Here is a 115,343-nt window from a genome sequence, read left to right as displayed (position 1 = left end):
AAGCAACAAGCGAAAGATTTAGGAATAGAAGAAAGTGTTGAATTTGCTGGTGCAGTGTATGAAATGACGCAGTTGGGACAATATTTCAATGCTTCATTAGTCTATGTTTTGGCAGGTATGGGCGGTTTGTCTATCAATGATGCAATGTGTTTTGATAAACCTATTATTTGCTCGGTGGCGGATGGTACTGAGAAAAAGCTTGTTCGTGATGGATATAACGGGTATATCTTCAAAAATGGTGATGCCGAAGATTTATACCAAAAGCTTGAAAGTATGATGAGTAATCCAGAAAAAACCAAGGAAATGGGATTACGTTCAGGTGATATTATCAAAAATGAGGTGAATATCCACGTAGTGATTAAAAACTATTGTGAGGCGTTTAAGTACGTCATGAAAAAGTAAGTTTTGATTTGAAAAGAGGTTTCTATAACTCCATAATCACGTATTCCAAGATATGTTATTTGCCTTAAAATATTTCTTAAAATACCCTTTCCATCATATCCGCACCCCAGAGGCGCGCGAATTGCTGGGCTTAATGGCTAAGTTTGGTACAGTCCCACGTTATCAACCTCGAACTGTTTCGTTTCAGGGCGTTACGTTTTTAGTGCCAGACTGTATGTCGTTTTTGTTCCAGCATGAAGAGATTTTTGTAGGACAAAGTTACAGATTCCAAAGTAAGACAGATAGTCCTGTTATTTTGGATTGTGGAGCTAATATTGGTACAAGCTGTTTGTTCTTTAAGAAATTGTACCCAAAAGCTAAAATTACTGCTTTTGAAGCCGATCCACAAATCGCCAAAATATTAAGCAATAATTTGAGCGTGAACGGAATTCAAGGGGTCGAAATTGTAGACAAAGCCGTATGGGTTCATGACCAAGGAATCGAGTTTGTGACCGAAGGTTCGGACGGTGCATCGATTTATGGTGAAGGCGAAAAACAGCGTATTGAGTCTGTCCGTTTGAAGGAATACTTGCAAAAACATACAAGTATTCAAATGTTGAAAATGGATATTGAAGGTGCTGAAGTGGAGGTTTTTCAAGATTGCGCTGATAACATCGGACATATCGACCATATCTTTATTGAATATCATTCGTTTCCAAACCGCCCACAAGATTTAGATGTATTGCTTTCTATTTTGACAAAAAATGGTTTCAGATACTTTATCCGTGATGCACAAGATAGACCTGTACCGTTTATTAATCATGCCTACAAAGCCAATCCTTCCATGGATTTGCAGTTGAATATTTTTGCAGTGAAAAAGTAATTGGTTTTGAGGAAAACAAAGCCAAACAGAGATAGCGATATTTTTCAATTTACGTAGAAAAATATCGCTATCTCTGTTTTTTTATTTGTATTTTTCTATGTCCTTTTAAGGAAGTAAAACACACTTCTCTTACATTTGTAAAGCATAAAGTTGCACAACACCTGTATTCTGAGCCTTCTATTTAACCCCAACCCCCAAACCTCTATGTTAGCACAAAATGATTTTCTGGCACAAGCCAAAATAGGTAATAATCAGCCTTGGAGATATATTGTAGGGATGATTTTAGTACTGTTGGCGCTAGGGATATTTAGCATTCCGCAAGTGTTGGTGACCGATATAAAAAGTGGAAGACCAACCGTGGCTTCGCATTGGTATTTATTAGTAGCAATAGGCAGTTTTGCGGGAGGAATTTTAACATTATGGGTATGGTTGAAAAATAGCCATCATCGCGAGTTTCAAACCCTGATTACACCACAAAGTTCCGTAAATTGGAAGCGTGTGGCAAGTTCTGCGGCAGTGTGGCTGGTGTGTACGGCAATCGTAGAGTTGGGTATGTATTCGTTTTTTCCTGAGATGTACCGCTTTTCTTGGAATCCTCAACAATGGTTGCCTGCATTTATTGTTGGTTTCTTGTTTTTGCCTATTCAAACTAGCTGTGAAGAACTCATATTTAGAGGATATTTATTTCAAGCTATAGGCTCTCGAAATGTGGTTGTGGGGCTTGTAATAAGTTCAGTACTTTTTGGATTGATGCATAGGTTCAATCCCGAAACGGCTAAAGTAGGTTTTGCTCTAGCTATGAGCTATTATATCGGAGTAGGTTTATTTTTTGCCCTATTGACCTATTTTGATGGAAAGTTGGAACTAGCTTTAGGAATACATGCTTCTAATAATATCTACGCTTTTTTATTGGTGACATATCCCGATAGCGCATTGCCTTCGCCTTCTGTCATCACCATGACCGAATTGAACTTTCCGCTTATGATTGTAGGCTGGTTGTTGGCAGTAGTGTTATACACAGTGACTATCAAATGGGTGTTTAAGTGGATATAGAAAATTAAGTATTTGATTTTGAGATAAAGTGAAGCAAATCAGTATTTTCTGAAATAAAATAAACATTTTGCCTAATGCCTACGGCTTATAGCCCATCGCATAACTATCTAAAAACAGTCTAAGAATTTTAAAGTAAAAAACGACTATGCAACTTTCTGAAATCTGGATTTATCCTGTCAAATCTCTAGGTGGTTTTAGTGTACAGCAAACGGAAGTAACTACTCGTGGGCTAAAATATGACCGTAGATGGATGCTTATTGATGCCGACAACGTGTTTGTCACTCAACGACAAGTGGGAGATTTAGCTTTATTTAAAACGGCAATAGCGGAGAATTTACTACATGTAACACATAGTCCTTCTGGAAAAACGCTTTCGGTAAATATGGGAGAATATCTTCCAGAGGCCATTACTGTAGAAGTTTGGGATGATGAGATGGATGCTCATGAAGTATCTGTGGAGGCAAGTGCATGGTTTAGTGAATTACTAGGCAAACCCGTACGATTGGTCTATATGCCCGACGAAAGTTTACGACCTGTCGACCCTCAATATGCTCAAACGCCAGAAGATATAACCTCTTTTTCGGATGGTTATCCTATTTTGATTATTGGACAATCATCATTAGACGATTTGAATAATCGATTAGAAAAACAGATTCCAATTAATCGTTTTCGTCCAAATTTTGTCTTTACTGGTGGTAATGCTTTTGAAGAAGAGTCTTGGTTTGAGTTTTCGATAGGCACAACCTCTTTCAAGGGGGTAAAACCATGCGCCAGATGTATTGTTACAACGTTGAACCACGAAACAGGACAAAAGACTGGCAAAGAGCCATTACACACGCTTTCGAACTACAGAAAGGCTGGCAATAAAATCTTATTTGGACAAAATGTACTGATTGTACAAACGGGAACGGTGAGTGTAGGAGAAGAAATAACAGTACAAACAACACGCCAATTGGCGAAGTTTTCGGTAAGTTAAAAGCTATACAAAGCAATTTCGCGCTTAGATTGTGGCGGTAGCATTTGAATATGATACTAAAGCGCTTTTTAGAAGTAATAAACCTATTAAGTCTGGATGTAGTAGCAGGAGCCATGATTTGTCATTCGGCTTTTTTGCGACTGCCAGAAGGCAAATTTACCCATGCCACAACCAGTACATGGTTGTTGGGTATTGCGGTATTTATTATATACACCTTAGATAGACAGTTGGATAACTTGAAGCCCGAACAAATAGCAACACCGAGGCATCGTTTTCATAAACAATATGCCAAAGTTTTGAAGCTATCTGTAGCATTGGCTATGTTGCTGGGAATATATCTTTTGGGGCATATTACCTATCTCACCTTGATGGTGGGCTTTGGGATTGCTTTTATCACGTCTATTTATTTGGTAGTTGTGAGTAAATTATCCTCAGATAGTATCTTTCAAGCTTATAAAGAACCAGTGACAGCATTCGTGTATGCGTCGGGTGTATGTGGAACAGCCATCGTACAACACTCGAGAGTATTTAGCTGGATAGATTGGGCATTGGCAGGCGTTTTTTTTATGATTGCCTTTCAAAATTTGTTGCTTTTTTCAGCATTTGAACAACAAAAATACCCGCAAGTACATTCGTTAGGGTCAATGTGGGGAGCACGTGCTTGTCGGCAAATTTTATATGGACTATTTGTAATCAATCTCATAGCAACATCTTTTATCCTTTGGCATAGTACTTATCCATATTCGATGGGTTTGGGAACTGTCGAAATCATCATGAGTACAGTGCTTGTGTTAATAACGTATTTTGAATTGTTTTTTGTAAAAAATGATCGTTATCGTTGGGTGGGAGATGGTATATTTTTAATTCCTTTATTTCTTTTTATTCTGATTAGATGAGCGAGCAACTAACACCACCATCTGCAAAAAGATCGCCTTATGAGGCGTTGAAATATCCACAGTTTGTGGCATATATGTTTGCCAATAGTTTTATTACAATGGCCTTATTGATTCAGGAAGTCTTGCTTGGATACGAAATGTACAAGGTCACTCACGACCCTATGGCATTAGGCTTGATTGGCTTAGCAGAGGCACTTCCTTATATCTCTTTGGCATTATTTGGTGGACATTTGGCTGACCTTTATAACAAGAAAACCATTTTGATGCTCAGTTTAAGTGTCATCATTTTGAGTTCAGTTATTTTGGTTTGGGCTACACATTCAACTACCCAGTTGCCACAACACAATTTATTACCCATCATTTACGGCGTAATATTTTTGATAGGTTTAGCCAAAGGTTTTTATTCGCCAGCCTCTTCATCTTTAAATCCATTTTTGATTCCGAAAGAAGTATTTGCCAACGCAACCACATGGGCAAGTTCTTTTTGGCAAGCAGGAGCTATTTTAGGACCAGGTTTAGCAGGTTTTATGTATGCCTATTGGGGCTTGACTAATTCGCTTTGGTTTGTGGTGGCGCTATTATGTACGGTAATGCTTTTGATTAGCACTATTACGGCACCTCCAATTCCTGAAAAGGTAGAGGAGAAAGTCAATATTTTTCAAAGTCTTAAAGAAGGAATCGCTTTTGTTTTCAAAACAAAAATTATCCTTTATTCAATATCGCTCGATTTGTTTTCGGTACTCTTTGGTGGAGTAATAGCACTATTGCCTATCTATGCTGAGGATATTCTTAAAGTAGGAGCCGAAGGCTTGGGTATTTTACGTGCAGCACCATCAATAGGAGCAATTTTAACCATGTTTATGATGGTATATTTTCCTCCGTTAAAACACGCTTGGCGAAATTTATTGCTGGCAGTGGGAGGCTTTGGATTAGCAACGTTGATTTTTGCGGTTTCAACAAACTTATGGATTTCGGTGGTTGCTTTGTTTTTTACGGGTGCCTTCGACAGCGTAAGTGTAATCGTGCGTCAGACCGTTTTGAGATATTGGACTCCTGACGAAATGCGTGGACGCGTATCGGCGGTGAATGGTATTTTTGTGAGCTCTTCTAATGAAATCGGCGCTTTTGAGTCAGGTCTATTGGCTAAGTTAATGGGCACAGTGCCATCAGTAATATTTGGAGGTACGATGACCATGATTATTGTGTCCATCGTATGGATTCGTTCAAAAGAATTATTTAAAATGAAGGTGACAGATTAACTTTCTAAATAACTCCTCAAAGATTTCTACCATGATTAAAGCCGTTGTACCACCGAGGTATAACGGCTTTAGTCCTTCTGAGAGTCGTGCTTCCACTTTTTGGCACGCTATTTGTTTTTTGCTTTGATAATTTTCTGACGTTCTAACGAAAGTTTGATAGCCAGAGTTTCGCCAAAATAGTAGTTTTAGTATTAACCAACTTCTTGTAGATACACCTTTTTGTCTACAGAAATCAAACAAGGCTAATCGGATTTCATAAAGCATTTTACTCTGTAAATTGAATGTACAGAATGCACTAAATATGAAAATCAAGGAGTTATGTTTCTAAACTTGTTTTAAGAATCATTTCTTTATCATTCAATATACTTACTTTGTAAAACGATTTAGCCTAAAATCCTATCATGAACAAATCATTACATATTCTACTGAGTATAGTCTTACTCTTTGCTATTTCTGCTAACAGCGCTTGGGGACAAGCTAAGTTTAAGGCAGCCAATAGAGAGTATGAGCAACTTAGTTACATGTCGGCTATTCGCTTGTATGAAGATGTGCTATCTGATTCAAAATTAGATGCAGCCGTTCGTAAAGAAGCGTTAAAAAAGTTAGCCTATTGTTATCGTCGTATTCAGGATACCAAAAATGCCGAAAGAGCGTACAGTGACTTATTAAAAAACTTCCCAGACATAGAGGCTGAGAATTACCTTTACTATGCACAGGCTTTAGCTTCAAATGGCAAATACCGTGATTCTCAAAAGTATTATTCGATTTACGGAGAAAAACAAACAGCTGATGTTCGTAGTAAAAAGTTTACGGTTTCATACATGGAAATGAGCCGTTTTTATAGAGACTCCTCTTCGTATCAAGTCGAATATCTTCCTATCAACTCAAATCAGGCGGATTTTAGCCCGATGTTTTACAAAGGAGGTTTAGTGTTTTGTTCTGCTCGTGATGAGTCTGGTGCTGTGAAGCGTGTGTATGGTTGGAATCAGACGCCATTTTTGGATTTATATTTTGTGCCAGATACCGCACAACTAAAGTCGGGGATGGTACAAAAAGCGGCTGCCTTGGGCGGTGTGATTGCGAGTAATAGCAATAAAACCTTAAAGTCAACTGGCGAAGTAAATAAGGTGGAAGAATTTAGCCGTGTGATTAATACAAAGTATCATGAAGGTCCAGCGGTATTCTTTCAAGGCGAACAAAAAGCAATTTTTACTCGTAACAATTTTAATAAAGGTAAAACCAGAGAGTCTAAAGATGGTACTAATAAGCTGAAATTATACATTGCAGATTTAGTAAAAGACAATTGGAGTAATATCAAGGAACTACCATTTAATTCTGATGAATACTCTTGCGGACACCCAGCATTGACACCTGATAATACCAAATTGTATTTTGTGTCAGATATGCCTGGTGGTTATGGTGGTACAGATATTTATGTGGTTGAATACAGCGACGGAAACTGGGGAACACCTGTGAACATGGGAAAAGAAATCAACTCCGAGGGTAATGAAATGTTCCCATTTGTTGACCCAAGTGGAAATCTTTACTTTGCTTCTGACGGTCATGAAGGACTAGGCGGACTTGATATGTTTTTTGCAGAAATTAAAGATGGTGTGGCTTACAGAGGCGTAAATAACTTAGGGGCTCCACTCAATTCACCACAAGATGATTTTGGTATTATCACTGATGCGACTCGTACAAGTGGGTTTTTCTCGTCAAATCGTAAGTCTGGTTTAAGTGACGATAATATTTATAGCTTCAAACGTGTTTGTCGTCCTTTGACCTTAATTGTGTATGATGCAGCATCCAAACAACCACTCGAAAACGTAGACGTTCGTATCACGGTAAATGCAGAAAGTCGTGAGTTAAGAGTGACAGGCGTAGATGGCTCAACCAGTATTTGTATGGAAGCCAATGCCGAGTATGAGTTCAAAGCTATTAAAGAAGGTTATTTGATGAACTCTGTGGCATATTCCACCAAAAGTAATACTGCTCAGAAAACAACCTTAGAGTTATATCTTGAAAAAGCTCCTTTGGCAGTGTTGAAAGGTGTCGTAAAATCGGAAGTAAACGACCAACCTATGGCTGGTGTTCAGGTAACTTTAGAAAACGAAAAAGATAAAACGAAGCAAACTGTAACAACAGGACCAGATGGTGGCTATGAGTTTCAGGTAAAACCAGGAGATGACCACAAACTGACGGCTGAAAAAGACAAGTATGCCACTAATACAGAAAAAATTGGTAAAGTTAAATCGAGTGGGGAAGTAGTGCAGAATATTCAAGGGATGTATGGTGAAGGAGATATTTTCAAGTTGAAAAATATTTATTATGACTATGGAAAATTCTTTATTCGTCCTGACGCAGCTCGTGAACTAGAAAAAACATTGTTGCCATTACTTCGTAAGTATCCAGCAATGACTATTGAGATTCGCTCGCACACTGATGCTCGATCGAGTGATAACTTCAATATGCAACTTTCGGCAAACCGTGCTAGAGCTGTGGTTGATTACTTAGCTATGCGAGGCATTGACCCATCAAGATTAGTGTCGAATGGATATGGCGAAACAGAACTGGTGAATGAATGTGTGGATGGAATAATTTGTGATGAAAAACAACACCAAGAAAACCGCAGAACAGAGTTTAGAATTATATCTGTAAAATAACAATCGTAATAAAGAGAAATTTAGATGTGTTTTTTAGGTTAGAAAAATAAAAGCCCTTCGATTGAAGGGCTTTTATTTTTCTAACCTTGTCAAGGTTATAATTGAAGTCAGATGTAAGTGTCAAATAATGAAATGTCTACATTACATTCACAATTCACTCATTCAAAATTCTACAATTGACTATAATCCTTGAGCTGTACGTTGAATAAAGGCAGTTAAATCTGCACCAGTCAACAAGTTTTGAGATAGTAAAGCAAGGTCATAAACCTGTTTTGCCAAGCGTTTTTGCTCGCTTTCCTCTTCTGTTTTAAGAATTTTATTAATCAAAGGGTGATTAGCATTTACTGCAATAGTATAATTGTTTGGCATTGCTCCAAACATTCCCATGCCACCACCAAGTTTTGACATATCGCTCATACGGCGCATAAATTCATTTTGGGTAACGATAGCAGGAAGTTCGTCTACTGGCATAGCCTCAACTTGAACTGACTTATTTTTGTCATTGATTACTTCATCAAACACCTTTTTCACAGTCTCTTTTTCCGAGTCTGAAAGTACAGCTTCTAAGGCGATGCCTTTATCAATTAATTTTTCTACCGTATCGGCGTCAACACGTTTAAGGTTAGTTTTTACCAATTTGGTTTCAAGCATATTGATAAAATGGCTATCCAAAACAGCATCCAATTTCAAAACATCATAGCCACGTTTAGTCGCTGATTGGATGTAGCCGTCTTGTCCTAATAAATCTGTCGCATAAAGATATACAACGTCATCGTTTTTATCTTTCTGATTTTCCTGTGCAAACTCAGCGTACTCATTCAAAGTGTAGTATTTGCCTGAAGTACTTTGTAGCAAACAGAAGTCTTTTGCTTTGTCGTAGAACTTCTCATCTGAAATCATTCCGTATTTTACAAAAAGACCAATGTTTTCGAATTTTTCTTCAAAACCAGCACGGTCATTTTTGAATAAATCGTTCAGTTTTTCAGCTACTTTTCTAGTAATATAGTTATTGATTTTCTTAACATTAGAGTCAGCTTGTAAGAAGCTTCTTGAAACGTTAAGAGGAATATCTGGCGAATCGATTACACCGTGCAACAACATCAAAAATTCAGGAACTACATCTTTTACTTCGTCAGTAATAAATACCTGACGGCTGAAAAGCTGAATTTTTTCTCTTTGTAATTGCAATTCGTTTTTCACTTTCGGGAAATACAGAATACCTGTCAAATTGAAAGGATAATCTACATTCAAGTGAATCCAGAAAAGTGGTTTTTCTGACATAGGATAAAGCTCCTCGTAGAACTTTAAGTAATCTTCGTCAGTCAAATCAGCAGGTGATTTTGCCCAGATAGGAGTAGGGTTGTTGATGATAGCATCTTCAAATTCGATTTCAATAGGAAGGAATTTGCAGTATTTATCAAGAATTTGTTTGAGTCTAAAATTCTCAAGGAATTCTAGTGAATCATCAGCCACATACAAAATAATATCAGTACCTCTTCTTTCACGAGTAGCTTCAGAAATTTCAAACTCTGTCGAACCATCACAAGTCCATTTCACAGCTTGTGCACCATCTTGAAAAGATTTTGTAATAATATCCACTCTTTCAGCAACCATGAAGGCAGAGTAAAAGCCAAGTCCGAAGTGACCAATAATAGCTTTTTCATCACCTTTATCCTTGTATTTTTCAACAAACTCAGTAGCTCCAGAAAAGGCAATTTGGTTGATGTACTTTTTCACCTCATCGGCAGTCATACCAATACCCGAATCGGAGATAGTAATCGTACGAGCATCTTTGTCAAAACTTACCTTTACCTTCAATTCACCTAATTCACCAGCGTATTCACCAATGGCCGACAAACGTTTCAATTTTTGAGAAGCATCAACCGCGTTAGATACCAATTCACGTAAGAAGATTTCATGATCTGAGTATAAAAACTTCTTAATAATAGGAAAAATGTTTTCGGTATGAATCGAGATGTTACCTTTTTCTTGCATGGTCATTTTGTCATTAATAATTTATAGAAATACAAACCAAATATTCATAGAATGATGTCTTAATCGACATAGCGATATTGACAAATACAATTCCAAAACCTCATAAAATGCCAAATTGTCAGCGCTTACGTATAAAGTCCTGCCACTTAATAAAATAAAGACAGAAAACCTTGACAGACTAATAAATTTTTATTTGATTTGTACTATCAAAGCTAATATCGGATAAGATAGGTGCTTCGCTCGCAATTAATAAATTTATATACTTCCTTTCGTTACCTTAATTGGTGTCTTCTCAGTTAGTGCATTTTACAAGTGCATTGGTTGTATCTTATTGTATTTCAGAAATTTTTTATTTAAGCAAAATTTTGGCATAGTTTTGGCTTTGCTGCCCTGTTGCATTTTTTGTAGCTTATTCAGCAAAATTAAATTGACCTAGTATTGTCGAATTTTTATGACAAAGTCCGTAAATCGAGGATGTGCGCTTGATTTAATTTAGCACAAAAAGGTGGCCTGTTACTCAACTTAAGTGTTTGGTATTTGGCACAGTTTTGGTACATTTTTCCATACAATCTCATCATTTTGAGACGCCTAAAAGTGACTAAATCATGCGAATCCGAAGTTTGAACAAAACTGGTCGATAGTACAAGATTTTGGTATCCTCCTAAGTAATTAAAACATTAACAAGAAATCGGATGAAAAAAACATTTACATTCGAGATTGGCGCTAGCCGTCAAGCGAATCATAGGTTTTCATCGCATTTGCAGCCTAAAGTAGTTAATTCCCTAAATGCTTCTGATAGCATACCTGCTGTTATGCCCCTAAGTGAAGATTCACCTCTTGTTAATGCTCCAAGTAGTTACTTGTTGGATAGCCCAAACGAACAAGGTCCTAGTAGTGAATTTTATCAATTAAACATACAGCAAATGAATCTTTTTACTTACCTGACACGAGCGGCTAATAATCTATTTCAGCTTCGAGGTGCAAGCAATATGGGTGCTACTCTATTGTCAAAATCTCGTAAGGTGAAATCTGTGTTGGACTTATGCGAAAGTTGGGGTTTGTCTACATTAACCAACCGCCTTACTTCGAATAAGAAAGAACAATTATCAGCAAGTTCATTGAATGGTTTTTCTACCCTTCGAACTGTATTCGCTTCTTTAATCCTAACGGTACTTACTGCTTGGACGGCTGTTGCTAGTCCAGACTTGTCTTTAACTGCCACGATAAGTAATGGTAATCCTAATCCTGGAGATTTGGTTACCTATATTATTAAGTTGAAGAATAGTACAGGAGATAAGGCTACTAATATTTCGGTAAAGGATTCTTTGCCTTCAACTTTGGAGTCGATTGTTTATTCGAGTCCTGCATCGGGAGTCACCTACGACAATGTCAATAAAAAGTGGGTGATTACGCAGTTGCTAGGCAATACTGAAATAACACTTCAAGTTCAGGCAAGAGTAAAAAGCGGCGACCTCGGAAGAGGAATCGCCTATGCTAGTTTTGAGGTAGTTGCTCAAACCGAACCAGATGCAGATTCAAAACCTAACAATCATAATATTAATGAGGACGATCAAGCGGCTGTATGTTTTTCTGTCCCAACGTATTTTTCGACTGGAAGTGTTTTTGAAGTTTCAGTACCAAAAGGGCTTACTAACGTAGTATGGACTAGACGTGTTGGAACCAATGGTGTTGCAACGGCTATTACAGCTACCACTTCAGGTTCGGGTGCTTATGTTCAAAATGGTGTGTTATATGTAGAGAGTATTACAGATTATACAGAATTCACTTTTTCTGCTACCAATTCTACCTGTCCAGTAACTGGATGTTGCCCAGTGAAGTTTATTCCTGATCCTTACGGCTCGATTGGAGACTATGTTTGGAGTGATGTGAATGCTAATGGTATTCAAGATGCAACAGAAACAGGATTATCAGGCATAAAAGTAGATTTATATACAAGCGCAAATACATTTGTAAAAACCGTTACTACAACATCAACAGGTTATTATTTATTTGAAAACCTAACTTCTGGTACTTACCAGGTACGTGTTACCCTTCCTTCAAAGAGTCAAATATCAAAAGCTAATCAAGGAAGTGATGATACGAAAGATAGTGATTTTAGTGCATTGGGTCGTAGCCACTTGGTTACGATTAATACGGCTTTAGCGGTTACTGATACTTTAAGAAATAATCCTAACGTAGATGCGGGTATTGTTCCTTTGGGTTCTATTGGTGATTATGTGTTTAATGATAATAATAAAGATGGTATTCAAAACACAGGTGATACACCAGTGGCTGGTTTGAAAGTTTCTTTATTGGATAAAAATGGAAATGTAATTAGTACAACCACTACTGATGCAAATGGTAAATACGAATTTATCGTTGCAAGTGGTCAATACTATGTATTATTTGATAAACCTGCTGGTTCAACCTTTACTTTAACAGGCAAGGGGACATCATCCACAGACTCTGACGCTGGAACAGATGGTAAAAGCCCACTTATTACAATAGATGCAACAAAACCAGTTGGAGATCCTGCGCGTGATAATAAAGATATTGACGCTGGTATTATTCCTAGCTGTAATGTAACAACTGGAAGTCTACTAGCAAGTACATCAGGTTTGTGCTTACCAACAGGTGGTTCGTTAACTCTTACAGCGTCTGTTTCAACAGCTCCAACGGTGCCTGCTGGCTATGTTGTGAGATACCTATTGAGCAAAGGCACAACAAATACTATTGTTCAGACGGCAACAGCTCCTAGTTTTTCTATCAATGCAGCAGACTCGTACAAGATTCATACTATAGTATATAATACTACAGATTTGAACTTGACAACTGCTATCACATTAGGTACTACCAAACTTTCAGATTTGCAAACAAGCATTTCTGGAAAATGTTTGGCACTTGATGCAACAGGCGTAAGCTTCAATGTAACAAGTAACCCAGATATGCCAAATGTAGTTGCTTCTACTAGCACATTGTGTGCTGGTGATGTGGCTACCTTGACAGCTTCAGGTACTGGTTCATCTTACAAATGGTATACATTGCCAACTGGAGGAACAGCCTTTGCTACTACAGCAAGTATTCAAGTTACTCCAACAGCAAATACTACTTATTATGTAGAGACAGTAAATGCGAATGGATGTACAAGTGCTAGAAAAAGTATTTCTATCATAGTAAATACCAAACCTACTACTCCAACAGTGTTGGCCTCTTTAGCTAACCAATGTACACCAGTTGCCACAACAACAGTGAATTTGGCATCAGCTATTACAAGTACTCCGTCAACAAGCGGTGGTGTATTTGAATGGAGAACAGGTTCAACACCATCAGCATCGTTGGTAGCAAACCCAGCTGTAGTAGGAGCAGGTACTTATTACTTGTTTGAAAAATCAACTGCTGGCTGTTATAGTGCACCTGCGGTAGTAACTGTAAATATTACTCCATGTGGTTGTACAAATCCTGCAACGGTTATTCTTGCTGCAATCCCATCTCAATGTGTAGGTAGTTTCACACAATTACAACTATCAGCTACTTTGGGCGGTGGAGCAACAAGTGGAACATGGACATCAACAGGTACAGGGACATTTGATAATGTATCTAGCGTATCTGCGAAATATACTCCTTCTGCATCGGACGAAGCAAAAGGCTCAATCGAATTTACGTTTACAACAAATGACCCAGATGGTAGTGCAACATTATGTTCTGCTGCTACTTCAAAGACAATCTTTACTTACAAAGCTCGTCCTTCAAAACCTTCAAACTTGTCAGCTAGCTCACAAATTTGTTTAGGCGAACCTAATACCCTTACTGCTGAAAGTGCAGGTAATACGATTAAATGGTACACCACTGCAACAGGAGGTACTTCTGTAGGTACAGGAACAAGCTTTATCGTAACTCCGACAGCAGCAGGTACAGTAATGTATTATGCAGAGGCAGTAACACCAGAAGGTTGTATTAGCGAAAGAGCATCTATCAACTTTACGGTGACAAGCTGTCAAACGACAGACTTAGCAGTTGTTAAAACAGTTGTTGACGTGGCATCTCCACAAACAACACCTTCTTATTTAGTAGGACAGACGATTAATTATGCTATCGTTGCTAAAAACTTGGGAGGCTCAAGTGCTTCAACAGTTAAAGTAAAAGATGTGCTTCCTGCTAGCTTATCATTTGTAAGTGCAGATCCTACTGCTCAATACAATGCTTCAACAGGAGAATGGACGATTGGTACTTTGGCGGCTGGCGCTCAAGTTACCTTAAACATAAAAGCAACGATTCTTTCGAAAGGTAGCATAGTGAATGATGCCGAAATTTCAAGTCCAAGCGAAGACCCTACAAAATTGGGTAATAACAAATCAAGTGTAACTATTAATGCTATTGAACTGGCAGACTTGAGCTTGACGAAAACAGTTTCGAACGCTACTCCAATTGTTAATGACGAAATTGTTTATACAATCGTAGTATCAAATGCTGGTCCACATGCAGCAACCAATGTTGAAATCCAAGATGTACTTCCTGCAGGCATTAGCTTTGTCTCTAGTACTTCATTAACAAATAATAATGGAACATTGACTGGTACGATTGCTAATCTTGCGAAAGATGCAAAAGTAGAATTCACTTTCCGTGCGAAGGTGACATCAGGAGGTAAAATCACAAACGCCGCACAAATTACCAAGTCGGATGTGAAAGACCCTGATTCGACACCAAATAATGGTACAGATAAAAATGAAGATGATGATGATAGTGTAGATATTACTACTCCAACGGTTTGTAATGTAGCAGCACCAGTGCTTGCAGCTGAGAAAACAGCCATTTGTGCTGGTCAATCAGTAAACATCACGGCAGTAGGATGTTCAGGTCAGATTAAATGGAATACAGGTGAAACAACAGCATCTATTACAGTTACGCCATCTGTAAATGCAACTTACACGGCAACTTGTACTGTAAACAATTGTACAAGTAATCCTTCAACACCTGTTTCAATTACAGTTACAACTCCAACAGTTCCAACAATAGCAGCATCATCTACTTCGATTTGCGGTTCAGGTTCAGTAACCTTGACTGCAACAGGTTGTACAGGTACTGTTAAATGGTATGGTGGTGCACAAGCATTAACAGGTGCATCAGTAACTGTTAATCCAACTGTTACGACTACTTACTCTGCCACATGTACAGTTGCTAGTTGTGAATCAACTAAGTCACAAACAGTAACTATTACAGTTGGAACCCCAACACCTCCAGCGATTAGCCCAGCATTGTCAGCAATTTGCTCAGGTTCACCATTGACATTAAGTGCAACAGGATGTGCTGGTGGTACAATCGAATGGTCGAATGGTATGACTGGCTCATCAATAACAGTTACGCCAACTGCTAGTACTAACTACACTGCGGTTTGTAAGATGGGAACTTGTACAAGTACTGCATCTAATACAGCAAGTGTAACAGTTTCTGAATTTGCTAAACCAACCATTGTGGCATCTAAGACTGCTATCTGTGTGGGAGAAAGCGTAACATTGACTGCTACAGGGTGTAATGGAACTATAAAATGGTCAGATGGTCAAACAGGAGCATCTGTAACAGTTAAACCTTCGGTTACAACTTCTTACAGTGCCACATGTACATCTACTAATGCTACTTGTAACTCTGGAGTGTCAAATACAGTAGAGGTTAAAGTAAATAGTGGTTCTATTGATGCTCCAATCGTAGTGTGTGGAGACCAAGAAATTTGTGTAGGACAAGAGGTTGTCTTCTTAGCATTAGGATGCCCTAGTGGAACAACAGTTAAATGGTCAAATGGTATGACTGGTTCATCAATTACGGTTAAACCAACAATCACTACTGTTTACTCAGCCGTTTGTTCATTAGGCGCATGTGAAAGTGTTAAATCAAACGAAAAAGAAATCGTAGTAAAACCAACAGTGGTAGTAACATTAGTTGCGTCTGCTGATAAGAATAATGTTTGTGCTGGGTCTCCAGTAACATTGTCAGTAAAAGGTTGTGAAGCTGGTAAGGTAACATGGACTGGAGGTTTAACAGGTTCAACGATAACTGTGAATCCAACAGTGACAACTACTTATACTGCCTTGTGTACTGATGTAGCGTGTGCTACAGATGCCAAAGCTTCGGTTACAGTAAATGTTGCAACGGATTTGCCAACACCAGTGATTGTGGCAAGTACTACTTCTCCTGTATGTGCAGGTACAGAGGTAACTTTAACAGCTACTGGTTGTACAGCTGATTTGTTATGGAGTACTGGTGAAACCACTGCTAGTATCAAAGTAAAACCAACTATAACAACCACTTATACTGTTCAATGTAAATCAAATAGTTGTGCTAATGCAACAGCTAAGACGTCTAGTCCAGTAACAGTTACAGTAGGTTCAGGTGCAGCACCAGTAATAACAGCATCAACAACGACTATTTGCTCAGGCTCTCAAGTAACGCTTACTGCAACAGGTTGTGGTGCAAGTGATGTAACTTGGTCGAATGGCAAAACAGGTGCATCAATCACAGAGACACCAACAGCGACTACAACTTATTCTGCTACTTGTAAAGGAAATACTTGCGTAAGTGCAGAGTCGAACAAAGTAACTGTGAATGTGACACCTCTGGCAATTCCAACGATTAGTGTCGTATGTACTTGTCCAGCGAAATTTATGTGTCCAGGTAGTTCAATGACATTAGTTGCAACTGGATGTGAAGGTGGAACAATTAAATGGTCAGACGGATTTACAGGATCGATTCATACAGTAAGCCCAACTCAAACTACAAACTACACCGTGAAATGTGTAACTAGTACTTGTGAGTCGGCCTCTTCAGCAGTAACAACTATTACAGTAGGAACTCCAACAGCTCCAGTAATTACAAGTGATGTATTAACTGCTTGTGCTGGTTCATCTGTGAACTTAACTGCAACTGGTTGTGATGGCGCTGTAATTTGGAGTGATGGTCAAATTGGTACAACAGTAACTGTAAAACCAACAGCTAATACAACTTATACGGCAATTTGTAAACTTGATAAATGTGAAAGTGGTAACTCAAATGAGTTGACAATTAATGTAGGTAATTCTGCTAGCAAGCCATCTACAAAAGATTTGGTTAATGCTTGTCCAGCAACAACTGTTGATTTAACGTCTGGTTTATTAAGTACAGCTTCAAATGGTAGTTCATTTGAATTCAGAACAGGTATATCTAGCACTTCAACTTTAGTAAGTAACCCACAAGCTGTTTCAGCAACCGGTACTTATTATGTATTCGAGAAGTTTGCTTCAGGTTGTTATTCTGCTCCAGCAGCAATCAACGTGTTTATTAATACTGATTGCTCTACGAAAAACTGTACAACAGCTCCTGCAGCAGTAAATGCTGGTGCTGACGCTACAATTTGTGATACGAAATCTTACCAATTGAAAGGTGCCTTCAGCGGTGCAGCAAGCTTCATCACATGGAAGTCAACAGGTACAGGTACATTTGACAATCCATTATTGCCAACTGCTACTTATACCGCTTCGGCACAAGATGTGACAAATGGTTCAGTGAAGTTATTCCTGACTTCAAATGACCCAGATGGAACAGGCCCATGTGTGGCTGCTGTAGATACAATGATTCTTACCATTAATGGAATCAAAGTAAAACCAACTATTACAGTTTCGGGTAATTTGACAGCATGTACAACAGACTCTGTAGGGTTGAAAGCAATTGCAGGTTATCAATACAAATGGTATAAAGTAGGTTCGACTTCTGTAGTTTCAACTGCGCAGGCAATTAATGTGAAAGGTTTAGGTAGCTATTATTATATCTTGAGCGATGCAAATGGATGTACTTCTGTACCATCAGATACTGCAACATTAAATCCTCTTGCTGATATTTCTGCTCCAGTGACTAAGAACTTAATGATTTCATCTGGTCAGACTGCAAACTTGAATAGTTTAGTAACATCAACAACTCCAACTGGCGCTACTTTGGTGTTTAAATCTGGTGGTTCGGCAACATCTAACGATGTAGCAACTCCATCTGCTGTTGGGTTCGGAACATATTACGCATTCTATCGTACTGCACAAGGATGCTTCTCTTCAGGTTCTCCAATTACAGTAAGTACTGATTTGGTAGTGATGGATTTGGCTGATATTGGTGTTGGTATAACAACAGACAAAGCAACTTATGCGGTAGGTGACACAGTAGTAACTACAGTAACAGTAGTTAACTCTGGTCCAAGAACTGCTAAAGGAGTTGCCCTAAGTGTAATCATCCCAGGAACGCTGACTTATGCTAGTCAGACTGGAGGCTTGATTCAAAATGGCAATACAGTCGGTGTAAATATTGATACACTTGCCATGAATGGTACTAAAACATACACATTCAAATCGGTGGTAACAAGTACTTCGGAAGCAACTATTACGGTGTCAGGAACATCTAGTACTGTAGATCCAAATACAGCTAATAACAAAGCGTCTGTTACAATCAATGCAGGAGTTGTAGATCCAAATGCTGCGGATGCAGCGATTGCCATAGTTGCAGATAAGACAGCTATTGCCTTAAATGAAACAACAACTTTAACAGTAACTGTTTCTAACAATGGACCAGCAACTGCAAAAGGATTGAAAGTGACAACTACGATTCCAGCAGGGTTTGAGTTACTATCGGCAGAACCAAGTTGGGTTGTAAATGGAAATACTTTGACAGCTAGCTACGATTCATTGAAGAAAGGAGAGACTAAAGTATTAACATTCATCGCGAAAGGTATTACATCTGGTAATCTCTTGTTTGGAGCAACAGTTGCTTCAACATTAGACCCTAAAACAGATAATAATACTGCAACAACGACGGTTCAAGTTGGAACAATCAATCCAACAGGTTTGGCTGACCTTGCTGTAAGCTTTACCACTGATAAGTCGATTGTATCAAAAGGAGATGAAGTTGTTTATACCATGAAAGTTCAAAACAATGGTCCTTCTGCTGCATCAAGCATCGAGTTGAGAGCGTTGTTCCCTCAAGGATTAACATTTATTTCTGGAGATGTTACCAAAACAGCAGATTCTGTGAAAGCTACAATCAATAGCTTAGCAGTTGGAGCTTCAACATCATTCTCTTACAGAGTGAAGGTAGATGAAGATAAAACAATCTCAACTACAGTAACAACAACTAAGTATAGCCCAACAGACCCAGTGTTAACTAACAATACAGCAACTGCAACAATCGTATCAGCAAATGATACACTTTATGCAGATTTGTCAGTAATCAAAACGGCAAGCGCAACAACAGTTAACAAAGACAGTTTGGTAACCTATACAATTAAGGTAACTAATGCTGGTCCTGGAAATGCTAAAAATGTAGTCTTGAAAGACTTCCTAGTAAGTAATTTGTCATACATCAGCGGAGACTTTACTTCAACTGGCAAAACGGCAACGGGTGACTCATTGAGTGCTACTATTGCATCTATTGCAAAAGGAGAAACTAAATCGTTGACCTACAGTGCACGTGCAGTATTGCAAGGTGTTGCTCCTAACACTGTATTCGTAGCAAGCTCAAGTAAGTTAGATGCTGTGAAGGATAATGATAAGAGTACCGTTGAAGTTAATATCATCAATAGAGTGGTGAATGACTGTAGACTTGGCTTAGCATTAGCTGTAATTGATACAAACCAAGTATCAACTGGTGTTTACAAAGTGACTTATCAATTGATTGCTAAAAACTTCTGTAGTGATACGCTACGTAATGTTAGCTTAGTAGATTCGGTTGCTAAAAACTTCCCTTCTCCAGCAACATTTACAGTAAGTGCTCCAGTATTGAAGAATACAGGCAACTTGGTAATCAATGAAGCATTTGGTGCAAGTGATCCAAACTTGGTAAAAGCTGCTTCTAGCTTCATGATTCCAAATAAAGTAGATACCTTAATTTACACAGTAACACTTACATTAAACGGTAACAAAGGTCCATTCTACAGCCAAGTAAATGGTTCTGGAATTGCACCGAGCGGTACAGTAACAGCTAAGTCATCTGCTGGTACAAATGTGAGTGCAACTCCTAGCAGAACGGTAGTACGCTTCGACTTGCCGAGAACATTAATTGGTGTGGCGAAAGAGGTTCTTGCTTCTGGTTTGAAACGTGAAAGTACCAATGAATGGACGGTTCCTTACGTGATTAGAGTTGTCAACATGGGTGTAAATAGAATCACGAAGTTGTCAGTAACGGATGATTTAGATGCAGTTTACACTTCTAAAGGTGCTACGATTGTAGGTCAACCAACGGTTTCGACAAATCGTCCTGGCGTAAAAGTAAATTCTAAATACACAGGTTCTGGTTTGAATATCGATTTAGTATTACCAGATTCTTCTGCACTAGGTGTTGGTGATTCAGTATCAATCAACTTGGCAGTGAGAGTTAATACTACAGCTGCTACTGACTCTGTATTCAGTAACGTAGCAATCGGTAAAGGTACAGGTACAGATGGTTTAACTTATGAAGATATTTCAACGGCTGGTTCTGATCCAGATCCTGACAAAGACGGTGATCCTTCAAATAATAAGGTAGCAACTTCTGTAACACTAAGTAACCCAGTGAAACCATTAGGAGATGCTGCAATTGGGGTAGCGTTGTCAGCTAGCAAACCAGTGATGCAATCGGATAGTACGTTCAACGTGAAATTCAAATTGGTTGCTCGTAATTATGGTAAGGATACCCTAAACAATGTTGTACTTGCCAACCATATCCAATCTAATATTGGTCAACAAGTAACGGCTTGGTCATTGGTAGGTAAACCAACACTTGTTAGTGGAAAAGTAAAACTTGATTCATTGTTCGATGGAATTGCAGATACAACACTTACAGTAGCAAGTAGTACATTTAAGTTTGCCAAAGGTGACAGTATCGTGATTGAGTACACATTGAATATCCGTGAGCCGCTTCAAGATACAATTTATACTCAGGCTAGTGCTACAGGTATCAGTATTGCAGATGCAACGAAGAAAGCGTTTGACTTATCTACAGCAGGAACTAACCCAGATCCTAATGGTGATGGAAACCCAGCTGAAAATGCTAAGACTCCAGTAATCTTCGATGCTTCGGTTGTAACTGATAGTCCATTTATACCAGAAGGGTTCTCTCCAAACGGCGATGGAATTAACGATAAGTTCGTGATTCAACCATTGAATCCTGACCAACGTATCGAATTGAAAATCTTCAATAGATGGGGTAGCCTAGTTTATGCTTCAAGTGATTACAAAAATGAATGGGGTGGTGAAGCTAACCAAGGTGTGAAAGTAATCGGTGATGGCCAAGGCTTGCCTGATGGTACATACTTCTACAGCTTCACTCGTTACGATAGAACAACAGGTGAAATTATTTTAACTCAAGGTAAAAACACTGTAGTTAAATACTTCACAATTGTGAGATAATACCAAAAACACCCCAGAGTGAGTCTCTTACTCTGGGGTGCCTAAATAGTTAAGAAATCAAATCAAAGAAAACTAAGCCAAGTAGTATTTACCCTTTTTTCTTTGGTTAATAATTTAAACCATCATCCAATGAGACGCCAAAGTTTGCTTTCGAGAGCTAAAACCGCAATCATCTTCTCACTTGCCTTAGGACTGGCAGGTGTAGAAAAAGCTCATGCTCAGCAAGAAGTCCAGTATTCTCAATATATGTTTAATATGCTTGCCGTAAACCCAGCTTACGCAGGGAGTCGTGACGTATTGAGTATGACTGGAGTTTACCGCCAGCAGTGGGTAGGAATCGAAGGCGCACCTACTACACAATCATTCAGTATTGATATGCCCGTTAAAAAAGAAAAGGTTGGTATTGGTTTACAAGCATACCATGATCAAATCGGGGTATTCAATAATACTGGAGCTTATTTATCGTACGCTTACCGTGTCAAAGTATCTCAACGATCTACATTGGCTATGGGTATTCAAGCTGGTGCAACCAACTTGGTTGGTAGTTTGAGCGGTGTCCGTCGTACATTGGATAATAATGATATCGACCCAGCTTTTAGTGGTAATACTTCAAAATGGTTACCCAACGTAGGTACAGGTTTATACCTAAGTAACGACCGTGGATATATAGGTGTTTCTGTTCCTAACTTAATACAAAATGAACTTCGTACTTATACAGGTAATGAAGATACATTGAAAAAAGCTCGCCAAGAAAGACACTATTTCTTGATGATGGGATTTGTAGTACCGCTCGGTAGTTCATTGGCATTGAAGCCATCTATTTTAGTAAAAGCTACTCGTGATGCCGCTGCATTTGACTTTAACGTTAACCTATGGATTCGTGATAGAGTAGCTGTTGGGGCTTCTTGGAGAACTAATAATCAAAAGTTTAATTCACCTTTCGCGAATCAAAATGGTGATGCAGCTATTGGTATGCTCGAAATTCAAGCAAGTGACCAGTTCCGTATCGGTTATGCGTATGACTTTATGCTAAATAGCCTACAGAACTCACAAAAAGGTAGCCATGAAATTATGTTGAGATATGAATTTGGTTTCAAGAAAGCTAAAATTCTTACTCCTCGTTATTTCTAATCAAGTAATAGAAAAGACTACAATAATAGTATATCTGTGGTGCGCTGTGGAAGTAGCCGTCTTATAATGAGAGTAAACTAATAACTGATATACTATTAACTAAGAACTTTTTTACTTATTACTGGAATGTATTGAATACAAGGCATGTCCTTTGTTGCTTTATCGATTTTGAATTCGCCTTCATGATGTTATAACTGTTTAGAAAAATGATTAATTGTAAGAAAATAGGATTGGTACTTCTTACTGCCTTTCTCTTTGTTTCAAAGGTTTCAGCTCAGACTTTGAAAGATGCTGAAGCTGAATTTGAAAAAATGAGTTATTTGAATGCCGCCGAGATGTTTGAACATGCCCTTAAAGGCAAAATTTCAGATGCAGATAAGCAAACTGCAAAACTGAAATTGGCATACGCTTATCGACAAATCAAAGACTCCCAAAATGCAGAGAGAGTATATAAAGAAATAGTTGACAATCCATCTTTTTCGGGTGATTCAAAAGCATATCTTTACTATGCACAAGCGCTTGCTACAAATGGCAAATACAAAGAATCACAAGATGTATATGAAAAATATGCTAAACTAGCGACAACAGATAAGCGAAGTTCGAGTTTTCAAAAACTGTATAAAAACGTTGAAACGCTCAATAAAAACCAAGCGTGTTATAAAGTTGAGTACCTAAACCTTAATACCGATAAAGCAGATTTTAGCCCTACTTACTACAAAAATGGTTTTGTTTTCAACTCTGGACGCACAGAATCTGTAGGGTTGAAAAGAGTATATTCATGGGATAATTCAAACTTTCTTGATCTTTATTATTTATCCGATATTAGCAAACTGACTGCTTCTCAGCCTTCGGGTGTGGGGGGCTCAACGGCAAATAAAGAACGTAAATTCAAGGCGCCAGCCGTTGTTGGAGATGATGAGTACACGCCAGCTACACCAAATGATTCTAAAACAATTGGCTCGTATGGCAGTACTGGTATGTACAAAGGATATGCTACCTATAACGAAGCTCCTGTTACACAAAGTGAGAATTTTTCAAAAACACTTAATACTAAATACCATGAGGGGCCTGTCACATTTTCGAGTGACGGACGTAAAATTGTTTTTACTAGAAATAACTATAATTCTGGAAGTTTCAAAACAAGCGCAGACCGCGTAAATAAATTGAAACTTTATACTGCCGAAGATAAAAAAGGCGATGGGCAATGGTCTGCCGTAAAAGAGGTTCCTTTTAATAATAATGAGTATTCGACAGGACACCCTACTTTGACAAAAGACGACAAGCTGATGTACTTTGTTTCGGATATGCCTGGAGGTTTTGGTGGAACAGACGTGTATGTGGTAGAATATAACAACGGAAATTTCGGAACACCAGTCAATCTAGGTCCTCAGATCAATACGGAAGGAAATGAAATGTTCCCTTTTGTTGATGAAAAAGGAAACTTATATTTTGCCTCGGATGGTCATGCTGGACTTGGAGGATTAGATATTTTCTTTGTTGAGTTACAAGATGGTAAAACGGTAAAAAGTAAAATTAAAAACCTTGGAGCTCCTATTAATACGAGTCAAGATGATTTTGGACTTATAACTGATGGCGAACGTAGACAAGGATATTTAAGCTCAAATCGTAAGCGTGGCGGTGCCGATGATGATATTTATAGATTTACAAGAGAATGCGACGAAAAACCTGAATGCCGTGAACTACAGGTTATCGTGTTTGATGCAGAATCAAAATTGCCATTAGATAATGCCGATGTTGAAGTGTCAACAGAAGGTAAAACAGAGATGAAAAAGACCGATTCAAACGGTACTTTCAAAATCTGTTTGGATGAAGATAAGTCATATTTATTAAAGGCTTCTCGTGAAGGGTATCTTCCAAATACCGTTGGATATTCGGCAAAAGATGCTAAAATCGAACAGTCGACACTGGATATTCCTTTGCAACCAGTAAAAGAAGTAGAAGGGGATTCTCTATCGGCAAGAATCAGCCCATCAGGTAATCCAAACCCAGCTTTACCTTGTAAAGTAACAACCCTAAGAGGGCGAGTTACTTCTAACAAGGATAAGCAACCAATTGCGGGTGTTCTTGTAACGCTGAGAAACGAATGTGATGGTACAATTCAGCAAGTAGTAACTGGCGCAGATGGTCGTTATCAATTTGATATTTGCCAAGGCTGTGATTATAATTTGGAAGCTGCTAAAGAAAACTTTGGTTCGAAAAGCAACAAAATCAAGAAAGTGGGCGACAATCCTCCGAAATACATCAACTCTAACTTGAGTATGTTTGAAGAAGGAGACGTCATCACAATTGATAATATTTATTACGATTACGGTAGATATAACATTCGCCCTGATGCTGCTCGAGAATTAGAGAAATTAGTATCGTTAATGAAGCGTTATCCAAAAATGAGAATCGATTTACGTTCTCATACAGACTCTCGCTCATCGACAGAATTTAATCAAAAACTCTCAGAAAATCGTTCGAAATCAGTGGTTAGCTATTTGCGCAAACGTGGTATTGCATCAACAAGACTAGAGTCTTCAGGATTTGGCGAAACACAATTGCTAAATGAATGTGCCGATGGTGTTGAATGTACAGAAGAACAACATCAAACCAACCGTAGAACAGAATTTAAAGTAATTCAGATGCAATAAATTTGAGTGAAATTGATATTTGAGTCCGTGTATCAGGTAACTTTACCTTACACGGACTTTTTTTGTGGCATGAAACAGCTCTTACTTTTTATATTTCTACTTATATCTTCACTTAGTTTTGCACAGTATCCTTTTTTAAGGTCTTATACTGTTGACAATGGTTTGCCTAGCTCGAATGTATATCGTGCCTATCAAGATAGTAAAGGTTTCCTTTGGTTTTGTACCGACAAAGGTCTTGCTCGATTTGATGGGTATCATTTCGAAAGTTTTACTACTAAAAATGGTTTGCCTAACAACGATGTTTGGCAATGTGCGGAGGACAAGCAAAAGAGAATTTGGTTTTTAACTTATAGTTCTGTCTTCTTCTATTTTGATACGAATGATAATAAATTTTACACCATTCCTAATCCGTATCCCGATTTACAAGATTCCCATATTTGGTGTTACGTTCAAACATCTCCTAATACCGTACAGGTTGTTCTAAGTAAAGGATTAGAAGTATTAGAAATTGATGTCAAAAAGAAAGTGGTTAAAAGGTTTATGCCTCGTAAAATAGGTAATCAATCATATCCCTTTATCAATAATAAAACCCACCTTAGTGTGATTATGAGTGTAGGCTCTCCATTTACCTTGAGAGCCTATTCTGAGGGGCTTGCGCATAACCTTAAAAACATACCTCACGTACTCCCTAAGTTTGATAAAGGCAGCTTTCCAATCGAGATTTTCGACAAACTCATAACGATTTTATTTGAAGATGATAAAACGGTGTATGCTACCGCCGATAAACTTGTAGTCTACAGTAAAAAAGGGCTTAAACAAATTCATATTTCTACTTTAAGTTCGTTAAAGAACAACCCTATCATATTACTTCTCAGTACAGGAAGTTTGAAATATAAACTATGTGTTACAGAGAAGGAATCCTTTCTTTTGGATGAAAATTTCAATAGGCTTCGGCAGTTCGATTTCCTAAATAAATATGTGCTCAATACGATTTATGTGGATAGTGAAGAGAATTTTTGGTTTTGTACCAAAGATAAAGGCTTACTGTTTTTATCAAAGCAAGCAATGTATTCTGCCACCTATAATTTTCAGGGAGGAAATTCGGTTGTGGCTATGCAGCAATTTGAAAATAAAATCATATTTGGAACAGGTAAAGGTGATTTGTACAGGATTAATCAGGATGAATCTATTACAAGGTTTCTGACTAAAGATCCCATTCGTCTTCCAGTTCGGGATATCGCTATTACTAAGGAAAAGGCCATGATAGCTTATTTCGGAATGGATTATACGATGTATTCTACAAAGGCACTCATGAATAAAAAACATTTATCTGTTAATAAAATTATAAAGAAAAATGGTCAAAGCGATTTACATGAACCCGTTCACCGAAAGTACGATGGAGAGACGGTTCATTGGATTGATTTTAAAACAATAGATACCCTTGATTCAAAAACGATCATAGGTTATAATGCTCTAATGATGGTAAAACTTTTCGAGTCAAAAAAACACTATCAGGCTCGAAAGTTATTTACTAAGGTAAATATTCCCAAAATTGTTGCGATGCACGTCGGAAGTAATCGCAAGATATGGGTCGGAAACTCAAAAGGAATTTACCAACTCTCTTTGATGGATTCTACAGCGGAACTTTTCGATAAGCAAAAAATTCAATATCCTTTGCTGAGTCGTGCTGTAAAATGCTTGGTGTCAGATAAAAATGGAAGAGCTTGGGTTGGCACCAACGGGTTTGGATTATATGCCTTCGATGGGCACAGTCCGCTTATTGTTTCAGAACTAGCATATGAAAATATTAATGCAATTTTTCTCGACAATAAAACTCAAACTGTTTGGGCAGGTACCAACAAGGGGGTATTTGTTCTGTCTAACATTGATTATAAAACCAAAAGATACCAACTTAAAAAGTTATCGGTAATTCAGGGTTTGCCAACACATGAAGTGTATTGTTTGACCGTACAAAATGACATAGTTTGGATTGGAACAGCCAATGGATTATTCAAACTTGGAGTAAAATATGTGCTCAATATGCCTATGCCCAAAGCTCAAGTGCCATTGGTAATTCGTCGCGTGAAAGTTAATAACCTAGATACTTTGGTGACATCACATTATGAGCTAGAACATACACAGAATAACTTGACGATAGAATTTGTTGCTCTTTCGTACATGAGTAATAAAAATATCAAATACCAATATCGATTGCTCGGCAGTAATCAATCTGATACACATTGGAGAGAGGTAGAAGAGTTACAGCTGAGTTTTCCTTTTTTACCTCCAGGAACCTATATTTTTGATTTAAGAGCTTATGATGTGACTGGAAAAATAACTCAAAAAATAAATCCGATAAGATTTCATATAAAGGCACCATTTTGGCAAGAAACTTGGTTCTGGATAGTGGTAGCAACGCTTATTGTTATCATAATACTATATTCAGTTTATGCTCGAATTAGATTTATTCAAAAAGTAGAAAGCGAACGAACCGCTGCCAACAAACGGTTTGCTCAACTCGAATTACAAGCATTACAAGCACAAATGAATCCACATTTTGTATTTAATGCTCTGAGTTCGATTCAATACTATATTTTGAACAATGATATTGAAGCGGCCAATGATTATCTGAGTAGATTTTCACGCTTGATGCGACTCTTTTTGGAGTCCTCTCGCAATAAATATATTTCAGTTTATGAAGAAAGTGAGCTATTGGAGTACTACATTACCCTCGAACAATTACGCTTTAAAAACCGTTTTACTTTCGAGATAAAGATAGAGGATGATGTTCCACAGGAATTAGAAATTCCTTCTATGCTCATTCAGCCTTTTGTCGAAAATGCGATTAATCATGGACTCGTTTATAGTAAAAATAACGAAGGAGTACTTGTGATTCATTTTGGTTTGACTGAAGAATATGTACGTTGTACAATCGAAGACAATGGCATTGGAAGAGAAAAGGCCGCAGAGTTGAAACAAAAATCGATAAAATCGTATCAATCTCAGTCAACACAAATTACTGCCGAACGAATTCAATCTTTAAAGTATATTGAAGAAACTAAAGTCGAAGTAAATATTATTGATAAATTCAATGAAATAGGTGAGTCTCAGGGGACAAAAGTTGAAATACTTATATATCTTTGAGAAACCAAATTATCCCTAATTGTTAACCATGCTTAGAGCTATCATTGTAGATGATGAGAATAACGCATTAGAAGCTTTAAAAACACTTTTAACCAAATATTGTCCACAAGTAAAAATTATAGAAACAGCCACCTCTGTCGAAGAAGCATATCAAAAAGTAGTCACTTTTAATCCTAATCTTTTATTCTTGGATGTGGAAATGACGAACGGAACGGGATTCGATTTATTAATGAAATTTGATGAACCTTCTTTTAAAGTCATATTTGTAACTGGTTTTGACCAATATGCGCTTAACGCGATTAAGTTTTCGGCAATTGATTATCTCTTAAAACCAATTCATGTAGAAGAACTTATTGAGGCTGTCAAAAAGGCAGAAAAACAGCTCGATAGTCAGGATAATCTCGGTGAACTACGAAATTTACTGAGTACTTTAAATAACCCAAGAAGCCGTAAGAATAAAATCGCTATACCTACGCACAAAGGGTTTGAAATGATTGAAGTACAGGATATTGTTAGGTGTGAGGCTTCGAGTGGCTACACTCTGATTCATTTGCTTCAAGGGAAGCCTGTCATGTCTTCTCGTGATTTAAAAACCTACCACGAGCTATTGGAAGAATATGATTTCTTCAGAATTCATGATTCTCATGTAATTAGTCATTTCCATATTCAGAAGGTTTTGAATGAAGATGGTGGCGTAGTAGTCCTAACAAACGATATCCGACTACCAATAGCCCGACGCCGAAAATCTGAGTTTTTAGAGTGGTTAAAAGGGCGATAAGCCATATATCAACTATATTTGACCAGATAATAGCATTTTATTACCGTATAAAAGTTGTAGATTGTTTGACATAGCTTTACCATGTATTTTCGTAATGTGTGTTAGACCTCTATACTTATCGAGGACTCCCAAGCATAAGGTAACTTGTGGGTCCTCTTTTATTTTCATATAAAATGAGTACACGAAGTACTTAGGAAGTACAATTTTTTGAAATTCCATACAAAGTATCTTGAATAGTCTTATGTCAAGCTTTGTTGAAAATATCCTAGTAAAGGTTCTACATAATCTATTCAATTAAACTCCAATTTCTCTTTTCTTCATTTTTATTATTACTTCCAATAGAGATTTGTGCTAGCTCTATTATCCGAAAATAGAACCATACGTTTTTATAAGTCTCTTCTAGTTTGTAGTGCTTGCATTATAACGTACTTGCTACTAACTTCGTTACAAAACCTCAACGAGTAGGTTAGTTCTAAGAATAAACACAATGTCAATATGAGAAAGCTTTTACTAGGAGTAATAGCCACCTTGCTATATCTTCAAAGTTATGGTCAACAAGATCAGCTATATTATACCTATCCTTTCATGCCCATGACGATCAACCCAGCCTATGCTGGAGCCAAAGAAGTCATCTCTTTTTCAGGTATTTATCGAAAAAGACCTTTGTTTACCAACAATATTGGAGCAACCTCAACACAACAATATTTTAACTTTGATATGCCAATCGCCCAAGATAAAATGGGCGTAGGCTTTCAGGCATACAATACAGATCAAGCCATTGGAATCGGTGGAAATTTGGCAGGTAATTTAGGTCTTTATGGCAATTTTGCTTACCGTTTCAATATGCCTAATGATGGAAAATTGGCAGTTGGTGCTTTGGCAGGTATAACCCAAGTTCCTGCTATTTTTGGTGCGGGAGGTTCAGGTACTACTCGATTGCGCTCAAGCTTTGGCTTAGGAGTATACTATCAAAATGATGATTGGTATGCAGGAGTTTCAATGCCAAATGTTAATGCCTCAAGCGACGGGTATAATGTGCCAATTTTTGTTTCTGGAGGGTATTTGTTTCCTTTATCTGATGATTTTATGCTCAAAACGGGCGTCGTGTTTAGACGCATTAGCAATGGTGACTATAACCGCAACGATATAGATTTGCACGGAGTACTTTGGGTAAAAGAAAGATTTGGTGTGGGTATTTGGTATCAAAACACAGGCTCTGAATTTGTCAATAAGGCTTTATTAGGCTCGCTTGAAGTACAACTGAATAAGATGAGAATTGGGTATTCTTACGACTTTCAAGGTAGTAATTCAACCAATACTACGTCGCCTGCCAATCAGGGATTTCATCAAATTATGTTAAGATTTGATTTTGATTCGGGTAATGGGAAATCAGCTCAGTTTAAGTACTTTTAGCATAATTGTACTAGAAAGAAATAAAAAACGGGTGAGAATTTCTCACCCGTTTTTTATTTCATCTTTTCCAACGCAGAGGTAAATTTTTGCGTGTCTATTTTTTCTCTGAGCGCTAATTCATAAGCTTTTTGCTCTATATCTAAGGCTTTTTGTTTGTCGCCTAATTTTAACATCAGTTGAGCATAAGAGTGATAATAGTCAGGATTTTCAACTAACTCAATAGCTCTTTGAACCCAAGGAATGGCTTTTTCTAGTTTAGCCAGAGTATCCACTTGTTCATAAAAAGTTTTCACTACATCATGAAGCTCATTGGCAGTTAAACGCGCCATCGTGAATCGCCCATTCTTTTTAATATTGTTATAAAGTGGCGCTCCTGTGCCTGTAGAGTCTTTGATTCCAAGTCGGTAAGCTTGCATCATTTTGTCATATTCCCACAAATCTTGCTTACGAATACTTTCTATTTGCACAAACATTACATATTGGTCCAAATAGTTTTCGGCAGCTTCTACGTATTTATTAATATCTTTTACTGCCAGATAAAAAGCTAATTTATTTTTATCATTTACTCTATCTGCTGTATTGGGAAGTGCCTTTAAATTAGCCTGTAGAGCTTTTTCAAAAAGTACTTTATTTTTGGTCTCAATGGCCTGATAAAAGAATTCGTTGATACTGGTCGAAAAGGCTTGATTGACTTTTTCATCGCCACCTTCAAATAATCCTTCTGCTTTTTCACGATATTTTAAAAGAAGTTCAAAGGCTTTACCATCGATTTTAAAGCCATTATTAACCACCAAACGCAATGTTTTATCTGAGGACTGTTGAATTGGAGTTAAAGCCTTCACGTACTCTTCCACAAGTGCCATATTATCAAGATTGTATCTAGAGCGCTTGGCAATAAATTCGTACAAGAAATCTGGCTCACGTTTGCCCTCATTGTATTGTTTTTCGAGCACATAAATAGGCTTAGAGTCTGACTGGTTTGTCAAAACCAAGTCGGCTTCTTTTAACAAATCGGTTGAGCCAAGGTATCCTTCTTGTTTGTACACCAAATTTTCGGTGGCATCTACAAAAAGGCAAGTAGGGTAGGAAGTCACATTATAACGTCTGGCCAAGGTAATCCCAAATCCTTTTTCAGCATCGATTTTGTAATTGATAAATTTGCTATTGAATTTATCACCCACAGACGCTTCGGAGAAGGTTTTTTTGTCCATCTCCTTACAAGGTCGGCACCAAGTAGTATAAATATCAACAAAAATCAACTTGTTCTGAGCCTTTGCCTGAACAAGTACATTTTGCCAATCATCTTGACGAAAAGATATTCCCTGTGAGAAGGTCTGAGCACTTACCCACATAAGAGCAAGAAAACAGATTTGCGACAGGTTTACTGGTTTCATGGTATGGTAATGTTTTTGGTAAGGAATAGTTTCAATGAGTGTTCAACGTTTTTGCGGACAAAGAAAATATATGCTTAAGACGAATCGTCTCATGAAATTCCATTCGAAAATATCACTATTTATTCACAAAGCCTTTATTTTGACAACAACTTCTTGTAAAGAAGCACAGCTGAAGATTGTTGATACTCTTAAAAATGCAGGAAGTCTCAGAAATAATCAAGGATTAATATACTGAAAATAAATTACATAAATAAGTGCCTCGTGAAAAAAACTCTGTGCAAACAACCACAGAATGAGCAATTTGGGTAGCAAATACAAGTTTTTAGGGAAATCCTATAAATGTTGTTATGCAAAAATATATAGTTATCTACTTGTAGCCCAGAACTACAGAAAAAAAAGCGTTTAAGCTTCAAATAAATTCGAAAAGTACAAGTATTGCCTACAAATGAAATACCGATGTGGTAGTTTAACAAAATGAGTAAAAAATATCAAAATTTGTATTTTTGGGGTAGGATTAATTGCTTTTTGGCGGAGGAGTAAAACAACTATAAAACTACTTGGCATTGCTCATGTTGTAAACTGTAGCTAATTGCGTGCCAAAAAGGAAGGAGCTGAAATAAAATATTTAAGGATTCAGTAAATCTAACTACCTGATTGACTTAGAGAGATAAGGATAGTTTTTCAAAAAAAATAGGTAAAACAAATGGATATATGCGTACATTTGCACCCGCAAAAAAGAAGTTTTCTTACATAAACTAGAACTACTACAAACTGATTAAAATAGTTGCTATTTTAAGGTAAAGTTGAATTTTTCTAAGAAAGCAAAATTTTTAGGGGGGTTATTTTAGCTACTATATTAATTTGGCAAAAATCCTGTAAAAAACAAATAAATTTTTGTGATTTAATTAACGGGCATACCGTAACTTTGCCAAAATTCTATTGGGAGACTTTCATTAAATCCAGAAATCCAATCTCTTTGTACTTTATTCGTACCCTATGTAAGAAACTTTACGAATAAGTTTAATTAATATCAAAGATTAACGCCAGTTATGGACCAATTTTCATACATTGCCAACGCCGATACTGCGGTAATTTCGGACTTGTACGAGTCATATCAGCAAGACCCCAATTCGGTTGACGCTAGTTGGCAGAACTTTTTCAAAGGTTTTGACTTTTATACTTCTTGGAGTGGCGAGGCCTCTTCCAACGGAGTGGGTAGTGCATCTGTCGATGCTTCAATGGTTCAGAAAGAAATGTCTGTAATCAGTTTGATTAAGGCATTTAGATCAAGAGGACACTTGTTGTCAAAGACCAATCCTGTGCGTGAGCGTAAGGATCGTCGCCCTCGTCTTGATTTAAAAGATTATGCACTTTCTGAAGCTGATCTTGATACAGTATTCCAAGCGGGTAGTTTTTTGGGTATTGGCCCAGCATCTCTTCGCAAAATTGTGGAATCTCTCTATAAAATCTACGCAGGTTCGATTGGTTTTGAGTATTCTTACATCAGAGAATCAGATGTTAAAGAATGGCTTCGTAACAAAATCGAGAAGGAAGCGCTTGCTTTTAATCCTTCTATCGATGAGAAAAAACAGATTCTTCAAAAATTGAACGAAGCTGTTGTTTTCGAAAACTTCTTAGGTACAAAATATTTAGGTCAAAAACGTTTCGGTTTGGAAGGTGGCGAAAGCACTATTCCTGCACTTGATGCTATTATCAATACTGCGGCTGACCTCGGTGTGAAAGAAGCTATGATTGGTATGGCTCACCGTGGACGTTTGAACGTGTTGGCCAATATTATGCACAAATCTTACGCCGCAATCTTTGATGGTTTTGAAGGAAATATTCCTGATCAAATCCACGGTGACGGTGACGTAAAATATCACTTAGGCTATTCATCTAAGCATATTACTCCTGCTGGTTCTGAAATTTCTTTGAAATTAGCGCCAAACCCTTCTCACTTAGAAGCTGTAAACCCTGTAGTTGAAGGTTTCTGTCGTGCAAGTGCAGATGCTCACTATGATGGTGACTACGATAAAGTATTACCAATCTTAATTCATGGTGATGCTGCTGTAGCAGGTCAGGGTATTGTATATGAAGTAACTCAAATGGCGAAGTTGCGTGGTTATGAAACAGGAGGCACAATCCACTTCGTAATCAACAACCAAGTTGGTTTTACAACAGACTTTGAGGATGCTCGTTCGGCAATCTACTGTACAGATGTAGCTAAAATCATTGATGCTCCAGTATTCCACGTAAATGGTGACGATCCAGAAGCTGTTGTTTTTGTTTCGAAAATTGCGGCTGAGTTCCGTCAGCAATTCAACCGTGACGTATTTATTGATATGGTTTGTTACCGTAGAAATGGTCACAACGAATCTGATGAGCCAAGATTTACACAACCAACCTTGTATTCGAATATCACAAATCATCCAAACCCTCGTGAAATCTACACACAAAAATTGATTACACGTGGTGATATCGATGCTCAGTTGGCTTCACAAATGGATTCTGAATTTAAGGCTGAATTACAAGCTCGCCTTGACCAAGTGAAACAAAAAATTCGTCCAGAATATGTACCATTGAAATTGGATAACAAATGGGCTGAATTGCGTTTCGCTGGTACAGAAGATTTTGAGAAATCTCCAAAAACTGGTATTTCGAAAGAAACGATTGATAAAATTGCAGCGGCTTTGACAAAATTGCCAGCAGGTTTCCATGCCTTGAAGCAAATTGAAAAAGTATTAGCTGATCGTAAAGCATTTTTCCAAAATGGACAATTGAACTGGGCTACAGCTGAAGCTTTGGCGTATGGTTCATTGTTGTTGGAAGGTAAAATGGTACGTGTATCTGGTCAGGATGTTCAACGTGGTACATTCTCTCACCGTCATGCGGTATTGCACGATGCTGAGACAAATGAGTCATATACTTCTTTGAACTTTATTGAAGAAGGTCAAGAGCAAATCCAAATCTATAACTCATTGTTGTCTGAATACGGTGTGTTAGGTTTTGAATTTGGTTATTCATTAGCAAACCCTGAAGCTTTGGTTATTTGGGAGGCTCAGTTTGGTGACTTCTCAAATGGAGCTCAAACAATGATTGACCAATTCATTGCATCTTGCGAATCTAAGTGGGGTACAATGAATGCTTTGGTAATGCAGTTGCCTCATGGTTATGAAGGTCAAGGTCCTGAGCACTCAAATGCTCGTCCTGAGCGTTACTTACAATTGGCGGCAGAAGATAACATGGTAGTAGCTAACTTAACTACTCCTGCAAACATCTTCCATGCATTGCGTCGTCAGTTGGCTTGGGAATTCCGTAAGCCATTAATCATCATGTCACCAAAATCATTGTTCCGTCATCCAAAGGTAGTTTCTCCAATTGAAGAATTTATCGACGGTTCATTCCAAGAAATTTACGGTGACACTTATGCAGATGCTAAGAAAGTGAAGAAAGTATTGTTGTGTTCTGGCAAAGTTTATTTCGACTTGTTGGAAAAACAACAAAAAGACAATCGCACCGATGTGGCAATTATCCGTATCGAGCAGTTGCATCCTTTCCCAACTAGCCAAGTAAATGCAGAACTTGCGAAGTATCCAAAAGCGAAAGTGTACTGGGTACAAGAAGAGCCAGAAAACATGGGATACTGGTCATTTGTAACTCGCGAATTTGGTTTCAAATCATTTGAAGGAGTTATTGCTCGCAAAAAATCTGCTTCACCTGCAACAGGTTTCTTGAAAGTTCACAACGAAGAGCAAGCAATCCTAGTTGATAGAGCATTTGCTTAGTTAAAATATTTGTTGAAACCGACTTTTTGACGCTACGGCTCAGAGAGTCGGTTTTGGCATCATGTTACCAGACAATATTTAAACAGGACATTTTACTATAGTTATAAATTGAAGATTGTGTCAAACAACCAATCCGAATACTAAATAATAAATTAATAAGATGGCAATCGAAATGAAAGTTCCGCCAGTTGGCGAGTCGATAACCGAGGTCACAATTGCCTCATGGAATAAAAAAGATGGGGATGTAGTGAAGATGGATGAGGTATTGTGCGAGTTAGAGTCTGATAAAGCTACCTTCGAACTACCAGCAGAAGCTGAAGGTGTTTTGCGCATTGTTGCAAAAGAAGGTGATACTTTACCAATTGGTGCAGTAATCTGTGTTATCGAAGCCTCAGGTGCTTCGGCAGCAGCAGCGCCAGTTGTAGCAGCTCCAGTAGCCGCTCCTGCTCCAGCAGCAGCGCCAGTTGCAACGGAAACTAAGGTTGTTGAAATCAAAGTTCCAGCAGTAGGTGAGTCTATCACTGAAGTTACAGTTTCGTCTTGGAATAAGAAAGAAGGTGATACTGTATCGATGGACGAAGTATTGTGCGAACTTGAATCTGACAAAGCTACCTTCGAATTGCCTGCTGAAGCGGCGGGTGTATTACACATCGTAGCAGAAGCTGGTACTACTTTGCCTATCGGTGGCTTGGTAGCAACTCTTACCGTAGGTGCAGGTGCTAGCGTTGCTGCTCCAGCTCCTTCTGCAGCACCAGTTGCAGCAGCTCCTTCGGGCGATGCCAACTACGCTGCGGGTCATGCTTCTCCTGCGGCAGCTAAGATTTTAGCTGAAAAAGGTGTTGATGCTGGTGCCGTACAAGGTACTGGTGTAGGTGGCCGTATTACTAAAGAAGATGCTCAAAGTGCTCAAAAACCAGTAGCTCCAGCGCCTGCAACTCCAGCAGCGGCTCCTGCTCCTGCAGCAGCACCGGTTGCTTCTTCTGACTCAAGAGGTGTAAGAAGAGAAAAAATGACTTCGCTTCGCAAAACAGTAGCTCGTCGCTTGGTTCAAGTGAAAAACGAGACTGCTATGTTGACTACTTTCAACGAAGTTGATATGAAGCCAATTATGGATTTGCGTTCGAAATACAAAGATAAATTCAAAGAAAAACATGGTGTTAACCTTGGTTTCATGTCATTCTTCACTAAAGCAGTGACGGTGGCATTGAAAGAATTCCCTGCGGTTAATGCTTCTATCGACGGCGATCAAATTGTTTACCATGACTATTGTGACGTTTCAATTGCAGTATCTGCTCCAAAAGGATTAGTTGTACCTGTAATTCGTAATGCTGAACAATTATCATTGGCTGGTATCGAGGCTGAGGTTATTAGATTAGCAACTCGTGCTCGTGACAACAAATTGACACTTGATGAAATGAACGGTGGTACTTTCACTATTACAAATGGTGGTGTATTTGGTTCAATGTTATCAACGCCAATCATCAATGCTCCACAAGTGGCTATCTTAGGTATGCACAATATCGTTGAGCGTGCTGTGGTAATTGGTGGTCAAGTGGTTGTTCGCCCAATTATGTATGTAGCACTTTCTTATGACCACCGTATCATCGACGGTCGTGAGTCTGTAAGCTTCTTGGTACGTTTAAAACAATTACTAGAAGATCCAACTCGTTTGTTGTTAGACGTCTAGTTTAAATAGATATTACTGAGGCAAAGACACGATATTATGCGTGTCTTTGCCTTTTTTGTATCATTTTTTGACTTAAAATCAATAGATTCAATACGCGAGAAAAACTATTTTTATCAAAAATTGAAGCAGATTGATCGAAAGTCAAACACTTTATTTCAAAACTATCCGATAAAGAACTTTTATAGTAACAAAGCAATTATAGATAAAGAGTCAAAAGCTCAATAACTGTAAATAATCAAAGTATGCAATACGACGTAATAGTAATAGGCTCAGGTCCTGGTGGTTATGTAGCTGCCATCCGTTCGGCTCAATTAGGCTTAAAAACAGCCATCATCGAAAAATACTCTGTATTGGGTGGTACTTGCTTAAACGTAGGCTGTATTCCATCAAAAGCATTGTTGGACTCATCAGAGCATTTCTACAATGCACAACATTCATTTGCTGAGCATGGTATCGAGCTTGAAAACTTGAAAGCTAACTTATCTCAAATGATTACTCGTAAAAAAGGAGTAATCGAGAAAATGAATAATGGTATCGCTTTCTTGATGAAGAAAAACAAAATCACGGTTTACAACGGTTTAGGTTCTTTTGTTGACAAAAATACTGTGAATGTTGCTAAACTTGATGGTACTGCTGAGCAAATTACTGGTAAAAATATCATCATTGCTACAGGTTCAAAACCAACGGTGTTACCATTTATTCCTGTTGACAAAAAGCGTGTTATTACTTCAACTGAAGCTTTGAATCTTCAAGAAATTCCAAAACATTTGATCGTTATTGGTGCTGGTGTTATTGGTGCTGAGTTAGGTTCAGTTTATGCTCGTTTGGGTGCTAAAGTAAGTTTCGTAGAATTTGCTGATTCTATGATTCCTACTATGGACAAAACAATGGGTAAAGAGTTACAGAAATCAATCAAGAAATTGGGTGCAGACTTCTACCTAAGCCACAAAGTAACTGGCGTAGTTAACAATGGTGACGACGTAACTGTTACAGCGAAAAACTCAAAAGATGAAGATGTAACGATTACTGGTGACTATGTACTAGTTTGTATTGGTCGTCGTCCATATACTGACGGTTTGAATCTTGAAGCTGCTGGTCTTGCTACAGATCAAAGAGGTAAACTTGAAGTAGATGAGCATACTTTACAAACAAAAGTAGGTGGAATCTATGCTATTGGTGATGTGATTCGTGGTGCTATGTTGGCTCACAAAGCTGAAGAGGAAGGTGTATTTGTAGCTGAAACTATTGCAGGACAAAAACCACACATCAACTATAACTTGATTCCAGGTGTAGTGTACACTTGGCCAGAAGTAGCTTCTGTTGGTCAAACTGAAGAAGAATTAAAAGCTGCTGGTCGTGCCTACAAAGCTGGTTCATTCCCATTCAAAGCTTTAGGTCGTGCAACAGCTTCAATGGATACAGATGGTTTGGTGAAAGTATTGGCTGATAAAGCTACTGACGAAATCCTTGGTGTTCACATCATTGGTGCTCGTGCAGCAGATATGATTGCTGAGGCCGTAGTTGCAATGGAATATCGTGCCTCTGCTGAAGATATTTCTCGTATGTCACATGCTCACCCTACTTATACAGAAGCTATCAAAGAAGCATGTTTGGCAGCAACTGAAAATAGAGCATTACATGCTTAATTAAGGCTTTTTGCGCTGAGATTTTGGCATAAAAACATATTGAAAAAGGCTGATAGAATTTTCTGTCAGCCTTTTTCTTTGACAAAAATCCAACATTAATCATGGTAAAAGCCTATCTCAATCATCTGCAATGATTTGAATCTCCAAGACTTTTTTCTTAGCTTTGAGGATAGTCATCATTATATCACTATTTGTACAAAAAATATCATGAAAAAAATAGCCGTATTAGCTTTAACTATTTCAATATTAGCTTCTTGTAAATCGAAGTCTGGCTCGGAATCTACTCAAACGGATTCTGTAGCAGTTACACAAGCTGATTCTACTGCGCCAGCAAGCGATGCCTTGTATTTGGATGATGTGTTGGCTTGTAATGATTATGAGGGTTTGGTGAAAAAATTTGGTGCTGAGAATATTGTTAAAAAAGCAACCATCGAAACTGGTGAAGGTTCTTTTGACGCAACCAAGATTTTTGCAGGAACTCCCAAAGAAATCGAGGTATATTGGCAAGATGGAAAAGAATACAAAGTTATAGGTGATGTATTAGCAAGATTACAAATAAAAGATGATAAGCCATCAGCAGAGGGTTCGCCTTGGACTACTAAACTGGGCTTGAAACCAGGTATGACATTGAAAGATGTTGTTGCCCTAAATGGAAAAACATTTACTATTACTGGACTTGGCTGGGACTTGGGTGGAAATGTTGTAAGCTGGGAAGGTGGCAAATTGGCAGATAAAGACATCAATATTCGATTTAATGACTATTCTACAAATTCTGGAGGATTATCAGAAACTGAGTATGCACAAATTTCTGGCGATCGTGAATTTGACGTGAAACATCCTTCAATTCAAAAGCTAAACCCAATTGTAGACCAAGTATCGGTATATCATAAACCAGATTTTGATAAGGAACTAGGCAATAAGATGTATAAAGATGTAGAGGAAAAACAAATGCCGAAGCATTAGTTTCGAAGGGGCAGAGGCACAAAGGAGCAAAGGGACATAGTGTAATGAAATTTCACTTTGTCCCTTTGCTCCTTTGTGCCTTCGTAACTTTTCTCCTTCTTGACTTTGCCACTTATACACTTTGTGCCTCTGTGCCTTTGTCACTTTGTGCCTACTTTACTACATTCTGTGGAGTTCCGTTGATAAAACCTTGAATATTAGCCATCAGCATTTCTACAATGCGTTGACGAGCTTCAAAGCTGATCCACGCATTATGAGGGGTGATCAGGCAGTTTGGAGCTGTGAGTAAAGGATTACTTTCGGAAGGTGGTTCTTGTGAAAGTACATCGAGCGCTGCACCAGCTAATACTCCTTCCTTTAAAGCTTCTGCTAAATCTTTTTCATGAATAAGTTGTCCTCTCGAAGCATTTACTAAATAGGCTGTTCGTTTCATTTTTGCCAGTAATTCTTTGTTGACAAAGCCTATATTTTCGGGTGTTGATGGACAACACAAGGCAATAAAATCGCTCTCTGAAAATAGTGTTTCGAGTGGTACGGCTGAATAGGGCAATTCCTCTTTTACGGTTCTTGAAGCATAACAAACCTTCATGCCAAATGCTTCTGCAATCTTCGCTGTTTGTTGACCTATTCTTCCCATTCCAACAATTCCTAAGGTTTTTCCTGCCAATTCAATAATTGGAGACAATGAAAAACACCAGTCTTGTGCTGAAACCCAAGCGTCATTGGCTACAGCCTGACTATTTTTTCCAACATGGTTACTCAATTCCAATATGAGCGCAAAGATATGTTGAGCTACTGAGGCAGTTCCGTAAGCAGGAATATTACTTACTGTAATACTTTGAGCGGCGGAGGCTTGGATATCGATGATATTGTAACCTGTAGCAGCTACTGCAATCATTTTTAATTGAGGCAATGCTGCGATAGTTTCAGCAGAAAAAGGTGTTTTATTGGTAATAACTATATCTGCTTCTTTACAACGCTCAACAATGTCAGAAATGGGCGTTCTTTCGTAAAAAGTCACTTTGCCAAGACTTTTGAAACAATCCCAAGCAAGGTCGTTGCTATGCAAAGTGAAACCATCGGTAATAACAATATTCATAGAAATAGGAATGATATAAGAATGAGTGCTGAATTTTGAATTAGTAGTGTACCAATGAATATAAAACGGTTTATTTCGGATATCGGATGTTGGATTTCGGAAGTAGAATCTTTTATGTTTTATAAAAAATAAAGGTATTTTACCTTATTCCCAAAATTAGAAATCCCAGATCTGCAATAGTTGGAAATCCTTTGTAAAGTCCTAATTATTAATATAAAAATGCCTACTGCCTAAAAGTTATTTCAACTTCTCATTTTCATGATGGCGTGTAGCATCTCTTTGTGTTTTCTTTGCGAGGTTTTTGTCTAACGCCGCTGTCAAATCCACACCTGTTTGGTTGGCCAAGCAAATCAATACAAATAATACATCAGCCATTTCGTCGCCGAGGTCTTTGTTTTTATCAGACTCTTTTTCAGACTGTTCGCCATAACGACGGGCAATAATACGCGCCACTTCGCCAACTTCTTCAGTTAGCATGGCCATATTAGTCAATTCATTAAAATATCTAACGCCGATGGTTTTAATCCATTGGTCTACGGTTTCTTGAGCTTCTTTGATGGTCATTTTGATAAGGTTTTTACTATCTAAACTCCAACGTTTATTGTTTGTTTTTAGAATCAATTACAATCGTCACCGGACCATCGTTGATGAGTGCGACTTTCATATCTGCTCCGAATTCGCCAGTTTGTATAATTTTACCTAATTCTTTTTCCAATTGAACAATCATGCTTTTGTACAAAGGAATAGCCATATCAGGTTTTGCAGCTTCGATAAAACTTGGTCTATTTCCCTTTTTTGTAGAAGCGTGTAACGTAAACTGACTAATCAATAAAATATCTCCCTCAATAGCCTTCAGATCAAGGTTCATTTTACCCTCCTCGTCAGAAAAAATACGCATACCGACGATTTTTTTTGATAGCCATTCTACATCTTCTTGGGTATCGGTATGAGTAATACCTAGTAAAATCATAAAGCCAGCGTTGATAGAACCTTTTACTTGGTTATCAATCGTTACGGATGCCTCGGATACTCGTTGTATAATTGCAATCATGAATTTTTAGAAAAAGGAATTTAATTAATATGCTTTAGGCAATAAGCCGTAGGCGCTAGGCAAGCACAAAGCTTCTATAATTATATGAGACATGCTTTTATACTTTTAGCTTACGGCTTTCAACCGTGGGCTTTTGACAAAAGCATGACTGCGGTTGTGTATTTTTTTTAACTATTTGCCTAGTGCCTCATGCCTGATAACTTATATGAGCATATAAACAATCAGGAAGTACACACCGTAACCCAATAAGTCATTGGTAGTAGTAATAAATGGACCTGAGGCTACGGCAGGGTTAATATCAAACTGATTAAGTACTAAAGGTGTAATTGTCCCCATAAAAGAAGCAAGCATCACAATCGAGAAAATCGAAAGTGACATAACCAATGAAATGGTATTTTCATGCTCTAATACCAATGTTCCCAAGAAAGCAAATGTCGCAGCAATGAGTCCATTGAGGAGTGATACCAATAAAACTTTTTTCAAACGCTCAGTCAGCGAAGTATCAATACCTGATTTGTCGGCTAAACTTTGTACAATCAAAGCCGACGACTGAATTCCAACATTACCGCCCGTTGAACCAATCAAAGGAATAAAGGCAGCTAAGGCAGGAGTTCTGGCTACTTCGCCATCAAAAACACCAATGATTTTGGCGGCTAAAAAACTTCCTGTCATGCCAATCAACAACCAAGGTAATCTCGAACGTACCAACTTCCATACCGAGTCATCTTCTTCTACGTCCTCCGAAATACCCGCCATGGCTTGTACATCTTCATGCGCTTGCTCGGTGATAAAATCCACGACGTCGTCAATCGTAATACGACCTAGCAAGCGTCCTTGGATATTGACTACAGGCACAGCATCCAAATCGTATTTTTGCATAATATCTGCTACTTCTTCGCCTGTAGCAGTAGTTTTTACAGAAACAATATCATCAGTAAAAATATCAGCAATCTTAGAGCCTCGTTTTGCTAAAATGATTTTTTTGAGCGAAGCCCTTCCCAAAAGTGTTCCTTCATCATCTACGACATATACCGAATATACATTTTCGACATCCTCTGCCTGACGACGGATTTCTTCTACACATTCGGTTACACTTTGCTTTACATTGATTTTTACTAATTCTTTTTGCATCAAACCACCAGCACAATCTTCATCATAATGCAATAGGTCAATAATAAAGCGAGCTTGCTCACGGTCGCTAACCAAAGCAATTACCTCTTCACGAACATTCACAGGCTGTTCGTTGAGTATGTCTACCGCATCATCTGAGTCGAGCAAGTCAACATATTCTGCGATTTGCTGTGAAGTAAAGTTTTTGAGGAATTTTTTACGATCGTCTGGGTCGAGATTAACGATAATTTCGGCAGCCAGTTTGGTATCGAGTAGCGTAACCAGATAATGAGCTTCTTCTCCTTCAAGCTCGTACAAAATATTCGTAATATCAGCAGGGAATAGCTCTTCCATTTCGGTACGAATAAACTCGTTGTTATGTTCCGAAATGGCTGCCTGTATCTTCTCTAGGTATTCTTTCGTTAGCTCAAAAGGCAGATGTTGATTTGTTAATTCCATTGCTGAATTTATAAAAGTTTAAATAAAGGGATAAAGAGAACAGGCACCAAGAGACCAAGTGGAGGTTTGGGCTATGTTTGGGCATTCGGCAGAATGTTGCTCGACAGTTTAGCCTAGCTCATAACGCTTAATGCATAGCAGATTAGGGCTGTACGAAAGATATTAGTTTACCCGCAATAGGCATTAGGCTATATGCCATAAGCTAAAAGTATTTCTAATAAAATAATGAATAACATTTTTGCCTATCGCCTAAGGCTTATCTCCTAAAGCGTATCAATGCAATTTTGTTCTGAAGACAAAACTAATTTTTCGTACAGGATTAATAGCGGAAATTCCGAAATCTCAAATCCACAATTCTACTTTAAACTCGAGGGTTTGTTTTCTTCTTTACCTTGAAACTCTCTTCCATAATAAGTGCTCAACAATAGGAAAAGAGAGAATAAGATAGGCCCAAATATGAGCCCTGTAAACCCCCAGAGTTGTACCCCTACGATTACCCCAAAAAGCGTAATCAAAGGGTGAGTGTCGCCTAATTTGTTTTGTAACCAAATTCTAAAAATATTATCTACCGAACCAATCACAAAAAAGCCATAAAGTAACATAATCATACCTCTTACATTTTCGTGGTTGGCAAACAATAAAATAGAAACAGGAATATATGCCAATGCCGAACCCAAAATAGGAATCATAGAAACAATACAAGTCACTAAAAACCATAAAATGGCATTGGGAACGCCCAAAATCAAATAAATTAACAAACCTGTAACGCCTTGAACTATCCCAATCACAGGAATACCTATGGCATTAGAAAATACTAGTTTGTTGACTTCGCCCAAGAGCTGTTCAGAGTTTTCTTGATTAAGCGGAAAAATCTTGATAAGTGTTTTGTCGAGCAATTCTCTTTCACGCAACATGAAATACAAAATCAGATAGCTCAAGAAAATGCCCGTTATACCATTAACAGCTCCATTGATGAGTTTTGATGCACTTTGTGTGAGCCATGAAAAAACCTTGTCAAGCGACTTTTCATCTAATAAGTTTACCTGATATTTGACTTCAATTTGCTCTACAAAGCCTTTTACCGCTTTAAAAAACGAACTGTATTGATCCAAAGCAAGTGTATGACTATGGAATAAAACTTGACCAACAAAATACATCGGAAGCAAAAACATCAAAAAAGAACCAAGCATCACAATAACAATGGCGATGATTCTGGACATTTTCCATTTTGCCTCCATTTTTTTTACCCAACCTCCTAATAAAATATAAAGCGTGTACGCTCCCAACAGCGCAGGAATAAAGCTGTCGAGGTGCACAAACAACAAGCCTCCGAGTAATAAGATACTCATTATGAGGGCTATTTGTCTTAATAGGGTGTTGGATAAAACGTCAAATTTCATAATTATTCTTGCTCTTCTTCTCCTGATTCTTCCGTTTCAGGACTTTCAATAACTTTGGTGCCAATCATATTTGTAAGCTCCACAAACTCCGCTACGCCCAATTGTTCTGCACGTTTGTTCAGTAAAGGGTGGTCAGCTATTTGCATCGCACGCAAGGCGTTACGCAAAGTTTTACGGCGCTGATTGAAGCCCATTTTTACCACGGCAAAAAACTTTCTCTCATCACAGCCCAAGTCTGTAACTCCGTTGCGACGCAAACGAATTACACCTGAGTTTACTTTTGGCGGTGGGTCAAAAGCCCCTGGTCCCAATGAGAAACTGTATTCGATGTCGTAAAAAGCCTGAAGCAAAACGCTCAAAATACCATAGTCTTTATTCCCAGGTTTTGACGCAATACGTACTGCTACTTCTTTTTGGAGCATTCCTACAATTTCAGGAATCATATCTTTATTTTCTAAAACCTTAAAAAAGATTTGAGAAGAGATATTGTATGGGAAATTCCCCACGATTCCAAAAATTTCATTGCCCATCAGTTCGTTCAAATTCAAACGCAAAAAGTCAGCAGAATGAATTCTTGGAGTCAATTCAGGATAATGCACCTTAAGATACTCTACAGATTCTCTGTCAAGTTCGACAACAGATGTTTCGTATTCTTTATGTGTTAGTAAATATTGTGTTAAAACTCCCATGCCCGGGCCAATCTCAAGGACTTTTTTGTATCCTCCGTGGCAAGACATCAGCTCTACGATACGTTGAGCTGCCGATAGGTCACGCAAGAAATGCTGACCTAGGTTCTTTTTTGCTTTTACCTTGTCCAAATTATGCTAGTATCTTTTGGCGATGTAGTAGGCCTAAGCACACCACATGACGCAACTGTAAATTTATTCCATAAAATTACGCCGAATTTTGTACTTTTAAGGTATAATGATACCGAGAAAATCAATAGAATGATTTATCTAATTACAATCTCCTAATCTCTAGTCCGATTAATTATGCGTTGGTCTCACAAAACAAAAGAAGAATTAATTTTAGAAATTCGTCACCTCAAGAAAGAACTTCATGTCCTAGAGAGTAACGAAAAAGCACATTCAGTGGCTGGGAATACGGTTTTTGATTTACGTAAAACCGTTGATAGTATGAACCTCTTCGGGATGATTTTGGAAGAGGACGGTACAATTGTTTTTTGTAATAGCTATGCTACTAAATTATTAGGTTATACATCTGAAGAATTAGTTGGAGAAAACTTCTTTGAATTTTTGGTTCCAGAAGGCGAGCGTAATGCGCGTATTTTGGCTTTTGGTACTGCCATGGAAAATGGGGGAGTATTTGACCAAAAAGAAAGAACGATGCTTGCCAAAAATGGGCAAATGCGTCATGTGGAGCTCAATTCTGTAATTTTTAATGATTTTGACGAAGTAAAATATCTCACAATCATCGGCGAGGATATTACCGAGCGCAAAAAGGTGGCAGAAGCGCTTTCTCGCTCCAATTCACAGTTGCAGGATTTAGTAAACAATACCTCCGATTTAATTCAAATCATCAGTATTTCGGGTCGTTTCTTGTATGTCAATAAGTCTTGGCAAGAAAAAATGGGCTATGAGTCTGATGAGCTGGCAAGTCTCAATCTTCGTGATGTGTTGCACCCTGATTTTGCGGAGGAAACACTCAAGAAGTTTGAACGAATCAAAAACGGTGAAAAAATTGCCGATTTTGAAACAGTCTTCCGTCGCAAAGATGGTCGTCGTTTGTATTTGTCAGGTTCGGTAAACTGTCGTTTTGAAGGTGATAAAGCCACTGCGTTTCGTTGTATTTTCCACAACTCAACTGCCAAAGTTCGTGCCGAGCGTGCATCCAAACTTTATGCAAGTATTGCCCAAGCTGCTATCAATTCGACCAATTTGGATGATTTGTATTCCAATATTCATAAAGAATTAGGTGAAGTAATTGACGTAAAAAACTTCTTTATTGCTCAATACGACCCTCAGCAAAGCTATTTATATTTCCCGTATTATGTCGATGAGTATTTTGACAATCGTGTACATTTTACCAAACGTAAACTGGGCAACGGTCTGACAGAATATGCGATTGCTGCCAATCGTCCTTTGATGTTGTATGACGAGCAAATCGAGGAATTAGGGCGTTCGAAACAGATTTACCTGTACGGAACAGTGCCGAAGGTCATGCTTTGCGTACCGCTCAAAATTGGTGACAGAACCACAGGTATTATCGGGGTGAAATCGTATGAGCGTCAAAATAAATATGAGCAACGAGATTTGGAATTGCTCGACTTTATTTCGGGGCAGGTGGCGTTGGCAATTGCTCGTAAACAAGCCGAAGACGCCCTAGCACGTGAAACGGCTCGTTTGAATGCCATTTTTGAAGGTAGTTCGCACTTAATGTGGTCGGTCAATCGCAAAATGTTGCTGACCTCTTTCAATCAAGAATATTCTCGTTTGCTTGAAAATCGTATCAAAATTCGTCCTCAATTAACTTTGAGTACCGAAAAGTTAGGTTTTCAAATGGTGACCAAAGAAGACCGAAAAATCCTAGAAGATAGATATAAGGAAGCTTTTAGGGGAGAAAAACAACATTTCGAGATTCAGCTCGAGACCGTTGAAGGCGAAGAGAAATGGGTAGAAATTTACCTGAATCCGATCTTGCTCAAAAACGGTATGATTGAAGAAGTATCGGGTATTGGACGTGATATTACCGATCTCAAAAAATACCAAGAAGACATCGTAAAAGCCAAAGACGAAGCCGAACGTTCGTTGAAAGTTAAAGAGCGTTTCTTGGCGAATATGAGCCACGAAATCCGTACGCCAATGAACGGCGTAATCGGTATGATTGACTTGCTCAATGATACCTCGCTTGATGAGGAGCAAAAAGATTATGTATTGACCATCAAAAAATCATCTGAAACGCTATTACATATCTTAAATGATATTTTGGATTTGGCAAAAATCGAGGCTGGTAAAATGGTCTTGCATGAAGCGCCTATTGTTTTCAAGGATGTATTTGATAGATTATTGGCACTATTCTCACAAATCGCTGCTAATAAAGGCAACCGAATTCACTGCAATTTTGGGTCAAATATTCCAGAATATGTCATTGCTGATGAAACTCGTTTACTACAAATTTTATCAAACCTTACCTCAAATGCCTTGAAGTTTACCGAAAATGGTACGGTAGATATCAATGTAAGTTTACTTGAAAAACGAGGTAAATTCAATAGAATAAAAGTTGAGGTAAAAGACTCAGGAATTGGTATTACCCAAGAAAATCTAAAAATGCTTTTCAATGCGTTTCAGCAGGTAGACAATTCTACCAAAAAATCATTTGGTGGAACAGGCTTGGGCTTAGCTATTTCAAAAGAGCTTTGTCGCTTAATGAAAGGGGATATTGGAGTAATGTCTGACTGGGGACATGGTAGTACATTCTGGTTTATTATCGAAATCAAGCAGACTGATATTAGTCCTGTTTCGGTGAAAAAGAAAGAAGAGCAGTTCCAAGTGGTAAATCACTTTAAAGAATATCATCCGCACTTGTTATTGGTCGATGATAATGCCACAAACCGCAAGGTAGCCAGTGAAATTTTACGCAAATCAGGCTGCGAAGTCATTACAGCTGATAGCGGTACACGAGCGATTCAGTTGGTAGAAGCCTCGCACCTTGACCGTGCGTATGACATGATTTTTATGGATATTCAAATGCCTGAAATGGATGGTGTCGAAACCACTCAGCATTTGAGAGCGCTTCCTATGGATATTCCACCAATTATTGCCATGACGGCCTATGCCATGAAAGAAGACCGTGATCGTTTCTTGGCAGCAGGTATGAATGACTATGTGGCAAAACCCATCAGAGCAGAAATTTTGGTCAGAAAAGTGCAAGAATGGATTGACCGAAATGCCAGTAAGCGCCCACAACAGCCTAAGGTAATAGAAATAAAGCCTGAGCCTGTAGTGGAGGCAAAAGTTGAAGTGCCAGTAAAGGTAGAAGTCCCAGCTGTAGAGCACCCCAAAGCAGAAGAAGCAACAGTATCGCTCATTTCGGATTTTCATGTATCTGATATTTTTCCAGTGATAGATACCGACATTATCAAACAACTGTCAGATAGTGTGGGTGGAGATATGGAATTTGTCGCTTCGATTTTAGAAGGATTTGAAGCCGAAGCTGAAGAACAGATTCAAAATGCGATAGAGGGATATTATGAAAATAACTGTAAAAAAGTGCAAGGCGAACTTCATACCCTCAAAGGTAATTCTGGAACACTCGGTGCTTCGCGCTTGCATGAGATAACAAGGCATATCGAAGTCAAAGCGAAAGTTTGTGATTTTCAATATTTTGAGTCAGAAATGAAAATTTTACAAACCGAATTTGAGCATTTCAAAGAAGCCTACAAAAAGCTTAACTAGTAATCATCAAAACTGCACAAGAGCTTAAAGACTTGTGCAGTTTTTTTATTTGAAGCATTGATACTCAAAATGATTCATGCTATTTAGGAAGACAATATGAACGGTAATACCTTTGTGTTATATTTTGAAAATTGTTGAATTATGGAAAACCAACTGAAAATCATCCCAACAGATTTGTTAGACGTATATCTTGCATCTTTCCCAGTGAAGGTCAAGGATACTTTTGAACAGTTGCATGATGCCGAAATATCAACAGATACTTTTAGTTTTTATACCTCAGTATCTTCTGTGTTTTCCAGCAAAATAGAAGGGGAGGAAATAGAGTTGGATTCCTATATCAAGTACAAAAGATTTGGCTTAGAGTTTTTACCTGATTACACTAAAAAGATTGATGATTTGTATAATGCCTATACCTATGCCAAGAATCATGATATGAATCAGGCACATATACAGGTCGTTCATCAGTTGCTCAGTAAACACATTCTATCGGAGGCTTATCACGGTCGAGTTCGTACACAAAATATGTATGTAACTACTTCTGATGGTAGAATAGAGTATGTGGCTGCCTCTCCCTTTATTGTGAATAGAGAGTTAGAGCTATTTTATGAAGACTTAGATAATTTGCTTAAGCAAGATTTAAGTTTTGAGGAGGTATTTTATTTTGCGAGTATGGTGCACCTAGTTTTTGTCAAAATCCATCCTTGGAATGATGGCAACGGAAGAAGTGCGAGGCTATTAGAAAAATGGTTTTTAGCACAGTTTTTGGGAGAGAAATCATGGTTTATTCAATCCGAAAAGCACTATTACCAGCACCATAATACCTACTATCAAAATATAAGATTATTGGGTTTAGAATATACAGAACTAGATTATGCTCAAGCACTACCTTTTCTACAAATGTTGCCTAACAGTCTTTTGGATTAATAGAGATAAGTATTTGTAAATAGCGAGATGGCAACAAAGAATGATAATCATCCGTTTTATATTCTTTTAGTTTTCACTATATTAGATACAAATTGATACTAATATGAATAATACCTTACTGATCGAAATAACCAATCCAAAAGCATTAGGTCTTCTACATGAGTTAGAGGAATTGCATTTGATAAAGGTCTTGGAAACGAGAACCAAAGAATCAAAGCTTTCAGATAAATATCGAGGCGTTTTTACAAAAGAAGACGCTCAAAGTTTTAATAGTCATACACAAGAAATGCGAAATGAATGGAAAGGTATTTGATTGATAACAACGCAATTTCTAGCTTTTTCTCAGAATCTCTTAGTGAAGTAGGGATGGAGTTTTTGGCAGAGGTATTTGACAAAACCCCATGGATTTCTGTAATTACTCAAATTGAAGCACTTTCTTGGGTAAGTGGGGACAAGGCGAAGGACGCTATCATTAAAGAATTTATCTCTGATGCTACAATTCTGGACTTAGACCAAGATATAATAACAAGATGTGTACGATTAAGAAGAAGTCGCAAGATAAAGACTCCTGACGCAATTATTGCAGCAACAGCTATTGTCTATAATCTTACTCTCATAACAAATGATAAAGGGTTCGATAATATACCTGAATTAAATGTTATTGATCCCTATTCCATATAACAAAAGATACAATAGTTCTTATTTGGAGAAATAAGGATTATAATCAATGTATCGATGAGACATCACCATTTCACCCCATAAAACCCCAAATTCATCCCAAACCTTATCTTGCCTATGCCTTTGAGGGGCTGGCTGGCGTTATATTTAGAGATAAATCAATTTATCGACTATTCACGTTTATCTCTTGTATAATTATGTATCTATATTATTCCAATATCTCTTTTCTTCCAGCATTTTCTAACAATATTCAATTTACTCCGAATGTTGAGCTAGTCATTTTACCATCCAACGAGCATTTATTGGCATACATCATTTAATTGTATAACAGTCTTTGGGCAACGCCTAATTTAGACCTATGTAACGGGTTTTGTATTCTTCTGAAATTCAACCAATTTTTCGAAGCATCAGACGTTATACTATCGCCAACTATCCATTTTGTCCTATAGGAAATAAAGTAGTGTTTTTGTACCAAATCGGAGACTTAACTCTTTGACCTTGAGTGACTCCTAATGACAATAATACCCTTAACGGATAGCATCTTTTCAATCAAACAAAATAAACTTGGTTCACTTTGTAATAGGTGAAATTTTACAATTCAAACAGTCAAAATTTATGGGAAATCAAAGAATCACTGCGTCTGATTTATTCTTGGGAGGTTTAGCACTACTATTGGTAAGTGTGAGCTTTTATCAAACTTGGCAAGGATTAGAGCAGATTTTTGGTCATGCGGCTATTGTTATTTCGCTTGCATTGTCCCTGTTGTTACTTTACCTATGTTGGTTGCTTCGTGAAGCCAAACTTACGGGTCGCCCAACAGGCAAATTAATGGCAGTGTATTCGTTTATTGCGCTATTTTGCTTTATGGCAAACTTCAATGCCTTGTACACACGCTTCATGCGCACGGATATTTACACTGCCGAACTGCGCGATATTAACGCTCGTTTCGACAAGCTGGAAGCGGATGTGAATGCCAAATTTAACTATAAATATGATAAAGCGACTGCTCAGAATGTAGAAACAAAGAAAAAGCAATTGATGGAGCAGATTCAGGACAAAGGAAATCCTGGCATGGGAAACCGTGCTCGTATGTTGATAAAGGATTTGGAAAAATTATTGGGTCAAAAAGTTGATATTCTTCGTCCTGTAGGTAATGACTACGCCGATTTGGCCGACCGTATGGGCCGACAAATAGATGGTATCGTTTCTGACCTTTCGCCAGAGGAAGCTAAGTTAAAAACAGATTTGAGTGCTGCTACTAAAAAATGGAGCGATAAGATTCAGGAGATATTACTGTTACCTAAAAAGGACAAAGACGAACAAGCACAAGGCGTTATTGACCAATCTTTGGCAGAATACAACAAGCTTGGACAAAAAGCCACGAATATTTTAGGCGAAGAAAAATTCAAATTTGAGCCTAAAGAATCAAATACGCAAGATATTGGCAAAATCGGTTATGCTTTCGACCATGCGGTTCAAAACTTTGGCGTATATCAGTTGGTCGTGTTGTTAGGTTGTATTCTTCTCGATTTTATCATTCCTATTATTTTGCTATTGGTTACTAAACCAGGCGATAATAACAACAATGGCGGAAGTGTATTTACCCACAAAAGAAGTGGAAATGTATTGATTCCGAATAACTAGAATGTTTGGGTAATAGGGAACAGGCACTAGGCAAAGAGTTAATCACAGATATATCTTTGCTGTATGCCCACAGCTGAAAGCTAAACGCTAATAGGGCATAAAGCCAAATGCCTATTGCAAATGATATTAACTTAATTTTTCTCCATGAATAACGATAAAAAAATATTAACTCCCATCAGTACCAAATCGTCAATGGATAACGACAGCGATTTTGTACCTATGGCACAAACTACCTCTCCTTCGATACAGATGCAGGATAGTAATTTTGTGTTTTTCTTTGGTACTGCCGAAAGTGGGAAGTCGGTGATTTTGTCCTCGATGTTGTACTATTTAAGTTCGCAAGCTGGTGTTTTACGTCCCAAACTTGATACGCCCAATAGCAAAGAAGCAGAGGTTTTACTATTTGATTTTTTAGATAATATTCGAAAAGGGGTTTTACCCAATCGTACCACTCGTGACCGTGTGACACGCATTGATTTGATTTTTGAGCCTAATAATAAATCAAAAAAGGTACCACCTATTAAGCTGACGTTTTTGGAAACTTCTGGTGAAAATCACTACGAAATTCGTCGTGGAGGAAATTACCATAGCAGTATCGATGAATATTTGAATGCCAATATTCCTCTTAATTTTATTTTGGTTACTGATTATGACACGGCACACAATGATGATGCTTTGATGATGAGTTTTTTGAACGAACTCGAAAGAAAAGGAAAAAGTCTGAAATCTGTCAATGCTATTCTAGTAGTATCCAAATGGGATAAATCGGGCTCGATGGGTGTGTCGAGTGTCGAACAGCTCGATAATTTTATTCGTGATCGTATGCCTATGACTAGCCAACGAATGGATACTTATGGCTTAAATAAATCTTTTTATACAATCGGACATATCGAGAAGAACTCGATAGGAGAGGAGCGACTAACCAAGTTGAATCTCCAAACTGCAAAAGTATTGTCCGAGTGGTTGTATCGTAGCATTGTGGGTGTCGATATCAACTATGAAGGTACATTCTGGGAAAGATTTTTTGGCAAATAAACCGCTTGACTATGTCCACTTCGATTGATTTATTGGCTTTTGGTACTTTTGGAATTCCTAACGGATTTAAGCAAACCTTTTTTTTAAATAACCCGAATTCTCGCTATTTGAAGTCATTTGACCTCAATACCAATGCGATTACGATTTACCCTAAGGCAAATTTGTATTCGATAAGAAAAGAAGTTGCCAACGGTGCCAAAGCTTTATCTTATACTCAATATTCGTTTGCACGCGAACAGCATTCTGATAGAGGAGGTACTTTTATTGGGTCGAGTATTACTTTTTTCAACACCAATTGTGAAGAGCCTTTGGTGATTTCATGTCTCGACGAGTTTCATGCTGATATTATCGCCGAACAGCGTAATATTATCAACAATGTCCTTCAAGTGAAGCATTCCGACGAATTGATTGTTCGTGAGCCCAAAGATCTCAACAAGCTTGACTTGAATTTTAAGGCTTTAGACGCCACTTTATTTCAAAAAACAAGAAATAGTTTTTTGGTAGTTTATTGTGATTTGTCGTCTGAATTAAATCTGTTTTTACAAAAAAGTGCCTATTTACTAAGCGATTTTGATACCATTTATTTCACCGACTCGGTCGATATTGCCAATTATGTGGTCGAAAAAGGCTTGTACACTTTTATTAGTTCAGAACAGTTTTTGGAGGAAATAGAAAAGCGTAAAGCTGCCAAAGAAATAGAGCGTTTTGAACAACAGAAAAGTAAAAACCCTTCTTTTCAGAAAAATAAAAATACTTTACCTGAGAAGAATACTCCTGAAGAAATCACCCCAAGAAATTGGGATGTGTCTATTTTAAAGAAACAAAGCAATCAAAATAAGCTCATTGCCGAACACAACGATTTAGTCAAAAAGTATAATGAGTTGAAAGCACAACTCAAACAATTATCCAGCAGTAAGCCCAAAACTGATAATCCCTTCGAATCACCCGATATCAGTTATCCTGAGGAGGAGGATTCTTCCATACTAAGCTCATATCAATTTTGGAGAGGCTTGTCTATCATTTTGTTGCTTACCTGTGGATATGCGGGCTACCGAGAATATGAGCGATATAATGTTGTAGCTACGACTCCAACTGTAGCGGTAACACCAGCACCACCTACGCCCATTCCTGTAGTACCTCCGAAGGTCGAAATTCCACCTTTGAATCCTTTGCCAAAATCAGTTTTGAAAGAAAAAGATATAGCCTATACTTTCAAAAATAGTACGATTCAGAATCAAACGGCAGATAGCGTGGTGAATTTGATTTTTGCCAAAAATAAAACAGATATTACTAGCATATACGGGACTCAAAAGCCGGCCTACAAAGCCGAGCTGATCAAAAGAAATCCTGAATGCTTTAAGGATGACAAAGTGATTTGTACTTCTTTAAAGAATATCCCTTCAGCTAAATAGGGGAGATTTTCACATCAGATTACGGGTGAATAAATTCTCCCGCTAATTGGAAGTATTAAGCGTAACTAGTCCAAGTCTTCAGACTTGGACTTTCTTTTTTATTGAGTTTTCAAACTCATAAACCTTCCATCATTATACATTTCCTTGATTCCTGTCTTGTATTCTCCAAATCCATATAAAAAAATCGGACTCAAATCGTATATTTGAAGAATTAGGAGAAACGTGCTCGTACGAGTGTACACCCAATGCCGTCTCCTCTATCCAACAAAAACTATAAAAAATAACAATGCGTACTACTACAAAAATTCAATTGATGGTTATGATGTTCCTGATGTTTTTTACATGGGGAGCATGGTATGGTCAAATGGGTAAATACCTAATCGTTGGGCTTGGTGCTAGCGGTGATCAGACAGGTAATGCTTATGCTACTTTTTCAATTGCCTCTATCATTGCCCCATTTTTTGTGGGAATGATTTCTGACAGATACTTCTCGGCACAAAAAGTAATGGGCGTACTCAATATCATTGGCGCAGCGATCCTTTATTTCTTGATTCAGACGAAAGATCCAGATGCGTTTTTCTGGTACATTTTGGCTTATACCTTGTCTTTTGCACCCAACTTGGCGCTTTCAAGTTCGATTGCCATGAACCAAATGCAAAATCCTGAGAAAGAATTTCCATCGATTCGTGTATTGGGTACGATTGCTTGGATTGCGGTAACCAATATTGTTGGGTATTATGCCATTGGTGACAAGGTTACTATTTTCCAAATCTCAATGTTTACGTCTTTAGCTTTAGGTATTTTTGCTTTCTTTTTACCAGATACTCCTCCAAAAGCAACAGGCAAAGCTTCTTCTTTAGGGGAAATTTTAGGTACAGAGGCATTCGTTTTGTTCAAAGACCGTTCCTATGCCATTTTCTTTATTGCATCGGTATTAGTTTGTATTCCATTGTCATTCTATTACGCTCACGCCAACCTTTCGTTGACAGAATCGCACATGAGTAGCGTGGAAAACAAAATGTCGTTAGGACAAGTATCGGAGGTATTTTTCATGTTGTTGATTCCATTTGCGTTGTCAAAATTTGGTATCAAAAAAATGCTTATTGTTGGATTAGTAGCATGGATTATTCGTTTTGTATGCTTTGGTTACGGTGATGGTATTAGCTCAGAATGGATTTTATATTTAGCGATTGTACTACATGGTGTATGTTATGACTTCTTCTTTGTAACAGGTCAAATCTATACAGATAACAAAGCTGGTGACAAAATCAAGAACTCCGCACAGGGCTTAATTACCTTAGCAACTTACGGTATTGGTATGGGTATTGGTTCAAAAATCTCAGGTATTGTGTTGGATAAATTTTCGACAACGGATGCTTCGGGTGTAGTTACGCATGATTGGACATCGGTTTGGATGGTTCCTGCGGGTATTGCCGCGGTTGTATTAGTGCTATTTATTGTATTCTTCAGTGAAAACAAAACTAAAGCAGTATAAAACTTAGTAAGATATAGCAGAAAGCCCTCAGAATCAATGCATTCTGAGGGCTTTTGTTTTGATATTAATCAGCAAAAGTACCAATGCTTATCATGTTGATTTTCAGATTTTTGGGTAAAATTTGTTAAGGAAAAAGGAAATAAGAAAGAATAAAGATAGAGGCGAATTTCTTAATCCAATAAAGGAAACCAAACCGTAACAAAACAAAACACAATACAGCTATGAAAAAGATTCTTGTGCCAACCGACCTTAGTGAAATTTCATTAAAAGCATTGGATGTAGCAGCCGATTTGGCTAGACATAACGGTGCTGAGATTACTTTATTGCAAGTCAAAATATTTCCTTCAGCAAGCTTAGGAACGTATTATTCGATGGGTGTGGCGGTTCCTTTTGACACAGCATGGAAAGGTGTTTTAGACGATGCTAAAAAAGAGCTTGATACTGTGATTACCAATCCAAAGTTTTTGGGCTTGAATATCAAAGCAGTTGTAGAAGAAAGCGTAGAGAACTTTGAATCCACGTTACTGAAACACAAAGCAGATTTGATTGTGATGGGGTCTACAGGTGCTACAGGAATCAAAGAAATGTTTGGTGGCTCACATGCTGAATCTGTCGTGCGTCATGCCAATTGTCCTGTATTGGTCATTAAGGGAAATCAGCAGGAATATCGCATTCAAAAAGTGTTAGTTGCAACCGACATGGAAAATACCGACTTTATAAAGAAAGCTTTCAAGTGGTTGAATATGCCAGAAATAGAGTACCATTTTGTGTACGTTGATAATGCCATGCGACAAATCAATTATGAAGCACTCAAAGAGGATATGAAGAAGGTGGCAACAAAACTCAAATTAAAAAATTACCATTTTGATATTTGGGATGGAGCCAATATTGAAGAAGGAATTTTGGATAGTGCTCATCAAATCAAAGCCGATTTAATCCTAATGTATACACACGGGCGAACAGGTTTGACTCATTGGTTTAAAGGAAGTATTGCCGAAGATGTCGTTAATCACTCCGATATACCAGTCATGACGTTGTCATAATCAGTTAAATAGCCCTCAGAATATCAGATATACCAGCGCCACTATTAATTTTCTATACCTTCTTTGCAAGTAATCCGTCCTTTAGAATCTAGATTCTGAAGGACGGATTTTTACTAATTCATTAATTAACAAATGATAAAGTGTAGTTTTAGCTGATTTTATCAATGTATTCTTGTATTTTTAAACACTCTTAGAAATGTATAAAAATATATGTAAGTACATATATCCTTTTTTTGTTAAGCAAGTCTAGCTTGATAATATTTTTTTTTATATTTGTGTTCGCCAATGTATCAAAAACACAAGTAACTTTTCCCTAAGACTAATTGGGTAAATAGTTCAAATGGGAGATTTATCGAGAGATGAAGAGATAACAATATGTAACTGATTATTTTTTACCACTAGTAATAATACAGTCACCCTTTAATTCCGAAATCTTATATACTTATCTTAAAACTTTTTTAATGAAAACACACAACGCACTATGAAACGAGTTGAAGATAGAATCAGGGTACTAATCGCTGAGAGGGGGATGACTCTTCTTCAATTAGCTATTCAATCTAATATTACAGAGGCAACGCTTCATGCCATTCTTAACCGAAATGATGCAAAATACTCTCAACTAATACGCATGGCACGTACATTAAACGTGACTGTAGCTTATTTGATGGGAGAATCTGAAATCCAAAATATTTCTGACGTACAAGAAACACAAGCAGGATATGTGGTGTTGAAAACTGAAGAGGTTTTGGATATGCAACGTAAGATTATAGAATTGCAAGCGAAGTTATTAGCTAAGTTGACCGAAAGCGAGGTTTAATCCGAGCAATACTTCTTAGCGATAAGAGGAACGTTAGGTTACGTTTGTACGGTAAATTGCTAATTGAAAGACGTATATCCTTGTAAGTCAGCCAATCATATAAAAAGCCAAACAATATACATTGTTTGGCTTTTTGTGGTTTTAGACAAAATAGCAAATTGGGTGGTAGTTACAAAAACTGAAAATGCTATTAGTTTTAAGTATTAAAAAAGATTCAATTAATAATATATCTTTGAAAGTATCCTATTGATTGTCAGTACCTTCAGATAACAAAAATACCATTAACTGGTAACCTCTTATTACCAATAAATCGGACCCGAACCAAGATACTTTTCTGCAATTGGCAAATAGTATTCTTTCATTTCGTTAAGGTCATAGATTTTTGGACATTTAGTATATAAGTCGTACTGGTTGAAATCTTTAATCCATTCTTTGTACTGCTCGTCTTTTTCATTTAATAGTTTTGTATAACTACCTCCTGTATGCCAAGGATAAAACGAGTGGTAACGTACCATTACCATACCTTCTTCAGGGATGGCATTATCTTTATGGTTTTTCAAAACCTGATATAAATACTCATCGTGTCCCCATGCTAAATGCAAGTTGTCAAGACCACAGCCTTCTTCATATACACCAAGTTCGGTATTGTATCTTTCGTCGTGCATATCAGGATTCAATTCGTTGAACTCAGGATAAACACAAGAATCAGGGAAGCGACAACCAACCACAAAAACATCACCTACCAAGCCCCATTGTTCTGCTTGTGAAGTACCATCTTCGTCTGAGCCCCAAAGGTACATAGCTTTGCCAAGGTCATGAATCAAGCCTACCAATTGCATCCAGTCTGGACGACCTTCAGCACGCATACCTTCAGCCGATTGTAGTAAATGTTGTACGTTAGGTAAATTCAAATCTGGGTCACTTACATCAATCAAGGCATTCAACTTTTCCATAGCTTCCCACAAGTGCATAGGCTTGTCGAAAGTAAGATACTTCTTCTTCATTGCCTGTACATAATCGTAAGTTTGTCTGGTGCGCATTTTGCGATAGTGCTCTTTTACGGCAGCAGTAATGTCGCCTTGGTCGTAGTTACGAAACTCAGATTTTTCTTTCACTAATACATCTTCCATGGTATGATATTTTTCTTGTTTATTTACCTGTTTTTCATCGAAAAGGAATATTTTATACTAAGCTACTGAAGATTTTCTGAAAAAACATGAAATATTTTGTGAAATCGATTTCAAAATAAAGTACAAATAAAAAGCCTCAAACCATATATGATTTGAGGCTTTTCTTAGAAAAATACCATAAAATGGACTACACGTTGATTTCACCAACCATGTTTTCAGGTTTTACCCACTGGTCAAATTCTTCAGCAGTAAGGTATCCTAAAGCAATAGCTGTTTCCTTCAATGTTGAACCGTTTTTGTGAGCTGTTTGAGCAATCTCAGCAGCTTTGTAATAACCAATCTTTGTGTTCAAAGCAGTTACTAACATCAACGAGTTATTTACGTGTTTTTTGATATTTTCGTGTAATGGCTCGATACCCACAGCACACTTGTCGTTGAAGGCAACACAAACATCACCAATCAAACGAGCTGAGTGCAAGAAGTTATAAATCATTACTGGTTTGAATACGTTCAACTCAAAATGACCCATCGAACCACCGATATTGATAGCTACATCGTTACCCATTACCTGAGCTGCTACCATTGTCATAGCTTCGCATTGTGTGGGGTTTACTTTTCCTGGCATAATTGACGAACCTGGCTCGTTGTCTGGAATATAGATTTCGCCAATACCCGAACGAGGACCTGAAGACAACATACGAATATCGTTACCGATTTTCATCAAGCTAGCTGCTACAGTTTTCAAGGCGCCGTGTGCTTCAACGATAGCATCGTGAGCTGCCAAAGCTTCAAATTTATTTTCAGCAGTAACAAATGGCAAACCTGTTAGGTCAGCAATGTGTTTAGCTACGTTTACATCATAACCTTTTGGTGTATTGATACCTGTACCAACGGCAGTACCACCCAAAGCCAACTCTGATAAGTGAGCCAAAGTGTTGTTGATGGCACGCAAACCATGATCAAGCTGAGATACATATCCTGAAAACTCCTGTCCCAAAGTCAATGGAGTTGCGTCCATGAAGTGAGTACGACCAATTTTTACAACATCTTTGAAAGCCTTAGCTTTGGCATCGAGTGTATCGCGAAGTGTTTTGATACCTGGAATGGTTACTTCCAACAAGATTTTGTAAGCTGCAATGTGCATTGCAGTTGGGAAAGTATCATTTGAAGATTGTGACTTGTTTACGTCGTCGTTTGGATGAACAAATTTTTGTTCGTCAAGCAATGAACCTCCATTTACTACGTGAGCACGGTAAGCGATTACCTCGTTGCAGTTCATGTTTGATTGAGTGCCCGAACCTGTTTGCCAAACCACTAATGGGAATTGGTCATCTAATTTACCCTCAAGAATCTCATCACATACTTGAGCGATAAGGTTTCTTTTCTCTTCAGGCAATACACCAGCGTCGAAGTTAGCAAACGCTGCTGCTTTTTTAAGGTATGCAAAAGCCTTGATGATTTCCTTCGGCATCTTGTTGATGTCCTGAGCAATCGGGAAATTCATGATTGAACGTTGGGTCTGAGCTCCCCAGTAAACGTTGGCAGGCACTTGCACCTTACCCATCGTGTCTTTTTCTATTCTATATTCCATTGTCAAATTGAGAATTGGTAATTGGTTTCGCTAAACTTGCGTTATAGGAAGAATAAATCACGCAAAGGTACACTACAAATGAGTTGAATGAGAATGATTTTTATTTTTTTGTGGTAAAAATCGATAGGTGCGACGAGAGGGGTGTTTTTCGGGATGTTTTACAAAAAAACTACTTATCAAATGTTTTTACTTAGTAGAAAATCCCTATATTTGAGTAAACAAAAATCCCAGGTAACCATATATTTACCTGGGATTATAACTCTTGTTTAATTAAAAACAAGAGAGTGGTGTTCCACTTTTTTCACCTTAACTAAATTAGTTCTTCTGGTCTCGTTTTTGTTCGAGATCCAATATCTTTGAGCGTTGTTGGTTGATTTGTTGCTGCAAATCAGCCACTTTAGCTTTGTTTTCTTCTATTGATTTCTTGTCAGCATCTATTTGTTCTTGCGTTTTGGCAATGCTTCGCAATGAACGCTCAATGCGTTTTTCAAGTTTTGTGTTTGCGATTAGGAGTTTGTTGAGACTTTTCTGGCTTTTATCTAAAGACTTACTATCTTCTTGCAAAAGGCCCGAAAGGTAATTGTACTGGTAGCGTGATAAGAAGTTTTCTAAATTGCTTGAAAGCTTCAAAACTTCCTCTGGAGTATAGGTTTGACTCGAGGCTTTTTCACTTACTGAGTTTGTGTACAAATATACATTAAATATTCCTTTCTCCACTCTACTTTCTTCAACATATAATATACTATTTACAGTCGCAGTAGTAATATCACTAAAAACAACGTCGTTGGCGATAACTTTATTGCTTCTGCGCCTAGTTTTTGCATGATAACTGTTTTCTAAATAATCAGACCATGCTTTTAATAGGCTTTTCTTAGCACCTTTGGTACTTGAGCTTAGTACTGGTTTGCCCTCGTACATACTCTCACTAACTTTTTGACTATAACCCCAATTACTTTGAGTTAATCCTACAAATAAGACACAGGCAAGGAACATTCGTTTAATATTCATAAGCTTAAATTTTATATTTTTTAAGTAAAGAATAGTAAACGCTTAGTTCATAGGCAATTGTATTATATTGTATAAAGTGTAATCGTTAAAAAAACTACTCTAATTTTTAGGTATTAGAGAAAAATCTATTTTACACTACAAACTTACAAGCCAAGTATCAGCAAATCATTAGTAAAAGATTAGAAATTTATTAGAATTGTATAGCACTGTACCTTTAAGGCTATTCTAATACCTATGTAAGGTGTATGTAATGTAAAATCGACATTTTGAGGAAACAGTTTTATATCACTTAAAATGAATGATTTATGAAAAATGTAAGTGTAGTAATACCTGCTTGGAACGAAGAGGCAACTATTTCTGAAGTAATCAGAAAAGCCTTCAATTCTCGCCTCACCAAAGAGGTCTTGGTTATAGACGATAATTCGACTGATAATACCGTATCGGTAGCGTTGCTTTCGGGTGCTTGCGTAATAGGAAGTACTGAGCAAGGCAAGGGAATATCGATGCAAGAAGGAGTAAAGTTTGCCACGGGAGACTATTTAGTTTTTCTGGATGCCGATATTCCGACTTATCCTGAATACATTGTGGATTTGATGGCAAATCCTTTGATAGAAGGAAATGTTGATTTTGTAAAATCATGTTTTGATAGGCAAGCTGGTCGTGTAACCGAGTTGTTGGCAAAGCCATTATTGGATATATACTTTCCTGAGTTAAATCAATTTTCACAACCATTGAGCGGAATTGTATCAGGTAAAAGAAGCTTTTTGGAAAATATCGTTTTTGAAAATGATTATGGAGTAGATATTGGCTTGCTCATAGATATGTATCATGCCAGTGCCAGAATTGCTGAGGTAAATATTGGCTATGTCGAAAACAAAATGAAGCCTTTACAATCTTTGGGAAATATGGCAAAAGAGGTAACTCGTGCTATTATGAACCGTGCCGAAGCTGATATGACTTATCATTCTGTTCCACATCAGTCGGTAATCAGTGGGCTTCGAGCAGAGCTGAATCCTGCACTCAAACACAAGGTGGTGGTATTTGATATGGATCGCACAATTTTATCAGATAGTTTTATTCAAACTGCGGCACGTCATTTTGGTTTTGAAAAAGCCCTTCGGAAAATTGCCCTTGAGTATGTCAATCCTGTCATTAGAACCAAAGAGATTGCTAAATTAATGAAAGGACATACGATTGCTGAAATTATCGAAGTATTGGACATGATTCCAATAACGCCAGATTTTGAGCAAACAATTCAGGCGTTGAAGCAAAAAGGTTGTGTGATTGGGATTGTGAGCGATAGTTATAGTTTGGTAACGAACCACCTGATGCATCGATTTCAATTGGATTTTACGATGGCAAATGACCTTGAGTTTTGGCGAGGCAATACGACTGGTGAAGTTAAAATTCCTTCAGCTTTTTTTAGACATCACGAAGCAAAATGCAAACATGATTATTGTAAAAGTCATGTGATTACTCATATTTCAGCTGCCTTGGGATTGACACTCGATGATATAATGGTGATTGGAGATGGCGAAAACGATATGTGTATGGTACAAAAAGCAGGCTTAGGGTTTTCATTTTGTGCCAGCCACCCTGCGTTAGAATTAGTGGCCGATGTGGTACTCCGAGAAAGAAGTTTTGAGCCAATGCTAGCGTATGTAGAGTAGGTTACAAACTATTGTAGATTTGGGATTTCTGATTTCGGAAATGGAATATACCTTAAAAAGGTATGTTGCACTTTCGAAATATAACATCCTACATTGGTATTGTACGAAGGATTTTATGTTGTTCAAAAGCGTTCTTATCCTTAGCATTTTCGCGGTAGTGGCAACCCTTGCGATTGCCATGTTGAGTTGGGCAACCGCAAGGGTTCCCACTACCACAACTTTATTTTAACAACAAAACTTAAACCTTAGTGTAGTACTAATGTCGGATGTTGAATTTCGGAAGTGTAGGCTTCTATATTTTGTAAAAAATAAAGGTATTTTATTTCCGAAATCAGAAATCCCAAATCTGAAATTGCTTGAAATCCTTCGTACAGTACTCTCATAAACAAGAAATGCTCCCCAATTGGGGAGCACTCTATATTTAGTGGAAGGTAACAAATCGTTTTTAGTGGTGAGTTTTAAGTGCGGAGCACAGATGTTGGATAACCGTATTTTCCATATTTCCGAAATCAGAAATCCAAAATCCACAATTGTAAAACTTCCTCTATTCCTCATGCACTGCCATTTCCTGTGGCGTTTTCATAATCATTGTTCTGGTTGGAAATGGTATTTCGATAGATTCATCTCTAAATTTTTTATGAATATCTTTCATAAACTCATGTTTGATGAGAAACTGATCGCTGAAAGTTTTAGCTCTCATAATAATGGTCATTTTAATAGAGGACTCTTCAAAAGAGTTGAATCTTACTACTGGCGTAAAATTTTCGACTGCCCCTTCCAAGCGACTCATCGTTGCTTGTGCAACTTCTATCGCAACCTTTTCTACGTATTCCAAATCGCAATCATACGAAATACCAATACTAACTGTTGCAGGGGTTTCAGTATCTGGGAAATTATAGTTTTTGAGCGCATTCGTCGAAATCTTCGAATTGGGAACAATTACAATATGGTTGGCCATAGTTCTAATCGTAGTATTTCGCCAAGTAATATCTTCAATATAGCCTTCTTCACCTGTTGAAAGCTGTACATAATCTTGCGGACGAATCTTCTTTGATACTAATAACTGTAAACCTGCAAAAAGGTTTGAAAGTGTATCTTGTAATGCCAGAGCTACCGCCAAACCGCTGACTCCCAGTGCTGTAAGTGCTGGTGCAACCGAAATGCCGACACTTTGCAAAATCATTACTAAGGCCCCAATGTAAATGGTTACCCGAATGATATTGGTAATGATAGAAGACGTTGGTACAGAACCATTGACTTGCGGCATTTTTTGATTCGCCAAGCTTGTGAAAAAATTAGCACAGGCTTTGGCAATACTAAAAATTAAAAAAATATGAGCAATTCTTCCCGCATAGATTTGATAATGACCAAGTTCTTTATTGTAATATTCAACGCCCATTTCTAAGAAAATCGCCGCTAGTAAGGGCACTATATTGTTGTGGATACTTACCAATAAAATATCATTGAAACTTGCTTCAGAGTGTATCGTGTCAAAGTTGCCATAAGCGGACTTTACACGTCCTCGCCAAATGGTTTGGACTGTTTTGGCAATACCTACACCAGCACAAATCCAGCCCAATAGAAATACTATTATAATCCAGTTTGATTGTATCATCATGTTAAAAATTGTTCGCTTGAGTAGAAAAGCGATAGATTAAAAAATAAGAAATTAGGCTCAAGCATTTGCCTGAGATAAAATATATACGATAAAATAGTGGAAAAGTCTTTTATAAGTAGGAGTGCTTAGTTGTGAGTGTTACGCTTTGACTTTAAATCATCCGTTTTGTAATGGATATAGCCTTTTATCTTGATATAAGCTTTATGTAAACTTTTTCTAATAAATACTAGGCACTACTTAGCGTTAATACTTCTTTACGTTTGATAATACAAAGGAAGTATACCAGACTTAAAGCCCAATTAATAAAAAATTAGAATCGAATTAGATTATCTAATGATAGAAGAACTTTGAGGTTTTATAAAAAAAGCCCCAAATCAACAATCTAACTTGTTTTCAAACAATTGTAGATTTGGGATTTCTGATTTCGGAAATATGAGGAAACTTCTTCCTTTTTATAAAATAGGATTCAAAAAAGTCACTTTTTCATTTGTAATCCCATATCCGCCATCGTTGTTTCACTATTCACTAAATCCAATGTTTGCGCTTGAAAAACCAAAGTACTGCGGTGGACGAAAGCATCATTAGAATCAATGCCAAATAGAACCCATAAGGATGCAAGATGGTTGGCATGACTTGGTAATTCATCCCGAAAATCCCTGCGATGAGCGTAGGAGGGAGGAAAACGATGGTTACAACCGTAAAGATTTTAATAATCTGGTTTTGTTCGAGGTTAATCAAACCTGTAAATGTATCTTGAAGATACTCCAAACGCTCAAAATTAAATGTAGTGTACTCGGTCAATGAACTAATATCTTTCAAGACAATTCTTAATCTTTCACGATAGCTTTCTGGGAATAATCTACTTCGTTGAATACTCGACAATACTCGCTGTTTATCGATGATACTTTCACGAAGCATCATGGAATTTTCTTGTAAAGTATTGATTTTGAGGAGTATTTCTTGTTTTGGCTTTTTTTCGTTAGAAAGAGACTTACTGATATTGGTAATCTCGCGTGACATATTTTCTAACAAATCGGCATCCGCTTCGATGCGAGTTTCGAGCAACAACAAGAAAATATCAATACCTGTCTCAAAAGGTTCTACATATACACGCATCTTTTTTACAGTATCGGCAAAGGTTTTTGAATCGCCCTGACGATAGGTAAATAAAGTGGTATTTTTTATCAAAAACGAAACAGGATAACTATGATAGCCATGCTGGTCAATTTTAGAAAAATTAGAGTTGGCTACCATCATATCGCCCTGTTCAAAAAAACGGGCACTACTTTCAATCTCTACGATTTCTTGCGGGGTCTGAAAACTAACTTGGCATTTGCTTTCTATCCATTCTTCCTCTTCGGGACTCGGCGATTGCAAGTCCACCCAAATCACATTCGGAATTTGTGAGAGCATTCTCACATCATTTTCCTTTCTGATTTGTTTTTTCTCCTTATAAAAGATTCTTACCATGTCAGTAGTTGTTTTGGCGTTGGAGTAGTATCCAAGACTTGTTCAACACTCGTCGCATTTGGGCAACCGAGATATAGTTTATGATTTAGGTTAGCTACTAATGAGCTTTTGAAAATATAAAACATCCTACATTAATACAAGCAATATACGGGTTTTTGGAGGGTACTGTAGGGTATTAACTCAGAAAAATCCTATCTTTTCAAAAGTTTACAAAGTTGGCTTATTGGTTAAGTTGTTGGTTGTTAGTGTATTATGGTATTTGTCATTGCGCTCAATTTATATAAGCCATTTACTCAACTTTTGGACTATTCTCTTTTTGAAGAGAATTTAGTAAATTTCTTTTTCATGGGTAAAAAACAATTTGTCGAAACCTTAAAGTGATAAGAAGTTCTAACTTTTTATTCTTCTCTGTATGATAAGGCTTGTTATTCCTTACCTAAACCAAACTAAATTAACCCAAGTACTCGTCGTACGCTCACCCTCAAACTATGTCTGCAAAGAACAAACTAAATCTGTTTGATACCACTATGCTTGTGGTAAGTCTCATTATTGGAATGGGAATTTTTCGTAATCCTGTTGAAGTTGCTAAATCAGCGCAAAGTCCCTCTATTTTTTTCTTGGCTTGGATATTAGGAGGTGTCGTGAGTTTTTTCGGTGGACTTACTTATGCTGAAATTGGGTCGAGATATGCGGTAAAAGGCGGTTTTTATAAAATATTTTCGTACTGCTATCACCCAGCTTTTGCTTTTATGGTTAACTGGATGTTAGTGATTTCAAACGCGGGAGCTACTTCTATTGTGGCTATTGTGGGCGCTGAGTATATCAATCCTATCATTATGCCAGCCTCGCTTCAGAATCCGATGGGGATAAAAATCACTTCGATTTCAACGATTGTTATTTTGTATATCATCAATTTTGTTGGTATTAGACTTTCGGCACAAACCCAAAATCTCTTGTCGATGATCAAAATGGTACTTATGGCTTTGTTGATTCTGACCATTTTTGCAGGACATCCTGCTCCTGTGAGCCATACCAATTTTGCTATTACTCAAGAATCATGGCAGTTTACAGACTACCTCAAGGCATTAGCTGTGAGTTTTATTCCTATCTTTTTTACGTACGGAGGTTACCAACAAACCATCAATTTTGGTACTGATATCGAAAATCCTGTACGCAATACGCCCAAAGGTATTTTTATTGGTTGTAGCTTGGTTATGTTTTTGTATTTAGCCATCAATTTTGCGTATTACAAGGTATTGGGCATTGAAGGTATTGCCCAGTCAAAATCACTTACTGCTGATTTGGCAAAGGTTTTCTTTGGAGAAATAGGCTTCAAATTTACTTCGGTATTACTTTTTATTTCAGTGCTAACTTTTGTCAACTCTGCTATGCTGACTAATCCAAGGGTGTATTTTGCGATGGCAGAAGATGGGGTTTTACCACAAGTTTTCAAAAAGCAAAACGATAAATCACAAGTACAAGAATTTGCTTTGACAGTCTTTGCTTCGTTTTTGGTACTCTTTTTATTCTTTGCAGATTCCTTTAAAGAGTTATTAAACTATGTGATGTTTTGTGACTCTGTAGGTATGATTACCTCGGCCGCAACGATTTTTTTACTCAGAAAAAAAAGCAAGGAGATACTAGGCGAAACCTATACGATTGGTTTTGGGAAAGTCCTTTTTCCTGTCATTTTTATTGTAATATATGCCATAGTGGCCATCAGTTCATTAGTCGAAAATAAGGAGAATTTACCAACTGCCATTGGCTTATTTTTGGGTGGCTTACCGCTGTATTATATTCTGAAAAAAGCGATGGATAATTTGAAGATATAAGAAAAAGGGAAAAAGGGAAAAAGGGAAAAAGGGAAAAAGGGAAAAAGGGAAAAATTAGGATAAGAAGTAAAGTTATTATGAAAATTTGAGATATTCCCTAACCCCTAACCCCTAACCCCTAACCCCTAACCCCTAACCCCTCAAAATAGAACTTATGGAAGACATTTCTTTAATCATCAACCAACTTGGCGAGGAGCGTGATTTGTATTATCAGGCTGTTTCTCCGCCAATTATGCAAACTTCCAACTTTGCATTTAAGGACTTTGCTAGTATGCGTTCAACGTTTGAGGACGAGTACGCGGGCGATTATATTTATACCAAAGCCAAAAATCCGACAGTGGATATGCTTAGGCTAAAACTGGCAGCCTTGCAAGGTGCTGAAGATGCTCTTGTAACTAACTCAGGAAGCTCGGCTATTTTTTGTTCGATTTTGGCGAATGTCAAAGCTGGGGATCACATTATTTCGGTTCGACAGCCTTATTCTTGGGCTCGAAATATGTTTGAAGTTGTATTGCCAAAATTCAATATCACTCATACTTATGTGGATGGTAAAGATATTCGAAATTTTGAGGAGGCCTTACAAGAAAATACGACTCTGATTTATCTCGAATCACCCAATTCGTTTAGTTTTGAGTTGCAGGATTTGGAAGCGGTAGGGAACTTTGCCAGTGCCAGAGGCATTACTACTATAATAGACAATAGCTATTGCACGCCGCTTTTTCAGAATCCTCATGCTTATGGGATTGACTTGTGTTTGCATTCGGCAACTAAGTATATCTCAGGACATTCAGATACCGTTGCTGGGGTAATTACGGGATCGAAAGCTCGGTTGAAAAAGATATTTGATTCAGAACTTTCCAATTCAGGAACGAGTCTTTCGCCATTTAATGCTTGGCTTTTGTTGCGTGGCTTGCGAACTTTGCCTATCCGTTTGAAGCATATTACCGAAAGTACGATGGCCTTGTTGCCTTTCCTGAAAAATCATCCGAAAATCGAAAAAGTGATATTTCCTTTTGATACAGATTTTCCTCAGTACGAATTGGCTCGGAAACAAATGACGGGTGCTTGCGGGTTACTAACTATTGTGCTTCCGCCAGTATCGTACGAGCAAATTGAGCAATTTGCCACTGGTCTAAAGCATTTTTTATTAGCAGTAAGCTGGGGCGGACATGAATCTTTAGTGATGCCCAAGGCAGCAGGGATTCGTCCAGAAAATTATGATTCAAACAATGAGGAGCATCGTATGGTGCGCTTGTATATTGGCTTAGAAAGTGTCGAGGAGCTTCAGGAGGATTTAACCCAAGCCTTAGAGGTGATATCATAAAGAGGTAAAAACATTTTGTGCTTTATTCCTTTTATCTACTCTTAAAAAACTATTTTTTCAATAATGGATAATGCTTTGCTACGACAAACTTATCCCAATCTCTATGAGTACACAAATTGCATTTATTTTTGACATGGACGGGGTTTTAGTTGACAACCTTGAGTTTCATGTAACAGCATGGTTGGAGTTTTGTGCTGATAAAAACATTCCTTTAAATCGTGAAGAATTTTTTCAAAATTTGAATGGTAAAAACGCACAAGATACCATGAATTATTTCTTCAAACGTGAGGTAGAACCAGAATTGGCACATGCTCTCAATGAAGAAAAAGAAGTTATTTATCGCTCGATTTATTTGCCACATATCAAGCCAGCCAATGGTTTGGTAGAGCTTTTGGAATCATTGAAAGCTAAAGGTGTGAAATTGGCAGTAGGTACTTCTGCTCCGCCAGCCAATGTTGATTTTACTTTGGACAACGCTGGTATTCGTCATTATTTTGATGAAATTGTAGACGCATCGATGGTAAAAAATGGCAAACCAGCACCAGATATTTATTTGAAAGCAGCCGAAAAATTAGGTGTACCAATCGAATATTGTGTAGTAGCAGAAGACGCTATGCAAGGAATCCAAGCTGGTTTGAGCGCGGGAATGAAGGTTATTGGTATCACAACTTCTCATACTGCTGAAGAGTTGGCGCATACGCACTTACAAGCACCAGATTTTACTACCATCAGCTACGATACGTTGGTAGAGTTGTTGGGGGTGGAATAATTTTTAATTTGAGAATTAGACGATTTAGAAATTTGAAAATCTAATAATTGGTTAGGGTTAAAGTTAATAGCATAACCAGTTCTCGACCAACCATTCCACTTAGTGGGTGAATTTATTCACCCATGACGAAAATGTTGAAATAGCTGTATAAAATAAGATTTTGTAGCCGCAACCCTTGCGGTTGCCGTACTCAAAATGGCAACCGCAAGGGTTGCGGCTACATCTGTTAATGCCAATATATTGAACTACCGCATCAATAATTCCATTTCCAAATCTTCAAATTAACTTTCCTTTTTCCAGTAAAAATAAAAAGGAAGTCCCGTTGCCATAAGTCCTAGACCAATTAAGGCTTCGCTTGGACGCTCCATCAAGGTATTTACTAAAAGAACAATACAGAAAAGAATAAAAATCGCAGGAACAAATGGATAAGCGATTACTTTGTATGGACGAGGCGCATCGGGCATTTTTTTACGTAATATAAATACGCCAAACGTTGTAGCCCCATAGAAAATAAAGGCAGCAAAAATCAACATATCTGTCAACTGGTCGAAAGTTCCAGATAGTACCAATAACGATGCCCAAACGGCTTGTAGAGCCAACGCCTTCGAAGGTGTATTATATTTAGGATGAATATAGTCTACATGTTTAAAGAACATTTTCTCGTGCGACATAGCATAAAATAGACGAGATGCTAATAAAATCGTGCTACTAGTACAATTGAAGGTAGTTACCAAAATCAAACATGAAATCAAGACGCCTCCCCATGAGCCAAGAAAATGCGTAACCACCGCCACAGCGCCAATACCATTTTTTGTCTCGTGAATTTTGATAAACTCGTCAATTGGTAAAATATACAAGTACACAAAGTTCATCATCATATACATCGCAATAATGATTATCATCCCTATGGTCAGCGCCAAAGGAAGGTTTCTTTGTGGATTTTTGATTTCTCCACCAATATATCCTACGCTATTCCAACCTTCATATCCCCAAAAAGCACTCAAACATGCCAACGCCAATGCCTTGAACAAAGTACCGCCTTGCATTTCTTCTGGATTGAATTTGACACTATTTTGTTTGAGATATTCCCAGTTGCCCACACTCGAAGTAAGCCCTAAAATCATAATGCCAAGCATGACAATGATCATTAGAGTCACAAGAGTATTACTAAGTTTTTCACCCAGTTTTAGACCTTTTGTATTAAAATATGTGAGAAATACGATTAAGGCAATAGCGACAAGTTTGATACCTAGATTATCCAGAAAATGCAGTCCTAAAAAACTCATTTCGCTCATCTCGGACGATGAGTTAGGAATAGGAATTAAACTATTAAGAGATTGAGCAAACACGTAAGCAATAGAAGCAATCGAGGCTGTACGTATAACGGCAAAGTTGGTCCAGCCGAAAAGAAAGGCAAAAAAACGATTGTAAATTTTACGATAATACACAAAATCTCCTCCCGAATCTGCTAGCATACTAGCTACCTCTGCGTTACTTAATGTTCCTGCCAAACTAATTAAACCCGCTACAAGCCAAGCTGTAAGAACAAGTCCAGGAGACTGCAACTCAGCAGACATTGGGGCTATTTTTTTGAATACTCCCGTACCAATTACAGAGCTGATTACAAGTACAATAGCCGAGGTAAGTCCGATAGTTTGAACGAGTTTTCCTTGTTTTTCGGAGTTGTTTTGCATAGAAAATGGGTTTGATTTTAGAAGAGATAAACTTCTTTTTAGTAAGTGAAAAAAGTATGTGAGATGTGGCGTAAAAGTTTGAATTACGCCAATTTGTCAAACACACGGTACTACAAATTACTGAATAAGGCTTTTAGTTCCAAATGACCTTTTAGCAGAAATACTTGGTAAATGCTCAGATAGGATAAAATAAGAAAATGATTAAAAGGTAAAAACTATCCTGAAATTGTGGAGGTGATTCGAAAAAGCTGACTTAATTTTGAGGTTCTTAATACGTATTTTTACTGATTAAATAATGGATAAGTGAAGAATTACTTTAATCAAATTGCTTTAAAGTTTGGTTTTTGTAATGTGCTTGAGTACTTATTCGGTGAGTAATTCCCTCATAAGGCATCACACCCTTACCATATATTTCTAAGTAATTATTTTACCTTTGCTAGATTACCTTAACATTTAACAACAGCTAAACTGTGAAGAAAACTTTACTACTACTTTCTATTTTATTCATTAACATTCTAATGACTCAAGCCCAAAAAATTAATGAGTCAACTCAATATCATATCAAGCCTGCTACAGGTAAAATTCATATTGATGGAAATCTCGACGATGCAGCTTGGAAAGATACCCAACTGGGTGGTGATTTTTGGATGATAACCCCTACAGACACGGCAAAGGCGCAGGGTAAAACTGAATTCCGTTTTACCTATGACGAGCACTTTCTGTATGTGGCCGCAATTTGCCATGAATCTATCAAGAATAAATCTTACATCGTAGAGTCTTTGAAAAGGGATTTTAACTTTGGGAATAACGATAATCTATGGCTGATTTTAGAACCTTTTAATGACCTGACCAATGGTTTTGTCTTTGGAACCAATGCCGCAGGCGCACAGTTTGATGGTATTATTTCGGAGGGAACTAACCTTAATCCAAACTGGGATAACAAATGGTATTCCGCCACTAAGTACATGGGTGACTACTGGATTTTAGAGGCTGCTATTCCTTTCAAAACGCTTCGTTACAAAGCTGGAGAAACTCGATGGGGAATGAATTTTAGCCGTTTGGATTTAAAGTCAAATGAAAAGTCTTCATGGGCACGAATTCCCAAACAGTTTTTCAGTATTACTTTGGCATATACAGGTTCTCTGGTGTGGGATACACCACCGCCAACGCCCAAAAACAACATTTCTATTATTCCTTATGCCTTGGCTGGTGTTAATAAAGATTACGTAAAAGGAACAGATGCATCGATTCGAAAAGACGTAGGTGTGGATGCCAAGATAGCAGTATCGTCTGCCTTGAATTTGGACTTGACCGTAAATCCAGATTTCTCACAAGTGGATGTAGACCAACAAGTGACTAATCTTGACCGTTTTGAGTTGTTTTTTCCTGAAAGACGACAATTTTTTCTCGAAAACTCCGATTTGTTCAACAACTTTGGATTCAAAACTATTCGCCCTTTCTTTTCTCGTCGTATTGGTTTGGGTTCACCAATTCAATTTGGCGCTCGTTTGAGTGGAAAAATCAATAATAACTTACGTATTGGTTTGATGGATATGCAAACCGACCCTAATAGTGGAATCAACAAACCGACCCAAAACTTCTCGACCTTGGTACTTCAACAAAAGATATTTTCCCGTTCGAATATCGGGTTAATGTTTTTGAATAAAGAGTCTTTGAATTTCGATGAAAACAAACATATAGGCTACACTCAATATAATCGAAATCTTGGATTTGAATATAACTTGGCTTCAGCCAGTAATCTATGGACAGGTAAATTGTTATTGCTAAAATCATTTACTCCGAAGTCTCTTACTTCAAACACTACAAGTTCGGGTGACGACTACGTGCAGGCAGTAAACCTAACTCATAATGGAACCCATTGGGTCGCGCAGTGGCAACATGAATATGTTGGAAAAAACTACAATGCTGAAGTGGGATATGTACCTCGTGTAGGTTACTTCAAAATAGATCCAGATATTTCTTATTTGTTATACCCTAAAAGTGCATCAAGTAAGGTATTTGTACACGGACCGTCGGTAGAATCTGTCAATTATTGGAATACCAACAGCAAACTAACCGATTACACAAACGTTTTCGCTTATGCGATTCAAATGAAAAATAGAAGTGCCTTGACTTTATGGACAGCCAAAGATTATGTGCAATTGCAGTTTAAGTTTAATCCGCTCAATCCTTATTCTTCCGAGTATTATGTAGCAAATCAAAGTGAGCATTCATGGAATTCAGCGGGTTTTGATTATGTTTCTACTTCTAAAAGACTATTGACGTACACCTTGTCTACACGAGTAGGAGGCTATTATGGCGATGGCTCTCGCGTAGGGATTACAGGGCTTGTGGGGTATCGTTTTCAGCCTTATGTGAGTTTTTCAGTTGGCGCAGACTATAACAATATTCAAAATGTGTCAGTGATGAACAGCAAGACCGATATTGTTTCAAAACAATCCGAAACATTTTGGTTGGTTCGTTCGAAAGTGGATATTACTTTTACCAACAACTTGTATTGGACAACTTATTTTCAATACAACGAGCAACAAAAAAATGTAAACCTCAATACACGCTTACAATGGCGATATAAACCAGCATCGGATATTTTCTTGGTGTACACCGACAATTATGTTCCGAACTCTTTCGGCATAAAAGACCGTGCCATCGTTCTGAAAATGACGTATTGGTGGAATGTGTAAAGAGGCAACAGGCACAAAGGCAATAGGGGTAAGTGAAAAGTGTATAGTCGCAATCAAGTGTAGGACGCAATTCCCTCTGTGCCTCCTTGCCTTATGCCTGACCTCTATTTAAAACTGAAACGACAGCAACATCAATAGGTATAAGTAAAAAATCAAGCAGAGAAAATAAATCCCTTTGTGCCTCTGTGCCTTATGCCTGATCCCTATTTAAAACCAAAATGACAACAATCCGAACAAAACCTCGTTTGTCGATAGAATACTGTCCGAAATGTAATTGGCTAATGCGTTCGGCTTGGATGGCTCAGGAGCTACTGACTACCTTTGCGGAGGATTTGGGCGAAGTAGCGTTGATTCCTTCCGAAATTGCAGGACGATTTACTATTATGGTCGAAGAGGAAATTCTTTTTGACCGAAAACGAGAAGGACGTTTTCCCGAAATTAAAGAATTAAAGCAATTGGTGCGAGATAAAGTTTGTCCAGAAAAAAGCCTTGGGCATTCGGATAAAAATAAAAGTTAAAGTAAATAATGGTTCTGTCCTAAGGACTTTAACAATTACGGATTTCAGAAATGCTTGAAATACAGTTTCTTAAAATAAGAAGGTAGTTTGTAATTCCGAAATCCAACATCCAAAATCCGCAATCCTATAATTCATCACGTATAAAGAAACTCCTATGAAAAAACTTATCTTGGGATTTTGTACTCTTGGTCTCTTAGTGGCTTGTTCTGCCAAAAAAGCAGATAAAGAGGAAAAAGAAGAGGTTAAAGGTGAAAGTATTCCCTACAACTTAAACAAACCTGTACAAAAGTATCTATTACCTAGAGCACTCGACGAAATTTCGGGTTTGTCCTTTTATAAGAAAAACCAATTGGCTTGTGTCAACGACGAAGAAGGAACGCTTTTTATTTACGATTTTGTCAAAAAAGAAATTGTCAAGAAAGTCGATTTCGGAAAATCTGGTGACTATGAGGGAGTGGAGGTTGTTGGAGATGAGATTTTTGTGATGAAGAGTAATGGAAAAATTCATAGTTTTAAAATCGAAGAACCGTTTGAAAGAGACCTCGATTGCTCGCACAAAGACGTTAAGGAATATGAAGGTTTGAGCTATGACCCTAAAAAGAATTACCTGTTGTTGGCTGCCAAACAAAGAAGCAAAGACAAAGACGATGTAAAGATGATTTATGCCTATAATCTCAACAATCAGTCTTTGTTCAAATACATTGGTATCCCCGAAGCTCAAGTAAAAACGGATAAAGGTGGTAAAGAATTTCGTCCTTCAGGGATTGCAATTCATCCTTTAACGGGTGATATGTATATCATAGCATCACAGGGTAAAAAACTACTGGTATTGGCAGAAGATGGTCACAAAAAAGCCATTATTGACTTAGATCCGAGCCTATACACACAACCAGAAGGAATATGCTTTACGCCTCAGGGTGAGTTGTTTATTTCCTCGGAGGGAAATGGGAAGTCGGGTTATATCTTACAATTTTCTCCGAAAAGCGTGAAATAGGTGTTGTTCAGGGAAAAAATCAAAAACTCAGTAAGTTTTTAAAGAACTTTCGCCCTCAATTTCGTTAATATCATAAATGAAATAGCATTTAGTACTTTCAATCAAAACCATTTTATCAAATGAAAAAATTACTTTTCTTATCCTTATTAACTCTTATTGCTTTTGTAGGTAAAGCACAACATGGCGCAGGTGACAAAGCAAAAAGACCATCTCCTCCAGCAACTGCTACAGCTACAGTAAACGGCGCTACAATCAAAATCGACTATAGCCAACCATCGGTAAAAGGTCGTAACGTATGGGCTGGTGACTTGGCTCCTTATGGTAAAGTATGGCGTACTGGTGCAAATGAAGCTACGGTTTTTGAAGTTTCGAAAGACGTAACAGTTGAAGGGAAAGCATTGAAAGCAGGCAAATATGCTTTGTTCTCTATTCCTGGCGAAAAAGAATGGGTGATTATTTTCAACAAAAAATCAAACCAATGGGGTGCGTATGACTACAAAGAGTCAGACGACGCTTTGCGTGTAACAGTACCAGCAAAAGCAGGTGCTATGACAGAGAAATTTACAATTACTGCTGAAAACTCAGGTAAAGTAACTTTGGCTTGGGATAAAGCTGCAGTAGCTTTTAACGTAAAATAAGAAATCAGTTATTTAGAGTGATATGCAAAGTCTTTTGTCTGTTTGGCAAAAGACTTTGTTTTTATAGGCTATACCCAAAAATATTTTCAATATTCTACGCTTTACTGTAATTTTGAATAACCTAACTACGACTTGTAGATTTGTTATGCGTTATATAGCCTTTATTTTATATTTTCTTTTTCTTTCAACGTCCGCTTTGACACAAACTTTTATGTCACAAGTGGATCCTCCGACTATTGGCAAAGTTTGTCCCGACTTTGGTGTATCTGTCATTACTCCCTCAGGAAATGAGAAAGTAATCAACCTTCATGAACTTCGAGGAAAAGTCGTTATTCTGGAGTTTTGGGCTACTTATTGTGCTCCTTGTATTCCTTCTTTGAGCCATTTTGAGCGAATCAAAAAACAATATGGCAATGCAGTTGAAATTATTGCCATTTCGGACGAAAACCGTGATAAAGTAGATGCTTTTATTGCCAAACGCAATATCCACAATGTCCTATTTGGGATGGATTGGGGACATAAACTTAATGAACTCTTTTTCCATCATTTTATTCCGCACACGGTTGTAATTGACAAAAATGGCGTGGTAAAAGCGTTTACCGCTCCCGATGAAATCGATGCAGAAATCGTGGGTAAACTGATTCGTAATCAGAAAGTAGAGATTGTGATGAAACAGGAGTTCCAAAACACTAATTCGATCGCTACTACAAACAATAATACCTCTCCAAACAAAGTTTCTACTGTTTTTTCGAATGCTAAAAATACACCTGATGCCAATGAATTGCGCATTAGTCTGAGTCCTTATGCAGAGGGAAAATCTACTGAATTTATCAAGGAATCCGAAAAGCATTGGGTATTTACCAATTGTACTTTGCCTTTGATGTATCAGATATTGTATGATCAAAAAGAAAGTAGGGTTAAATTAGAGGTTGCTGACGAAAACAAATACGCTTCTGATCCAAACAATCAATATTGTTTGACGATTCACATACCAGAAAGTATGGATAAAAGCGTTCCTGAGTTAGCATTGAACCAACTTGCGCAATTGTTTCCACTCAAGGCAAAATTTGAGTCAAGAAGTCAAACGGTCTTTGTTTTGGAAAAGGCAGATTCGAGTGTTGTAGTGAGTAGTAGCGATAGCACAGGAATTATTCAGAAAGGACTTACAATCAAAGATTTAGTGAGTTACTTAGAAAGTAACCCCCACTTAGTCAATAATTTGGCTGTATTAAACCAAACAGCTCTTCCAGATACTACCTTGATAGATTTGGACTGGTTTCAAAACTACAATGATGTAGTGCCTAATAAGCTGAAAACCTTAGGGTTGAAAGGCACAGAGCGAGTGGTAGATTTGAACTGTTTGATTTTGTACGAAGAAAAAAAGATAACTAAGGACGCACCATAACGGAAAGTTCCTAAATCTTTATTAAATTGGTCAACATTTGGATAAATCTTTAGGATAAAAAGAAGTATTCAAAAGTGCTTAGATTCTCTTAAATGGTGTTGTAAGTCGCATTTATTTCAAGATAATTTGTCTCAAAAATTGATAGAGAGTTGCATAATAATAAGTATTTTTACATAAATTAAGTCTTTTATAGACAAAAGGAGTAAAATCTCAATATTGAAGTCGTAATATCTTTACCCCGAAAATAATCAAATATTTATCATAAAAATATGAAGAAAGTCCTCATCGCTGAAGATAGCTCAGTCATTCAAAACCTTGCTAAGAAGATTTTGGAATTCCAAAACTTTGAAATCCATTCTGTGAAAAATGGCCAACAGGTATTAGATGCAATGGAAAAAGAAGATTTTGATATTTTATTGCTAGACATCAACATGCCAGTAATGGACGGAATGGACTGCGCCAGAGCTGTACGTGGGTTAGCAGATGCTGAAAAAGCCAATATCCCAATTATCGCGATTACAGGAAATGCTCGTAACTATACGATGGATGACTTTAAATCTGCGGGATTCAACGATATGTTGGCTAAGCCATTAAACTTTGATGCTCTTGTAGCTCAAGTGAAGGCTCTTACAGAGAAATAATACCAGTTTTTGTAAATGGATAGTACTTCGGTTTTGTCATTGTTTACATAAAATGTTCTGATAAAAAGCTGTCCCAAAGGATTGGTCTTCTTGACTAGTCCTTTGGTATTTTTGTTTGATACGGGTTGGTTCTGCCAACTTCCCAACGCTATTCTACATGAAAATTACCTTTCTTGGTACAGGTACCTCACAGGGCGTTCCGGTCATAGCCTGCAATTGTGAAGTGTGTCAATCATTGGACTATCGTGATAAACGTCTTCGCACTGCGATCCATATAGAGGTTGATGGAAAAAGTTTTGTGATTGATGCTGGACCGGATTTTCGTCAACAGATGTTAAGGGAACGTATCCATACGCTCGATGCCGTGATTTTTACGCACGAGCACAAAGACCATACCGCCGGACTCGATGACGTGCGGGCATATAATTTTTTCCAGAAAAGAGATATGCCAGTCTACGGTCGTGACCAAGTATTGGAACAAATCAAAAGAGAGTTTGCCTACGCTTTTGCCGAAATACGCTATCCCGGTATTCCTCAAATCAATCTTTGTCCCATCGAAAACCAACCTTTTGAAATAGAAGGGGTTAGTTTTTTACCTATAGAGGTATTACATTACAAACTTCCTGTGTTTGGCTATCGTATTGGCGATTTTGCTTACATTACCGATGTCAACTATATTTCTGCGCATGAGTTGGCAAAAGTCAAAGGCGTGAAGGTATTGGTATTGGGAGCACTTCGTAGAGAAAAACATCTTTCTCATTTTTCATTATCGGAAGCGATTGAGGTTTTTGAAAAAGTAAAACCAGATATGGGTTATATTACGCACATTAGCCACCAAATGGGAATGCACTCAGATGTTGAAGAAGAATTACCTTCCAACATTCGATTGGCCTACGACGGATTATCACTTGTTTTGTAAATAAGAAAAATTAAAATAAGTGAGCATCATTTGATAATACGGAGAAATTGCTTAACTTTTGTTAATGACTGATTTTACAGTTATTAGCAAACTAAGTTGATAGCGGTATAGAATGGCTCGATTGTAACACAGACCTTCTAGAATGCAACCAATAATTTATTGTAAGAAATTACCCAAAGCTCTTCTTTGTGAAGGGCTTTTTTTATGAAATAATGGCTCAAAAAGAAATCCTACCGCCAAAGGCAGTAGGATTTACAGTTATTAACAAACTAAAATTGGCAATTGAATAGAACAACACTTGTTGTTCATGGGGATATTCTCGACCTCAAGCTTATACAATTATCCCTTGTAAAACACCCATTTTGTGATTTCTTTCCAACTTGGTTTTTTACCATACATCAAGATACCTACACGGTATACCTTACCCGCCAACCAAGTGGTTCCAATAAATCCAAGTATTAAGAGTGTTAGTGATAAGGCTATTTCCCAGTTCGACACGCCAAATGGTAAACGAACCATCATGTCGATAGGGGAAGTTAGTGGAATGATAGAAGCCCAGAATGCAATAGGACTATCGGGCTTTTGTAAAATAAATTGTGCTAATATAAAAGATAAAATGATAGGAATTGTGACCGGAAACATAAATTGTTGAGCTTCCGACGGGCTTTCTACTGCCGAACCTATGGCAGCAAATAGCGAGCTATACAATAAATAGCCTCCTAAGTAATACAAAATGAAGCAGAAAATCATTTTTCCTAACGATACATTTTCGATAGCATCGCTGATACTATTCAATGGATTTTCGGATTTTACGCTTGCTTCAAACTTTTTGATTTCGTCTTTGCTAAGACCTGCTTTTACTTTGGCTTGTACTTTCTCCTCAATTTTACCTGACATGATAGAAGAGGTAACCGTCGAAGCAGTAAAGGTCAAAACTCCCCACAGCAAAAACTGCGTAAGACCAACCATACCTACACCGATGATTTTGCCAAGCATTAATTGGAATGGTCTTACCGAAGACACTACGACTTCGATAATGCGGTTGCTTTTTTCTTCAATTACGCCATTCATTACCTGCGAACCATACAAGAAGGCAGAGAGATATAGTAGAAATCCAAAGATGCCTCCTAAAATCATAGCACCACCCGAGTTACTCGATTTTTCGCCACCATCTTCGTTGAGGGTATAGGTTTGGGCATCGACATTGATTTTGTTGTCTTCAAGGACTTTTAGGTCAATCCCAGCATTTTTGAGCTTAATATTTCTTAACTCATTCTGGATTTTGCCTTGAATGGCATGTTGTGTGCCTATTCCAACGGTTTTTTTACCTAAAATTTGTACACCCTTAGGATTCGTCAAAATATCTTTTTCGATATGAACAACAATATCATCATTGCTTTTCTTCAAATCTTTTTTGGCTTCTTCTAAGGTTTTTTCACTGTAGATATAGGTATAATCACCTTCCGAGTTAAGTTTGCCTTTGAACAATTTGCTGTCGTCCAATACGATAACGTTTCTGGAATCATCAGAATTGACAAATAACAATACTGGAATAGTATATACTGCTGCGATCAGAAAAGGAACCAAAATCGAGGCAATCCAGAATGATTTTTTCTTAACTCTGGTAATATATTCCCGTTGTATGATGAGTAAAATCTTATTCATGATAGTTGAGGTTTAAAATTGTTGTAGGTATAACTGATGGACTATAAAATGGTATTGGCATCTTCACCCACAACTTTGATAAATATTTCGTTAAAAGAAGGAATATTTTCGTTGAAAGCTTTCAAGTCTACTTGCTGTATAGCTTGTCCAAGAAATTGATTGGCATTGGTGCCATCCAATAAGCGCACTTTTGCTTTGGTAATACCTTCTACATTTTTGGCGCTAAGAATCTCAAAAACTCCTTCAATCGGAGCCAGTGCTCCAGAATATTCAAGGTTGAAGGTATTATCTCTAAAACGATTTTTTACTTCTTTCTTTTCACCACTCAATACCACTTTAGATTTGTTAATTAAAGCAATATTGTCACATAGTTCCTCAACAGACTCCATACGGTGCGTGGAAAAAATGATGGTAGTTCCTTTTTCTTTCAAAGCTAAAATCTCATCTTTTAGCAAATTAGCATTGATTGGGTCGAAGCCCGAGAACGGTTCATCAAGGATCACCAGTTTAGGCTCGTGTACAATGGTAGCAATAAACTGTGTTTTTTGTTGCATCCCTTTCGACAAGTCTTCAACGTTTTTGTCCCACCAACCTTTAATATCAAATTTGACAAACCAAGCTTTGAGTTTTTCGACCGCTTCAGCTTTGGGCATACCTTTGAGTTGGGCAAGGTACAAAAGTTGCTCGCCTACTTTCATCTTTTTGTAAAGACCACGCTCTTCGGGCAGATAGCCAATTACTTCGATGTGTTTGGGTTGGAGTCTTTCACCGTCCAAGATAATTTGACCTTCATCTGGACCAGTGATTTGATTGATAATACGAATAAGAGAAGTTTTGCCAGCGCCATTAGGACCCAAAAGACCAAAGATTGAGCCTTGAGGTACCTGAATCGAAACGCCACTGAGAGCAGTATGTCCAGCATAACGCTTAACTACATTTTGCGCTTCAAGTATAATTGACATAAGCTAGGAGGGTTTAGTTTTGGAATGATTGTAGGTTTGAACGAGATTTTCTTTTGTCGTTGTTCCTATTGGGATACAAAAGAAAAAGAGTTTGTCAAAAGTCGTGATTCTTTTTGACAAACTCTTCGATTCTTGTGATAAAAGGTATTTGTTTCGGTATTATTCTGCTGATTCTGAAGATGGAGCCTCTTCTACTACTGGAGCCGATGATTTTTTGCTAGAAGATTTTTTGGCAGGGGCTTCTGTTGCTTCTGAGCCTGTTACAAGAGCGATTTTTGCATCAAATGCTGCTTTTTCTGCTTCTTTAGCTTTAGCTTTTGCTACTTTTTTAGATTGTTCTTTAATTTTTTCTGCTGCTTTTTTCTCAGCTTTTTCTTTAGCTTCTTCTTCGTCTTTTTGAAGTTTCGCATATTTCTTAGCGATTTCTTCAGAAGCTTTGTCTACAGTTTTAACTAATTTCTTAGCACTTTTTTCATTAAGGCCTTTGAGGTTAGACAAAATCAAAGCCGATATTTCGTCAACGAGTTGCTTTTTATCAGATTTCATGACAGGTTAATATTAAGATATTGTTAAATAATTATTAATAAATCGAAAGTATAAAAATGCCCAAAGCGAAAAAAGTAATTTGTATTAAGTTTTCACTTTGGGCTCAAAATTTAACATTAGATTGTTCTTTTTCTTAGAAATGCTTGAATAATAAAGGGTTTTAAGAATATGTTTGAAAATTTTATTTGGCATTTGTCAAATAAAAACAAAATTTCCCTTCGCCACACCTTACTTTTCTTGTCTTGACACAAGAAAAGTAACAAAAGAAAGTCAAGAAATCCTAATCGGAGTGGCGACCCACCTCGCCTACTGCTCAAACAGTAGGATTTCGGAAAAAACAGTTACAAACTGTCACATTATTAATGACTTATAAAATTTAAACATATTCTAAGAAGAAAGGTATTTACAAAATCTGTTTTAATAAACGTTTATAGATATTTTGTAAAAAACTCAACATTATGAACTCCTCACTTATTGGATTCCTGCCACATAATGCCAGCAAATAATTCCTGCTGTAACCGAAATATTCAATGAGTGCTTGGTACCGTATTGGGGAATTTCTAAACAATAATTAGCATTTTTTACGGCTGTTTCGTTCACACCAAAAACTTCATTCCCGAAGATAAAGGCATATTTTTCAGTCTTTTTCGGCTGAAAATCTAGTAACGAAGTACTTCCTTCGACTTGTTCAATCGCAATTACTGTATAGCCTTCTGCCTGTAGTTTTGCGATTAATGCCACCACATCTGGCGCATGTTCCCAATCAACAGTTTCGTCAGCACCCAGCGCTGTCTTTTGTATTTCTCTGTGCGGTGGCGTTGCCGTGATTCCACAGAGATAAATTTTTTCTGCTTTGAAAGCATCAGCTGTTCTAAATACCGAACCTACGTTATTCATACTTCTGATGTCGTCCAAGATTAAAATATAAGGCAATTTTTCGATAGCTCTAAACTCTTCGGCAGATAAGCGATTGAGCTCATCCATGGATAATTTACGCATTTTTTTTGATTTAAAATATGTATGCTGGTTCGTAAATTTTTAAAAGTGAATAAGTGAAAAGGCACATAGGCACAAAGTGAGAAGTTGTCTCAAATTTTGCGTTCGATTGTGCAGCAACTATTCATATTCTTACTCTCTTATCAAATTAACTAACCATCTATCTGTTTCGTTGTGAAGGCAAAGTTACAACAACGATATGAAAACCAAAGATTTTTGAACTTCAAGCAAAGATATATTCAATCCAAACCAGTTGCTTGCTTGGGCTTGGTCATCCTAATCAGTTTTGCGTATGATAAAAATCATTCTGAAGGCTTTCGATTCATTTTAGTTTTGAGAGAAAATAATGTAATCAATATTATGTCAACGCTAAGTCTTATTCGAAAATATAATGTTCCTGGTCCACGCTATACAAGTTATCCTACGGTTCCATTTTGGCATGTAGAACAATTTACTGAGACAGCTTGGATAGAAAGCTTGCAGAAAAGTTTTGCTGAAAGCAACCATCAAGGAATTAGCCTATATATCCATTTGCCTTACTGTGAAAGTTTGTGCACTTTTTGTGGTTGTAACAAACGTATCACTAAAAATCATTCGGTAGAAGAACCTTATATAGATGCCCTTTTGAAGGAATGGGATATGTACACCGCTTTATTATCCGAAACTCCACGAATCGCTGAAATACACTTTGGAGGTGGTACGCCAAGTTTTTTCAAACCCCAAAATCTCGCTCGCTTGGTGAAGGGCATTTTAGCAAAAGCTACATTAGCGGATGAAATAGAATTTGGTTTTGAAGGACACCCTGGCAATACCACAGCCGAACATTTAGAGGTATTATATCAATTAGGTTTTACCCGTGTTAGCTATGGCGTGCAAGATTATGACTTGCGTGTTCAAACTGCCATACATCGTTTTCAGCCTTTTGAACAGGTAAAACAAGTAACAGAACTAAGCCGAAAAGTTGGATATACCTCTATTAGTCATGATTTGGTATTTGGATTACCTTTTCAGACTTTGGAAAGTATTGAGGACACAATTCAAAAAACGATTGCGCTCAAACCTGACCGTATTGCGTTTTATTCCTACGCTCACGTACCTTGGATTAAAGGCAATGGTCAGCGTGGTTTCAAGGATGAAGACCTCCCAAGTCCTGCATTGAAACGTCAGCTGTATGAAAAAGGTAGAGCGATGTTGGAGGCCAATGGTTATTACGAAATTGGTATGGACCATTTTGCATTGGCAAGTGATTCAATGTATATAGCGCGCCAAAATGGGACACTCAATCGCAATTTTATGGGCTATACCACCACACAGACTAAAGTGATGATTGGTTTAGGGGTATCTTCTATCAGCGACTCATGGACTGCTTTTGCCCAAAATGTGAAAGAGATTGAAACTTATATGGATTGTATCAATCAAAATAAACTCCCTCTTCATCGTGGGCATATTTTGAATCAAGAGGACCTGAAAATTCGAGAGCAAATTCTTAATCTGATTTGCCGTTTCAAAACAACTTGGGATACAGATACTTGGACTTTTGAAGAAAAAGAAGCGCTTTTCGAAAGACTTCAACCATTTATAGAAGACGATTTGATTGTTTTGCACGACAACGGCGTAGAAGTATTGGAAGCAGGCAAAACGTTTATTCGTAATATCTGCATGGCGTTTGACATGCGCATGATTAGAGAAAACCCTCAGCAAAGGCTTTTTTCGCAGACGATATAAGGAGGCACAAAGGGAACAGGCACAGAGGCACAAAGTGGAGATTTTATTCACTCTGTGCCTTTGTGCCTATTCACTTTGTCCCTAATTCTAAATAAACTATCTTTGCACCTACAAACAAACCTAATCAAATTCATACCTACTATGGATTTATTCATTTCATCTTTATTCACTTCAAAGTCGCTCTTCCAGAATATCAAGGATAGAGATGCTTTCACCTTGTCTGTTTGCTAATTTTTCGCTTTTCTTTTTTATTAATCTCATTTCACTGAGAGACGAAAGTCTATTGGATGATTTTGTAGAGATACAATACTTTGTGTCTTGAACAATCTTTCATGGGGTTTTGGGTATTCTCGAAGAGATGCAAAATCTTGCGTCACTTTTGGTAAGAACCATGCCTTAGCTCATCGTCTTTCAATGATAATTATTCTTCAAATTTTATGAAAACGATCATTGAACCATTCAGAATAAAGGCAGTAGAACCCATCAAATTCACGACAGCATCGGAGCGTGAGCATATTTTAGCCGACGCTGGCTATAACCCATTTCTTATCAAAGCGGAGGATATTATTATCGATTTGCTAACCGATAGTGGTACTTCTGCCATGAGTGCCAAGCAATGGGCAGGCATCATGGATGGTGACGAAAGCTATGCTGGTTCTCGTAGTTTTTACCGTTTTGAGGAAATGGTAAAGTTGATTACGGGTATGAAATATGTAATTCCGACGCACCAAGGGCGTGCGGCCGAGAAAATTCTGTTTTCGATTGTTGGACAAGAGGGAAAATTTATTCCTAATAATACCCACTTCGATACCACTCGTGCCAATATTGAGTTTTCAGGAGCCAACGCCGTTGATTTGCTCAATGAAGATGGTAAGCGCCCAGAAGTTATTGCAGATTTTAAGGGTAATATGGACGTAGAAAAACTACGTGAATTTATCGAAGCCACTGGCGTCGAACATATCCCAATGGTGATGATTACGGTGACAAACAACTCTGGCGGAGGTCAGCCAGTGTCGATGCAAAATGTCAAAGATGTTCGTGCAGTATGTGATCAATATGGATTGCCTTTGTTTATAGATGCTTGTCGTTTTGCAGAGAATGCCTATTTTATCAAAAAACGTGAACAAGGCTATGCTGATAGAAGTATCTTATCTATTTGCCAAGAAATGTTTAGCTATGCCGATGGTATGACCATGAGTGCCAAAAAAGATGCTTTGGTCAATATTGGAGGTTTTTTGGCGATGAATAATGAAAACTTGGCTATGCAATGTCGCAATGTTTTGATTGTGACTGAAGGTTTTCCCACCTATGGAGGTTTGGCTGGTCGTGATTTAGAGGCTATTGCACAAGGTTTAGAAGAAATTCTGGATGAAGATTATTTGCATTATCGTATTCGTAGTGTCGAATATCTAGGTGATAAATTAATCGAGGCTGGAGTGCCACTTATGCGTCCAACGGGCGGTCATGCGATTTATTTAGATGCTAAAACCTTTTGTCCACATATTCCAGTAGAACAATATCCAGGGCAGTCTGTAGCGATTGCATTGTACCAAAAAGGTGGCGTGCGTGCTTGTGAAATTGGTAGTGTGATGTTTGGTAAATATGATGAAAATGGACAGCTTGTGCCTGCTGCGATGGAATTAGTGCGTTTGGCGATTCCTCGTCGTGTATATACCCAAAGTCATATAGACTATGTAGCTGAGGTGATTATTGAGGTTTTTCAAGAAAGAGAAAAACTTAGAGGCGTAAAATTGACTTATGAAGCCCCAATGCTACGACATTTCACTGCTCGATTTGCTTTTGTAGAGTAGCATCGTAAACCATCCTTTTTCATCAGCGCCATAGATACGACAGTACTCAATTGAGTTAGTTTACTGACGTATCTATGGCTTTTTTATTTTACAGGTATTTTATTTTTATGATTTACTCCTGAAATCTGTTAATAAATGACCTTTTTTTACAAAAATAAAACAAGTTGTAAATGCCTGTAATATAGACTATATCTATGGTTTGGAATTTCTATAGATATAATATATAATTAAAATCTATATCTTCATATAAAATATCAATTTGACTTATAGTTTTCAAAACAGCAATTTTGTCATGTAAACATAACATAACAGTTATTAACAAACACATGAATATATCCTTAAAAATTGCTGCTTTAGCCTTATTATCATCGACTGTCGCAGTTGCACAAACTCCCCTAACTACTAATAATGGCTCTCCAGTTGGAGATAATCAAAACTCTAAAACAATTGGACAAAATGGACAAGTATTGCTAGAAGACATTCATTTGATTGAAAAACTAGCCTCGTTCGACCGTGAGCGTATTCCTGAGCGTGTGGTACATGCACGTGGTGCTGGGGCTTATGGTGAGTTTGTTTCAGAAGGTGAATTTTCAAAATATACCAAAGCGGCTTTGTTTGCTGCTAAGGGTAAAAAAACGCCTGTATTTGTTCGTTTTTCGACAGTAGTTCACGGAAATGGTTCACCAGAAACGTTACGTGACCCTCGTGGTTTTGCGACGAAGTTTTATACTGAGCAAGGAAATTATGATATCGTAGGGAATAACCTTCCCGTATTTTTTATTCGCGATGCCATCAAATTTCCTGATATGGTGCATGCTTTCAAGCCGTCACCTATTTACAATAAGCAAGATCCTAACCGTGTGTTTGATTTCTTCTCGCATATTCCAGAAGGAACACACATGTTGACACGCGTTTATTCTGATTTCGGTATTCCTGCTAATTACCGTCAAATGGATGGGTCGAGTGTACATGCATTCAAATGGGTAAATGAAGCAGGCGAAGTGAGTTATGTAAAATATACTTGGAAAACGAATCAGGGTGTAAAAAACCTTACTGCTGATGAAGCTGCCAAAGTACAAGCCCAAGATTTTCAGCATGCTACGGTAGATTTGTATGACAATATTAAAAAAGGAAACTTCCCGTCTTGGGATTTATATGTACAAATTTTAAAACCAGAAGATTTAGACAAATTTGATTTTAACCCGCTTGATGTAACAAAAGTTTGGCCTGAGTCGATTGCTCCATTGACAAAGGTTGGTAAAATGACTTTAAACCGTGTACCCGATAATTTCTTTGAAGAGGTTGAGCAGTCGGCTTTTGCTCCTGCCAATTTGGTACCAGGCATAGAGCCATCTGAAGATAAACTTTTGCAAGGTCGCTTATTTTCTTACACCGATACGCAACGTCACCGCATCGGAGGCAATTTTCAACAGCTTCCTGTTAATGCTCCAAAAGTGGCTGTGAATACCTACAACCAAGACGGTGCTTTTAGCAATCGCCACAAAACTTCTGATGTGAACTATCAGCCAAGTGTTTCGGCTGATGCTCTGGCTGACAATGCACAATACAAATATTCAGTTTCTAAGTTTACCAATGTGACTACAGTTCAGCAAAAAATCACAAAGCCGAATGATTTCAAACAAGCAGGAGATTTTTATCGCTCGTTGTCAGAAACAGATAAGGCGAGTTTGATTAAAAACTTATCTGGAGATTTGGCTGCTGTGAAAAACAAGGATGTAGCTCGCAAAATGGTTGGCTATTTCTACCTAGCAGATGCTGATTATGGTACTCGTTTGGCAAAAGCCCTAAACTTTAGTCGTGAGGAAGTTGAAGCGTTGTTTAGAAAATAATTTACAGTAATTAGGCAAAAAGGCAATAGGCATGAGTAGTCTTTTATGGGTAACTGTAGTTTTCCTTTACTCAATATCAAACAACATCGGGCAGGATGAAGAATGATATTTTGCAAATGGAAACAAAGGTATCATTCAAACGAATACTAATGCCTGTAACCTTATCACCCTTGCCTAAAATGATCCATCAAACCATGCAATCTATCAAAGTCATTTCGCTTTCATACAAAACTGCTGATGTTGCAGTTCGTGGACAATTACAATTCTCGGAGGAGGAGGTGCAAACCTTTTTATCAAGTTTTCAAGCACATGAAGATGTAAAATCCTTGGTGCTTCTGTCGACTTGTAACCGCACTGAATTGTATTTTGAGTCAGAAACGACAACAGCAAAAGACATGATTGAACAGATGTTGACTTTCAAAAATGTATGGATTAGTGGACATTTACTTAAAATCATTGAATCAACTCATGAGTCAGCTCGGTACATTATGGAAGTGGCTACAGGATTACATTCGATGGTTTTGGGTGATAAACAAATTATTCAGCAAGTCAAAAGTGCTTATTTACAGAGTCAAAGCATGGGGCTTGTTTCGGGTGTATTTGAACGACTGTTTCAACAGGTTTTTCGTGCTTTTAAACGTACGAGCAATGAAACAGCATTTTTGAGAGGTTCACAATCTACTAGTTATTTGGCTGTGGAGCACACCAGAAGACTTGTAGGCAAACAAGCAAAGGTTTTGCTATTGGGAGCGGGAGAAATCGCCAAAGATGTGGTCAAATATTTGGTGTCACAAGGTTTTGAAAACGTTGTGATAGCCAATCGCACTATCGAAAAAGCCCAAACGCTTGCTAAGTTAAAGGAGTCTTATTGTTATCTTCCTTTTTCAGAAATACCTCAGTATTTTTCAGATTTTGAGGTGGTAATTTCAAGTATTGGCGTAAAGGATTTAATTCAGGATCACTTTTTTACCAAAGCTCATTTCCCTAAAGTATTGATTGATTTGGCTGTTCCTGCGAGTATCTCGTTGTCTGATTCTATAAGCCAAGCCGTACAATTGATCAATATAGATACTTTGGTCGAAAAAATTCAGGTAAACAAGGCCGAAAGCCAAGCCGCCGTTAGCGACGTTCAAACTATTATTGGACAAGAGTTAGCACAATTTATGAAATGGCATGATTCATTACCTATCAATCAGTTTTTGGCTTCCTTGAAACAACATTATAAGTCTACTATTCAAGAAAAACTACAACAGCATCACCAAGAGCTACCAGAAGGAGTTATTGATTCTATTGTGGCTTCATTGCTTAAAACACCAGCTGTAAGTCTCAAAAGGATGAATTTGCCAGAATCTGTATCATCGGTTCAACAACTCAACAATATTTACCACTTTTAGGCTTTTAATATTATGAAAAATATCCTTTTTGTATTGTGTTTCACTCTCATCATACATACAACTCAAGCACAGCAATCTATTTGGAATGCTTGTCGTGAAGGCGATAAAACAATGGTAGAATCTCTGTTAAAGCAAGGGGTTTCTGTCGATACTCAAGATCATAAAGGCTTTACACCATTGATTTTGGCAGTGTATAATCAACAAGTAGAAGTGGTGAAATTTTTATTAGAGAAAGGGGCAAATCCCAATATAGCAGATGCCTCTGGCAATACTGCCTTAATGGGGGCTAGTTTTAAAGGATATACCGAAATCGCACAATTGTTATTAGAAAACAAGGCGAACCCTAATATTCAGAATGGAAACGGTGCTACAGCGTTGAGTTTTGCAGCCACGTTTGGGCACCTTTCTTTAGTCAAAATATTATTGCAGGTGGGAGCCAACAAGCAACTCCAAGATCGTTTTGGAAATACTCCTCTCAAAAATGCGTTGATGCAAGAAAATACTGAAATAGCGGAGCTTTTGAAGTAAAATAGAGTTTAACACACATGAGTCATTATTGTAAAAAATTGTATGCCTTCAGTAGAGACGCAATATTTTGCGTCTAAGACTGAGTCACATATCAAAAAAGGGGTCGGAAAATAAATTCCAACCCCTTTTTTGATACTATATTTCAGAAAGATACCTCTTTAGACGCAAAGCATTGCGTCTCTACAAATAAATTCCTTCCTAAAAAATCACTCATTCACTCAATTTATACCTTCATAGTTCTCCAGCGCCCTTTTTTGAAGAAATAAATACCCATCAATGCCAAAATAGACTCGGCAATGGCGATGGATAAGAATACCCCAAGCGGTCCCCAATGCCAGTATTGCGCCATCAGATAAGCCAAAGGGATTTCGATAAGCCAGAAACAAATAAAGTTCATAATCGTTGGGGTTCGAGTATCGCCAGCACCATTGAGCGCCTGTCCGATGACCATGCCATAGCCGAAAAAGAGATAGCCTGCACTCATGATTTGTAAGCACAACACGCCTACTTCTACCACTTTGGGATTATTGTTGAAAATCGAAATGAAGTTTTCTGCAAAACCTAAAAACAATAAGCCTACCAACAATAGAAATATCATATTGTAAAAAGCAGTTTTCCAAACAGATTTCTCGGCACGGTCAGGCTGATTTGCTCCCAAATTTTGTCCCATCAAGGTGGCGGCGGCATTCGCCATTCCCCAAGCTGGCAAAATCGTAAACACGATAATACGAATAGCAATAGTGTAACCCGCAACGGCGTCGCTTCCGAAACTTGAAATAATTCTTGTTAAGAAAATCCAACTTGCCGACTGAATCAAGAATTGCCCTGTACCACCCGAACCAATAGCAATCAAGTTTTTGAGGACAGCCCAGTCTGGTTTGAGTAATCTCAATTCCAGACGGAGATTACCTTGACCTTTTTGTAAAGAATATAATTGGTACAATACGCCAATAGTTCTACCTGTAGTAGTGGCAATAGCTGCGCCTTCAACTCCAAATTTTAACCCCATAATCAATACAGCATCGAGTGCCATGTTGATGATATTGGCCAAAATAATCGAGCGCATCGCCGTAGAGGCGTCTCCAGCACCACGCAATGCACCGCTGAGTGTGTAAAGTAAAATTACAGCAGGACTACTAATAAACATCAAGCGAGTAAACAAGGCTCCTTGTTCAATCAAATGAGGTTCGCCTCCCATAAGTGCGAGAATTTGTTCGGCAAAAATTGCCCCAGGGATGCCAACGAGTGCTGATAAAACCAAGGAAATAAGAATTACTTGTGAAACGGCATGAGCGGCCGCTTCGGGGTTTCCTTCACCTGTTCGGCGTGAAACAATGGCAGTAGCTGCCGAACTAAGACCAATGGCAACCGAATAAATCAGGGTAAGTACCGATTCGGTCAAACCAACGGTAGCGATGGCGTCAATGCTAATTTTAGATACAAAAAAGGCATCCACAATCGCGAAGAGGGATTCTCCGATCATTTCTAATATCATAGGAATAGATAAAAGAAAAATCGCACGATTGATGCTCATTTGAGTATAACTCTGTTCTTCTCCACGAATAGCTTCGAGGAATAGTTCAATGTATTTTTTCATTGAAAATTACGATACGACAAGATAATGGTAAAATGATATATCTTTCTCCAAAGAGAAAAAGCCTAGTTTTTGACTAGGAAAATGGGAGGGGAAAATAAAGTACCGCGTAGGGACTAAATATTAGAAAATCATGGGCATCTGTGGCCTAAAGCCTGTTTGAGGTTGCTGTTGCAAAGGTAACAAGATTTAGGACTTTTTGTAGAATGTTCTAAAAAATCTTTTCAGAGAAATAAAGAGTATTTTGTCTTTCTCTACACGGCTAAATGATTTGAAATAAAGGATTTACAACCTACAACAAGTCAAGATAGTGAAGAGTTTTCTTGAAAAATGGCGTTTAAATAAAATTTAGCAGGATTTTAATAAAAAATTAAACATTCAGGAGGACTTTATACATCCAATCTATTCGATATGGCGTAAGTTTGGTATGAACGAAAAATCCTCAGTATTTATACCTATAGATATTTAGCGAAATTTCGCTTAGAATTAATATTCCGCCATCTTACTTTTGTATCAAGATTTGTCACAAATCTTTTCTTATAACAAAACAAACCTTGAAACGAGTAAATCATGATACAAGAATCTATTTATGAGCAAGAACTGAGTCATTGGATTGAAGATGAAAAAGCAGCCTTAGAGTTGGTAAATGTGGTGGGTAAACTTTGGTTTGAAAAATCGGTAGAACTTCTTCTTTTTAGAAACCAAATGTTTGATGTGAGCTCTTCGGGCTTGTTAAGTTTACATGATTACGCACAAAATTTTATTGGTCAGCCTATTACAGTACAAGTAACATTAGAATTAGCACAAGCTATTCATGAGATTGAGATTTCGCCATCACGAATAGATATGGGACGTTTGGGAAGTGAGTGGTTGCAAGAATCTGTATTATACGATAATGCCAAGCAATTTGTCGTAACTAAGTTGGGCGATTTTATTGGAAAAGATAGACTTTGTTTGACGCCCAAGGATGTGGTTTTGTATGGTTTTGGACGTATCGGACGTTTGGCGGCACGCATGTTGGTAAGTATGGCAGGAAAAGGTGAACAATTGCGTTTGAGAGCCATCGTAACCCGTGACCGTTCGGCGGAAGATATTTACAAACGTGCTGATTTGCTCAGAAATGACTCTATTTATGGTCCATTTGCTGGAACAGTTGCCGTTGACGAAGAAAATAGATGCCTGATTATCAATGGACAACGTGTACAAATGATTAACGCCTCTTCGCCTGAGTCGATTGATTATACACAATATGATATTGATGATGCGTTGGTGATTGATAATACGGGTGTAAAACGAGATCGAGAGGGATTGAGTAAACACCTGCTGGCAAAAGGAGTTAGCAAAGTATTGTTGACAGCACCAGGCAAAGGCGATATTCCGAATATTGTAGCTGGGGTCAATAATTTGTCGTATGAAGAAGGTGAAAATATATTTTCGGCTGCTTCATGTACCACAAATGCCATCGTTCCGATTTTGTCGGTTATTCATCAAGAATTAGGAATAGAAAGAGGACATATCGAAACGGTTCACTCTTATACCAATGACCAAAATCTGTTGGATAATTATCATCCAAAGTCAAGAAGAGGTCGTTCGGCAGCACAAAATTTGGTCATTACCGAAACTGGTGCCGACAAAGCAGTTGCCAAAGTGATTCCTGAGTTAGCAGGTAAACTAACAGGTAATGCTATTCGTGTGCCAACACCAAATGGTTCTTTGGCGGTTCTTAATTTACAAGTAGGGCGCACTGTTACAAAAGAGGAGGTAAATGAAATCATTCGTAAAGCTTCTTTAAAAGGAGATTTAGTGGAACAAATCCAGTACTCCATGTCGGATGAACTGGTTTCTTCAGATATTATCGGAAGTCCAAGCCCATCGGTGTATGATAGTCGAGCGACGATTGTTTCGAAAGATGGAAAAAGTGTAGTGCTTTATGTTTGGTACGACAACGAATATGGTTATACAAGACAAACTTTGAAAGTTGCTAAGAATATTTCTGGTGTTTTAAGGTTAATGTATTATTGAGTTAGTTTGATGGTTTAGGTTGCTACAATGAGACCTGTATCATTTGTTTAAGTAAAAAGGGATAGATAAGTAAAAAGCCTTCAAGATGTTTCTTGAGGGCTTTTTTGTTGAAAATGCTAGAGAAAAGAACAGTAGAAGGAGGAGGGTAATCTAATTATTAAACCCTTCGCTCCCCCTAAAGTCTCCATTTTTCCCAATTTATATGAATCTTTGAATCTGTTGAGACGAAATGAATGGCGTCTCTAAGTATATAATCACTTATTTACTATATTACCAATTCACTCAATATCCTTAGTAACCTGGGTTTTGCTTGTACAAACCATTGGTAAAGGTAATTTCAGCTTGTGGAATCGGTAAGTATTCGTCACGACCTGCGGTAAATTTGGCAGTATTCAAGAAAGTACGTCTTGTCTTTTCCTTGTTGATATAGGCGTTGAGTGTTGGTTCGGCAATACCCCAGCGAACCAAATCAAAGAAGCGAGGACCTTCAGTAGCAAACTCCATACGACGTTCCCACTGCAAGGCTTTACGTGCATAAGCTTGCGTCCAGCCTGTGGTAGTGTATTCTTTTACCAAGTACTTAGAAGCAAAAGTCCCATCAGCTTTTTTGAGTCTACCAGTACTTTCAGAGGCACGTTTTCTGACTAAATTGATTAATGGCAAAGCGCTTGCTTGTTGTCCCAATTCGATATAGGCTTCTGCTTGCATCAACAAAATATCGTCATAGCGTAAAATATCGTAGTTTTTGGCAGTTCCCATAAATGGTCCAAGTTTGAAATACGATGAGCTACTTGCCAACTGTTGTGCACGCATCGAGTGGAAATTACCATACACCCCTGCATCGCGCACCCAGCTATTACTGAATGGCTTGGTGTTATCGTACTTGTATGGGTGACCGTCGATTCCTACTGTATGGTCAAGACGTGGATCAACTGTAGCAGTAGTCAAGTCGATATTAGAATCGTTGAAAGTATCAAATTTTGGTAAACCATTTTCGTCTGTAGCGTGGGCATTTACCAAGTTTTGGCTTGGTGCGTGGAATCCACAACAGCCGTACTGAGGTGCTCCATGAGGATAATTTAATCCATCTTCAAAATTCAAGCGTCCAGAAGTTGTACCGTCATTTATGGTAAACTGAATAGCAAAAATTGATTCAGAACCATTTTCGGTTTCTGCCAAAAAGTTGTCAGCAATATCTTTATTCAAACTGTATTTACCTGAAGAGATTACTGCTTGTGTTAAAGTAACTACTTCTTGCAAACGAGTTTTATTGATGTTTACCACTTGGTGTGTGTCGTTTTGTTCATACGCTTGGTACAAACGTAATTTTGCCAAATAGGCTTGAGCCGCTACTTTATTGGCACGACCTAATTCAGGCTGAGAGCTTGGAAGGTTATCAATGGCAAACTGGAAATCTGCTGCGATTTTATTCCATGACTCCTCGTTACTTAAGCTATTTGACACCTTTAGGATTTCTTCAGCTGAAGCATTTTCGTCAAAAATGGGAATATTTTTATACAAAAGCTTCATCGTAAAATAGCTATGTGCACGTAAGAAACGAAGTTCAGCCAAGCGAGTCTTTTTGTTTGGATAGCTAGCTTCACTAAGTGAGTTTACAGCACGCAATGCCACGTTACATCTTGAAATCGACTTAAAGAGGTTTTGCCAAGTACGTGTCACAAAAGCATTGATAGAAGGCGTAACAAGGTTGTAATGCTCAATAGCATCGATTTCGCCAACGTCGCCTGTACCGCCACCGCCTTTGTAAGCATCGTCAGAGCGTACACTTCCGTAGACCCAGTTACTATAAATCGGACCAATCATGTCGCCATTGCCAATAGCGGCATAAGCGGCAGTTACTAAGCCTTCCACAGCCGTAGGAGAGGTTAAATCAGATGAGGACAGCACACCTTTTGGTGTATAATCAAGGGCATCTTTACACGAGTTCATGGTAAGTAAGCCAGTGACAAATAAGAGGGAAAATATTTTTCTTTTCATGAGTTTACAATGGTTGCTTTAGGCTGTAAGCTGTATGCGTTAAGCAATGAGAAATACAGCCTAAATGTTTTACGTAGTGTACTTTCAATACTAGCGTCAAAATATCTATTGATGCCTATCGCTTAAAGCCAATTGCCTTAGAACGATGCATTTACGCCGAATGTGAATGTTTGAGGAATAGGCACTGGGTTGATGTCGATACGCTCAGGGTCTGGACCTTGGTAGCTTTTGCTTTTAATCCAGAATAAGTTTTCGCCCATTACATATACACGTAGCTTTGAGAAAACAGCTTTTGGTGTAAGTGTATAACCCACTTGAACATTACGCATTTTGAAGTACGAAGTATTTACCATAAAATAGTCCGAAGTACGAGTCTCGTTGTTGTTGTCTTTCAAGGTAAGTGCTGGCACAGTTGTGTTGGTGTGTTGTGGAGTCCAAGCATCGAATACGCCAGGTCCTACGTTTTCACGGCTACGCATAAGGTTGTTATAAGTAGTGTACACATCAAAACCTGTACGACCTGCTACACCCGAACCAAATAAAGACACATCAAAGTTTTTGTAAGTCATGTCAAAACGAATACCATATTCCAAGGTAGGAAGGGTAGTACCAATCCAGGTGCGGTCAAGGTCGTCGATTTTACCGTCATTGTTAATATCTACATAGCGGATACGTCCTGGTGCTGCGCCAACTTGTTTTGGAGCGGCATCAACTTCTGTTTGCGACTGGAATAAACCCGCAGTTTTGTAACCAAAAATATCAAATTGAGAATGTCCGATAATAGTACTAACCAAGTTACCAGGATATGCTGGACGTACTTCTTCAGGCAATTCAGTGATTTTATCTCTAAAATGAGCGAAGTTAGCAGAGATATTATATTTCAAACCGTTGTTTACTTCCCCATGATAACCCAATACCAATTCCCAACCTTTGTTTGATTTAGAAGCACCATTTACCGCTTTGGTTTGACCTTCGCCTAATGTTGCAGCTACTGGAGGCGTAATCAAAATACCTGTAGTTTGACGAGTAAAGTAGTCGAATGAACCAAAGAATTTATTATTCAAAAAGGCAAAGTCGATACCTGCGTTTACTTCGTCAGTAGTTTCCCATTTCAAACCTGCGTTGGCGGCTTGTGTTTGTACAAAACCTGATGGCAATGTACCTGTATTAGCTCCAGAAAGAGAATAAGCCGTTCCGATGTTCATATATTGCTCCCAGAAACCACCTACTAATTGTGCTTGCGTAGTACCATAACGTGTGTCAAACAAACCAAAACGAGCAATATCTCCAATTTGTTGGTTACCTACACGACCAATACCAGCACGAAGTTTTAGTTCAGAAACAGTATTATTGTTTTTCAAGAAATCTTCTTTATCCAATTTCCAACCCAATGATGCCGCAGGGAAAATACCATAGCGGTTGTCGGTACCAAATCTTGACGAACCATCGCGACGAACCGTTAATGCTGCCAAATATTTATCGCTGTAAGTATAATCTACACGACCGAATTGTGAGAAAAGAATATTACCTGTTACGTTACCTGTAAGTGTTGTGTTACCAGTACCTGCACTCAAAGTGAAATAGTCTTCGTTTTGTAAAGCATATCCTTCTTTTTTCAAGAATTGCGTATTGAGGGTCGTCTTGATATATTCTGTCCCCAATAAGAATTTGAATTGATGTTTGTCGTTCAAATCCCAGTTATAGCGAAGGGTATTTGACCACGTTAAACTCAAATATTGGTTTTGGTCAAAGGTCAAACTGTTAGTAGTACGGTTAAAAGCACCTTCTGAGAAAGTTGGTGTAATAATCTTGTTTTGGTAACTAGCGTTATCTGCTCCTAAATTGGTTTTGAAGAACAAGTTTTTGATAGGTTGTACCTCAATAAAGATATTTCCGAAAGTACTCAAGCGATTAGCATTGTTCCATTTCGCAATATCCTGCATGTGCAATGGGTTGTTACGGTCAGAGTAACCACCACCCGATGCACCCGCATAAGTCACACCGTCTTTTTGGTACACTGGAATGGTTGGAACTAAGCTCACCGCCAATCCTGTCGTAGTAGCACCACCCAAATCGGTAGCGGTAAGAGTTTCGTTTGAGTTAGCCACACGTAGGTTTAAGCCAATACGAACTTTATCATTGAAGGCACGGGTCATGGCATTGATGCTTCCGCTCAAACGGTCATAATTTGTAAAACGGAGCATACCTGTGTTTTTCAACTGACCAAAGTTTACCTCTAACGATGATGTTTTATTACCTGTCGAAATCGTGAAATCGTTGCGAGTAACTACGCCCATTTTGTACATGACTGATTGCCAATCTGTATCGCCAACAGGTGTGTTTGGATCGCCACCTACAAATGGTTTTGGCGTAACGCTATTGAGTATAGGATTGCTAAAGTTTTTGTTCCAATCAAAATTGTAAATCTCACCATATCCCGAAGCAGGATCTTGTCCATCGTTGATGGATGCCTGCCAAAGTGCTCTACCACGGTCAACGGCATTGAGCATTTTGAAGCGCATCGCTTTTTCTGACTGGAAAGAAACACTGCTATTGAACTGGAATTCCACCTTTCCATTGGTATTTCCACCATTTTTGGTTGTTACGATAATTACCCCGTTTGATGCACGTGCACCATAGATAGATTCAGCCGAAGCATCTTTCAATACCTGTACCGATTCGATATTGGTTGGGCTAATGTTTTGGAAAACTTCTGGACGTGTTGTCGGAATACCGTCGATGATATACAATGGGTCGTTATTGCCCAAAGTATTGGCACCACGGATCAAAATACGGCTGTTTGAGCCATTAGGCGAGCCATCTTTTTCGATATACAAACCAGCCACACGACCTTGTAAGGCTTGCATTGGGTTACCCGAACTAATGTTTTTGAGAGGTTTCATATCCACAACCGCTACAGAACCTGTGAGGTCTTGCTTACGTGAAGAAGTATAACCAACTACAACAACTTCGTTGAGTTGATTGCTAGACTCAAGGGCGATAACCAGACTGCTTTGTGTGCCAATGGTAACTGTTTGTGTGGTGTAACCTACATAAGACACTGTCAAACTTTTTGCCGTTTCTGGAACTGTCAACGTAAAATAACCTTCGGCATTCGTAGATGATCCTTTGGTTGTACCTGTGATTTGGATATTGGCACCAATCAAGGTTTCTCTGGTTTCGGCAGCTATTACTTTACCCGTAATAGTGCGTTGTTGAGCAAGCGATTGTTGGGCAAGACCCAGCATCGACAAGAGGAAAAAGAGTAATAAATTTTTTCTCATTATTTTAGGATTTATTAGTTATAAGATTTTGAGGGACAAAGTGGCAAAGGCACAAAGGCATGGAGTGTTTCTATGTCGAAGAGATACATTAGTCCTCTAGGACATAGTCATATTTGTTTTATCTGTTTGCGCCTTTTCTTCTAAATATTTTTCGATACTTTCTTCAGAAATAAATGGCGTAGCACCGTGATGTGTCGCTACTAAAGCTCCCACTGCACAGGCTTTTTGTAAGGCATATTCGTAGTGATCATTTTGTAAAAAACTAGATAGAAAACTCGCCAAAAATGAATCGCCACTACCGATGGTATCACATACTTCTACTGGAAAACCTTCGCTTCGATAAAACAAACCTTGATGGTAAAGCACCGCACCGTCGGCACCCAGAGTGACGCAGATCGTTTTGAGTTGGAAATGCGTCGCTAATCTTGAAATTTGCTCTTCGAGTGTATTTTCTACAAAAAACCAAGAGCAGATTTCGGCTAACTCATGATGATTGAGCTTGACCACATCGGCTTGTGTCATCAGATACGAAAGCGTAGTAGTATCATAATACGGAGGTCGGAGATTCACATCTAGTACTTTGAATTTGGCGACTTGCAAAAGCTCCTTTAGAGTTTCAAAACTTTGTGGTGAGCGTGCCGATAAACTTCCAAATACCAAACAATCAGCTTGAGCAACAGTGTCTAAGGCAAGAGGCTCTGACTGGATATAGTCCCATGCCACAGGTTTGACGATTTTGTAAGTCACATTGCTTTTGTCATCCATATTGACTTTTACAACGCCCGTCAAATGGGTATTGCCTTGCTGAATGAGTTGACAATTGAGTTCTTTACTTTTGACAAAATCTATTAACTCTTTGCCTAGGTCATCGCTCCCGATACGACTGATAATAGATACCTGATGACCAAAATGTTTGAGATGAATGGCTACGTTCATAGGAGCACCACCAGGGATTTTTCCACTAGGAAGCATATCCCAAAGCATCTCGCCAAAGCATACAAATTGTTTCATTTGAAATAAAAAGATTAATGAGCTAAAACGGTTATTTCAGAATTTTCGAGACTTGTTCCCTTGGTTTCGGGCATGATTTTCCAAGCAAAAAACCCTTGAATAACCATCATCAAAGCAAAAAAGCTAAAGGTGATTCCTCCTCCGAGGGTTTCGGCCAAATAGGGAAAGGTAAATGTGATGATGGCTGCCAATATCCAGTGGGTAAAACTCCCAATCGCTTGTCCATACGCTCGCACTTCGTTGGGGAATATTTCGGCAATGAATACCCAAATCACAGCGCCCTGCGAAAACCCAAAGAATCCAATAAATAGGAAGAGATAAAAAGGAACCCAAAGGCTATTGCCCCCCAAATAGAATGACTGTGCAACCAATACTAGCGCTACTACCAACCCAATGGAACCCCAACGCATAAGCGCTCTGCGACCAAATTTGTCGATAATGGCGATTCCCAAAAGCGTGGAAAGTAAGTTGACTAAACCTATTCCCGCCGACGATAGGAGAGAGGAGTCTTTGCCTAGTCCCGACATTTCGAAAATGCGTGGGGCAAAGTAGATAATGGCATTGATACCCGATACTTGGTTAAACACTGCAAATAGTACCGATAAGGTCAATGGACGACGATAAGCAGGTTGCCAAAGTAAGCTGAATTTGCTTTTGCCTTGTGATTGAGCGTTTTCTTGAATTTGTGCTAAAATCTTTTCTGCATTTTGCGCATCGATTGTTTCAAGAATAGTTTTGGCTGTTTGAAAATCCTTTTTTACCAATACCAACCATCGTGGACTTTCTGGAATGAGTAATACTGTTACGATAAAAAGTAAGGAAGGTAAAGCTTGAATACCCAGCATCCAGCGCCAAGCTTCAGCAAAAACTTCAGATAAAAGGAAGTTGGATAAATAAGCCATCAGGATTCCCAGTACAACATTGAACTGAAACATGGCAACCAAACGACCTCTTTTGCTAGGAGGTGCTATTTCGGAAATATACATCGGTGCTACCACCGAAGAAATTCCAACGCCTAAACCACCCAGAAATCTAAACAACAAGAAGATACTCCAATTGGGTGCAAAAGCTGTGCCTAAAGAGGCTACTAAATAAAAGATAGCGATTAATAATAAGGTAAAACGACGACCATATTGTTGTGCAGGAATACCTCCCAATAATGAACCCATTACGGTCCCAATTAATGCAATTGAAACGGTAAGTCCGTGCTCAAATACATTGAGATTCCAGAGGTGCTGGAGGGTTTGCTCTACGCCCGAAATAACTGCCGTGTCAAAGCCAAATAGGAAGCCTCCCAATGCAGCAGATAACGACCATAATACTAGTTTTAAATTCTGATTCATGATAGACTTAGTGAATTTTGATGAACCAAAATTAGACTAAGTTATGGTCGTTTATTGTCAGTTTTCATTCAAAGAGTTTTATAATTGATACATTGAGGTAATGTATTGATTATGAGTGTATTATTTGGTTTTTAAAAAATGAATTTATTGCTTATGTTGCATAGATTCAAATAATGTTACATCAGCTGTTTCGCCATTCCGAAGGGGTTTGATTGGTTTTCTGCTTGAAGAAAGTCGTGAAATAACTAGGGTTATTAAATCCAAGTTCGTAGGCTATTTCAGAGATGGTTTTGTCTGATTCTTTGAGCAATGCTTTGGCTTTTAATAGTTTGAAATCGGCAATATAGTCTGTTACATTTTTGTTGGTCAAGGCAGAAATTTTTCTAAAAAGCTGAACTCTTGACATACCCAACTCCCGACTAAGTTTTTCGACCGAAAGAGTGCTTTCCGTGAGGTGTTTTTCTAGTAATAATTCAAACTCTACTAAGAATTTGCGCTCACCTTTTTGAATTTGACTTGGGTTGGTAATTTCTCCCGAAAATCTTCTGCGCATTCTATCACGATTGTCGAGGAGACCTTTGATTTTTTCCTCCAAAAGTTGCTGATTAAAAGGTTTCGGAATATAGGCATCTGCTCCTGCTCGAGTACCTTCGATTTGGTTTTCGGTTTGCCCTTTGGCTGTCAACAAAATCACAGGAATATGCGATGAGCGAAAATCATTTTTGATTTTTTGCGTCAATGAAAATCCATCCATACCAGGCAACATGACATCGCTAATAATCAAATCGGGGATATTGCTCAATATCTCAGTCCAGCCTGCTTCAGCGGTTTCTACACTTACAACATTGTAGAATTGTTGTAATTTTTGTTTCAAGAAAAGTCGTAAATCGGGATTATCTTCAATCAATACAAGCGTATTTTCATGATGCTGAACGGCAGGAGTATCCACCACTACAGTTGGTTCAATATCTTCTTTGGTATAATGTGGCATCAGAGAAATACCTTCTGTGTCTTCTGAAGCGAGTATTGGTAAAATAATTTTGAAGGTGGTGCCTTTTCCTTTTTGAGATTCGACCTCGATTTCTCCTTGGTGTAAGGTCAAAAATTCCCTAGAAAGTGCCAAGCCCAAACCTGTTCCCAACGAAATATTCTGATTGCCGCGATAAAACAAATCAAAAGCTCTTTCTTTTTCTTCTTGGGTCATTCCGATGCCATTGTCAGAAATGAGCACTTCTAACTTTTCCACATTTTTCAATAACGAAATGTGGATAGCGCCACCATCGGGTGTGTATTTGAAAGCATTGGATATGATATTGAAAAAAACTTTATCTAACTTCTCGGCATCAAACGAAAAAGGTAGAGTCTTGAATGGGCAAATAAACTGTAAATCGATTTGTTGACTTTTAGCTTTTACCTGAAAATCGTTGACAATATCTTTGATAAAACTCACTAAATCATGCTGTTGGCGATTCAATTCCATTTTTCCAGAATCCACTTTTCTTAATTCTAGTAATTGATCAACCAGCCTCAAAAGACGATTAGCATTTTTCTGAATCAATAAAAACGCTTGTCTCGTTTCTTTGACATCTAAGGTTTTTCGGTGAAGGATATCCTGTGTTGGTGTCAGGATAAGACTCAGTGGCGTTCGAAACTCATGAGAAATGTAAGAGTAAAAACGAAGTTTATCTTCGGTGGCTTGTTTTGCCAATAGCGAGATACGTTCTATTTCATTTTTTTGATTCAAAATGGCCTCATTTTGTTCGGACAAGCGAACGTTTGAATCCTGACGGTCTCTGAAAAGATAGAATAGTACAGCACCAAGAAGCAATAGTAAAATCAAGAAGAAAAAGGATAGATACAAAACAGCTTGTTGAGAAGAAAATATCTTGGTTAAATCTTTGATTCGGGTGGCTTGTCGCTCAATATCAGCGTGTTGCTCTTTTAACTTATTGAGTTGAGCCAACATGATATTCACATTTTGGGCATCGATAACGCTTGTGAAAAGTTGATTTTCTTTTTCAAAAGCCTGTTTGCGAAGTATTTTGGCTGCGACACGGATAGACTCCTCACCACCTGTAGGGTACAGAATAGTGGCATTGATGATACCTTTTTTTACTAAATCTAACCCCAAGTTATTACCAACCAAACCATCTACGCCAATGAATTTGATTTTCTTTTCTATGCCTAATTCTTTACAAACGTCGTAGGCAATTAGGGCACAACGGTCGTTATGAGCAAAAATCAAATCTGTTAAATCTGGATTACTTTTCAATTTTTGCCTGAGGGCTTCCCGCAAATCTTTATCCGCCCAGTCTTTGTTCATATAGTCAACGTATTGAATATGAGGATACTTTTGAATAACCGAATGAAATCCATTATGTCTGCCCAAAGCAGGTGCAGTACGTGGTCCGAAACCTACTTCTAATACACGCCCGTGCCCGTTGAGGAGAATATTGGCATATTCGCCAGCATGCTGACCAACCACTAAGTTGTTTGCCCCCACAAAAGCCGTAAATTGGTCAGAAAAAACGTGACGGTCAACCACCAACACGGGAATTCCTTTTTGGTAAGCTTTGGTAATAACTGGCTCTAGAAATTTACTATCATTGGGAGATACAATGAGCAAATCAACAGGGAGATTTATAAGTTCTTCAATTTGAGCGTATTGAGTCTTGTTATTCCATTTGGAATCTTTCAGAATCATACTAAGTTCAGGGTAAAAACTTAGTTCTCTATTCATGCCCTCGACCATTTCTTCACGCCAACGGTCGTCCATTCCACATTGTGAAAATCCGATACGAAAATGCTGTTTTTCATTTGATTGGCAGGCACTGCAAATCAAAATAATCAGCATAAAAAGCCATATATAGGAAGAGATATATTTTTTCATATTGATGAAGAAATGGGTTATCCCTAAATGACAAAAAGATAAACAATGTTTGGAGAAACATAGCTTATCTTTTTGAGAAGGGGTCAGGTTGAGATGCTTTGAGTCTTAGTTCAAATACTTACGTTACCAAGCTTTTTTCAAAGCCCAGATTTTCAAGGTTTTGACTTTTACCCCTGCTTCTGTAGATTGAATACTAAATTGGTTAAAGTTTTCGCTTGGGAAGAAAATATCAGTCATGACAGTTTTGCCATTATCTGCGAATAGTTCGGCCGAAGCTACATCAACAAACAAATGTAGTTTAACGGTATTATTTTCAGTAAAACGAGGAGCAATATCTATTTTCTCAAAAAACTCTTTCGAGAAACTATGGTCACCTGCTTGGCTTCTATCGCTGAAAAATTGATTAGACTGACTATCGTATCCTATGCTGTATTTTTCCCCTTTTGTATTTGAAAACACTAACGAAACTTTCCCAGAACGAGGTTTTTCGAATTCTATTTCTAGTTCTGATAAAGTCGGTTTGAAACCTAGCTTAGGCGTCCACGATTCGGAAGATAATGTTTTGGCTTGTGGTAAAACATAGCTTTTATTAGCAACTCTCAAATCTTTTAACTCTTTGACAGGCTCAGAAATTAATCGGTATCCTTGGGTAGTTTTTTGTAAAGACAATACACGTGGGAGTGTTGCTGCACTACGCCAAGCTTCTGTCGGTACTTTTTGGGCATATTGCCAGTTGCTCATCCAACCAATCAAGATTCTTCGACCGTCTTTTTGTGGTACATCCGACCAAGTTACACCCGCATAATTGTCACGACCGTAGTCCATCCACAAACCTTGATTATTTTGAATATAGGGTTTTGTAGATTCATCAAGGATGAAATTTTTTCCATCAAAATCTCCTAAAAAATACTGTGTGCCCGAACCGCCGTTTGGTGCACCAGGGTTGATATTGATGATAAGCACCCATTTTTTACCCTCAGGAGTTGACAATTGGAAGAAGTCTGGGCACTCCCACACACCATCATGATTGCCCCATTCTTTGCCAAAGCTACTTGCACGTTGCCAGTCTTTTAGATTTTTTGATGTCCATATTTCGGCATGGTCTTGTGCTGCCACAGTTACTAACCACTGTTGATGTTGCTCATCCCAGCTAACTTTTGGGTCTCTAAAATCACGAATACCAGGGTTTTTAATAACTGGATTTTGAGCGTATTTTGTCCAAGTACGCCCATTATCATTACTGTAGGCTATTCCTTGTGTCTGGAAATCAATAGTACCTGCTCGTTCGCCTACAGGGTTATGATAAGTAAACATGGCAATTAAAGGAGGCTTGTTGTTTTTACCAAAACCGCTCGTGTTTTTCCAATCCACTACCGCACTTCCTGAAAAGATATAACCCAAAGAATCGGGATATAAACCAATAGGAAGGTTTTTCCAATGAGTCAAATTTTTACTGATGGCATGCCCCCAGTGCATTGGACCCCACACATTTTTGTCAGGATAATGTTGATAAAACAAATGGTATTCGCCTTGATAATAAACCATACCATTGGGGTCGTTCATCCAGCCTTTGGGCGGTGAAAAATGGTATTGAAGACGATGAGGCTCATCATATTTGGTATCAGGAACAGCTTGCTGCGCCTCAGCTGACAAAATAGGAAGTATGCCTAATGATAAATATGTGATGATAGCTTTTGCAGACATAGTTTTGTTAGAAATATGGAATTTGAATGTTTTGTCATTCAAAACTACTATGACCTTGATAATCCTTCTTTTGTAAAATGAACAGATACCTTTAAAAATGTTACATTTTTGTAATGTATTGATAGTTAGTTGGTTATTTTAATATTAAAAAGTGAAAATATTAAAAATGTTACATGACTATCAAAATCGTTACAGGTCTGGGTATCTAAGTCAACTAAGAGTATGTTTAAAAATTTTATTTGGCATTTGTAGAAGAAACAAAATTTCTGTTCGCCACTCCTTACTTTTCTTGTCTTGACACAAGAAAAGTAACCGCAGCGGCGGCCGCAAAAGAAAGTCAAGAAATCCTAAACTCGCCTACGGCTCAAACAGCAGGATTTCAGAAAAAATAAGTACAAATTTTTTTATTTTTCAGGACTTATAAAATTTAAACATACACTAAACATCTTTTTGTGTGGTGCGGTTTTTAGCTTCTTCGGTAAGAGCAAAACTTTCTCGACGAGTAATTTTTTTGACAAAAGCCACATCTCTAAAGCGTAATGCACTCCAATCTTCATCAATGGCCACCATACGAACGGTTTCGAGGTTATGTGCAGCAACAGCAGCCCAGCCATTGTCACGATTGAACTCACATCGGTATTTTTTGGATGTTCCTTTGGGGTAGCAAAACCATATAGTAGCATCTTTACCCAGTTTAGGAGCTATGGTATTGATGCTTTTTTCAATTTCTTGTAAAGTCATTACAAAACTGATGACAAAATCGATAACTTCGGTATCCTCGACAGCAGTTAGAATTTGAGCTTGTCCAACAATTTCATCCAATGCCTGCTCAAAGGATTCTGGTGCACCAAGTACCAAAACTGTACTCTGACCTTTGTAATTAAGTTTTGAAAAAAGGCTTGCCATAGTTGAGTATAAGTTATTTGTGTATTCGTTATTAGGATGTGCTACACTTTTGGTTAGTGTTTCTCTAACCAACTGGCGACAGCAAAACTTGTTTATAAAGTGCTGAAGCTAAACATAGTCCGTTATGCTGCCGCCAGTTGTCGAGTTGGGACACTCGCCACGGATGGAAATTACTTACGTTTTCTTTTATTACTGGTATCCTCGTCCTCGTCTTCTTCTTCATCCTCGTCTTCTTCTTCGTCCTCATCTTCTTCTTCGTCCTCGTCTTCTTCTTCGTCCTCTTCCTCTTCTTCATCATCATCTTCTTCTTCCGCACCTTCTATACTGTAATCATAACCATCTTCGTCACCGTATTCGATGGCTAAATCTTCTAAATCAGAGAGGAAATCTTCTTCATTTTCTGTATAAAGATAAAATTCGGTTAATTGTACATAAGTCCCGTTATCATCCTCATCGATTTCATATTCGAAATAATAGTTTTCTTCCTCTTCGACATATTCATCTAATAGACTTTCCAAATCTTCAAGAAAAGCATCCGTATCTTCAGTATATACATAAAAATCGTTGATGACCAGATAGTCCTCATCATAGAAATACGAAGAATCGTCTTCTACTTCCACTCCTTCGCTATAATCAAGGTTTTCGACAGATTTAATAATCCAGCTATCTTGACCATTAAACTCCTCGTTCATAACATAGTCGTAAGGAATATAGCAATAACCTTTGTCACCCCATTCAACACCCCAAGAGTTACGAACAATAAATACCTTATCAATATCTGAATATCCTACACATAGCATGGCATGCCAACCATGTTCTTCGCGGACATTATCCGATTTGCGAGGCATGGGAACCCGTCCTTTGTTTTTGGAAGCATCATCAAAAGAATTGAATGTATTCAGTGCAAAAGCAATAGGGTAGCCATCTGCCAAAGTTTCACGCCAAAGATTGAGATCCGTTTCGATAAATTCGGCATCTACAATCTTGAAATTACCGCCTTGGTCATAAGCCTCAGAACTTGGTTCGTCGTTGACATAGTCATACTCATTTGGCCAAAGATTTTCGGCACAGGCACCATATTCTTTTAAGCCCTGAATGGCATATTCCATATATGAACCTTCGTCTTTATCATGATTGTCACCAATATATCGAGCATTGAAATAGATAAATAAGCGACTCACATCTTCGGAGTCACCTAATTCTCTTTTGGCAAGATATTCATACGCACCAGCCAACGCATTGGCTACGCAACTGTTGCCCACCTGCTCTTCAATAGAAGTTAAAAATGGACGTAAATCTACCTTTTGTGGTAATACTTTTTGGCTTTTAGCAATTCTTCTTTTGGCATCGGCAGGGACTCTTCCTGCCAAATAACCACCAGTTCTTTTAGACATGTGTTAGTTTAGGCTTTGGGCTTTCGGCAATGAGCTTTGAGCAATCGGTTTTCGACAATGGTCGCTGTGCAAGTTCCTAGTTCAAGATTTAGTCTTGGACTTAAGTTAGCGAGCAAAATAAGCTTGAGTAAACGAATTTTTTTTTGTTTTCCTTTGTAAAAGCTCCGTAGGAGCGACAGTTTGGTAGCAATAAGTCTTGAGAAAAACCTTTTTTGAGCGCCGTAGGTGCGACAGAAAGCAAACTATCTTGAAGTCTGTCACACCTACGGCGCTCTTTTAATAGGTCAGTAAATAAATTCACGACTACCAAACTGTCGCTCCTACGGAGCTGATAAAAAGATTGGGTTCTGTAAAAAATCCTAATAATCAGGCTTATCAATGTTATATAATTGATAAAGTTAATTTTGCATGATTATTCACTTTTTTAAACTGTATTAATAAAGTTTAGTGAAGAACTCTAAGCTCCTGAATTTCTCTTACTCGTTTTGTCCAGTAATAAGAAATTCACTACGTTACTTGTTGTATATTGCTCCTAAATTATTTTTTGTCAACTTGATTATGACAGATTTTGAGGTTGGAGTATTACTCACGTCGGCAACACTGTCGATAGGAACCAGTACGTTGGCTTCAGGAAAATAGGTTGCGACGTTTTGGCGTGGAATATTGTACGGAACCACAATGAATTTTTCTGCCAAACGATGTACACCTCCATGATAGTTATGTAAATCCACTAAGTCATATTGCTGTAAACCAGTCGAAGCAATATCCTCATCGTTCATTAAAATGACTCTTCTTTCGTTGAAAATACCTCTGTAGCGGTCATCCAAGCCATAAACAGTAGTATTGAACTGGTCATGAGTACGAATCGTCATCATTAGGTATTCATCAGTTGCCAACTGAATTGTTTCGAGAGGACAAATTTTGAATAAAGCTTTTTGAGCTGTGTTGGTAAATACACCTTCTCGTGGTCCATTGGGCAAATAAAAACCACCATCTTGGCGAACTCTTTCATTATAATCTTCAAAACCTGGAATCGTTTTTTCGATTAAATCCCTGATAGAATCATAATGATGTGTTAGCGAAAGCCAGTCTAGCTGAGTGCGCTTTCTAAGGGTACGTTGTGCTATTTCAGCAATAATTTTTGGTTCGCTCCAAACTGTTGGGGCAGGAGGAGTGAGGTTTCCTTTCGACATTTGAACTACCCCCATCGAGTTTTCGGTAGTCACAAACTGCGCTCCACCCGCCTGACGATCTTCATCGGTACGCCCCATGGCAGGTAAAATTAACGCTGTTTTACCATGGATTAAGTGACTTCTATTCAGTTTTGTGGAAACATGCACAGTAAGTGCACAATTGCGTAATGCCTGTGCCGTAAATTCGGTATCGGGTGTGGCAGAAAGAAAATTGCCTCCCATGCCCATAAATACCTTGCCACTGGATGCTTGCATGGCTTTTATGGCTGCCACAACATCATAACCATGTTTTTGTGGCGGTGTAAACCCAAAGTTTTCTTCTATTTTTTGTAAAAAAGCTTTTGAAGGTCTTTCAAAAATACCCATTGTACGATCTCCTTGTACATTGGAATGCCCTCGTACGGGACAAGTGCCAGCACCTTGCTTGCCAATACTTCCTTTAAGCAAAAGTAGGTTAACTAATTCCTGAATGGTTACTACTGAGTTTTTGTGTTGGGTTAGTCCCATTGCCCAACAGGCAATTATACGCTGAGAGTTAGCCAATAAATCGGCTACTTCTTCTATCTGTTCAAGACTGATGCCACATTCTTTGACTAAATCTTCAAGCTTGTACTGACTCAAATCTGTCAAGAAATCTTCGAACCCAAGGGTATTTTTTTGAATAAAATCATGGTCGAATACATTCCCGATAGTAGCTTCTTTTTTGACCAATAACAACAATAGAGCCTTGATGAGAGCAATATCCGAGTTGATTTTTATCTGTAAATAATGGTCGCTCAATTTGGTGCCACTCCCAAGCATATCGCTCAAATGTTGAGGATGTTTAAATGCCAATAAACCCGCTTCTACCAGAGGATTTACAGATACAATTTTAGCACCGTTTTTCTTGGCTTCTTCCAATGCTGTGAGCATTCGAGGATGATTTGTGCCAGGATTTTGCCCCAAAATCATAATCACTTGCGCATGATTAAAGTCTTCGAGGGTTACCGAGCCTTTTCCCAAACCTAATTGCTCACCTAATGCCGAACCACTTGATTCGTGGCACATATTGGAGCAATCGGGAAGGTTGTTGGTTCCTAATTGTCGAGCAAATAATTGATATAAAAATGCCGCTTCGTTGGAGGTTCTACCTGAAGTATAAAATATGGCGTCGTCGGGCGAGGGGAGTGCATTGAGGTGCTCAGCAATAAGGTCGAGTGCTTCGTTCCATTCAATCTTACGATAATGAGTTTCGCCTTGTCTGGCAATCATAGGGTGGGTCAAACGCCCTTGTTGACCAAGCCAATAATCAGATTTTTCGGAAAGTTCTTGGATACTATATCTTTGAAAAAATACGGGGCCTGTTTTGAGCGTCGTTGCCTCTTCGGCGATGGCTTTGGCGCCATTTTCACAATATTCTGCAATAGATGAACGCTCGCCGTCAGGGTCGGGCCAAGCACATGAAGGACAATCTACACCACCTTTTTGATTGAGTGTCAATAATATCTTCGTACCTCTAGCCACATTCATCGCACCCAAAACGTGTTTGATGGCATTACTTACCGCCTTAAAACCAGCTGCTACATGAGCAGGCTCAGTTTGCTGTAGTCCTGTCAGATCCTGTGGAGGCTGCGCAGAAGGTTGTTGATCTATTGTATTCATAGTAATGGCAAATTGTTAAGCATTTTGAAATATCTAAGAAGACGATACTAGTTATTAGGATATCAGTTATTTGAAGGTGCTCATAATCAGAATGATATATTCAAAGTAAGTCACTGATATATTATTATTTGAATCTTCCTTATTCTCATTATTGAATTAAGAGTATGTTTAAAATTTATAAGTCATTAAAAAATGAAAGAGTTTGTGTTTTTTCTGAAATCCTGTTGTTTGAGCCGCAGGCGAGGTGGGTCGTCACTCCGATTAGGATTTCTTGACTTTCTTTTGCGGCCGCCGCTGCGGTTACTTTTCTTGTGTCAAGACAAGAAAAGTAAGGTGTGGCGAAAGGAAATTTTGTTTTTCTAATAAGAGGCAAATAAAATTTTGAAACTGAAGCAATAACTGCCCACTGCTATTGTACCCTAAACTCATGCGTATAGACATTAAACTTTCCTTTTCGTAAAAAAGCAATCAATGTAATACCAAATTGTTTTGCCAGTTCTACCGCTAAACTTGATGGTGCACCTACGGCCACTATAATAGGAAATTGAGACATAATACTTTTCTGAATCATCTCATAGCTAACTCGGCTACTTAGTACAAGGATAGGAGCCATGACTTGTTTTTCTAGTCCTAATTTAGCACCGATTACTTTATCTAAGGCATTGTGTCGCCCTATATCTTCACGGAGTAAAACCAATTCGCCAGTGTTTTCATAAATAGCCACTGCATGGGCGCCACCTGTATAAGAAAAAAGACTTTGATTTTGTGTGAGTTTCTCTTCTATTTCCCACAAAAATGTAGGAGAAATACGATATTCCCAATTCTTGAGAGTAAGACACTGTTGTTGTTCGAGCGATTCAATTTGTGCTTTTCCACAAATCCCACAGCTCGAAGATGCCATAAAATTTCGCTCATATAGGGTTTGACTCAAATCTAAATCAGGGCTTAATTCTACCCTAACAATATTTTCATGTTCTTCTAGTCGTTGTAATTCAGTGCAGTAACGAATAGATTGCACCTGCGAAAGATGTTGAATGATTCCCTCAGAATACAAAAAACCTAAGGTCAATTCGAAATCATGCCCTGGGGTACGCATCGTAACGGTAAGGTTTTTTTGTAAGCGATGATGAATATCACCATACCCAATCCTAATGGCCAAAGGTTCTTCTACAATTACTAAATCATCCATCTCTTTTTCAAGAGATTGGCTACTATATTTTATCACCTGAACAGGCTTTACTTGTGGTTGCATATTTTAGTTGGTTGATAAAATGACACTTAAAAATAAAGAAATACAAAGTGTTTTCCCATTTTGAATAATATTCTTAAATTGATACAATTAGGACTAAACTTTTTTCTAAAGAAATAAATCTAAGTAAAAAGTAAGTCAACAGGTACAAAGTAGCAAAGTGTTTTATCTGTACAAGTATTCCAAATAAGGTATTCGATGCTATTTCGAGCCTTTGTCATCAAGCCATTATTTAACAAAACTCCTCAGATTATGAACAAACAACGTATTCTTATTGGTATTGCTGTATTGGCAGTAGCTATTCAATTTATTCGTCCTGCCAAAAATCAATCCGAGGGTGTGAGCGCCAATGATATTACGAAGCACTATGAAGTACCCGCAGACGTACAAAAAGCGTTGAAAGTATCGTGTTACGATTGTCATTCCAACAATACTACCTATCCTTGGTATAGCAATATTCAGCCAGTAGGTTGGTGGCTTAATCATCATGTAGAGGAAGGAAAAGACGAATTGAATTTCTCTGAATTTGCGAGCTATCCAAAGAAAAAAGCTGCACATAAATTAGAGGAGGTAGCCGAAGCCGTAACCGACCACTGGATGCCACTCGACTCATATACTTGGATTCACAAAGATGCGATTTTGTCAGATCAAGACTCTAAAGCCATCGCCACTTGGGCAAAAGCCTTACAGGATAGTTTAGCCAAATAGACATTAGGCTTTAGGCTTTCAGCTGTAGGCAATATGCTCTCCGATTATAGTAGATATTTGTGATAATAGATACGGTTGATAGTTTCATGAGAAGTTATGGTCGTATCTATTATTAGAACTCATGACAGCTAATTTTCTTAATGCTCTGAAGTTCATTTTCAAATCTTCAAATTTGTCAATTTTCAAATTCATATCCCATACCCTCTCAACTCATTTCTCACTTCCATTTGCCAACGTTCTTGATCAATCATGTTGATGGAGTGATTGGTTTCGGCATCATATTTTTTCTGAAGTTTATTCATGAGTCGATACATATCAATAAATAGCAATTGAATT

Annotated in this window: 75 protein-coding genes (2 of these 75 cut by a window edge); 45 read left to right on the top strand and 30 right to left on the bottom strand. The window is 38.0% G+C overall.

All coding sequences use genetic code 11. From position 1 onward, the window contains the following. The 7 genes from QM481_RS04180 to QM481_RS04150 all read left to right on the top strand — a co-directional run. Positions 1-402 carry the end of a glycosyltransferase gene (locus QM481_RS04180; RefSeq protein WP_283380756.1) on the top strand. The gene continues 813 nt to the left of window position 1, outside the view, so 402 of the gene's 1,215 nt are visible here — the last part of the coding sequence; its start codon lies off the left edge, out of view; the stop codon is at positions 400-402. Between the two features lie 52 nt (positions 403-454). Then, positions 455-1,264 carry an FkbM family methyltransferase gene (locus tag QM481_RS04175; RefSeq protein ID WP_283380755.1) on the top strand — a complete coding sequence of 270 codons (810 nt, stop codon included), beginning with the start codon at positions 455-457 and terminating at the stop codon, positions 1,262-1,264. 204 nt (positions 1,265-1,468) lie between these two features. Beyond that, on the top strand, positions 1,469-2,317 hold the full coding sequence (locus tag QM481_RS04170) for a CPBP family intramembrane glutamic endopeptidase (protein WP_283380754.1): 849 nt from the start codon (positions 1,469-1,471) through the stop codon (positions 2,315-2,317). A 145-nt stretch (positions 2,318-2,462) separates the two neighbouring features. Further along, positions 2,463-3,293 (top strand): MOSC domain-containing protein, encoded by an 831-nt coding sequence (locus QM481_RS04165; protein WP_283380753.1) that lies wholly within the window; start codon positions 2,463-2,465, stop codon positions 3,291-3,293. 50 nt (positions 3,294-3,343) lie between these two features. Next, entirely contained in the window at positions 3,344-4,189 is an 846-nt protein-coding gene (locus QM481_RS04160) for a hypothetical protein (RefSeq protein ID WP_283380752.1), read from the top strand. Next, the gene (locus QM481_RS04155) at positions 4,186-5,448 is read left to right on the top strand and encodes an MFS transporter (RefSeq protein ID WP_283380751.1); all 1,263 of its coding nucleotides are present in this window, start codon (positions 4,186-4,188) and stop codon (positions 5,446-5,448) included. Before QM481_RS04160 ends, QM481_RS04155 begins: the two co-directional genes overlap by 4 nt. 401 nt (positions 5,449-5,849) lie before the next feature. Further along, positions 5,850-8,111: a carboxypeptidase regulatory-like domain-containing protein gene (locus QM481_RS04150; RefSeq protein ID WP_283380750.1), complete on the top strand. Its 2,262-nt coding sequence runs from the start codon at positions 5,850-5,852 to the stop codon at positions 8,109-8,111. A gap of 180 nt (positions 8,112-8,291) precedes the next feature. On the opposite strand, the gene htpG is transcribed toward QM481_RS04150, so the two are convergent. Then, positions 8,292-10,106, bottom strand: coding sequence for a molecular chaperone HtpG (gene htpG / locus QM481_RS04145; protein WP_166550257.1), 1,815 nt, complete (start codon positions 10,104-10,106; stop codon positions 8,292-8,294). A gap of 692 nt (positions 10,107-10,798) precedes the next feature. On the opposite strand from htpG, the gene QM481_RS04140 reads away from it, so the two are divergent. From QM481_RS04140 to QM481_RS04115, 6 genes are all read left to right on the top strand, one after another. Beyond that, positions 10,799-21,493: an SdrD B-like domain-containing protein gene (locus QM481_RS04140; protein ID WP_283380749.1), complete on the top strand. Its 10,695-nt coding sequence runs from the start codon at positions 10,799-10,801 to the stop codon at positions 21,491-21,493. A gap of 129 nt (positions 21,494-21,622) precedes the next feature. Further along, complete coding sequence (locus QM481_RS04135) at positions 21,623-22,624, top strand: PorP/SprF family type IX secretion system membrane protein (RefSeq protein WP_283380748.1); 1,002 nt, start codon at positions 21,623-21,625, stop codon at positions 22,622-22,624. Between the two features lie 206 nt (positions 22,625-22,830). After that, positions 22,831-25,278: a carboxypeptidase regulatory-like domain-containing protein gene (locus QM481_RS04130; RefSeq protein ID WP_166550254.1), complete on the top strand. Its 2,448-nt coding sequence runs from the start codon at positions 22,831-22,833 to the stop codon at positions 25,276-25,278. A gap of 69 nt (positions 25,279-25,347) precedes the next feature. Beyond that, the gene (locus QM481_RS04125; RefSeq protein WP_283380747.1) at positions 25,348-28,422 is read left to right on the top strand and encodes a sensor histidine kinase; all 3,075 of its coding nucleotides are present in this window, start codon (positions 25,348-25,350) and stop codon (positions 28,420-28,422) included. 28 nt (positions 28,423-28,450) lie between these two features. After that, positions 28,451-29,200 carry a LytR/AlgR family response regulator transcription factor gene (locus tag QM481_RS04120; RefSeq protein ID WP_166550252.1) on the top strand — a complete coding sequence of 250 codons (750 nt, stop codon included), beginning with the start codon at positions 28,451-28,453 and terminating at the stop codon, positions 29,198-29,200. Positions 29,201-29,695: 495 nt separating this feature from the next. After that, a complete protein-coding gene (locus QM481_RS04115; protein WP_166550251.1) occupies positions 29,696-30,613 on the top strand; it encodes a PorP/SprF family type IX secretion system membrane protein in 918 nt (305 codons plus the stop codon). A gap of 53 nt (positions 30,614-30,666) precedes the next feature. Here QM481_RS04115 and QM481_RS04110 read toward each other — a convergent pair whose 3' ends face one another. Continuing rightward, entirely contained in the window at positions 30,667-32,007 is a 1,341-nt protein-coding gene (locus QM481_RS04110) for a thioredoxin fold domain-containing protein (RefSeq protein WP_283380746.1), read from the bottom strand. Between the two features lie 1,049 nt (positions 32,008-33,056). Between QM481_RS04110 and QM481_RS04105 the strand changes: the two genes are divergently transcribed. The 4 genes from QM481_RS04105 (at position 33,057) to QM481_RS04090 (ending at position 40,088) form a co-directional block, all read left to right on the top strand. Next, positions 33,057-35,792 carry a 2-oxoglutarate dehydrogenase E1 component gene (locus QM481_RS04105; protein WP_283380745.1) on the top strand — a complete coding sequence of 912 codons (2,736 nt, stop codon included), beginning with the start codon at positions 33,057-33,059 and terminating at the stop codon, positions 35,790-35,792. Between the two features lie 160 nt (positions 35,793-35,952). Then, on the top strand, positions 35,953-37,479 hold the full coding sequence (gene odhB, locus QM481_RS04100) for a 2-oxoglutarate dehydrogenase complex dihydrolipoyllysine-residue succinyltransferase (protein ID WP_283380744.1): 1,527 nt from the start codon (positions 35,953-35,955) through the stop codon (positions 37,477-37,479). Between the two features lie 242 nt (positions 37,480-37,721). Then, on the top strand, positions 37,722-39,125 hold the full coding sequence (gene lpdA / locus QM481_RS04095; protein WP_166550247.1) for a dihydrolipoyl dehydrogenase: 1,404 nt from the start codon (positions 37,722-37,724) through the stop codon (positions 39,123-39,125). A 207-nt stretch (positions 39,126-39,332) separates the two neighbouring features. Continuing rightward, complete coding sequence (locus QM481_RS04090) at positions 39,333-40,088, top strand: hypothetical protein (RefSeq protein ID WP_283380743.1); 756 nt, start codon at positions 39,333-39,335, stop codon at positions 40,086-40,088. A 151-nt stretch (positions 40,089-40,239) separates the two neighbouring features. Here the strand turns inward: QM481_RS04090 and QM481_RS04085 are convergent, their stop codons facing one another. The 6 genes from QM481_RS04085 to rsmA form a co-directional block, all read right to left on the bottom strand. Then, positions 40,240-41,187 (bottom strand): D-2-hydroxyacid dehydrogenase, encoded by a 948-nt coding sequence (locus QM481_RS04085; RefSeq protein ID WP_283380742.1) that lies wholly within the window; start codon positions 41,185-41,187, stop codon positions 40,240-40,242. Between the two features lie 237 nt (positions 41,188-41,424). Beyond that, the gene (locus tag QM481_RS04080) at positions 41,425-41,751 is read right to left on the bottom strand and encodes a nucleotide pyrophosphohydrolase (protein ID WP_095167493.1); all 327 of its coding nucleotides are present in this window, start codon (positions 41,749-41,751) and stop codon (positions 41,425-41,427) included. 34 nt (positions 41,752-41,785) lie between these two features. Continuing rightward, positions 41,786-42,238: a D-aminoacyl-tRNA deacylase gene (gene dtd / locus QM481_RS04075; RefSeq protein ID WP_283380741.1), complete on the bottom strand. Its 453-nt coding sequence runs from the start codon at positions 42,236-42,238 to the stop codon at positions 41,786-41,788. A 201-nt stretch (positions 42,239-42,439) separates the two neighbouring features. After that, positions 42,440-43,786: a magnesium transporter gene (gene mgtE / locus QM481_RS04070; RefSeq protein WP_166553695.1), complete on the bottom strand. Its 1,347-nt coding sequence runs from the start codon at positions 43,784-43,786 to the stop codon at positions 42,440-42,442. 377 nt (positions 43,787-44,163) lie between these two features. Then, on the bottom strand, positions 44,164-45,156 hold the full coding sequence (locus QM481_RS04065) for an AI-2E family transporter (protein ID WP_283380740.1): 993 nt from the start codon (positions 45,154-45,156) through the stop codon (positions 44,164-44,166). Between the two features lie 53 nt (positions 45,157-45,209). Next, on the bottom strand, positions 45,210-46,025 hold the full coding sequence (rsmA, locus tag QM481_RS04060; protein ID WP_166579869.1) for a 16S rRNA (adenine(1518)-N(6)/adenine(1519)-N(6))-dimethyltransferase RsmA: 816 nt from the start codon (positions 46,023-46,025) through the stop codon (positions 45,210-45,212). Between the two features lie 174 nt (positions 46,026-46,199). Here rsmA and QM481_RS04055 point away from each other — a divergent pair, with 174 nt between their 5' ends. From QM481_RS04055 to QM481_RS04010, 10 genes are all read left to right on the top strand, one after another. Then, entirely contained in the window at positions 46,200-49,622 is a 3,423-nt protein-coding gene (locus QM481_RS04055) for a PAS domain S-box protein (protein WP_283380739.1), read from the top strand. Positions 49,623-49,763: 141 nt separating this feature from the next. Further along, positions 49,764-50,546 (top strand): Fic family protein, encoded by a 783-nt coding sequence (locus QM481_RS04050; protein WP_283380738.1) that lies wholly within the window; start codon positions 49,764-49,766, stop codon positions 50,544-50,546. A gap of 103 nt (positions 50,547-50,649) precedes the next feature. Then, the gene (locus tag QM481_RS04045) at positions 50,650-50,859 is read left to right on the top strand and encodes a hypothetical protein (RefSeq protein ID WP_283327498.1); all 210 of its coding nucleotides are present in this window, start codon (positions 50,650-50,652) and stop codon (positions 50,857-50,859) included. After that, complete coding sequence (locus QM481_RS04040) at positions 50,844-51,227, top strand: type II toxin-antitoxin system VapC family toxin (protein ID WP_283380737.1); 384 nt, start codon at positions 50,844-50,846, stop codon at positions 51,225-51,227. Before QM481_RS04045 ends, QM481_RS04040 begins: the two co-directional genes overlap by 16 nt. A 612-nt stretch (positions 51,228-51,839) precedes the next feature. Further along, a complete protein-coding gene (locus tag QM481_RS04035) occupies positions 51,840-52,868 on the top strand; it encodes a hypothetical protein (RefSeq protein ID WP_166553690.1) in 1,029 nt (342 codons plus the stop codon). A 144-nt stretch (positions 52,869-53,012) separates the two neighbouring features. Further along, complete coding sequence (locus QM481_RS04030) at positions 53,013-53,903, top strand: hypothetical protein (protein ID WP_283327496.1); 891 nt, start codon at positions 53,013-53,015, stop codon at positions 53,901-53,903. Between the two features lie 11 nt (positions 53,904-53,914). Continuing rightward, positions 53,915-55,315, top strand: a complete 1,401-nt coding sequence (locus QM481_RS04025; protein ID WP_283380736.1) for a hypothetical protein — start codon at positions 53,915-53,917, stop codon at positions 55,313-55,315. A gap of 286 nt (positions 55,316-55,601) precedes the next feature. After that, a complete protein-coding gene (locus QM481_RS04020; RefSeq protein ID WP_283380735.1) occupies positions 55,602-56,810 on the top strand; it encodes a nucleoside permease in 1,209 nt (402 codons plus the stop codon). A 221-nt stretch (positions 56,811-57,031) separates the two neighbouring features. Continuing rightward, positions 57,032-57,853, top strand: a complete 822-nt coding sequence (locus QM481_RS04015; protein ID WP_166553686.1) for a universal stress protein — start codon at positions 57,032-57,034, stop codon at positions 57,851-57,853. Positions 57,854-58,334: 481 nt separating this feature from the next. Further along, complete coding sequence (locus QM481_RS04010; protein WP_095167360.1) at positions 58,335-58,670, top strand: helix-turn-helix domain-containing protein; 336 nt, start codon at positions 58,335-58,337, stop codon at positions 58,668-58,670. Positions 58,671-58,969: 299 nt separating this feature from the next. Here QM481_RS04010 and QM481_RS04005 read toward each other — a convergent pair whose 3' ends face one another. The 3 genes from QM481_RS04005 to QM481_RS03995 form a co-directional block, all read right to left on the bottom strand. Then, the gene (locus QM481_RS04005) at positions 58,970-59,800 is read right to left on the bottom strand and encodes an inositol oxygenase family protein (protein WP_166553685.1); all 831 of its coding nucleotides are present in this window, start codon (positions 59,798-59,800) and stop codon (positions 58,970-58,972) included. A 187-nt stretch (positions 59,801-59,987) separates the two neighbouring features. Beyond that, complete coding sequence (gene fumC, locus QM481_RS04000) at positions 59,988-61,391, bottom strand: class II fumarate hydratase (RefSeq protein WP_166553684.1); 1,404 nt, start codon at positions 61,389-61,391, stop codon at positions 59,988-59,990. Between the two features lie 315 nt (positions 61,392-61,706). Next, positions 61,707-62,399: a hypothetical protein gene (locus QM481_RS03995; RefSeq protein ID WP_283380734.1), complete on the bottom strand. Its 693-nt coding sequence runs from the start codon at positions 62,397-62,399 to the stop codon at positions 61,707-61,709. Between the two features lie 305 nt (positions 62,400-62,704). Here QM481_RS03995 and QM481_RS03990 point away from each other — a divergent pair, with 305 nt between their 5' ends. Further along, positions 62,705-64,069, top strand: a complete 1,365-nt coding sequence (locus QM481_RS03990; protein WP_283380733.1) for an HAD-IB family phosphatase — start codon at positions 62,705-62,707, stop codon at positions 64,067-64,069. 544 nt (positions 64,070-64,613) lie between these two features. On the opposite strand, the gene QM481_RS03985 is transcribed toward QM481_RS03990, so the two are convergent. After that, a complete protein-coding gene (locus QM481_RS03985) occupies positions 64,614-65,687 on the bottom strand; it encodes a mechanosensitive ion channel family protein (RefSeq protein WP_283380732.1) in 1,074 nt (357 codons plus the stop codon). Between the two features lie 525 nt (positions 65,688-66,212). Continuing rightward, complete coding sequence (gene corA, locus QM481_RS03980; protein WP_166553680.1) at positions 66,213-67,157, bottom strand: magnesium/cobalt transporter CorA; 945 nt, start codon at positions 67,155-67,157, stop codon at positions 66,213-66,215. A gap of 488 nt (positions 67,158-67,645) precedes the next feature. On the opposite strand from corA, the gene QM481_RS03975 reads away from it, so the two are divergent. The 3 genes from QM481_RS03975 (at position 67,646) to QM481_RS03965 (ending at position 71,082) form a co-directional block, all read left to right on the top strand. Continuing rightward, positions 67,646-68,989, top strand: a complete 1,344-nt coding sequence (locus QM481_RS03975) for an APC family permease (RefSeq protein ID WP_166553679.1) — start codon at positions 67,646-67,648, stop codon at positions 68,987-68,989. A gap of 154 nt (positions 68,990-69,143) precedes the next feature. Further along, a complete protein-coding gene (locus QM481_RS03970; RefSeq protein ID WP_283380731.1) occupies positions 69,144-70,313 on the top strand; it encodes a trans-sulfuration enzyme family protein in 1,170 nt (389 codons plus the stop codon). A gap of 103 nt (positions 70,314-70,416) precedes the next feature. Then, positions 70,417-71,082: an HAD family hydrolase gene (locus QM481_RS03965; protein ID WP_283380730.1), complete on the top strand. Its 666-nt coding sequence runs from the start codon at positions 70,417-70,419 to the stop codon at positions 71,080-71,082. A 281-nt stretch (positions 71,083-71,363) separates the two neighbouring features. Here the strand turns inward: QM481_RS03965 and QM481_RS03960 are convergent, their stop codons facing one another. Next, a complete protein-coding gene (locus QM481_RS03960) occupies positions 71,364-72,776 on the bottom strand; it encodes an APC family permease (protein WP_283380729.1) in 1,413 nt (470 codons plus the stop codon). 470 nt (positions 72,777-73,246) lie between these two features. Here QM481_RS03960 and QM481_RS03955 point away from each other — a divergent pair, with 470 nt between their 5' ends. From QM481_RS03955 to QM481_RS03925, 7 genes are all read left to right on the top strand, one after another. Beyond that, positions 73,247-75,478: a carbohydrate binding family 9 domain-containing protein gene (locus tag QM481_RS03955; protein WP_310589658.1), complete on the top strand. Its 2,232-nt coding sequence runs from the start codon at positions 73,247-73,249 to the stop codon at positions 75,476-75,478. 218 nt (positions 75,479-75,696) lie between these two features. Then, the gene (locus QM481_RS03950) at positions 75,697-75,996 is read left to right on the top strand and encodes an Rdx family protein (protein ID WP_283380728.1); all 300 of its coding nucleotides are present in this window, start codon (positions 75,697-75,699) and stop codon (positions 75,994-75,996) included. 154 nt (positions 75,997-76,150) lie between these two features. After that, positions 76,151-76,990, top strand: a complete 840-nt coding sequence (locus QM481_RS03945) for an SdiA-regulated domain-containing protein (protein WP_283380727.1) — start codon at positions 76,151-76,153, stop codon at positions 76,988-76,990. A gap of 119 nt (positions 76,991-77,109) precedes the next feature. Continuing rightward, on the top strand, positions 77,110-77,628 hold the full coding sequence (locus QM481_RS03940) for a DUF2911 domain-containing protein (RefSeq protein WP_095167391.1): 519 nt from the start codon (positions 77,110-77,112) through the stop codon (positions 77,626-77,628). 211 nt (positions 77,629-77,839) lie between these two features. Next, on the top strand, positions 77,840-79,033 hold the full coding sequence (locus QM481_RS03935) for a TlpA family protein disulfide reductase (protein WP_166551425.1): 1,194 nt from the start codon (positions 77,840-77,842) through the stop codon (positions 79,031-79,033). Between the two features lie 269 nt (positions 79,034-79,302). Continuing rightward, complete coding sequence (locus QM481_RS03930) at positions 79,303-79,674, top strand: response regulator (protein WP_095167395.1); 372 nt, start codon at positions 79,303-79,305, stop codon at positions 79,672-79,674. A gap of 157 nt (positions 79,675-79,831) precedes the next feature. Next, positions 79,832-80,593, top strand: coding sequence for an MBL fold metallo-hydrolase (locus QM481_RS03925; RefSeq protein WP_283380726.1), 762 nt, complete (start codon positions 79,832-79,834; stop codon positions 80,591-80,593). 339 nt (positions 80,594-80,932) lie between these two features. On the opposite strand, the gene QM481_RS03920 is transcribed toward QM481_RS03925, so the two are convergent. The 4 genes from QM481_RS03920 to QM481_RS03905 all read right to left on the bottom strand — a co-directional run bounded on the left by QM481_RS03920 (position 80,933) and on the right by QM481_RS03905 (position 84,765). Beyond that, on the bottom strand, positions 80,933-82,258 hold the full coding sequence (locus tag QM481_RS03920; protein WP_166580095.1) for an ABC transporter permease: 1,326 nt from the start codon (positions 82,256-82,258) through the stop codon (positions 80,933-80,935). Between the two features lie 41 nt (positions 82,259-82,299). Beyond that, positions 82,300-83,220: an ABC transporter ATP-binding protein gene (locus QM481_RS03915; RefSeq protein WP_283380725.1), complete on the bottom strand. Its 921-nt coding sequence runs from the start codon at positions 83,218-83,220 to the stop codon at positions 82,300-82,302. A gap of 159 nt (positions 83,221-83,379) precedes the next feature. Continuing rightward, on the bottom strand, positions 83,380-83,766 hold the full coding sequence (locus QM481_RS03910) for a hypothetical protein (RefSeq protein WP_166551422.1): 387 nt from the start codon (positions 83,764-83,766) through the stop codon (positions 83,380-83,382). A 471-nt stretch (positions 83,767-84,237) separates the two neighbouring features. After that, positions 84,238-84,765, bottom strand: coding sequence for an RNA methyltransferase (locus QM481_RS03905; protein ID WP_166551421.1), 528 nt, complete (start codon positions 84,763-84,765; stop codon positions 84,238-84,240). Between the two features lie 213 nt (positions 84,766-84,978). Here QM481_RS03905 and hemN point away from each other — a divergent pair, with 213 nt between their 5' ends. From hemN to QM481_RS03880, 5 genes are all read left to right on the top strand, one after another. After that, the gene (hemN, locus tag QM481_RS03900) at positions 84,979-86,487 is read left to right on the top strand and encodes an oxygen-independent coproporphyrinogen III oxidase (protein ID WP_310589657.1); all 1,509 of its coding nucleotides are present in this window, start codon (positions 84,979-84,981) and stop codon (positions 86,485-86,487) included. Between the two features lie 437 nt (positions 86,488-86,924). Continuing rightward, the gene (locus QM481_RS03895) at positions 86,925-88,298 is read left to right on the top strand and encodes a tryptophanase (protein WP_283380724.1); all 1,374 of its coding nucleotides are present in this window, start codon (positions 86,925-86,927) and stop codon (positions 88,296-88,298) included. A 326-nt stretch (positions 88,299-88,624) separates the two neighbouring features. Beyond that, the gene (locus QM481_RS03890) at positions 88,625-90,148 is read left to right on the top strand and encodes a catalase (RefSeq protein ID WP_283380723.1); all 1,524 of its coding nucleotides are present in this window, start codon (positions 88,625-88,627) and stop codon (positions 90,146-90,148) included. A gap of 194 nt (positions 90,149-90,342) precedes the next feature. Then, on the top strand, positions 90,343-91,542 hold the full coding sequence (hemA, locus tag QM481_RS03885) for a glutamyl-tRNA reductase (protein ID WP_283380722.1): 1,200 nt from the start codon (positions 90,343-90,345) through the stop codon (positions 91,540-91,542). A gap of 12 nt (positions 91,543-91,554) precedes the next feature. Next, the gene (locus QM481_RS03880) at positions 91,555-92,070 is read left to right on the top strand and encodes an ankyrin repeat domain-containing protein (RefSeq protein WP_283380721.1); all 516 of its coding nucleotides are present in this window, start codon (positions 91,555-91,557) and stop codon (positions 92,068-92,070) included. Between the two features lie 223 nt (positions 92,071-92,293). Here QM481_RS03880 and QM481_RS03875 read toward each other — a convergent pair whose 3' ends face one another. Continuing rightward, complete coding sequence (locus QM481_RS03875; protein WP_283380720.1) at positions 92,294-93,667, bottom strand: MATE family efflux transporter; 1,374 nt, start codon at positions 93,665-93,667, stop codon at positions 92,294-92,296. Between the two features lie 567 nt (positions 93,668-94,234). On the opposite strand from QM481_RS03875, the gene QM481_RS03870 reads away from it, so the two are divergent. After that, positions 94,235-95,686, top strand: a complete 1,452-nt coding sequence (locus QM481_RS03870; RefSeq protein WP_283380719.1) for a glyceraldehyde-3-phosphate dehydrogenase — start codon at positions 94,235-94,237, stop codon at positions 95,684-95,686. A gap of 291 nt (positions 95,687-95,977) precedes the next feature. On the opposite strand, the gene QM481_RS03865 is transcribed toward QM481_RS03870, so the two are convergent. From QM481_RS03865 to fdhD, 10 genes are all read right to left on the bottom strand, one after another. Beyond that, on the bottom strand, positions 95,978-97,684 hold the full coding sequence (locus QM481_RS03865; protein ID WP_283380718.1) for a RagB/SusD family nutrient uptake outer membrane protein: 1,707 nt from the start codon (positions 97,682-97,684) through the stop codon (positions 95,978-95,980). 137 nt (positions 97,685-97,821) lie between these two features. After that, positions 97,822-100,968: a SusC/RagA family TonB-linked outer membrane protein gene (locus QM481_RS03860; protein ID WP_283380717.1), complete on the bottom strand. Its 3,147-nt coding sequence runs from the start codon at positions 100,966-100,968 to the stop codon at positions 97,822-97,824. Between the two features lie 96 nt (positions 100,969-101,064). Continuing rightward, complete coding sequence (locus QM481_RS03855) at positions 101,065-101,979, bottom strand: carbohydrate kinase family protein (RefSeq protein WP_283380716.1); 915 nt, start codon at positions 101,977-101,979, stop codon at positions 101,065-101,067. Between the two features lie 14 nt (positions 101,980-101,993). Further along, complete coding sequence (locus QM481_RS03850; RefSeq protein ID WP_166551411.1) at positions 101,994-103,322, bottom strand: sugar porter family MFS transporter; 1,329 nt, start codon at positions 103,320-103,322, stop codon at positions 101,994-101,996. A 181-nt stretch (positions 103,323-103,503) separates the two neighbouring features. Continuing rightward, complete coding sequence (locus QM481_RS03845; RefSeq protein ID WP_283380715.1) at positions 103,504-106,212, bottom strand: substrate-binding domain-containing protein; 2,709 nt, start codon at positions 106,210-106,212, stop codon at positions 103,504-103,506. Between the two features lie 123 nt (positions 106,213-106,335). Further along, positions 106,336-107,916: a glycoside hydrolase family 32 protein gene (locus tag QM481_RS03840; protein WP_283380714.1), complete on the bottom strand. Its 1,581-nt coding sequence runs from the start codon at positions 107,914-107,916 to the stop codon at positions 106,336-106,338. A 438-nt stretch (positions 107,917-108,354) separates the two neighbouring features. Then, the gene (locus QM481_RS03835) at positions 108,355-108,822 is read right to left on the bottom strand and encodes a hypothetical protein (protein WP_283380713.1); all 468 of its coding nucleotides are present in this window, start codon (positions 108,820-108,822) and stop codon (positions 108,355-108,357) included. A 170-nt stretch (positions 108,823-108,992) separates the two neighbouring features. Further along, positions 108,993-110,216, bottom strand: a complete 1,224-nt coding sequence (locus tag QM481_RS03830) for a C1 family peptidase (protein WP_283380712.1) — start codon at positions 110,214-110,216, stop codon at positions 108,993-108,995. 512 nt (positions 110,217-110,728) lie between these two features. Further along, positions 110,729-113,050 (bottom strand): FdhF/YdeP family oxidoreductase, encoded by a 2,322-nt coding sequence (locus QM481_RS03825; RefSeq protein WP_283380711.1) that lies wholly within the window; start codon positions 113,048-113,050, stop codon positions 110,729-110,731. A 409-nt stretch (positions 113,051-113,459) separates the two neighbouring features. Then, the gene (fdhD, locus tag QM481_RS03820) at positions 113,460-114,302 is read right to left on the bottom strand and encodes a formate dehydrogenase accessory sulfurtransferase FdhD (RefSeq protein WP_283380710.1); all 843 of its coding nucleotides are present in this window, start codon (positions 114,300-114,302) and stop codon (positions 113,460-113,462) included. 249 nt (positions 114,303-114,551) lie between these two features. Here fdhD and QM481_RS03815 point away from each other — a divergent pair, with 249 nt between their 5' ends. Continuing rightward, positions 114,552-115,007 (top strand): heme-binding domain-containing protein, encoded by a 456-nt coding sequence (locus tag QM481_RS03815; protein WP_283329444.1) that lies wholly within the window; start codon positions 114,552-114,554, stop codon positions 115,005-115,007. A gap of 188 nt (positions 115,008-115,195) precedes the next feature. On the opposite strand, the gene QM481_RS03810 is transcribed toward QM481_RS03815, so the two are convergent. After that, on the bottom strand, positions 115,196-115,343 hold the final stretch of the coding sequence (locus QM481_RS03810) for a DUF922 domain-containing protein (protein WP_283380709.1). The gene runs 926 nt beyond the window's last position; only the last 148 of its 1,074 coding nucleotides appear in the window; its start codon lies beyond the right edge, outside the window — the gene reads right to left on this strand; its stop codon occupies positions 115,196-115,198.

This window comes from Flectobacillus rivi, assembly GCF_030056655.1.
In the GTDB taxonomy this organism is placed as follows: Bacteria; Bacteroidota; Bacteroidia; order Cytophagales; family Spirosomataceae; genus Flectobacillus; species Flectobacillus rivi.
The sequence above is the reverse complement of the archived record's forward strand: the minus strand, read 5'-3'. Positions and strand labels throughout refer to the sequence as shown.

Excerpts from the sequence above, each read along its gene's own strand:
- QM481_RS04175 (WP_283380755.1), top strand. The coding sequence starts at position 455 with ATGTTATTTGCCTTAAAATATTTCTTAAAATACCCTTTCCATCATATC.
- QM481_RS04170 (WP_283380754.1), top strand. The coding sequence starts at position 1,469 with ATGTTAGCACAAAATGATTTTCTGGCACAAGCCAAAATAGGTAATAAT.
- QM481_RS04165 (WP_283380753.1), top strand. The coding sequence starts at position 2,463 with ATGCAACTTTCTGAAATCTGGATTTATCCTGTCAAATCTCTAGGTGGT.
- QM481_RS04160 (WP_283380752.1), top strand. The coding sequence starts at position 3,344 with ATGATACTAAAGCGCTTTTTAGAAGTAATAAACCTATTAAGTCTGGAT.
- QM481_RS04155 (WP_283380751.1), top strand. The coding sequence starts at position 4,186 with ATGAGCGAGCAACTAACACCACCATCTGCAAAAAGATCGCCTTATGAG.
- QM481_RS04150 (WP_283380750.1), top strand. The coding sequence starts at position 5,850 with ATGAACAAATCATTACATATTCTACTGAGTATAGTCTTACTCTTTGCT.
- htpG (WP_166550257.1), bottom strand. The coding sequence starts at position 10,106 with ATGCAAGAAAAAGGTAACATCTCGATTCATACCGAAAACATTTTTCCT.
- QM481_RS04140 (WP_283380749.1), top strand. The coding sequence starts at position 10,799 with ATGAAAAAAACATTTACATTCGAGATTGGCGCTAGCCGTCAAGCGAAT.
- QM481_RS04135 (WP_283380748.1), top strand. The coding sequence starts at position 21,623 with ATGAGACGCCAAAGTTTGCTTTCGAGAGCTAAAACCGCAATCATCTTC.
- QM481_RS04130 (WP_166550254.1), top strand. The coding sequence starts at position 22,831 with ATGATTAATTGTAAGAAAATAGGATTGGTACTTCTTACTGCCTTTCTC.
- QM481_RS04125 (WP_283380747.1), top strand. The coding sequence starts at position 25,348 with ATGAAACAGCTCTTACTTTTTATATTTCTACTTATATCTTCACTTAGT.
- QM481_RS04120 (WP_166550252.1), top strand. The coding sequence starts at position 28,451 with ATGCTTAGAGCTATCATTGTAGATGATGAGAATAACGCATTAGAAGCT.
- QM481_RS04115 (WP_166550251.1), top strand. The coding sequence starts at position 29,696 with ATGAGAAAGCTTTTACTAGGAGTAATAGCCACCTTGCTATATCTTCAA.
- QM481_RS04110 (WP_283380746.1), bottom strand. The coding sequence starts at position 32,007 with ATGAAACCAGTAAACCTGTCGCAAATCTGTTTTCTTGCTCTTATGTGG.
- QM481_RS04105 (WP_283380745.1), top strand. The coding sequence starts at position 33,057 with ATGGACCAATTTTCATACATTGCCAACGCCGATACTGCGGTAATTTCG.
- odhB (WP_283380744.1), top strand. The coding sequence starts at position 35,953 with ATGGCAATCGAAATGAAAGTTCCGCCAGTTGGCGAGTCGATAACCGAG.
- lpdA (WP_166550247.1), top strand. The coding sequence starts at position 37,722 with ATGCAATACGACGTAATAGTAATAGGCTCAGGTCCTGGTGGTTATGTA.
- QM481_RS04090 (WP_283380743.1), top strand. The coding sequence starts at position 39,333 with ATGAAAAAAATAGCCGTATTAGCTTTAACTATTTCAATATTAGCTTCT.
- QM481_RS04085 (WP_283380742.1), bottom strand. The coding sequence starts at position 41,187 with ATGAATATTGTTATTACCGATGGTTTCACTTTGCATAGCAACGACCTT.
- QM481_RS04080 (WP_095167493.1), bottom strand. The coding sequence starts at position 41,751 with ATGACCATCAAAGAAGCTCAAGAAACCGTAGACCAATGGATTAAAACC.
- dtd (WP_283380741.1), bottom strand. The coding sequence starts at position 42,238 with ATGATTGCAATTATACAACGAGTATCCGAGGCATCCGTAACGATTGAT.
- QM481_RS04065 (WP_283380740.1), bottom strand. The coding sequence starts at position 45,156 with ATGAGTATCTTATTACTCGGAGGCTTGTTGTTTGTGCACCTCGACAGC.
- QM481_RS04055 (WP_283380739.1), top strand. The coding sequence starts at position 46,200 with ATGCGTTGGTCTCACAAAACAAAAGAAGAATTAATTTTAGAAATTCGT.
- QM481_RS04050 (WP_283380738.1), top strand. The coding sequence starts at position 49,764 with ATGGAAAACCAACTGAAAATCATCCCAACAGATTTGTTAGACGTATAT.
- QM481_RS04045 (WP_283327498.1), top strand. The coding sequence starts at position 50,650 with ATGAATAATACCTTACTGATCGAAATAACCAATCCAAAAGCATTAGGT.
- QM481_RS04040 (WP_283380737.1), top strand. The coding sequence starts at position 50,844 with ATGGAAAGGTATTTGATTGATAACAACGCAATTTCTAGCTTTTTCTCA.
- QM481_RS04035 (WP_166553690.1), top strand. The coding sequence starts at position 51,840 with ATGGGAAATCAAAGAATCACTGCGTCTGATTTATTCTTGGGAGGTTTA.
- QM481_RS04030 (WP_283327496.1), top strand. The coding sequence starts at position 53,013 with ATGAATAACGATAAAAAAATATTAACTCCCATCAGTACCAAATCGTCA.
- QM481_RS04025 (WP_283380736.1), top strand. The coding sequence starts at position 53,915 with ATGTCCACTTCGATTGATTTATTGGCTTTTGGTACTTTTGGAATTCCT.
- QM481_RS04020 (WP_283380735.1), top strand. The coding sequence starts at position 55,602 with ATGCGTACTACTACAAAAATTCAATTGATGGTTATGATGTTCCTGATG.
- QM481_RS04015 (WP_166553686.1), top strand. The coding sequence starts at position 57,032 with ATGAAAAAGATTCTTGTGCCAACCGACCTTAGTGAAATTTCATTAAAA.
- QM481_RS04010 (WP_095167360.1), top strand. The coding sequence starts at position 58,335 with ATGAAACGAGTTGAAGATAGAATCAGGGTACTAATCGCTGAGAGGGGG.
- QM481_RS04005 (WP_166553685.1), bottom strand. The coding sequence starts at position 59,800 with ATGGAAGATGTATTAGTGAAAGAAAAATCTGAGTTTCGTAACTACGAC.
- fumC (WP_166553684.1), bottom strand. The coding sequence starts at position 61,391 with ATGGAATATAGAATAGAAAAAGACACGATGGGTAAGGTGCAAGTGCCT.
- QM481_RS03995 (WP_283380734.1), bottom strand. The coding sequence starts at position 62,399 with ATGAATATTAAACGAATGTTCCTTGCCTGTGTCTTATTTGTAGGATTA.
- QM481_RS03990 (WP_283380733.1), top strand. The coding sequence starts at position 62,705 with ATGAAAAATGTAAGTGTAGTAATACCTGCTTGGAACGAAGAGGCAACT.
- QM481_RS03985 (WP_283380732.1), bottom strand. The coding sequence starts at position 65,687 with ATGATGATACAATCAAACTGGATTATAATAGTATTTCTATTGGGCTGG.
- corA (WP_166553680.1), bottom strand. The coding sequence starts at position 67,157 with ATGGTAAGAATCTTTTATAAGGAGAAAAAACAAATCAGAAAGGAAAAT.
- QM481_RS03975 (WP_166553679.1), top strand. The coding sequence starts at position 67,646 with ATGTCTGCAAAGAACAAACTAAATCTGTTTGATACCACTATGCTTGTG.
- QM481_RS03970 (WP_283380731.1), top strand. The coding sequence starts at position 69,144 with ATGGAAGACATTTCTTTAATCATCAACCAACTTGGCGAGGAGCGTGAT.
- QM481_RS03965 (WP_283380730.1), top strand. The coding sequence starts at position 70,417 with ATGAGTACACAAATTGCATTTATTTTTGACATGGACGGGGTTTTAGTT.
- QM481_RS03960 (WP_283380729.1), bottom strand. The coding sequence starts at position 72,776 with ATGCAAAACAACTCCGAAAAACAAGGAAAACTCGTTCAAACTATCGGA.
- QM481_RS03950 (WP_283380728.1), top strand. The coding sequence starts at position 75,697 with ATGACAACAATCCGAACAAAACCTCGTTTGTCGATAGAATACTGTCCG.
- QM481_RS03945 (WP_283380727.1), top strand. The coding sequence starts at position 76,151 with ATGAAAAAACTTATCTTGGGATTTTGTACTCTTGGTCTCTTAGTGGCT.
- QM481_RS03940 (WP_095167391.1), top strand. The coding sequence starts at position 77,110 with ATGAAAAAATTACTTTTCTTATCCTTATTAACTCTTATTGCTTTTGTA.
- QM481_RS03935 (WP_166551425.1), top strand. The coding sequence starts at position 77,840 with ATGTCACAAGTGGATCCTCCGACTATTGGCAAAGTTTGTCCCGACTTT.
- QM481_RS03930 (WP_095167395.1), top strand. The coding sequence starts at position 79,303 with ATGAAGAAAGTCCTCATCGCTGAAGATAGCTCAGTCATTCAAAACCTT.
- QM481_RS03925 (WP_283380726.1), top strand. The coding sequence starts at position 79,832 with ATGAAAATTACCTTTCTTGGTACAGGTACCTCACAGGGCGTTCCGGTC.
- QM481_RS03920 (WP_166580095.1), bottom strand. The coding sequence starts at position 82,258 with ATGAATAAGATTTTACTCATCATACAACGGGAATATATTACCAGAGTT.
- QM481_RS03915 (WP_283380725.1), bottom strand. The coding sequence starts at position 83,220 with ATGTCAATTATACTTGAAGCGCAAAATGTAGTTAAGCGTTATGCTGGA.
- QM481_RS03910 (WP_166551422.1), bottom strand. The coding sequence starts at position 83,766 with ATGAAATCTGATAAAAAGCAACTCGTTGACGAAATATCGGCTTTGATT.
- QM481_RS03905 (WP_166551421.1), bottom strand. The coding sequence starts at position 84,765 with ATGCGTAAATTATCCATGGATGAGCTCAATCGCTTATCTGCCGAAGAG.
- QM481_RS03895 (WP_283380724.1), top strand. The coding sequence starts at position 86,925 with ATGAAAACGATCATTGAACCATTCAGAATAAAGGCAGTAGAACCCATC.
- QM481_RS03890 (WP_283380723.1), top strand. The coding sequence starts at position 88,625 with ATGAATATATCCTTAAAAATTGCTGCTTTAGCCTTATTATCATCGACT.
- hemA (WP_283380722.1), top strand. The coding sequence starts at position 90,343 with ATGCAATCTATCAAAGTCATTTCGCTTTCATACAAAACTGCTGATGTT.
- QM481_RS03880 (WP_283380721.1), top strand. The coding sequence starts at position 91,555 with ATGAAAAATATCCTTTTTGTATTGTGTTTCACTCTCATCATACATACA.
- QM481_RS03875 (WP_283380720.1), bottom strand. The coding sequence starts at position 93,667 with ATGAAAAAATACATTGAACTATTCCTCGAAGCTATTCGTGGAGAAGAA.
- QM481_RS03870 (WP_283380719.1), top strand. The coding sequence starts at position 94,235 with ATGATACAAGAATCTATTTATGAGCAAGAACTGAGTCATTGGATTGAA.
- QM481_RS03865 (WP_283380718.1), bottom strand. The coding sequence starts at position 97,684 with ATGAAAAGAAAAATATTTTCCCTCTTATTTGTCACTGGCTTACTTACC.
- QM481_RS03860 (WP_283380717.1), bottom strand. The coding sequence starts at position 100,968 with ATGAGAAAAAATTTATTACTCTTTTTCCTCTTGTCGATGCTGGGTCTT.
- QM481_RS03855 (WP_283380716.1), bottom strand. The coding sequence starts at position 101,979 with ATGAAACAATTTGTATGCTTTGGCGAGATGCTTTGGGATATGCTTCCT.
- QM481_RS03850 (WP_166551411.1), bottom strand. The coding sequence starts at position 103,322 with ATGAATCAGAATTTAAAACTAGTATTATGGTCGTTATCTGCTGCATTG.
- QM481_RS03845 (WP_283380715.1), bottom strand. The coding sequence starts at position 106,212 with ATGAAAAAATATATCTCTTCCTATATATGGCTTTTTATGCTGATTATT.
- QM481_RS03840 (WP_283380714.1), bottom strand. The coding sequence starts at position 107,916 with ATGTCTGCAAAAGCTATCATCACATATTTATCATTAGGCATACTTCCT.
- QM481_RS03835 (WP_283380713.1), bottom strand. The coding sequence starts at position 108,822 with ATGGCAAGCCTTTTTTCAAAACTTAATTACAAAGGTCAGAGTACAGTT.
- QM481_RS03830 (WP_283380712.1), bottom strand. The coding sequence starts at position 110,216 with ATGTCTAAAAGAACTGGTGGTTATTTGGCAGGAAGAGTCCCTGCCGAT.
- QM481_RS03825 (WP_283380711.1), bottom strand. The coding sequence starts at position 113,050 with ATGAATACAATAGATCAACAACCTTCTGCGCAGCCTCCACAGGATCTG.
- fdhD (WP_283380710.1), bottom strand. The coding sequence starts at position 114,302 with ATGCAACCACAAGTAAAGCCTGTTCAGGTGATAAAATATAGTAGCCAA.
- QM481_RS03815 (WP_283329444.1), top strand. The coding sequence starts at position 114,552 with ATGAACAAACAACGTATTCTTATTGGTATTGCTGTATTGGCAGTAGCT.